This window comes from Erwinia persicina (genome assembly GCF_014838825.1).
Taxonomy (GTDB): domain Bacteria; phylum Pseudomonadota; class Gammaproteobacteria; order Enterobacterales; family Enterobacteriaceae; genus Erwinia; species Erwinia persicina_A.
Window position 1 is genome coordinate 516,481 of sequence record NZ_JACYMO010000002.1, and the last position, 112,224, is coordinate 628,704.

At 56.0% G+C, this 112,224-nt stretch carries 109 protein-coding genes, 2 tRNA genes, 4 pseudogenes and 1 other annotated feature (1 of these 116 only partly in view); of the genes and pseudogenes, 51 read left to right on the forward strand and 64 right to left on the reverse strand.

What is annotated here, in order from left to right:
- Positions 1–56: 56 nt before the first annotated feature.
- Both IFU29_RS08490 and IFU29_RS08495 read left to right on the forward strand, forming a co-directional pair.
- On the forward strand, positions 57–410 hold the full coding sequence (locus IFU29_RS08490) for a carbohydrate porin (protein ID WP_191933525.1): 354 nt from the start codon (positions 57–59) through the stop codon (positions 408–410).
- A 387-nt stretch (positions 411–797) separates the two neighbouring features.
- The gene (locus tag IFU29_RS08495; RefSeq protein ID WP_191933667.1) at positions 798–2,045 is read left to right on the forward strand and encodes a carbohydrate porin; all 1,248 of its coding nucleotides are present in this window, start codon (positions 798–800) and stop codon (positions 2,043–2,045) included.
- A gap of 55 nt (positions 2,046–2,100) precedes the next feature.
- Here the strand turns inward: IFU29_RS08495 and fetB are convergent, their stop codons facing one another.
- Genes fetB through IFU29_RS22640 form a run of 10 tightly spaced genes read right to left on the reverse strand, consistent with a single transcriptional unit; the run spans position 2,101 to position 11,065 of the window.
- Positions 2,101–2,859 (reverse strand): iron efflux ABC transporter permease subunit FetB, encoded by a 759-nt coding sequence (gene fetB, locus IFU29_RS08500; protein WP_191933526.1) that lies wholly within the window; start codon positions 2,857–2,859, stop codon positions 2,101–2,103.
- On the reverse strand, positions 2,846–3,511 hold the full coding sequence (fetA, locus tag IFU29_RS08505) for an iron efflux ABC transporter ATP-binding subunit FetA (protein ID WP_191933527.1): 666 nt from the start codon (positions 3,509–3,511) through the stop codon (positions 2,846–2,848). Before fetA ends, fetB begins: the two co-directional genes overlap by 14 nt.
- A gap of 43 nt (positions 3,512–3,554) precedes the next feature.
- Positions 3,555–3,941: a 4-amino-4-deoxy-L-arabinose-phosphoundecaprenol flippase subunit ArnF gene (arnF, locus tag IFU29_RS08510; protein ID WP_191933528.1), complete on the reverse strand. Its 387-nt coding sequence runs from the start codon at positions 3,939–3,941 to the stop codon at positions 3,555–3,557.
- Entirely contained in the window at positions 3,941–4,264 is a 324-nt protein-coding gene (arnE, locus tag IFU29_RS08515; RefSeq protein WP_191933529.1) for a 4-amino-4-deoxy-L-arabinose-phosphoundecaprenol flippase subunit ArnE, read from the reverse strand. The genes arnF and arnE overlap by 1 nt, the downstream gene beginning before the upstream one ends.
- Positions 4,261–5,922, reverse strand: coding sequence for a lipid IV(A) 4-amino-4-deoxy-L-arabinosyltransferase (gene arnT, locus IFU29_RS08520; RefSeq protein WP_191933530.1), 1,662 nt, complete (start codon positions 5,920–5,922; stop codon positions 4,261–4,263). The genes arnE and arnT overlap by 4 nt, the downstream gene beginning before the upstream one ends.
- 6 nt (positions 5,923–5,928) lie before the next feature.
- The gene (gene arnD, locus IFU29_RS08525; protein WP_191933531.1) at positions 5,929–6,822 is read right to left on the reverse strand and encodes a 4-deoxy-4-formamido-L-arabinose-phosphoundecaprenol deformylase; all 894 of its coding nucleotides are present in this window, start codon (positions 6,820–6,822) and stop codon (positions 5,929–5,931) included.
- Positions 6,819–8,801, reverse strand: a complete 1,983-nt coding sequence (arnA, locus tag IFU29_RS08530; protein WP_191933532.1) for a bifunctional UDP-4-amino-4-deoxy-L-arabinose formyltransferase/UDP-glucuronic acid oxidase ArnA — start codon at positions 8,799–8,801, stop codon at positions 6,819–6,821. The genes arnD and arnA overlap by 4 nt, the downstream gene beginning before the upstream one ends.
- Positions 8,798–9,775 carry an undecaprenyl-phosphate 4-deoxy-4-formamido-L-arabinose transferase gene (arnC, locus tag IFU29_RS08535; RefSeq protein ID WP_191933533.1) on the reverse strand — a complete coding sequence of 326 codons (978 nt, stop codon included), beginning with the start codon at positions 9,773–9,775 and terminating at the stop codon, positions 8,798–8,800. Before arnC ends, arnA begins: the two co-directional genes overlap by 4 nt.
- A gap of 1 nt (position 9,776) precedes the next feature.
- Positions 9,777–10,916 carry a UDP-4-amino-4-deoxy-L-arabinose aminotransferase gene (gene arnB / locus IFU29_RS08540; RefSeq protein ID WP_191933534.1) on the reverse strand — a complete coding sequence of 380 codons (1,140 nt, stop codon included), beginning with the start codon at positions 10,914–10,916 and terminating at the stop codon, positions 9,777–9,779.
- A gap of 26 nt (positions 10,917–10,942) precedes the next feature.
- Entirely contained in the window at positions 10,943–11,065 is a 123-nt protein-coding gene (locus tag IFU29_RS22640) for a hypothetical protein (RefSeq protein ID WP_274604284.1), read from the reverse strand.
- Between the two features lie 361 nt (positions 11,066–11,426).
- Between IFU29_RS22640 and IFU29_RS08545 the strand changes: the two genes are divergently transcribed.
- Positions 11,427–11,894: a pyridoxamine 5-phosphate oxidase gene (locus IFU29_RS08545; protein WP_191933535.1), complete on the forward strand. Its 468-nt coding sequence runs from the start codon at positions 11,427–11,429 to the stop codon at positions 11,892–11,894.
- Positions 11,895–11,941: 47 nt separating this feature from the next.
- On the opposite strand, the gene IFU29_RS08550 is transcribed toward IFU29_RS08545, so the two are convergent.
- Together IFU29_RS08550 and pqqU are read right to left on the reverse strand one after the other, a co-directional pair.
- A complete protein-coding gene (locus IFU29_RS08550) occupies positions 11,942–14,323 on the reverse strand; it encodes a glucose/quinate/shikimate family membrane-bound PQQ-dependent dehydrogenase (protein ID WP_191933536.1) in 2,382 nt (793 codons plus the stop codon).
- A 140-nt stretch (positions 14,324–14,463) separates the two neighbouring features.
- A complete protein-coding gene (gene pqqU, locus IFU29_RS08555; protein WP_191933537.1) occupies positions 14,464–16,611 on the reverse strand; it encodes a TonB-dependent receptor PqqU in 2,148 nt (715 codons plus the stop codon).
- Positions 16,612–17,076: 465 nt separating this feature from the next.
- On the opposite strand from pqqU, the gene IFU29_RS08560 reads away from it, so the two are divergent.
- Both IFU29_RS08560 and IFU29_RS08565 read left to right on the forward strand, forming a co-directional pair.
- Complete coding sequence (locus tag IFU29_RS08560; RefSeq protein ID WP_244633656.1) at positions 17,077–17,460, forward strand: hypothetical protein; 384 nt, start codon at positions 17,077–17,079, stop codon at positions 17,458–17,460.
- A 19-nt stretch (positions 17,461–17,479) separates the two neighbouring features.
- Entirely contained in the window at positions 17,480–18,622 is a 1,143-nt protein-coding gene (locus IFU29_RS08565) for an iron-containing alcohol dehydrogenase (protein ID WP_191933538.1), read from the forward strand.
- 145 nt (positions 18,623–18,767) lie between these two features.
- Here IFU29_RS08565 and IFU29_RS08570 read toward each other — a convergent pair whose 3' ends face one another.
- From IFU29_RS08570 to IFU29_RS08605, 8 genes are all read right to left on the reverse strand, one after another.
- The gene (locus tag IFU29_RS08570) at positions 18,768–20,423 is read right to left on the reverse strand and encodes a methyl-accepting chemotaxis protein (protein ID WP_191933539.1); all 1,656 of its coding nucleotides are present in this window, start codon (positions 20,421–20,423) and stop codon (positions 18,768–18,770) included.
- Positions 20,424–20,548: 125 nt separating this feature from the next.
- Positions 20,549–22,135, reverse strand: a complete 1,587-nt coding sequence (locus tag IFU29_RS08575; RefSeq protein ID WP_191933540.1) for an ABC transporter ATP-binding protein — start codon at positions 22,133–22,135, stop codon at positions 20,549–20,551.
- Positions 22,136–22,138: 3 nt separating this feature from the next.
- Positions 22,139–22,948: an ABC transporter permease gene (locus tag IFU29_RS08580; protein ID WP_191927250.1), complete on the reverse strand. Its 810-nt coding sequence runs from the start codon at positions 22,946–22,948 to the stop codon at positions 22,139–22,141.
- Between the two features lie 70 nt (positions 22,949–23,018).
- Positions 23,019–24,008: an ABC transporter permease gene (locus IFU29_RS08585; protein ID WP_062745227.1), complete on the reverse strand. Its 990-nt coding sequence runs from the start codon at positions 24,006–24,008 to the stop codon at positions 23,019–23,021.
- 6 nt (positions 24,009–24,014) lie between these two features.
- On the reverse strand, positions 24,015–25,559 hold the full coding sequence (locus IFU29_RS08590) for an ABC transporter substrate-binding protein (protein ID WP_191933541.1): 1,545 nt from the start codon (positions 25,557–25,559) through the stop codon (positions 24,015–24,017).
- Positions 25,560–25,619: 60 nt separating this feature from the next.
- Positions 25,620–26,522, reverse strand: coding sequence for a homocysteine S-methyltransferase family protein (locus tag IFU29_RS08595; protein ID WP_191933542.1), 903 nt, complete (start codon positions 26,520–26,522; stop codon positions 25,620–25,622).
- Between the two features lie 205 nt (positions 26,523–26,727).
- Positions 26,728–27,144 carry an RcnB family protein gene (locus IFU29_RS08600; RefSeq protein WP_191933543.1) on the reverse strand — a complete coding sequence of 139 codons (417 nt, stop codon included), beginning with the start codon at positions 27,142–27,144 and terminating at the stop codon, positions 26,728–26,730.
- Between the two features lie 167 nt (positions 27,145–27,311).
- Positions 27,312–27,743 carry an OsmC family protein gene (locus IFU29_RS08605; protein ID WP_062745214.1) on the reverse strand — a complete coding sequence of 144 codons (432 nt, stop codon included), beginning with the start codon at positions 27,741–27,743 and terminating at the stop codon, positions 27,312–27,314.
- A 129-nt stretch (positions 27,744–27,872) separates the two neighbouring features.
- Here IFU29_RS08605 and IFU29_RS08610 point away from each other — a divergent pair, with 129 nt between their 5' ends.
- On the forward strand, positions 27,873–28,052 hold the full coding sequence (locus tag IFU29_RS08610) for a hypothetical protein (RefSeq protein ID WP_062745212.1): 180 nt from the start codon (positions 27,873–27,875) through the stop codon (positions 28,050–28,052).
- A 136-nt stretch (positions 28,053–28,188) separates the two neighbouring features.
- Here IFU29_RS08610 and IFU29_RS08615 read toward each other — a convergent pair whose 3' ends face one another.
- The 4 genes from IFU29_RS08615 to IFU29_RS08630 form a co-directional block, all read right to left on the reverse strand.
- A complete protein-coding gene (locus IFU29_RS08615) occupies positions 28,189–29,445 on the reverse strand; it encodes a c-type cytochrome (RefSeq protein WP_423244820.1) in 1,257 nt (418 codons plus the stop codon).
- A gap of 4 nt (positions 29,446–29,449) precedes the next feature.
- Entirely contained in the window at positions 29,450–31,219 is a 1,770-nt protein-coding gene (locus IFU29_RS08620) for a GMC family oxidoreductase (protein WP_191933544.1), read from the reverse strand.
- A 104-nt stretch (positions 31,220–31,323) separates the two neighbouring features.
- The gene (locus tag IFU29_RS08625) at positions 31,324–32,049 is read right to left on the reverse strand and encodes a gluconate 2-dehydrogenase subunit 3 family protein (protein ID WP_191933545.1); all 726 of its coding nucleotides are present in this window, start codon (positions 32,047–32,049) and stop codon (positions 31,324–31,326) included.
- Between the two features lie 354 nt (positions 32,050–32,403).
- The gene (locus IFU29_RS08630; protein WP_191933546.1) at positions 32,404–33,429 is read right to left on the reverse strand and encodes a LacI family DNA-binding transcriptional regulator; all 1,026 of its coding nucleotides are present in this window, start codon (positions 33,427–33,429) and stop codon (positions 32,404–32,406) included.
- 165 nt (positions 33,430–33,594) lie between these two features.
- Here IFU29_RS08630 and IFU29_RS08635 point away from each other — a divergent pair, with 165 nt between their 5' ends.
- A complete protein-coding gene (locus IFU29_RS08635) occupies positions 33,595–33,693 on the forward strand; it encodes a YoaK family small membrane protein (RefSeq protein ID WP_137268681.1) in 99 nt (32 codons plus the stop codon).
- Positions 33,694–33,695: 2 nt separating this feature from the next.
- On the opposite strand, the gene IFU29_RS08640 is transcribed toward IFU29_RS08635, so the two are convergent.
- From IFU29_RS08640 to IFU29_RS08645, 3 genes are all read right to left on the reverse strand, one after another.
- The gene (locus IFU29_RS08640) at positions 33,696–34,334 is read right to left on the reverse strand and encodes an SMI1/KNR4 family protein (RefSeq protein ID WP_191933547.1); all 639 of its coding nucleotides are present in this window, start codon (positions 34,332–34,334) and stop codon (positions 33,696–33,698) included.
- 87 nt (positions 34,335–34,421) lie between these two features.
- Positions 34,422–34,634, reverse strand: a complete 213-nt coding sequence (gene ymcF, locus IFU29_RS22790; RefSeq protein ID WP_423244822.1) for a cold shock small protein YmcF — start codon at positions 34,632–34,634, stop codon at positions 34,422–34,424.
- 5 nt (positions 34,635–34,639) lie between these two features.
- Positions 34,640–35,581, reverse strand: coding sequence for a LysR substrate-binding domain-containing protein (locus tag IFU29_RS08645; protein ID WP_191933548.1), 942 nt, complete (start codon positions 35,579–35,581; stop codon positions 34,640–34,642).
- 144 nt (positions 35,582–35,725) lie between these two features.
- Here IFU29_RS08645 and IFU29_RS08650 point away from each other — a divergent pair, with 144 nt between their 5' ends.
- The 7 genes from IFU29_RS08650 to IFU29_RS08680 all read left to right on the forward strand — a co-directional run bounded on the left by IFU29_RS08650 (position 35,726) and on the right by IFU29_RS08680 (position 42,301).
- A complete protein-coding gene (locus IFU29_RS08650; RefSeq protein WP_191933549.1) occupies positions 35,726–36,367 on the forward strand; it encodes an ankyrin repeat domain-containing protein in 642 nt (213 codons plus the stop codon).
- Entirely contained in the window at positions 36,360–37,754 is a 1,395-nt protein-coding gene (locus IFU29_RS08655) for an amidohydrolase family protein (protein WP_191933550.1), read from the forward strand. The genes IFU29_RS08650 and IFU29_RS08655 overlap by 8 nt, the downstream gene beginning before the upstream one ends.
- Before the next feature lie 89 nt (positions 37,755–37,843).
- Positions 37,844–38,203, forward strand: coding sequence for a copper resistance protein (locus IFU29_RS08660; RefSeq protein WP_191933551.1), 360 nt, complete (start codon positions 37,844–37,846; stop codon positions 38,201–38,203).
- 47 nt (positions 38,204–38,250) lie between these two features.
- Positions 38,251–40,281, forward strand: a complete 2,031-nt coding sequence (locus IFU29_RS08665) for a protein-disulfide reductase DsbD family protein (RefSeq protein ID WP_191933552.1) — start codon at positions 38,251–38,253, stop codon at positions 40,279–40,281.
- Complete coding sequence (locus IFU29_RS08670) at positions 40,278–40,997, forward strand: DsbA family protein (RefSeq protein WP_191933553.1); 720 nt, start codon at positions 40,278–40,280, stop codon at positions 40,995–40,997. The genes IFU29_RS08665 and IFU29_RS08670 overlap by 4 nt, the downstream gene beginning before the upstream one ends.
- Complete coding sequence (locus IFU29_RS08675; protein ID WP_191933554.1) at positions 40,994–41,494, forward strand: protein disulfide oxidoreductase; 501 nt, start codon at positions 40,994–40,996, stop codon at positions 41,492–41,494. The genes IFU29_RS08670 and IFU29_RS08675 overlap by 4 nt, the downstream gene beginning before the upstream one ends.
- A 132-nt stretch (positions 41,495–41,626) precedes the next feature.
- Positions 41,627–42,301, forward strand: a complete 675-nt coding sequence (locus tag IFU29_RS08680) for an SDR family oxidoreductase (protein WP_423244827.1) — start codon at positions 41,627–41,629, stop codon at positions 42,299–42,301.
- Here the strand turns inward: IFU29_RS08680 and IFU29_RS08685 are convergent.
- Entirely contained in the window at positions 42,287–42,610 is a 324-nt protein-coding gene (locus IFU29_RS08685) for a cupin domain-containing protein (protein WP_342214462.1), read from the reverse strand. The two genes, IFU29_RS08680 and IFU29_RS08685, sit on opposite strands and share 15 nt — an antisense overlap.
- 317 nt (positions 42,611–42,927) lie before the next feature.
- On the opposite strand from IFU29_RS08685, the gene IFU29_RS08690 reads away from it, so the two are divergent.
- The 5 genes from IFU29_RS08690 to IFU29_RS08710 all read left to right on the forward strand — a co-directional run bounded on the left by IFU29_RS08690 (position 42,928) and on the right by IFU29_RS08710 (position 48,776).
- Positions 42,928–43,950 (forward strand): sensor domain-containing diguanylate cyclase, encoded by a 1,023-nt coding sequence (locus IFU29_RS08690; RefSeq protein ID WP_191933556.1) that lies wholly within the window; start codon positions 42,928–42,930, stop codon positions 43,948–43,950.
- Between the two features lie 390 nt (positions 43,951–44,340).
- Positions 44,341–45,846: a dGTP triphosphohydrolase gene (gene dgt / locus IFU29_RS08695; RefSeq protein WP_244633657.1), complete on the forward strand. Its 1,506-nt coding sequence runs from the start codon at positions 44,341–44,343 to the stop codon at positions 45,844–45,846.
- The gene (locus tag IFU29_RS08700) at positions 45,809–46,615 is read left to right on the forward strand and encodes a hypothetical protein (protein WP_191933557.1); all 807 of its coding nucleotides are present in this window, start codon (positions 45,809–45,811) and stop codon (positions 46,613–46,615) included. The genes dgt and IFU29_RS08700 overlap by 38 nt, the downstream gene beginning before the upstream one ends.
- Positions 46,616–46,684: 69 nt before the next feature.
- A tRNA-Gly gene (locus IFU29_RS08705) sits at positions 46,685–46,758 on the forward strand.
- 107 nt (positions 46,759–46,865) lie between these two features.
- Positions 46,866–48,776: a flagellin N-terminal helical domain-containing protein gene (locus tag IFU29_RS08710; protein WP_191933558.1), complete on the forward strand. Its 1,911-nt coding sequence runs from the start codon at positions 46,866–46,868 to the stop codon at positions 48,774–48,776.
- Positions 48,777–48,818: 42 nt separating this feature from the next.
- Here IFU29_RS08710 and IFU29_RS08715 read toward each other — a convergent pair whose 3' ends face one another.
- The 3 genes from IFU29_RS08715 to IFU29_RS08725 form a co-directional block, all read right to left on the reverse strand.
- Positions 48,819–49,115, reverse strand: a complete 297-nt coding sequence (locus IFU29_RS08715) for a hypothetical protein (RefSeq protein ID WP_191933559.1) — start codon at positions 49,113–49,115, stop codon at positions 48,819–48,821.
- An 83-nt stretch (positions 49,116–49,198) separates the two neighbouring features.
- On the reverse strand, positions 49,199–49,918 hold the full coding sequence (locus IFU29_RS08720; RefSeq protein ID WP_191933560.1) for a YoaK family protein: 720 nt from the start codon (positions 49,916–49,918) through the stop codon (positions 49,199–49,201).
- A 148-nt stretch (positions 49,919–50,066) separates the two neighbouring features.
- Positions 50,067–50,831 (reverse strand): OmpA family protein, encoded by a 765-nt coding sequence (locus IFU29_RS08725; protein WP_342214463.1) that lies wholly within the window; start codon positions 50,829–50,831, stop codon positions 50,067–50,069.
- A gap of 1 nt (position 50,832) precedes the next feature.
- Between IFU29_RS08725 and IFU29_RS08730 the strand changes: the two are divergent.
- Positions 50,833–52,545: pseudogene (locus IFU29_RS08730) on the forward strand (flagellar biosynthesis protein FlhA); the annotation flags it as partial.
- A gap of 108 nt (positions 52,546–52,653) precedes the next feature.
- On the opposite strand, the gene IFU29_RS08735 reads toward IFU29_RS08730, so the two are convergent.
- The 3 genes from IFU29_RS08735 to IFU29_RS22645 all read right to left on the reverse strand — a co-directional run bounded on the left by IFU29_RS08735 (position 52,654) and on the right by IFU29_RS22645 (position 54,591).
- Complete coding sequence (locus tag IFU29_RS08735; protein ID WP_191933562.1) at positions 52,654–52,839, reverse strand: hypothetical protein; 186 nt, start codon at positions 52,837–52,839, stop codon at positions 52,654–52,656.
- 502 nt (positions 52,840–53,341) lie between these two features.
- A complete protein-coding gene (locus IFU29_RS08740) occupies positions 53,342–53,572 on the reverse strand; it encodes a hypothetical protein (RefSeq protein WP_191933563.1) in 231 nt (76 codons plus the stop codon).
- Between the two features lie 890 nt (positions 53,573–54,462).
- Entirely contained in the window at positions 54,463–54,591 is a 129-nt protein-coding gene (locus IFU29_RS22645; protein WP_274604288.1) for a hypothetical protein, read from the reverse strand.
- Here IFU29_RS22645 and IFU29_RS08745 point away from each other — a divergent pair.
- The 6 genes and pseudogenes from IFU29_RS08745 to IFU29_RS22480 all read left to right on the forward strand — a co-directional run.
- A pseudogene (locus IFU29_RS08745) lies at positions 54,530–55,221 on the forward strand (site-specific integrase); the annotation flags it as partial. The gene IFU29_RS22645 and the pseudogene IFU29_RS08745 sit on opposite strands and share 62 nt — an antisense overlap.
- Positions 55,222–56,272: 1,051 nt before the next feature.
- Positions 56,273–57,157, forward strand: a complete 885-nt coding sequence (locus IFU29_RS08750; protein WP_191933564.1) for an integrase domain-containing protein — start codon at positions 56,273–56,275, stop codon at positions 57,155–57,157.
- Complete coding sequence (locus tag IFU29_RS08755; RefSeq protein WP_191933565.1) at positions 57,154–57,351, forward strand: helix-turn-helix transcriptional regulator; 198 nt, start codon at positions 57,154–57,156, stop codon at positions 57,349–57,351. The genes IFU29_RS08750 and IFU29_RS08755 overlap by 4 nt, the downstream gene beginning before the upstream one ends.
- A complete protein-coding gene (locus IFU29_RS08760) occupies positions 57,351–57,857 on the forward strand; it encodes an ash family protein (protein ID WP_191933566.1) in 507 nt (168 codons plus the stop codon). Before IFU29_RS08755 ends, IFU29_RS08760 begins: the two co-directional genes overlap by 1 nt.
- A pseudogene (locus tag IFU29_RS22475) lies at positions 57,854–58,723 on the forward strand (primase-helicase zinc-binding domain-containing protein); the annotation flags it as partial. The gene IFU29_RS08760 and the pseudogene IFU29_RS22475, both read left to right, overlap by 4 nt.
- 51 nt (positions 58,724–58,774) lie before the next feature.
- Positions 58,775–59,872 carry a helicase RepA family protein gene (locus IFU29_RS22480; RefSeq protein WP_244633669.1) on the forward strand — a complete coding sequence of 366 codons (1,098 nt, stop codon included), beginning with the start codon at positions 58,775–58,777 and terminating at the stop codon, positions 59,870–59,872.
- A gap of 228 nt (positions 59,873–60,100) precedes the next feature.
- On the opposite strand, the gene IFU29_RS08770 is transcribed toward IFU29_RS22480, so the two are convergent.
- The 7 genes from IFU29_RS08770 to IFU29_RS08800 form a co-directional block, all read right to left on the reverse strand.
- On the reverse strand, positions 60,101–63,217 hold the full coding sequence (locus IFU29_RS08770) for an HsdR family type I site-specific deoxyribonuclease (protein ID WP_191933568.1): 3,117 nt from the start codon (positions 63,215–63,217) through the stop codon (positions 60,101–60,103).
- A gap of 122 nt (positions 63,218–63,339) precedes the next feature.
- Positions 63,340–64,527 (reverse strand): restriction endonuclease subunit S, encoded by a 1,188-nt coding sequence (locus IFU29_RS08775; protein ID WP_198424986.1) that lies wholly within the window; start codon positions 64,525–64,527, stop codon positions 63,340–63,342.
- Positions 64,524–66,080: a type I restriction-modification system subunit M gene (locus IFU29_RS08780; RefSeq protein WP_191933569.1), complete on the reverse strand. Its 1,557-nt coding sequence runs from the start codon at positions 66,078–66,080 to the stop codon at positions 64,524–64,526. The genes IFU29_RS08775 and IFU29_RS08780 overlap by 4 nt, the downstream gene beginning before the upstream one ends.
- A gap of 129 nt (positions 66,081–66,209) precedes the next feature.
- Positions 66,210–66,458: a DUF2442 domain-containing protein gene (locus tag IFU29_RS08785; RefSeq protein WP_191933570.1), complete on the reverse strand. Its 249-nt coding sequence runs from the start codon at positions 66,456–66,458 to the stop codon at positions 66,210–66,212.
- 19 nt (positions 66,459–66,477) lie between these two features.
- Positions 66,478–67,659: a tyrosine-type recombinase/integrase gene (locus tag IFU29_RS08790; protein WP_191933571.1), complete on the reverse strand. Its 1,182-nt coding sequence runs from the start codon at positions 67,657–67,659 to the stop codon at positions 66,478–66,480.
- 165 nt (positions 67,660–67,824) lie between these two features.
- A tRNA-Arg gene (locus IFU29_RS08795) sits at positions 67,825–67,901 on the reverse strand.
- Positions 67,902–68,071: 170 nt separating this feature from the next.
- Positions 68,072–68,389 carry a hypothetical protein gene (locus IFU29_RS08800; protein ID WP_191933674.1) on the reverse strand — a complete coding sequence of 106 codons (318 nt, stop codon included), beginning with the start codon at positions 68,387–68,389 and terminating at the stop codon, positions 68,072–68,074.
- A 243-nt stretch (positions 68,390–68,632) separates the two neighbouring features.
- On the opposite strand from IFU29_RS08800, the gene folD reads away from it, so the two are divergent.
- Together folD and ybcJ are read left to right on the forward strand one after the other, a co-directional pair.
- Positions 68,633–69,499: a bifunctional methylenetetrahydrofolate dehydrogenase/methenyltetrahydrofolate cyclohydrolase FolD gene (gene folD / locus IFU29_RS08805; RefSeq protein WP_191933572.1), complete on the forward strand. Its 867-nt coding sequence runs from the start codon at positions 68,633–68,635 to the stop codon at positions 69,497–69,499.
- Positions 69,499–69,711: a ribosome-associated protein YbcJ gene (ybcJ, locus tag IFU29_RS08810; RefSeq protein ID WP_191933573.1), complete on the forward strand. Its 213-nt coding sequence runs from the start codon at positions 69,499–69,501 to the stop codon at positions 69,709–69,711. Before folD ends, ybcJ begins: the two co-directional genes overlap by 1 nt.
- Positions 69,712–69,807: 96 nt before the next feature.
- Here the strand turns inward: ybcJ and IFU29_RS08815 are convergent, their stop codons facing one another.
- Both IFU29_RS08815 and cysS read right to left on the reverse strand, forming a co-directional pair.
- Positions 69,808–70,902, reverse strand: coding sequence for an AAA family ATPase (locus IFU29_RS08815; protein ID WP_191933574.1), 1,095 nt, complete (start codon positions 70,900–70,902; stop codon positions 69,808–69,810).
- Between the two features lie 63 nt (positions 70,903–70,965).
- A complete protein-coding gene (gene cysS, locus IFU29_RS08820) occupies positions 70,966–72,354 on the reverse strand; it encodes a cysteine--tRNA ligase (RefSeq protein ID WP_191933575.1) in 1,389 nt (462 codons plus the stop codon).
- 237 nt (positions 72,355–72,591) lie between these two features.
- Between cysS and ppiB the strand changes: the two genes are divergently transcribed.
- From ppiB to purK, 4 genes are all read left to right on the forward strand, one after another.
- On the forward strand, positions 72,592–73,086 hold the full coding sequence (gene ppiB / locus IFU29_RS08825) for a peptidylprolyl isomerase B (protein ID WP_062745124.1): 495 nt from the start codon (positions 72,592–72,594) through the stop codon (positions 73,084–73,086).
- Complete coding sequence (lpxH, locus tag IFU29_RS08830; RefSeq protein WP_191933576.1) at positions 73,086–73,802, forward strand: UDP-2,3-diacylglucosamine diphosphatase; 717 nt, start codon at positions 73,086–73,088, stop codon at positions 73,800–73,802. Before ppiB ends, lpxH begins: the two co-directional genes overlap by 1 nt.
- A 148-nt stretch (positions 73,803–73,950) precedes the next feature.
- Positions 73,951–74,460, forward strand: a complete 510-nt coding sequence (gene purE / locus IFU29_RS08835; protein ID WP_062745120.1) for a 5-(carboxyamino)imidazole ribonucleotide mutase — start codon at positions 73,951–73,953, stop codon at positions 74,458–74,460.
- The gene (gene purK / locus IFU29_RS08840; protein WP_191933577.1) at positions 74,457–75,524 is read left to right on the forward strand and encodes a 5-(carboxyamino)imidazole ribonucleotide synthase; all 1,068 of its coding nucleotides are present in this window, start codon (positions 74,457–74,459) and stop codon (positions 75,522–75,524) included. The genes purE and purK overlap by 4 nt, the downstream gene beginning before the upstream one ends.
- Before the next feature lie 83 nt (positions 75,525–75,607).
- On the opposite strand, the gene ybbP is transcribed toward purK, so the two are convergent.
- Positions 75,608–78,025: a putative ABC transporter permease subunit YbbP gene (ybbP, locus tag IFU29_RS08845; protein ID WP_191933578.1), complete on the reverse strand. Its 2,418-nt coding sequence runs from the start codon at positions 78,023–78,025 to the stop codon at positions 75,608–75,610.
- A complete protein-coding gene (gene ybbA, locus IFU29_RS08850; RefSeq protein WP_191933579.1) occupies positions 78,022–78,708 on the reverse strand; it encodes a putative ABC transporter ATP-binding protein YbbA in 687 nt (228 codons plus the stop codon). Before ybbA ends, ybbP begins: the two co-directional genes overlap by 4 nt.
- On the opposite strand from ybbA, the gene tesA reads away from it, so the two are divergent.
- The 8 genes from tesA to IFU29_RS08890 all read left to right on the forward strand — a co-directional run bounded on the left by tesA (position 78,679) and on the right by IFU29_RS08890 (position 84,445).
- Positions 78,679–79,302: a multifunctional acyl-CoA thioesterase I/protease I/lysophospholipase L1 gene (gene tesA / locus IFU29_RS08855; RefSeq protein WP_191933580.1), complete on the forward strand. Its 624-nt coding sequence runs from the start codon at positions 78,679–78,681 to the stop codon at positions 79,300–79,302. The genes ybbA and tesA overlap by 30 nt on opposite strands.
- A 31-nt stretch (positions 79,303–79,333) precedes the next feature.
- Positions 79,334–80,104, forward strand: coding sequence for an SDR family oxidoreductase (locus IFU29_RS08860; protein ID WP_191933581.1), 771 nt, complete (start codon positions 79,334–79,336; stop codon positions 80,102–80,104).
- Positions 80,105–80,173: 69 nt separating this feature from the next.
- Positions 80,174–81,031, forward strand: a complete 858-nt coding sequence (locus IFU29_RS08865) for a co-chaperone YbbN (RefSeq protein WP_191933582.1) — start codon at positions 80,174–80,176, stop codon at positions 81,029–81,031.
- Between the two features lie 378 nt (positions 81,032–81,409).
- Positions 81,410–81,679 carry a hypothetical protein gene (locus IFU29_RS08870; protein ID WP_191933583.1) on the forward strand — a complete coding sequence of 90 codons (270 nt, stop codon included), beginning with the start codon at positions 81,410–81,412 and terminating at the stop codon, positions 81,677–81,679.
- Positions 81,676–81,921 carry a hypothetical protein gene (locus IFU29_RS08875; protein WP_191933584.1) on the forward strand — a complete coding sequence of 82 codons (246 nt, stop codon included), beginning with the start codon at positions 81,676–81,678 and terminating at the stop codon, positions 81,919–81,921. Before IFU29_RS08870 ends, IFU29_RS08875 begins: the two co-directional genes overlap by 4 nt.
- 139 nt (positions 81,922–82,060) lie before the next feature.
- On the forward strand, positions 82,061–82,924 hold the full coding sequence (locus IFU29_RS08880; protein ID WP_191933585.1) for a hypothetical protein: 864 nt from the start codon (positions 82,061–82,063) through the stop codon (positions 82,922–82,924).
- Positions 82,925–83,078: 154 nt separating this feature from the next.
- Positions 83,079–83,993, forward strand: coding sequence for an SPFH domain-containing protein (locus IFU29_RS08885; RefSeq protein WP_191933586.1), 915 nt, complete (start codon positions 83,079–83,081; stop codon positions 83,991–83,993).
- A complete protein-coding gene (locus tag IFU29_RS08890) occupies positions 83,993–84,445 on the forward strand; it encodes an NfeD family protein (protein ID WP_191933587.1) in 453 nt (150 codons plus the stop codon). Before IFU29_RS08885 ends, IFU29_RS08890 begins: the two co-directional genes overlap by 1 nt.
- Here IFU29_RS08890 and cueR read toward each other — a convergent pair.
- Positions 84,442–84,852 carry a Cu(I)-responsive transcriptional regulator gene (gene cueR, locus IFU29_RS08895; protein WP_191933588.1) on the reverse strand — a complete coding sequence of 137 codons (411 nt, stop codon included), beginning with the start codon at positions 84,850–84,852 and terminating at the stop codon, positions 84,442–84,444. The genes IFU29_RS08890 and cueR overlap by 4 nt on opposite strands.
- Before the next feature lie 95 nt (positions 84,853–84,947).
- On the opposite strand from cueR, the gene IFU29_RS22795 reads away from it, so the two are divergent.
- The 5 genes and pseudogenes from IFU29_RS22795 (at position 84,948) to ybaK (ending at position 87,910) form a co-directional block, all read left to right on the forward strand.
- The gene (locus tag IFU29_RS22795; protein ID WP_423244823.1) at positions 84,948–85,190 is read left to right on the forward strand and encodes a cation transporter; all 243 of its coding nucleotides are present in this window, start codon (positions 84,948–84,950) and stop codon (positions 85,188–85,190) included.
- A 93-nt stretch (positions 85,191–85,283) separates the two neighbouring features.
- Positions 85,284–85,571 carry a cation transporter gene (locus IFU29_RS22800; RefSeq protein WP_423244824.1) on the forward strand — a complete coding sequence of 96 codons (288 nt, stop codon included), beginning with the start codon at positions 85,284–85,286 and terminating at the stop codon, positions 85,569–85,571.
- Positions 85,504–86,361: pseudogene (locus IFU29_RS22805) on the forward strand (HAD-IC family P-type ATPase); the annotation flags it as partial. The gene IFU29_RS22800 and the pseudogene IFU29_RS22805, both read left to right, overlap by 68 nt.
- An 87-nt stretch (positions 86,362–86,448) precedes the next feature.
- Positions 86,449–87,252 carry a TraB/GumN family protein gene (locus IFU29_RS08905; protein WP_191933589.1) on the forward strand — a complete coding sequence of 268 codons (804 nt, stop codon included), beginning with the start codon at positions 86,449–86,451 and terminating at the stop codon, positions 87,250–87,252.
- Positions 87,253–87,430: 178 nt separating this feature from the next.
- Complete coding sequence (ybaK, locus tag IFU29_RS08910) at positions 87,431–87,910, forward strand: Cys-tRNA(Pro)/Cys-tRNA(Cys) deacylase YbaK (RefSeq protein ID WP_191933590.1); 480 nt, start codon at positions 87,431–87,433, stop codon at positions 87,908–87,910.
- On the opposite strand, the gene IFU29_RS08915 is transcribed toward ybaK, so the two are convergent.
- The gene (locus tag IFU29_RS08915; RefSeq protein ID WP_191933591.1) at positions 87,907–88,773 is read right to left on the reverse strand and encodes a LysR substrate-binding domain-containing protein; all 867 of its coding nucleotides are present in this window, start codon (positions 88,771–88,773) and stop codon (positions 87,907–87,909) included. The two genes, ybaK and IFU29_RS08915, sit on opposite strands and share 4 nt — an antisense overlap.
- Before the next feature lie 88 nt (positions 88,774–88,861).
- On the opposite strand from IFU29_RS08915, the gene IFU29_RS08920 reads away from it, so the two are divergent.
- A complete protein-coding gene (locus IFU29_RS08920; protein ID WP_191933592.1) occupies positions 88,862–89,296 on the forward strand; it encodes a multidrug/biocide efflux PACE transporter in 435 nt (144 codons plus the stop codon).
- Between the two features lie 47 nt (positions 89,297–89,343).
- Here the strand turns inward: IFU29_RS08920 and ushA are convergent, their stop codons facing one another.
- Positions 89,344–91,098, reverse strand: a complete 1,755-nt coding sequence (ushA, locus tag IFU29_RS08925) for a bifunctional UDP-sugar hydrolase/5'-nucleotidase UshA (protein ID WP_191933593.1) — start codon at positions 91,096–91,098, stop codon at positions 89,344–89,346.
- A gap of 174 nt (positions 91,099–91,272) precedes the next feature.
- Between ushA and IFU29_RS08930 the strand changes: the two genes are divergently transcribed.
- Positions 91,273–92,472, forward strand: coding sequence for an MFS transporter (locus IFU29_RS08930; protein WP_191933594.1), 1,200 nt, complete (start codon positions 91,273–91,275; stop codon positions 92,470–92,472).
- A gap of 336 nt (positions 92,473–92,808) precedes the next feature.
- Entirely contained in the window at positions 92,809–94,491 is a 1,683-nt protein-coding gene (gene ybaL / locus IFU29_RS08935) for a YbaL family putative K(+) efflux transporter (RefSeq protein ID WP_191933595.1), read from the forward strand.
- Between the two features lie 70 nt (positions 94,492–94,561).
- Here the strand turns inward: ybaL and IFU29_RS08940 are convergent, their stop codons facing one another.
- The 7 genes from IFU29_RS08940 to IFU29_RS08970 form a co-directional block, all read right to left on the reverse strand.
- Complete coding sequence (locus IFU29_RS08940) at positions 94,562–95,866, reverse strand: inosine/guanosine kinase (protein ID WP_191933596.1); 1,305 nt, start codon at positions 95,864–95,866, stop codon at positions 94,562–94,564.
- An 87-nt stretch (positions 95,867–95,953) separates the two neighbouring features.
- The gene (gene hemH / locus IFU29_RS08945; RefSeq protein ID WP_191933597.1) at positions 95,954–96,913 is read right to left on the reverse strand and encodes a ferrochelatase; all 960 of its coding nucleotides are present in this window, start codon (positions 96,911–96,913) and stop codon (positions 95,954–95,956) included.
- 116 nt (positions 96,914–97,029) lie between these two features.
- Entirely contained in the window at positions 97,030–97,674 is a 645-nt protein-coding gene (adk, locus tag IFU29_RS08950) for an adenylate kinase (protein WP_198424987.1), read from the reverse strand.
- A 93-nt stretch (positions 97,675–97,767) separates the two neighbouring features.
- Entirely contained in the window at positions 97,768–98,670 is a 903-nt protein-coding gene (locus tag IFU29_RS08955) for a DMT family transporter (RefSeq protein WP_191933599.1), read from the reverse strand.
- On the reverse strand, positions 98,667–99,542 hold the full coding sequence (locus IFU29_RS08960) for a DUF6024 family protein (protein ID WP_191933600.1): 876 nt from the start codon (positions 99,540–99,542) through the stop codon (positions 98,667–98,669). Before IFU29_RS08960 ends, IFU29_RS08955 begins: the two co-directional genes overlap by 4 nt.
- Positions 99,542–99,940 (reverse strand): NUDIX hydrolase, encoded by a 399-nt coding sequence (locus tag IFU29_RS08965; RefSeq protein WP_191933601.1) that lies wholly within the window; start codon positions 99,938–99,940, stop codon positions 99,542–99,544. The genes IFU29_RS08960 and IFU29_RS08965 overlap by 1 nt, the downstream gene beginning before the upstream one ends.
- 53 nt (positions 99,941–99,993) lie before the next feature.
- A complete protein-coding gene (locus IFU29_RS08970) occupies positions 99,994–100,698 on the reverse strand; it encodes a hypothetical protein (protein WP_191933602.1) in 705 nt (234 codons plus the stop codon).
- A 207-nt stretch (positions 100,699–100,905) separates the two neighbouring features.
- Between IFU29_RS08970 and IFU29_RS08975 the strand changes: the two genes are divergently transcribed.
- On the forward strand, positions 100,906–101,781 hold the full coding sequence (locus IFU29_RS08975) for a LysR substrate-binding domain-containing protein (protein ID WP_191933603.1): 876 nt from the start codon (positions 100,906–100,908) through the stop codon (positions 101,779–101,781).
- Positions 101,782–101,867: 86 nt separating this feature from the next.
- Here IFU29_RS08975 and htpG read toward each other — a convergent pair whose 3' ends face one another.
- The 4 genes from htpG to IFU29_RS08995 all read right to left on the reverse strand — a co-directional run bounded on the left by htpG (position 101,868) and on the right by IFU29_RS08995 (position 106,151).
- A complete protein-coding gene (gene htpG, locus IFU29_RS08980) occupies positions 101,868–103,742 on the reverse strand; it encodes a molecular chaperone HtpG (RefSeq protein WP_191933604.1) in 1,875 nt (624 codons plus the stop codon).
- Between the two features lie 99 nt (positions 103,743–103,841).
- Positions 103,842–104,447 carry a recombination mediator RecR gene (recR, locus tag IFU29_RS08985; protein ID WP_062745039.1) on the reverse strand — a complete coding sequence of 202 codons (606 nt, stop codon included), beginning with the start codon at positions 104,445–104,447 and terminating at the stop codon, positions 103,842–103,844.
- Between the two features lie 100 nt (positions 104,448–104,547).
- Complete coding sequence (locus IFU29_RS08990) at positions 104,548–105,225, reverse strand: isochorismatase family protein (protein ID WP_191933605.1); 678 nt, start codon at positions 105,223–105,225, stop codon at positions 104,548–104,550.
- 56 nt (positions 105,226–105,281) lie between these two features.
- Positions 105,282–106,151, reverse strand: coding sequence for a pirin family protein (locus IFU29_RS08995; protein ID WP_191933606.1), 870 nt, complete (start codon positions 106,149–106,151; stop codon positions 105,282–105,284).
- Between the two features lie 108 nt (positions 106,152–106,259).
- On the opposite strand from IFU29_RS08995, the gene IFU29_RS09000 reads away from it, so the two are divergent.
- A complete protein-coding gene (locus tag IFU29_RS09000) occupies positions 106,260–107,162 on the forward strand; it encodes a LysR family transcriptional regulator (RefSeq protein WP_191933607.1) in 903 nt (300 codons plus the stop codon).
- A gap of 44 nt (positions 107,163–107,206) precedes the next feature.
- On the opposite strand, the gene IFU29_RS09005 is transcribed toward IFU29_RS09000, so the two are convergent.
- The 5 genes from IFU29_RS09005 to IFU29_RS09025 all read right to left on the reverse strand — a co-directional run bounded on the left by IFU29_RS09005 (position 107,207) and on the right by IFU29_RS09025 (position 111,649).
- On the reverse strand, positions 107,207–107,536 hold the full coding sequence (locus IFU29_RS09005) for a YbaB/EbfC family nucleoid-associated protein (RefSeq protein WP_017799391.1): 330 nt from the start codon (positions 107,534–107,536) through the stop codon (positions 107,207–107,209).
- A 52-nt stretch (positions 107,537–107,588) separates the two neighbouring features.
- Positions 107,589–109,532: a DNA polymerase III subunit gamma/tau gene (gene dnaX / locus IFU29_RS09010; RefSeq protein ID WP_191933608.1), complete on the reverse strand. Its 1,944-nt coding sequence runs from the start codon at positions 109,530–109,532 to the stop codon at positions 107,589–107,591.
- Positions 108,189–108,250: a sequence feature (DnaX frameshifting element), on the reverse strand. Its footprint overlaps the gene before it by 62 nt.
- Positions 109,533–109,747: 215 nt before the next feature.
- Complete coding sequence (locus IFU29_RS09015) at positions 109,748–110,362, reverse strand: Ail/Lom family outer membrane beta-barrel protein (RefSeq protein WP_191933609.1); 615 nt, start codon at positions 110,360–110,362, stop codon at positions 109,748–109,750.
- A gap of 201 nt (positions 110,363–110,563) precedes the next feature.
- The gene (apt, locus tag IFU29_RS09020) at positions 110,564–111,115 is read right to left on the reverse strand and encodes an adenine phosphoribosyltransferase (protein ID WP_191933610.1); all 552 of its coding nucleotides are present in this window, start codon (positions 111,113–111,115) and stop codon (positions 110,564–110,566) included.
- A 156-nt stretch (positions 111,116–111,271) separates the two neighbouring features.
- A complete protein-coding gene (locus IFU29_RS09025; RefSeq protein WP_191933611.1) occupies positions 111,272–111,649 on the reverse strand; it encodes a DUF454 family protein in 378 nt (125 codons plus the stop codon).
- Positions 111,650–111,715: 66 nt separating this feature from the next.
- Between IFU29_RS09025 and priC the strand changes: the two genes are divergently transcribed.
- Positions 111,716–112,224, forward strand: partial view of a primosomal replication protein PriC gene (gene priC, locus IFU29_RS09030; protein WP_191933612.1) — the 5' portion only. The gene runs 28 nt beyond the window's last position; the window shows 509 of its 537 coding nt (coding positions 1–509); its start codon is at positions 111,716–111,718; its stop codon lies beyond the right edge, outside the window.

Genomic DNA, 112,224 nt, shown 5'->3' on the forward strand with positions numbered 1-112,224 from the left:
GTACTGATCGGGTAAAGAAATCATCCTGATGGTTAATCGCAGAACGAGGTGAAATCATGGAAAGAACATCACATCTGAACCAGTATCTGTATGCCGCCAGTCTGGCAGCGCTGCTGCTTGCCAGTGGTGCGTCGGCCAGAACACCGCTACGGCTTCCGCACTACCAGGCCGCGCCTGTGGAAAGTCTTACCACGGATGCGAACGCGTATAAGATCCCCGAAGAGTATCGTAATAACAAACCCCAGCCGCTGATGCGGGGCGATGGATTTAATTACAACCTCTATTACAACTATCGTTTAACGCCCCATATTATTCTGCGGCCTAATCTGCAACAGACCACAAAACCCGGCTCGGTGAGTGATGACGCCCATCTTTTCGTCGGTGGACTGAGCGCCGGGATTAACTTCTGATATCGTTAATACCCGTTTTGCCTGCCAGCAAAATGGGTATTTTCCCACCCCATTCACTCGTAGAAATATTTGCTAATCTTCGCTGTCACTTTTATACAAATAAATAACCACGCTAAATATTTTCAGCACAAAAATACACTCCCCGCTATTCGCACACATGGTGTCATAGCTTCCCGGCCATGAATTACGTGCGCCCGGGGACGAAAAAGCATTGTATCTCAAACAATCTGTACGGCTTTCTTCTCAGCAGAAAGTGCCCAGGACTTGTACAGATCAATAATAAAAAGGCGAAAAACAGTGACAAATAAACACGTATTTAAACATAAAATTTCCCCTCTTCTCTACAGCAGTGCCCTTTTCCTGGTCTCTACGGTGGCTAATGCCGATATGGCACCTCTTAGTATGGATTCCGATTATTTATTTGGTGACTGGGGTGGCTACCGTAGCGAACTGAAAAAGGAAGGCGTCGACTTTCAGGTAAACTACACCATGGAATCCGCCAGTAACCTTGCCGGGGGCTATAACACCTCTACCACTGCCCGCTATACCGATCAGTGGGCCTTTGGCACCAGCCTCGACCTGGAAAAGCTGCTCAACTGGGATGATACGCAGTTCCAGTTCACCATCACCAGCCGAAACGGGCGGGATCTGACCCAGCATATCAATGACCCGCGTACCGGCGGCCTCTCCTCGGTACAGGAAGTCTGGGGCCGTGGCCAGACCTGGCGTCTGACGCAGTTCTGGGTTAATAAAGGATTCTTTGACCATCTGGTGGAGATCAAAGCCGGTCGCGTTACCACGGGAGAGGACTTCGACTCATTCGACAGCAAGTTCGAAAACCTGGCCTTTGGTAGCGGTCAGCCGGGCAACTGGCGCGGTGACCGCTGGTATAACTGGCCAGTATCGCAGTGGGGAGGACGGATAAAACTGAACCTGCCGGATGATATGTTCTTCCAGGCAGGTTTCTATAATCAGAACCGGAATAATTACGATCGCGGCAACGGCTTCTACCTTGACGGCAGCCCGTCCCTGGGGAATATGGTGCCCTTCGAATTCGGCTGGAAACCCCTGCTTGGGGCGAACAGGCTGCCGGGCAACTACCGTATTGGTGGCTACTACTCTTCGGTAAACGGGGATAAATATTCCAGCTATCGCAATGGCGGCTACGGCAGGCAGGCGAAGGCCTACGGCGGATATGTACTGCTACAACAGCAAATGACTGCCACCGATGGCGATGTCAGCCGGGGGCTGGGCCTGACGGTACAGGCCGTTATGAACGATCATAAAACGTCGAAAACGGATAATTACCAGGCGGTAGAGTTAACGTGGAAAGGTCCCTTTGCCACCCGTGCGCAGGATGAGATCGGTTTTGGCGTGGCGCGTATTCACGTCAACAGCGACTACAGCAAAATGCAGCGCAGCACCAATCAGTTTAACGGCGAGTATGACTACAGCAGCCCGACCTATCTGCCCGTGCAGCACGGGTCAGAATGGAACTACGAAGTTTACTACAACGTTCACGCCACCCACTGGCTTGATCTGCGTCCCAGCCTCCAGTACGTCGCTTCACCCGGTGCCGTCTCTGGGGTGAAAGACGCCTTTATTGGCGGTCTGAGCGCCAATGTGAATTTCTGATGGTGACGGGCAGGCCCCGTGTTGTGGTCCGCCCAAAATGCGGTATCTGTTCAGGTTATTTCAGTTGAACGCGCGCCGTGTAGAATCGCCGGGCGGCCAGATAGCCGGCAATAATGGTCGACAGGCTGGCCGTTCCCAGTAGCATAAAGGTCACCATAATCTGGTATTTGATCGCTTTTACCGGATCAATACCGGCAAAGATCAGGCCGGACATCATGCCCGGTAAACTCACCAGACCGACGGTTTTTGCGGCGTCCACCGTGGGGATCATGGCCGCGCGGATGCTGTCGCGCAGGATAGCCGCCGAGGCCAGCTTCATGCCGGCCCCGAGACTGAGCATCTCTTCAACCCTCTGACGATTGTCGCTGAAGCGTTGGTTAAGGTTGCTGAAACACAGCCCCACCGCCACCATCGCATTACCGGCTATCATTCCCGAGATCGGGATGACCTGCATGGGGATAAAGGCGATCGCGCCGCTCAGTAGCAGAATGGTCAGCGTCAGCGTCGTTCCACAGCCCACCGCCACAAACGCAATCAGAAAGCCTCTGTCGATCGACCCGCTGCGTTTTTTCGCATTCAGCGCTGCGTTAACGCAGATAAACAACACCATCAGTACCGTCAGCCACTGGTGATCCACGTCGAAGATATACTTAAGCACAAAGCCGACGATAACCAGTTGGATGACAGCCCGCGTCACGCTCCAGAGAATATCTTTCTCCAGCCCCAGCCGCTCTTTGCTGCTCACCAGCAGCGCAATCACTACCAGCACCAGCGCCAGAGCCAGTGACGAATTGGTAATATTATGCTGGTCCATGCTCGCTCCCCTGCCCGGCGGGGCGCAGCGCAATGCGTCGCCTGCCATCGTCTGTCTCATGGCTGTCGTGGCTGATCCAGATAACCGCCGTGCCGTTACTCACCTGCTGGTTAATGATCGCCTGCACCGTCAGCTTATTCGCCTCATCCAGCGCGCTGCTGATCTCATCCAGCAGCAGGATCTGCGGAGGAAACTGCAGATGGCGTAGCAGCGCCACCCGCTGTTTCTCCCCGCCGGAGAGCTGATCAACAGGCTTATCCAGCATCTCTTCTGAGAGATTGATGCGCCGCAATTCACGGCCCAGATGCTGCCGGTCAGTCGCCTGCTGGCGGATCTGATAAGGCAGGGAAAGGTTGTCACACACCGTGCGGCCAAACAGCTGCGGCGTCTGAAACACGCAGGAGACCTGCTGACGGTAAGGCTCTGGCTTCAGCGTAACGATCGGCTGGCCGTGAAAGAGCACCTCGCCCCCGGTTGGCTCAAGCAGTGAGGCAATAATTTTTAACAACGTGGTTTTACCGGCTCCGGATGGCCCGGTCAGCCAGACGAATTCGCCGCGGTGAAGTTCAAAGGAGGCCGGCGCTAACAGGGTTTTCCCCTGGCGCACAAAAGTGACCTCCCTGGCCTGCAGGAGAGGGGGTAAAGCATCCATGTGATTAACCAGACTCTGAGTCATTAATCGGGTGATAATAACATTATCTGCGGCCGTTTTTCCCCGGAGAGAAAATCAGCAACAGCCCGCCGAGGATCAGCAGCGCGCCCGCCAGCTTGCCCCAGTGAAAGGCCTCATTCAGCCCCGGCAGCCAGAGGGCGACCAGCCAGACCAGCAGGTAGCTGAGACTTAACAGCGGATAGGCCTGGCTCAGGGGCAGACGCTGCAGGGCCAGCACCCAGCACAGCATGGACAGTCCGTAGGCCACCAGCCCGCCCACCAGCGCCAGTACCGGCCAGGAGAACGTAAAAAGCGTGTCAATAAACAGCCCTGTCTGACCCACCGGGGGCAGTTGCACCATGGCCCACTTCAGCACCAGCTGTGCGGCACTGACCAGCATTACGCTACAAAAGGCAAACAGCCACCCCATCAGGTATAGCTCCCCATTACCGCCACGCCCGCCACAATCAGTGCGATGCCCAGCGCATGACGCCACGGAATTATCTCTTTCCACAACCAGCGGGCGGCCAGAGAAACAAAAATAAAGTTAAGGCTCAACATCGGGTAAGCCACCCCCACCGGAACGGTTTGCAGTACCCGCAACCACACCAGCAGCGCCACGCCCAGCAGTACAATGCTCGCCGCCAGCCAGCCAAACAGGCCGCGACGATGAGCCTGGGCGGTGGCCTGTTTCTGACATAACTGGCCGCCACAACTCAGCAGGCTGGCCAGCACAATCAGCAGTAAATTCATGGCTGCTGACGGTAGAAGTAGAGCAGCATTCTGCCGCGCTGCACAATACGGTCAGGCGTGGGGATCCGCCCATCTATCTGCCGATCCTCACCGGACAGTTTCATTACCAGAGAGACGTTACCTTCACGGCGATGCTGATACAGCCACGACGCAAAATCGGGTGTGGTCACCAGCCGATCGGCCCCGCTGGCGTACCCTAAACCGTACTCAAGCTCTCCCGGCTGATCTAACATACGGATATCACTCCGTTTCAGCGACCAGGCCAGCGCCGAAGCCATGCCGGTGTTATTGGCCAGCACAAAGCGGCTCTGTTGCAGATCCTGACTGACGTCAGCAATAAACGGTTGTGGCTGCTTAGAGTTAATCACTTTGTCCGGGATGGCTGCCCCAATCACCAGTGCCAGACCGAGGGGACACAGTGCCGCCAGCCGCCAGTGTCTGGCGTTTCCAACCAGGCTGGCCGCCCCCACCAGCGCCCAGAACAGAAATGCGGTACTGCCCAGCAGCACTTTGATCAGCTCATGCTGGGCATAAGCAGGATGCTTTGCCAGGCCCCAGGGGGCCAGCACCAGCAGCATCACCAGCAGCAAGACCGTTCCTACCAGCAGGTTGAGCATCCCATTGAGTTTCAGCCCGTGTCGCCCCGCCGCCGCCAGCAACAGCGCATGGCGGGCCAGCAGCATCGCCAGCGGCGCAAAGCAGGGCAGAATATAGGTCGGCAGCTTGCCTTTCGCCACGCTGAAGAACAGCAGCGGCATCACCACCCAGCCCAGCAGATAAACCGCCCCCGGAGCCTCCTGCCGCTGTTGCCAGGCCCGCCGTAGTGCCCCCGGCAACAGCCCCAGCCACGGCAGCGTTCCGGCAATCAGCACCGGCAGGTAGTACCAGAACGGGGCCTTATGCTGGGCATTGCTCTCGGCAAAGCGCTGAATATGCTCGACCCAGAAGAAATAGCGCCAAAAATCTGGCTCCTGCCGGGCAATGCTGACTGACCAGGGGAGCGAGATGGCGACCGCACTCACCAGCGCCAGCGGCCCGAACAGCATCAGTTCTTTAAAGCGCCGCTGCCAGATCATCCACGGAACGACGGCCACCACCGGCACCGCCAGCGCCAGAAACCCTTTTGTCAGGAAACCCATGCCGCAGGCCAGGCCCAGCAGCAGCCAGCCTGCGACTTTCTGACGCCTGCTGCCCCCCTCCCCGACCAGCCAGAAGCTGCACATGGCAGCGGTCAGCCACAGGGTGATCATCGGGTCGAGTACGGCATAGGTCCCGATGCTGTACACCAGCATGCAGGTGAGGAAGATAACGGCGGACAGCACCGCCGTCGCCCGATCGTGCCACAGGCGCATCGCCAGCCAGCCGATCAGCAGCGCGCTGATCGAGACGGAAAATACGGAACCAAAGCGTACGGCAAAATTGGTGTGGCCGAATAGCCACTGACTGATGTTATTGATCCAGTACCCGGCAATCGGCTTTTCGAAGTAACGCAGGTCCAGAAAGTGAGGCACCACCCAGTTTCCACTGAGCAGCATTTCACGGCTGATCTCGGCATAGCGCACCTCATCCGGCTGCCACAGTGAGCGAAGCTCAAGGGGGATCAGATAATAGAGCACATACAGTACGGGCAGTAATAACGCATAACGGGTGGTTTTCATCCGCAATCACTCGACTCGTTGCTGGCATCCCAGCCAGCCTTCACGGCCGGGGAGACTACCCCGGACAATCTTACCCGTCGGCAGCTGCGACAGATCCTGCGGCAGCAGCTCGCCCAGCGGGCAGAAGCGAATACCCCGGCGACGCGCCTCGGTCAGCAGGGCGTCAAACATCTCCGCCAGCACGATCCCTTCCGCTTCCGCATGAATGGTGTAGACCGGCACGCCCTGCTGGCGGCTGATTTCATCAAGGATAAAGGCGTTATAGTCCTGACGGGCAATGCGCGTCCCCACCACTTCGTCCCAGGTGGGTAACGTCACCGGGATCTGCACAGTACCCGTCCGCCCGTCCGGCAGCAGCGGCAGGAAAGGTTCAGAGCCACGGCAGTCGCTGTTATAACGGAAGTTAAAAGGCTGTCTGGCAGCGACTACCCGGCCATCTGCCCGCCAGCCCGCCGCCGCCGAACAGGTCACCGGCTGCCCCGTCAGGGCAGTCAATGCGTCCACGCCCCGACGGATTTCTTCACTCAGCTTATCCGCAGACCATACGCCAGCCCAGGTCTGCCAGGCGAAATGATCCCAGGCGTGCAGCCCTACCTCATGCTGTATTGTCGCCTGGCGGATCACCTCTGCCAGCCCTTCCCCGATGCGACGTCCGGGCCAGGCCGTCCCTGCCAGCAGGATATCCCAGCCATAAAGCGAGGCGGCATCAGAGCGCAGCATTTTCCACAGAAAGCGCGGTTTCAGCAGACGCCAGAGATGCCGCCCCATATTGTCCGGGCCGACGCTGAAAAAAAAGCTGCCCCGGGTTTGCTGGCGCTCAAGAAGGGAGAGCAGGCGCGGCACACCGTCACGAGTGCCACGCCAGGTGTCTACATCAATGCGCAGACCGACGTTGATCATTCGGTGGTCTCACCCGGTTCCACGGTTTGCAGGAAGAAGTCCAGCGTGGCGTCAATAGTGAAGTTCATCGCCACTTCAGGCGTCCAGTTCAGCAGACGCTTCGCATTGCGGATGGACGGTTTGCGGTGCTCCACATCCTGATATCCTTTGCCATAGTAGCTGCTGCTTTCCACTTCGCGGAAACCGGCAAAAGGCGGAAAACGGTCGCGCAGCGGGTGACGCTCAAAGCTTTCCAGCAGTTGCTCAGCCAGCTCTTTAATGCTCGCCTCGTTGTCCGGATTACCGATGTTAATGATCTGGCCGTCACAGTTCTGCTGCTTGTTCTCAATGATCAGGAACAGCGCTTCAATGCCGTCACGAATATCGGTAAAGCAGCGTTTCTGACGCCCGCCGTCAATCAGCTTGATCGGCGAACCTTCCACCAGGTTCAGGATCAGCTGGGTAATGGCGCGCGAACTGCCAATACGGGCAGCATTAAGGTTATCCAGCCGTGGCCCCATCCAGTTGAACGGCCGGAACAGCGTAAAGCGCAGCCCCTCTTTTTCCCCGTAGGCCCAGATCACGCGGTCCAGCAGCTGTTTAGAGACGGAGTAGATCCACCGCTGCTTATTGATTGGCCCAACCACCAGGTTAGAGTGGTCTTCATCAAAGGTGGCATCCGTACTCATGCCATACACTTCCGAGGTCGACGGGAAGATAATGCGCTTTTTATACTTCACGCAGTCACGGATGATTTTCAGATTCTCTTCAAAATCCAGCTCAAACACGCGCAACGGGTTACGGGTATATTCAATCGGGGTGGCAATCGCCACCAGTGGCAGAACGACATCACATTTCTTGATGTGATATTCAATCCACTCGGAGTGAATGCTGATATCCCCTTCAACGAAGTGGAAACGATCGTGACCAATAAAGCGACTAATGGCGTCGGAACCAATATCCAGACCAAAGATCTCAAAATTATCATCGGCCAGCAGGCGTTCGGTCAGATGGTTACCGATAAAGCCATTGACACCGAGGATCAGTACGCGGGTCCGGCGTTTCGCTGCCGCTGCCGGCTGATTATGCAGCAGCGCACCCGCCACCAGCCCCAGCGTCTGCGCCAGCTGGCTGCCCTGCATATACACGCCACTGTCGCTCTGGCCGGTAACCACTTCCAGCGCACCCTCTGCGCAGGCCACGACAAACGGTGAAACGCAGAGCACAGTTCCCGGTTTTGCCGCTGGCCAGTCATGGCGGATCTGCGACTGCCAGAGGATAAATTTCGCGCCGCCAACATAGCTGAAAGCACCCGGCCACGGATCGGTCACCGCACGCACAAGATTATGCACCTGCTGCACCGGCTGGTGCCAGTCAATGCGCCCGTCTTCCGGTGTCCGCCGTCCGACATAGGTGGCCTGGCTTTCATCCTGTTGAATCTCAGTGAAATCACCGCTCCGCAGGGCGGGAAGACTGCGCGTCAGCAGCGTTTTGGCGCTTTCACAGAGCTTGTAATGCAGCGTCAGCGCATTGTCTTCTGCTGCGATGACCACCTTTTCCCGCGCGATAATGGCCCCGGCGTCGGCACGTTTCACCATGCGGTGCAGCGTCACACCGGTTTCCTGTTCCCCGTTTACCAGCACCCAGTTAAGGGGAGCGCGTCCACGATATTTCGGCAGCAGCGAGGCATGGAGGTTGAAAGCTCCTGCCCGGGCGGCGCTGAGGATCTCCTCGTTCAGCATCTGTCGGTAGTGGAAAGAGAAAATGACATCCGGTTTCATCTCACGCAGGCGGTTAACCCACAGCGGATGATTCACCTCTTCCGGGGCATAAACCGGCACGCCGAGCTGGGCTGCGGTGCGCGCGACGGAACCGAAAAAGTGGTTTTCATGGGGATTATCCGCGTGTGTAAAAATGGCGCAGATGTCATAACCGGCTTCAGCCAGCGCCCGGATGCCTGCGCATCCCATATCATGGTAGGCAAAAACAACGGCTTTCATGAGGTTTTATCCTGTGTGGAATTGGCGTCGTGGCTGACAACGCGCTGAATAAAATAGCGGGGACGGGCACGCACATCGTTATAGATTCGCCCGATATACTCGCCAAGCAGCCCCATACCAACAAACTGTGCGCCGACAAAAATAAACAGGACGGCAAACAGCATAAACACCCCTTCTGCCGCCCACGCCGGGCCGAAAAACAGGCGCAGAGCAACCAGCAGCAGGGAAATGGCAAAGCCCGCCAGAGCAATCACGCTGCCAAAGACGCTTAACAGGCGCAGCGGCGTGGTCGTCAGGCAGGTAATCAGGTCATACATCAGGTTGATCAGCCGCATCAGGCTGTATTTCGAATCACCAAACTCTCGTTCGGCATGGTGCACCGGGATCTCCGTCGCACGGCGGGCAAAGGTATTGGCAAGGATCGGAATAAAGGTGCTGCGCTCGTGGCAGTGCAGCATGGCATCGACGATGTGGCGGCGGTAGGCGCGCAGCATACAGCCGTAGTCCCCCATCGCTTTGCCGGTAGTGCGCTGGATCAGGTGGTTGATCATGCGTGAGGCACACTTACGGAACCAGCTGTCCTGACGGTTCTGCCGCACGGTGCCCACCACGTCGTAGCCCTGACTGGCGGTTTCCACCAGCCGGGGGATCTCCTCCGGCGGATTTTGCAGATCGGCATCGAGGGTGATCACCAGATCGCCGGTGACGTGACTGAATCCGGCCATGATGGCGGAATGCTGGCCGTAGTTACGGTTAAGCAGTACCGCCACAATATGGCTGCCGGGCGCTTCAGCCGCCGCAACCAGCATATCGGCAGAGGCATCGCTGCTGCCGTCATCGACCAGCAGGATTTCATAGTCCAGCGCCAGCTGTGCGCAGGCGGCATCCGTACGGCGGATCAGTTCGGGCAGGCTCTCCTGCTCGTTATAGACCGGGATCACCACGGAGACTTTGTTGATTGGTTGTTCGGTCATGTTATTTCCTCACCAGCGCATGCAGTGCCGCAATGACGCGGCTGACATCTTCATCGGTCATGCCCGGAAACAGCGGAATCGAGCAGATGCGTTCTGAGTTCCACTCCGTATGCGGCAGGCTCAGGTGAGGAAAACGTTCGCGGTAATATTTTTGCGTGTGTGCGGCGCGGAAGTGCAGACCGCTACCGATCCCCTGGTCCTTCAGCGCCTGCATCAGAGCGTCGCGGTTCAGGCCACACCGTTCAGAATCAACGCGCAGAATAAACAGATGCCAGGCATGCTGATGCGGCCAGCTGGGCGGCGTGAGCGGCAGGAAGGGCGTCGTGGAAAGTTCATCGAGGTAACGCAGTGCAATCTGTTCGCGGCGGGCATTGTTCGCGGCCAGCTTATCCAGCTGCACCAGCGCAATCGCCGCATTAATGTCAGCAAGATTGTATTTAAACCCCGGGGAGATCACTTCGGCCTGCGGCGCACGGCCCTGAGTCTGACGGTCGAAAGCATCCACGCCCAGACCGTGAAACTTCAGGCTGCGCACGCGGTCAGCCAGCGCCTCATCGTCTGTCACCACCAGGCCGCCTTCCGCGCAGCTCATATTTTTAATCGCATGGAAGGAGAAAATCGCCGTTCCCCGGTCTCCGACGTGCCGCCCGCGATACGTGGTTCCTGCCGCGTGGGCCGCATCCTCGATAACGGCAATACCGTAACGCTGACCCAGCGCACGGATGGCATCAGTGTCAGCCGGAGCACCGGCATAGTGCACCGGAATAATGGCCCGGGTGCGCGGCGTGATGGCCGCTTCAATCAGCGCCGGGGTCACCATCAGCGTGTCGCGATCCACATCAATCATCACCGGGGTCGCCCCCAGCAGCACGATCATATTCAGCGTGGAAACCCAGGTCAGCGAGGGGGTGATCACCTCATCACCGGGCTGAATGCCCAGCGCCATCAGCGTGACGTGCATTCCGGCCGTGGCCGAGCTGACTGCAATAGCGTGACGGTTGCCGGTCAGCTGGCAAAAAGCCGCTTCAAGCTGCTGATTTTTCGGTCCGGTAGTGATCCAGCCGGAGCGCAGCACGTCGGCCACCGCGGCCAGTTCTTCCGCACCCATTGCCGGACGCGAGAAAGGCAAAAAGTCTGACATTGATTACTTCCATTAAACAATAAACATCACGAATGATTTTCAGCGCAGGCCCACAGGCGCGCCAGCGTCCGATCCTGTTCGGCATCCCGCCTTATCGCTTCCAGCCGGTGGCTGTCATCTTCCTGCGCCCGAATCGGGTATAAAAGCATCAAGCGCCACCTTCAAGGGTGATAAAGGCGCAAAAAGAGCTTACCAACACCCATATATATGGAGCCTAAATGAAAATACTTAGGGGAAGATTAAGGAGACGCTGCCGGTGGCCGATTAAATCAGTCTGGTTTACACGAAGTTTAGCTATAAAAGGGATGGTCAGGGGAACGGCATCGGATAAAACTAAAATATAAAAATAACTTCATTATTTTGTAGCAAAACATTTTAATTTTATCGGCAGGGAGTCGCTGAACGCAGACGGAGAAAAACAGGCGGGTACGGTTTCACCGATGAACAGACAGATGCAGGTCAGGACGATTGCAGGGTAAACTGGCTGCCTGACCCTTTAAGGAAGCGGATATGATCCCTGCCACTCACCTGCCAGACGCCCTGCTGGCGCTTCTCGACGGCTCCCTGCCCGCCAGCCACCGCCATCAGGCCATTCGCCTGTCCAGCGTAGGCGATAACGGCTGGCCCTATGCGGCACAGCTCAGCCTGGGCGAGATCATCGCCCGCTCACCGGGCGAACTGCTGTTTGCCATCTGGCCTGACTCCACCACCACCCGCAATCTGCGTCGCGACGGGAAAATGACCCTGGCGCTGGTGCTGGAGGGAGCCGTCGTCGAAGTCCAGGCGCAGGCCACCCTGCGTGACGAGACCCTGACCGACCTGGCGCTGGTGGTATTCCATGCGGAAGTGAAGCAGGTGATCGCCCATCGCGCGCCGTACGCAACGGTCACCAGCGGCCTGACGTTCCACCTGAAGGATGAGGCTGCGGCACTGATGCGCTGGCAGCAACAAATAGCTGCACTCAGGGCGCTGGCATAAAAAAAGGGCGACCCTGGGGTCGCCCTTTTTGCTTCTGACGTTAAGGCTTATTTGCTGTCAGGCAGCGCATACGCTTTCACGTAATCGCCCAGCTTAGTTCCAAACGAACCGTGACCACCGGCCACAATCAGCACGTACTGTTTGCCGTTCACTTCATAAGTCATTGGCGTAGCCTGGCCCCCTGCGGGCAGACGGGCTTCCCACAGCTGTTCGCCGTTGGAGACGTTAAAGGCGCGCAGGAAGTTATCAGCGGTAGCCGCAATAAAGAACACGTTACCGGCAGTCGTCACCGGCCCGCCCAGCATTGGCATACCCATTTTAAACGGCAGCGGAACCGGTGAGCTGTCGCGCACGGTGCCGATACGTTTTTTCCACACAATATCGTTAGTCTTCAGGTCAACCGCAGAGATATAGCCCCATGAAGGCTGCTTGCACGGGAAGCCCAGCGGCGACAGGAACGGATTCAGCGTCACGCCGTACGGCAGGCCGTACTGCGGCTGAACGCCAGACTCGGTACCGGTACCGCCTTTATCATTCTCGTCCGGCTCGATCGGGTTACCCGGACCGCGTGGGATCAGACGGGAAACAAACGGCAGCGCCATCGGGTTAGTCACCGCCACCTGACGGTCAGTATCGACGGCGATCCCGCCCCACTCGAACATACCCAGGTTACCCGGGAAGACCAGGGTGCCCTGCTCGGACGGTGGCGTGAACGGGCCTTCGTAACGCAGCTGATGGAACATCACGCGACAAATCAGCTGATCGTAAATCGTCGCACCCCACATATCCTTTCCGGACAGGTGAGCTTTCGGACGGAAGCTCAGTTCAGAGTAAGGCTGCGTTGGCGAAACGTGGTCGCCCTTCGCTGCCCCGCCCGGCACCTGCATTTCCGGTGCCGGCACCACAGGCTTACCGTTGGTACGGTTCAGCACAAAGATATCGCCGGTTTTGGTCGGAATATAGATGACCGGCACCTTGTTACCGTCTTTGTCGTTAATATCAGCCAGCGTAGGCTGCGCCGGTACGTCCATATCCCACAGATCGTGGTGAACCGTCTGATAGAACCAGGCCAGTTTACCGGTAGTGGCATTCAGGGCCAGCATTCCGGTGGCGAAACGCTCCATTTCCGGAGTACGGTGTCCTCCCCAGATATCCGGCGTGGACACGCCGATCGGCAGATAGACCAGATCCAGTTTGGCATCGTAAGACGCCGGTGCCCATGAGTTCGGTGAGTTAGGCGTATAGTTCTGCTCGCCTTCCGCAATCACGTTCGGATCTTTCGCGCCCGTGTCAAAGGCCCACAGCAGCTTACCGGTGTTGACGTCAAAACCACGGATCACGCCCGACGGCTCTTTGGTCGAATAGTTATCGGTAACGGCACCGGCCATCACAATCGTTGTGGCGGTCACAATCGGCGGTGAGGTCGGTTCGTAAGAGCCCACTTTGTTATAAGGCAGGTTGCTCTGCAGGTTCAGCTTGCCGTTGTCGCCGAATTCCGGGCACAGCGCACCGGTTTCCGCGTCCAGCGCATACATGCTGCCGTCATTTACCGGGAGCAGGATGCGGCGTGAACACAGCGCAGGCTTGTCGCCCGCAGGCGTTGCCGACGCTTCCGACGTCTGCACATAAGAAACACCGCGACAGGTCACATGCTGGAAGGTTGGGTCCGTCTTCATCTTCGGATCAAACATCCATTTCTGCTTACCGGTTGCCGCGTCCAGAGCAAACAGCTTCTGGTGCGCAGTACACAGGTACAGGGCATCGCCGATCTTAATCGGGGTCACTTCATTGGTGATCTCACCCGGATCGCTGGCCGTCTTCAGGTCACCCGTCTGGAAAGTCCAGGCTTCCTGCAGTTGACCGACGTTGGTCGCGTTAATCTGCTTCAGCGGAGAGTAACGCGTCCCGCCCTGGGTACGACCATAGGCAGGCCAGTCACCCGCAGGAATACCGTCGTCAGCCGGGGCTGCAGCGGTTTGATCCTGACTCAGGGTGCCGTTAATTTCCTGCGGATCGTTAAACACCGAGTAAGCCAGGACGGCAACCACAAACACCAGCACGGCCGACAGCGCCACGCGCGGGAATGATCCGCCTGCACTCAGCGCACGCCAGATAAACGGCAGTACCAGCCACAGGCCAAGGAAGAAGGTGATATCCAGACGCGGCGTCAGCGCCCAGAAGTCCGTCCCCACTTCCCACAGCGACCAGACGGTGGTGGCCAGCAGGAACAGCGCATAGAGCAGCAGCGCTGCGCCACGGCGGCGGTACAGCAGGAAAGCGGTGATCAGCATAACCACACCAGCGATGATGTAGTAGAGCGAGCCACCCAGTTTAGCCAGCCAGATACCGCCAATTAACAGATACAGACCACTCAGGGTGGCAAATATCGCAGTTAACAGGATCAGTATTCTTGATGCTTTACTTTGCATAGTTTGAACCTTACCAAAATTTAAAGACATCGATTGAGCGTGACTGCGTCAGCCCGATCTTTTCAAATACCCGTTTTGTGTTGCCCATCCATCGGGTGTTTTTCACCTGCTGTCTACAGCAGGCGGTTACTGGATTCTGTTCAGAACTGATAAGCCAGCGTTGCCCCACCGCCCCAGTTACGTCCCGGTGCCGGTTCGTAGTAACGATTATTGCCTTCGTTAACGATCACCGAACCGACATACTGGCGGTCAAACAGGTTATCCACGCGGCCAAACAGATCGAGCGACCACTGGCTCCAGTTGAAACGGTAGCCGGTATTCAGGCTGGTCACCGCGTAGGACGGTGCCTGCGCATCGTTCGCGTCATTAGCCTGGATGTTGCTCATATAACGGATCTCCGCCCCGGCGTGCCAGCCGCTTTCCGGCGCATAGGCCAGGGAGGCATAACCCATATTGCGGGCAATCCCCGGCAGGCGGTTGCCCGCAGGCGTACAGCGGGTTCCTGACGCATTGCAGGTCTCATTGCGGTAGGTGGCATCCAGCAGCGTCCACGCCAGCTTTAGCTGCCAGTCCATGGCAAACTGCTGATCAAAGCCCAGCTCCAGGCCACGGCGACGCGTTTCTCCGGCATTTTTGTACACCGCACGGCCTCCGCGGCTGTCATCCACCACCAGCTCATTGTCGGTATCGGTCTGGAACACGGCGGCGGTCAGCAGGCCGAAACCGATGCGGGTTTTGCTGCCCAGCTCAACGGTATCACTGGTGGCCGGCTTCAGGCCCAGATTCAGGCCCGTCTGTGATCCGGAGGTAGAACGGTACGAGAGCTCGTTAATGGTCGGGGTTTCGAAGCCGCGACCGGCCGAAGCATAAAGGTTCCACGCGTCGGTCACCGCATAGTTAAGCGACCCCATCGGCAGCAGCTTGTGATAGCGCGCGCTGCCGCTGTCATCGCCGTTAACGCTGGTTATATAATAGTCGGTAGAATCAAAGTTCACCGTGCTGTAACGCAGACCGGCGTCCAGCGTCCATTTCGGTGTCAGCTGCCAGCTGGTTTGCAGATAGGGATCGAGGTTCCACATGGTATTTTTTTCGTTGCGGCGCTGCTCACCCTTCTCGCCAAACTGGTCAACGCCGTTCACGGTGTTGTAGTTCTGGAAGCCCTGACGGCGTTCGGTCATGGTTTCATAATCAAGACCGCCAATCAGCGTCACCGGCACAGAACCCAGTTGGCCGTCGTGCTTCCAGCGGGTATCCACCCCCTGATATTTACGCTCCAGTACGATCACCCCACCGGGGTAAGTGGCAAGCTGCTGCGTGGCATAAGGAATAGACTGATACTGTGTCGTGTGGCGCTCGCCGTGCCAGGTGGTCAGCGTCAGCTGGTCGTTGTCACTCATATCACGCTGATAACGCAGGCCAATCTGGGTCTGATCGAGGCTCTTACGCGTATTGTACTGATCGCCACGCGGCGACTGACGCGGATTAGCTTCATATTCGGCAGCGTCAAGGCCACCCGGATCGTTAGCATCCACGGAAACGCTGTTAAACATCAGCGTCAGGGTACTGACATCATCAAGACGCACACCGAGCTTACCGTTACCGAGGTTTTTCTGCGTACCGCTGTGGTCGCGGAAGCCGTGGGTGGTAAAGCGCGAACCGGAAATCGTGTAATTCACGTCCCCCGCCTGGGTGCCATCACCGGTGGCACCGCTGGCTTTTACGCTGTTGCGCCAGGAGCCAAAGCTGCCAAAGTAGGTACCCGCTTCCAGTGTGGCCGGCTGGCTGCCGGTGGCGGTATCAATATTCACCACGCCACCGGAGGCATTGCCATACAGTGCCGAGTAGGGCCCGCGCAGCACTTCTACCTTGCCCACCGAGTTGATATCGATGTTCGACGTCTGCCCCTGCCCGTCCGGCATAGTGGCCGGAATGCCATCCACATACAGCCGCACGCCGCGCACGCCGTACATAGATCGGCTGCCGAAGCCGCGCACGGAGAGTTGCAGATCCTGAGCATAGTTCTGACGGTTCTGAATTTGCAGGCCCGGCACGCTGCCAAGATTTTCAGACAGGTTCACCCGGGCGCTGGTGCCGCGCAGGTCATCACCGTCCACCACGCTGACGGCCGCCGGGGTGTCCAGTTCGGACAGCCCTTCGCGCTGCTTTATCACCATCAGCGACGGTGCCTCGCCCGACGCGGTCACGGCGGAGGGCTGTGCATAGCTGACAGCAACGGGCGACAGCAGAAATAGCGGTGTCAAAACAACAGCAGAAGTTTTATTAATCACGGGAATTATTCGATGTGGATAAAAGATACAAAAAGTCTCACCCGGCTCCGCCCGGTAAGCGTCCGACATTCCCTGACGTAATACTGTCTTACCCAGCCAGGCAACGCTCAAAAGTATATAACCCCTGAGGCATTTTGCTTACGGCATGAGCAAAAACTCCCTGTAACGCGCTGCCACTCTTTTTCTCTGCCCGCTGCGCGTTACGGCAGGCACTAATGTGACCCAAGTCACAAAACGCGGGCGATTGTAGCACTCATTAATTTGCTTGCGAACTATTGTTAACGGTTTAACTAAATTGATTCACTTTAACGTCACAAAGTGAGGGGTTATTGAAAACGCAGACCTGCAGGGATAGTGAATACTAACTCTCAGTTAAGGCATGACAACACCATGACGCCGGTGAGACGCCGGGCTATAATCATTCTCATAACAACCTATGTGGAACCTCAACCAACAGGATGTACTATGCCATTTTCAGGACGCTGGCCGTTACCGCATTTCCCCTCCCCGCAGACGATGATGCGTACCCTGCTGGCCCCGGCGCTACTGCTGCTACTCAATGGCTGTTCATCCGGTTATCAGGGGCGTGAATGCAGCGGCGAAATTCAGACTCTCAGCGGCCAGCCTCGTGGCAGCGTTCAGGCACTGATTATTGATCGTTTCAACTCCTTCTCGGTTGCCCTGCCGGATCGCCAGCTGGACAGCGGCCCGCTGCTGTCCAGCGATCGCCAGCGCTATATTCCTTCCGCGACCACGGCGGATGGCTGGCTGGCACAGCGTATTTCCGACCACCGTTTTGCGGTGATAAACGCCCCGACCGACCAGGCGATCACCTTTACCTGCCCTTAACCTGCGAGTGCTCCTGCTGATGTCCATCCGTCAACTGATTACCAACCGACACACCTTTTTTGGCCGTGGGAGCGTGCAACAGCTGATCCCCCTGCTGAAGGATCCGGCGCTGCCAACCGTGCTGTTTTGCGGGCAGTCGTTTCTTAACGGCAGTGCCTGGCGGCAGATGAAGGCAGAGCTGGAGCCGCTGCTGTGTGGTATTGAGCGGGTCAGCCATGAAGCTTCCCCGGACGAGATTGACGCCTGGGCGGCCCGCTGGCGGGGCAAGGCCGCGCGGGTGCTGGCCATTGGTGGCGGAAGCGTACTGGATGCAGCAAAAGCCGTTGCCGCCCTGAGCCAGCATCCGTTGCCTACCCTGCGCTATCTGGAAAAAGTGGGTGATACCGCCGTCAGCGGGGCCACGCTGCCGCTGATTGCCGTCCCGACCACCGCCGGAACCGGTAGCGAAGTCACGCAAAATGCGGTGATCACCGATAAAACCACGCTGAATGTGAAGGCTTCGCTGCGTCATGCGAACTTTGTGCCACCGGTTGCCGTGCTCGACCCGGACCTGCTGCGCGGGGCCTCTGACCGCGTGCTGGCCTGCTGCGGGATCGACGCCTTTACCCATCTGTTCGAAGCCTATCTCTCCAACAGCGGTAATGCCTTTACCCGTCAGACGGCCATCAGCGGTATGCAGGCCTTTATGCGCGGCTGGGCGGCCTTTAACCGGAATGACGCAGCGGGAGATGAGGCGCGGGAACAGATGATGATGGCGTCATGGCTTGGTGGCCAGAGCCTGAGTATGGCCGGGCTGGGGGTGATCCACGGCATTGCCGGCGAGCTGGGTGCTATCCGGGATTACCATCATGGGGAAGTGTGTGGCCGCCTGCTACTGCCGTTCCTGCAGATGCTGAGTGAAAGCGATCACCCGCAGCAGGTCGTGCTGATGCAACAGCTGGATGCCGCACTGTTTTCCCGGCCAGATGGCTCCCCGGCGTTACGGCTCGCCAGCTGGCTGACCGCCAATGCGATCATGCCCTTCTGGCAGTCGCCCCCCGCCCTGAGCGCCGGAGATACCGACTGGATCCTGGCGCGATCTAACAGCAAAAACAGCCTGGTGACCTGGAGCAGAGATCAACAGCGCTGGCTGCTGGAACAGGCCTTCTGCGTGGAAGCATAAGCGTCGGGTGATGCGGGTCTGAAACATCCCGCAGCCACGGCGTCAGTATGCGGACAGAGTGGCCGTCAGCAGGTAAGGCAAAAGGGCTGACCGCTACCGCGATCGGCCTCCTGTGTTTCCTGCTGCGCCGGTCAGCCCGTCCGGTTTAGAAGGAACTCCAGTTATCATCTACTGCAGCGGCGGCGGGTTTTGCCAGCCGGGCTGCCGGTGCAATGGCCGGAACTTTCTTCGCTGCCAGCTCCACCGGAACGCGGCGGTCGGCCTGAAGGCGGAATGCCGAGACCAGCTGGTTCAGTGTGGATGCCTGCTCCTGCAACGACTGCGAGGCCGCTGAGGCTTCTTCCACCAGCGCGGCATTCTGCTGGGTCACGGTATCCATCTGACCAATCGCCAGATGCACCTGCTCAATACCCTGGCTCTGTTCCGTGGTGGCAGCCGCCATTTCCCCGACAATATCGGCAACCTGACGAATTGACCCCTGCACTTTCGCCATATTCTCGCCCACGTCTGCCGCCTGCACCGAACCGCTTTCCACCAGCTGCGCCGAGGTGGCAATCAGATCTTTAATTTCGCGCGCCGCCGTAGAGGAACGCTGCGCCAGGTTGCGCACTTCGCTGGCGACCACCGCAAAACCGCGCCCCTGCTCCCCGGCACGGGCAGCTTCTACCGCCGCGTTCAGCGCCAGAATATTGGTCTGGAAGGCGATGCCTTCGATCAGCCCGGTGATATCAGAGATTTTGCTGGAGCTGGTTTTAATTTTTTCCATTGTTCCGACCATCGCCGCGACAGCATTGCCGCTGTGGACAGACAGGTCGTTAGCGGTGCTGGCGAGCGAACTCGCCTGGCGGGCATTTTCAGCGCTCTGTTTCACCGTATCGTTAAGGGTACTGATACTGGCTGAGGTCTGCTCCAGAGAGGCCGCCTGCTCTTCAGTACGTGCCGAAAGATCTTCATTACCCGCAGCAATCTGGGTTGAGGCAGAACTGACCGACTGGGCGGAAGAAGTCACCGACCCCAGTACGCCGGAGACGCGGGCCATCAGGCTGTTAAACGCGGCGGCCGTTTTACCAATTTCGTCGTTGCGCGTGGCATCTGCCTGCTTGCTGAGATCGAGCGACTCGCTGACCAGCACCATCAGGTTCTGCATACCGTTCAGGCTGTTACGCACGCTGAAAATGGTTTTGATCGCCAGCAGCCCCAGCACGATAATCGCCGTGCCGGAGAAAATCATTACCCCCCAGAACACGTTGCCGTAGATCTCCGTATTCTCCCGGCGCAGCTCATTACTGGCATCGATATTCAGTTGGATCTGAGCCTGCAGGCCTGCTGATAACTTACGGACGGCAGCCCCCACCCCGCTTTCACCCTGCAGCAGCGGCAGCGAACGGGCGTCGTCATGCGAACGAGACGCAGTGATAAATTCTGGCAGAGCAGCCTGAATCAGCGTAATGCTGTTCAGCGCATCCTGCGTCATAGCGCGATCCGTATCGTTGGAAATATCATTGGCCAGATAGTAATCGGTCAGGGTTTTTAACTGGCCGATAATCTGCTCAATTTTAGTCTCAACTGCAGGCTGTTTGCTGCTGTCGTTTTCACTCTGATGCTCATACAGCGCCAGACGCAGCTCACTGGCGGCACCGATAGTTTTATCCAGATCTTTGATGCTGGGAATGGCGTTAACCTGCACAAACTCAAAGCGCGACTGGAAGCCGCTTAATGCCGAGAGGGAATACGCCGACAGCGCGATTAACGACAGCGCCAGTAAGATGAAAATGACGAACAGCCTTTTGGTAATGGTCATGCTGAATCCCCTGAAGATATGCAGATTTTCTGGCCGATCTGTGTCGGCCATCAAAGCAGGGTTATCGGTCATTCAGCGACGTAACTTTATCCATTCCCGGTTTCTTTCGTGTTTATTTTCTGTCGTCAGGTGACGGGGGCGCTGGCCTCCGCTAACCATCCCGGCCGCATTTCCGGTACGGAGCGCAGCAGTCGGGCGGTGTAATCATCCAGTGGGTCAGTGAACACCTGCTCCAGCCGCCCCTGCCGTACCACCCGACCGTGACGCAGCACCATGACCTCATCCGCCACCGCCCTGACCACGTGCAGATCGTGAGTGATAAACAACAGCGACACCCCGGTCTCTGCCTGCAACTTTTTCAGCAGTACCAGCACGTCGCGTCCGACCAGCGGATCGAGGGCCGAGGTCGGTTCATCGCAGACGATAAGCGATGGTTCTACCGCCAGCGCGCGGGCGATGCAGACGCGCTGTTTTTGCCCCCCGGAAAGCGCATGCGGATAGCGCCCGGCGAACAGCGGTGACAGCCCGACTTTTTCCAGCAGCTCTGTCACCCTGGCTTCGCGCTGCGGCGCGGAGAGTCCCGTCAGGCAGACCATAGCCCGCTCGATCTGCAGCCCGATGGTCAGACGCGGATTCAGTGCCGTATCAGGGTGCTGATGGATCATCTGCACCTGCTGCATCTGCTGCCGCGAACGCTGGCGTAACTGCGGCGGCAATCGCTGGCCGTTAAAGGTGATCTCGCCCTCAGACGGAGACACCAGCCCGCAGACCGCCCGGCCAAGCGTGGACTTGCCCGCCCCGGACTCGCCGATCAGCGCCAGCGTGCGTCCGCGCCCGATCGTGAGCGTTACCGCGTGGATCACCGGGTCATCGTGATAGTGGATACTGATATCGCGCGCGCTGAGCAGCGGCAGTGTCGCACTGCGTGGCTCATGCGGCTCACCGTGGCTGTGTAACAGATCGCGGGTGTAGGCTTCGGCAGGCTCTGCCAGCAGGGTCGCCGTCTCTCCGCTTTCCACCTCACGGCCGTGCCGCAGCACCATAATGCGCTGACTGAGCTGGGCGACCACCGCCAGATCGTGGCTGATATACAGCGCGGCCACACCGGTTAACCGGATAACCTGCTGGATGGCCTTCAGCACTTCCAGCTGGGTGGTGACATCCAGCGCGGTGGTGGGTTCATCAAAAACAATCAGCTCCGGCCCGGCGCAGATGGCCATCGCGATCATCGCCCGCTGAAGCTGACCGCCGGACACCTGGTGTGGGTAACGATGGAAAAAGGCCTCCGGCTGCGGTAGCTGCAGCTGGGCAAAGATCTCTACGGCGCGGCGGATAGCGGTCTGCCGGTTAAAGACCCGGTGGCGGAGGGCACTTTCAATCACCTGTTCGCCGATTTTTTTCGCCGGGTTAAACGCGGCGCTGGCCGACTGCGCCACATAAGCAATTTTAGCCCCGCGGATCCTGCGCCACTGACGCTCAGACAGTCCGGTGAGCGTCTGCCCGGCAAAGTGGATCTGCCCGCCGCTCAGGGTCATGCCATGACGAAAGTGGCCGAGCACCGCCTGACCGATCGTCGACTTGCCGGCCCCAGACTCCCCAATCAGTCCCAGTACCTCACCTTTGCGCAGGGTAAAGGTGATATCGTCCACCAGCACGGCATGACCGGCGGTGACACGCAGTTTTTCCACGCTTAACAGCGGCTGTTCGTTCATATTCTACTCCTGCCAGCTACGGCTATGCTGGCTTAACAGCCAGTCTGCAACGCTGTTTAACGCCAGCGCCAGCACGGCAATGGCCGCGCCGGGGATCAGGGCCGCCCATACGCCAAACAGGATGCCGTCTTTATTATCACGCGCCAGCCCGCCCCAGTCGGCGGTCGGTGGCTGAATGCCCAGCCCGAGGAATGACAGCGCCGACAGAAACAGCAGGATAAAGATAAAGCGCAGGGCAAATTCGGCCACCAGCGTGGTAAAGGCATTCGGTAAAATTTCGCGCCACAGCACCCAGCCAGGGCGCTCACCGCGCAGGCGGGCAACTTCAATAAACTCCTGAGCGGCAATATCCAGCGCCAGGGATCGCGCCACGCGCAGCACGCGGGTCGACTCCAGAATTCCCAGTACGGCGACAATCACCGGGATGGTCTTCGGCAACATTGCCAGCACGACCAGCGCCAGGATCAGCGTGGGAATGGCCATCAGAATATCGTTGAGTCGGGAGATGAGCTGGTCAACCCAGCCCCGGTAATAACCGGCCAGAAAACCCAGCGACGTGCCGATGGAAAACGCCAGCAGCGTGGCCACCGCGCTGACGCTGAGTGAGGTCCGCGTGCCCCAGATCAGGCGGGACAGCAGATCGCGCCCGAGATTATCCGTCCCCAGCCAGTTTTCGGGGGTCACGCCGCTCCAGGCACTGCCTACCACCTCGCCGGGCGCATAGGGGGCCAGCCACGGTGCCAGCAGCGCGACCAGAACAAACAACACCAGCGCGGTGGCACCGGGGAGCACAGCAAGTTTCAGCCTAAACATCCACATCAGTTCCTTGTCAAACCCCGCCGGCCTGGTTCAGCACCCGCAGGGGATAAAGCATCGCTATCGGTTAGCGGCTGTGGCGCAGGCGCGGATTGGCCAGCAGAGTGACCAGGTCGGCCAGCAGATTCAGCAGAATATAAATACCGGCCAGCAGCAGTGCGCAGTCCTGGATCACCGGAATATCGCGCTTGCTGATGCTGTCCACCATGTACTGGCCGAGGCCGGGATAAACAAAGACGTTTTCGACGATCACCACGCCCACCATCAGCCAGGCGAGATTTAGCACGATGACGTTGATAATCGGCCCCCAGGCGTTGGGCAGGACATGGCGGAACAGAATGGCAGAGGGCGACAGCCCTTTCATCAGCGCAGTGTCGACATAGGCCGCATTCTGCGCGCTGACCAGCGCGGCCCGCGTCATATTGCTCATATGGCCGAGAATGGCAAAGATCAGCGTCATACACGGCAGGGCTATCGCCAGCAGCCTGTCGCCGGGCGACATACCGTCGGCAACGCTGCTGTTGCTGGGCAGCCAGAACAGGGTAATGGAGAAAACCAGGATCAGCAGATACCCCGAAAAGAATTCCGGCAGCGACACCGCCGCGCGGGTAAACAGGTTCAGCAGACGGTCAATCCAGCTTCCCTGATAGCGCGCCGAGACAAAGCCAATCGTTAGCGCCAGCGGCACCGCGACGATGGCGGTGAAAAAGGCCAGCGACAGCGTATTGGCCAGACGATCCAGCAGCACCGGCGCTATCGCTTCCCGGCTGGTAAAGCTGTGGCCGAAATCGCCGCGCAGTACCCCGCCCAGCCAGCTGAGATAGCGGCTTACCGCAGGCTGATCCAGCCCCAGCTGCTGATTCAGTGCCGCCACCGCCTGCGGCGTCGCGGACTGGCCGAGGATGGCCGTCGCCGCATTACCCGGCAGCAGCTGAATACCGGCAAAAATCAGTATCGACACCAGCCACAGCATCACCACGCCCGCCAGCAGACGCTGGCCGGTCAGTTTTAACAGAGGAAAGTGGCCCTTCCCCCGACGTTCACGGAGTTCACTCATCAGCGCTTATGCAAACCACACTTTTTCTGCCGCGCGATTACCGCTCATGGTAAAGCCCGGAATGGCCACAAAGCCCTGAATTTTACTGCTGGCGGCATCCAGTGCATCGGCATACAGCGGAATGATTTCGCTGCCCTTCTCCACCAGCATGACCTGGATATCATGGTAGATCTGGCGGCGTTTCTGTTCGTCCTGTTCGCCGCGTGCGGCCGTCACCAGCTGATCAAACGCCGGCTCCTTCCACTGTGACTCATTCCACGGAGCGTTACTGGTGAAGACCAGCGACAGGAGCGCATCTGCCGTCGGGCGCAGCGACCAGTTGGACGAGACAAACGGCTTTTTCATCCAGACATTATCCCAGAACGCATCGTCCGGCACGCGTTCGACCTTCAATGGAATGCCCGCCCGCTCAGCGGAATTCTGATAGAGCTGTCCGGCATCCACGGCCCCCGGGAAGCCCGCCTCAGCGACAGATAACACCAGAGGGCCACTGAAGCCGGCTTTCTGCCAGTGATATTTGGCTTTTTCCGGGTCATACGGACGCTGTGGAATATCTTTGGCAAAGTACGGACTGGAAGGGAAGATCGGGTTATCGTTCGCCACCGTGCCATAACCGCCGAGCACGGTTTTGATCATCTGTTCGCGATCGATGGCATATTTCAGCGCCAGACGACCATCCAGGGAGTTAAAAGGTGCGGCGGTTGCCAGGCCCGGGAAGGTGAAAATCTGGCTGTCGCGCGAGCGCAGCAGCTGGATAGACGGCATATTTTTCAGGCGGTCAACAATACGCGGATTCACACGGTTAATCAGATGCGCAGAGCCGCTGGCAAGGGCCGCGACACGCGCCGTGGAGTCACTCATCGCCAGCGTTTCAACCGAATCCACGTGCCCACGGGCCGGGTTCCAGTGGTTCGGGTTGCGCTTCACCAGCGCACGCACACCGGGCTTAAAGCTTTCCAGAATAAACGCCCCGGTGCCGATCCCTTTATCAAAACTCTCATTCTCTGCAGTGATGGCAAAGTGGACATCACTCAGTAGCGCAATGAATTCGACGTTCGGCTCTTTCAGCTTAATCGTCACCTGATGGGGTGCCGTAGCTTCAAGGGATACCACCGGTTCCAGATAGCCTTTCACTGAAGAGCTGGATTTTTCATCACGATGATGGTTAAGCGAATAGACCACATCTTTTGCCGTCAGGCTGCGGCCATCATGAAACTGTACGCCCTGGCGAATCGTCAGCACCCAGGTCTTGCTGCCGTCGCTGGTCTCCCAGCGCTCGGCCAGCGACGGGGTGATTTTGCCGTTTTCATCGACTTCAGCCAGGCAGTTGAACAACTGGGAACCGACAAAGTACATATAGGATTCAAACCAGAACGCCGGGTCAAGACGGTCGGTACTGGAGCCGTTATCCATGCCCACAATCAGGTGGCCGCCTTTTTTTGGCGTGGCGGGCACGGTTTCCGCCGCCCAGAGAGAGTGCAGCGGCAGGCTGGAACAGGCTGCGGCGACAGAGAGAGCCCCGGTAGTTTTGATAAAGTCGCGACGATTCATAATGGTGTGTTTCCTGATTTTTATTGTTGTTTTCCGCCACAGCGGTAGAAGATCGGGTGTTTACTTCAGTGCTGATGCCAGGCGTTGAATATGCTCCGGGCCAATACCGCAGCAGCCGCCGACCAGCGTCGCTCCCGCAGCCACCCACTCCTGTGCCCAGTGCAGATAACCTTCCGGGTGAGTATCTTTACGCAAACCACTCAGGCCTTCATTCGCGCCACCGCCGTTACTGCCGTGCTCGAACGCATTAGCATAGACACCAATACCCGCTGGCGACCCCAGTCGCTGCAGGGCTGCTGCCGCCTGCTCTATCGCTGACAGCATCACTTCCGGGTGGCTGCAGTTAAACAGGATGTTTTCTGCCCCCAACGCCACCGCACTGGATACGGCAGCGTCGATGCTCTCCCCGGACCGCAGAGTGCTGGCTGGACGGGGATGATCAGGGTCATCATGTAAGCTAAATGACAGCCACAGAGGCTGAGGCTGGGCCGCCACGGCCTGCTGTATGGCGTCGGCTTCTGCAATGGAGCTGATGGTTTCCCCCAGCCAGACATCCACATACGGGGTCTGGGCCTCCACCAGCACGCGATGGATTTCCAGTGCGCGCCCGGCGTCAAAAAGATCGGGACGGTAAGACCCCAGAGCCGGTGGCAGGCTGCCCGCGACCTGAACCGGATGGGCAGCGGCATCGGCCGCCTGCCGCGCCAGCTGTCCTGCCAGAGCGGCAAGACGTTGACCATCGGCGGCAAAGCGTTCGTCACCAATATGGAAGGGCACAACAGCATAACTGTTAGTGGTGAGCGTTTCTGACCCGGCAGCCACATAGCTGTCATGGACCTCACGCACGCGCTCCGGCGCCTCATACAGCGCCAGCGCCGACCATTCAGGCTGACGGAAAGGCGCTCCCACACGGGCCAGTTCGCGTCCCATTCCGCCATCGAGGATCTTAATATGCTGCGTCATCGGCCTGTTCCTGTTCAGATTTGTCTACTGCCTCCATGCTACACAAATCGATGGCTATATGTCCAGACGTCTATAAGGCGAAATACGGGATAGTTAATATTGGCAGAGGATAATCATTGCAGACGATAGGTTGGGGGGAACTGCGCTCAGAAAGAAACAGGGTAAGGCAGATTGCCGGTGGCGGGATGCCACCGGCAGGAGTGCATTAATGGAGACCTGATAAATTGCCCAACAGGATCGCGGTGATCACCCCCGTCGCGGCGGCAATCAGCACGTAGTTGCCATCAACATAGGCCCAGTGCGCGCCGTGGGGCGGTTCATACAGCCCGCGATCGCGCCAGTCATCAACGCGGTAATCGTCTCCACGGAAGCGTTCCGGGGCCGGGTGACCGCGACGGAAGTCATGACCGTTCCAGGCAAAGTGGTCACGCTCCTGCGGACCACCGCGACGGCGATCGTCACGATCGTCATGACGGTCACTGTGACCGCGGTGCTCCTGTCCGCGATCCTGCTGCCACTGGGGCTCAGGACCGCGACCCGGGCCATCGGCAAAGGAGAGGGTGGAAAAAAGAGTGCTTGCTGTGAAAAGGCTAATCAGTAAAGTCAGTGTTGTTTTTTTCATATTCGTATCCTCAGGTTGCTCACGGCCTGCTCACTGCCGCACAACAAATATCGGGGATACTGCAACACTTCCCTATCTCACGAACTCCTAAAACCCGCTGGTTAGCGCTTTTTTTTCACCGTCTTAACGCAATCCTTACCCTGCCCGCTGAGCCCGCCCGGTCAGGCTTAGTTTTCCAGCTGATAGTCGAGGGTGATCTCAGCGCTGAGCAGTTTTGACACCGGGCAACCGGCTTTCGCCTGCTGAATAATCGTGTCAAACGCAGCTTTCTCAATGCCTGGCAGTTTCACCTTACTTTGCAGCGCCACTTTGGTGATGGCAAATCCGCCATCTACCTTATCCAGTGACACATCGGCGGTGGTATCAATGCTTTCCGCCGTATGGCCGGCATCGCCCAGCATCAGTGAGAGCGCCATGGAGAAACAGGCAGCGTGCGCAGCCCCAATCAGTTCTTCCGGGTTGGTTCCTGCTTTACCTTCAAAGCGCGTGTTAAAACCATAAGGCTGCTGGCTTAATGCCCCACTCTCGGTTGAGATGGTGCCTTTACCCTGCTTGATATTGCCTTCCCAGTGCGCCTGTCCTTTCTTATGAATGGTCATTGTTTATTCTCCGGTTATTTAACATCAGCTACCAGTATAGCCACCGTGCCAGAGACTGCGGAAAAATAGCCCACTTGCAGAATATTCCGGGCTGACAGACACTGTCAGTCCCCCTGTCAGGAGAAGACCATGTTTAAACCAGATGATTTTGTACAGTCCAAAACCGGCGGCCCCAAAATGCAGGTGCTGCGCGTCGATGGCTCAACATTGTATTGCGCCAGGGTGAATGATGCGGAGAAAAAAGAGGTCGCGGTAGCCGCTGATTCGGTCAATCTTTATCATGAAGAGGGCGATTTCGGCGTCTGCTGAGATCGTTCATTAATCAAAAGGGGCGACCGTTACAAGGTCGCCCGCTGATGAATAGCCGGAACAATTACCCGCGGCGTATCGCGGGGTGATCAGCCTCTGTTTTCAAAAGAGCGTGCAATAAAATAACCGGTACGGGCTATTTCTTCAGACTCTCCCTCACCTCTTTCACCTGCCCTGCGCTCACCGCATCCGCCTTGTTACTCCAGCCCTGACGAATAAAGGTCGCCAGCTGCGCCACCTCCTCATCGCTCAGACGGCTGGCGAAGCCCGGCATCACCAATGTGGACGGCGATTTAGTCGTAGAGGGCTGCTGCGCCCCGGCGAGAATAGTGTGGATCAGGCCGGTCGGATCACCGGCATTAACGAGTGTGCCCTGGTCCAGCTCCGGGAAGATACGCGGCGCGCCCTTTCCGGTGACGAAGTGGCAGGCCCCACAGTTATCCAGATAGAGACGCTCGCCGGTGGTCAGGTTTTTTGCCGCCGTCAGCTTCGCTTCGGTGGCACTCACCGTCCGGTCTGAGGACGGCACCGCCGGCTGGCCGCCGGTAAACTTCAGGTAAGCCGCGATTGCTTTCAAATCCGCTTCCGTCATCCACGACGTGCTGTGCTCAATCACCGAGGTCATCTCCCCGCCTACCGCGGCTTTGTCATTACGCCCGGTAGCCAGATAATCCACGGTTTCCTGTTCGGTCCATTTTGGCAGGCCCCGCAGCGACGGAACTTCCCAGCCATTCAGATTGCCGCCGGAGAGGAACCTGCTGTCGCTGCTGTCGAGTGCTTTCTCGTTCATGCCAATGCCGCGCGGCGTGTGGCAGCTGCCGCAGTGGCCGAGGCTTTCCACCAGATAGGCCCCGCGATTCACCTCTGCCGTGGCCCCGCCAATTGGCCGGAACGGCTCATCGCTGGCAAATGCCCAGTTCCAGAAGCGCATGCCCCAGCGCTGGCTGAACGGGAAGCTGAGATCGGTCTCCGGCGGCTGTTCGGCGCTCGGCTTCACGCCCTGCATAAAGTAGGCGTACAGCGCGTGCATATCCGCATCGGTGATTTTAGCGTAAGCCGGATACGGCATTGCCGGATACAGGCGGGTACCATCCGGCAGCACACCTTTGCGTACCGCATCGGAGAACTGCTGCTCGGTATAGTCACCGATACCGTGCTGTTTATCCGGGGTAATATTTGTGGAGTAAATCGTGCCCAGACTGGATTCGATCGCCAGCCCGCCGGAGAACGCCGGTTTCCCCGCTACCGTATGGCAGGCGCCGCAGTCGCCCAGGCGCGAAATATATTCACCCTGCCTGACCAGGCTGTCGTCAGCCTGTACCGAGGCAGCAAAGGCCCCCGCCAGCAGCACGGCGTTGGCAAGCAGCAGGCGTTTAAAGTTCATCATCGTCATCTCCTTATGCCTGCACCATCGGGCCGGGGTTTTTCAGGTAGATCTCTTTGATCGCCTGCGCGGCCATCAGGGTGATCGCACCGATGGTATCGGTCGGGTTCGCCTGGAAGTTCTGCGGGAAGGCGTTACCGCCCGGCACAAAGACGTTATGCACATCCCAGCTTTGCAGGTATTTATTCAGCGCCGAGGTCTGCGGGTTGTCACCCATCACCGCGCCACCGACGTTGTGCGTTGACACGTATTTGGTCAGGTCAAAGTGGGCGTCCATCGGCAGGAAACTTTCACTGTAGCTGTCCGGATTCAGCTCTTTGGTGATATCGCTGACGATGCCTTTCAGGTGTTGCTGTAATTTCAGTTCGTTCTGTTTCCAGTCGAAGGTCATGCGCAGCAGCGGGTAGCCGTAGTCATCGGTGTAGTTCGGATCAAGGTCGAGATAAATATCACGATACGACATGCAGGTGGTGGTAATGCTGATCTTCATTGAATGGCCGTACCACTCTTCCATCCCCTCTTTCCAGCCGGTTCCCCAGGCGGGTGTGCCTTTTGGCAGTGCGGTGCTGATCGGCGTCCCGGTGGCCTGTGAACTGTGGATCTTGGCACCACCAATAAAGCCCAGCCCCGGGCCGTCAAAGTTACCCGGCGAGATATCGTTAAACATCTGTCCGGTCGCCCCGGCGGTGGCAAACGGGTTAAAGTTTTTATCTTTAAAGAACAGCGTGGCACCGCCGTTGCTGAGGAAAGCGTAGTTACGGCCAATCACCCCGTCTTCCGTGATCGGATTATACGGTTTGCCAATGCCGGACAGCAGCATCAGGCGCACGTTGCAGAACTGGAAGCTGCTCAGAATGACGATTTTCGCCGGCTGGAAGCACTCGTTACCGTCTTTGTCGATGTAGATCACCCCTTTCGCGGTTTTCTTATCGTCATGCAGTACCACCTTCATCACGTTGGCGTGGACTTCATAGGAGAAGTTATCCATCCGCTTCAGGGCATCCATAACCGCCGTCTGTGGTGAGGCTTTGGAGTAGTTCAGGCAGGGATACTTACTGCAGTAGCCGCAGTAATTGCACGGGGCAATCTGGTTGCCGTACGGGTTAGTCCAGGCGCGGGATACACAGGCTGACGGGTTCGGGAACGGGTGATAACCCAGTTTTTTCGCCGCCTTCACAAACATCGTATTATTCAGCGTATCGTCCAGCGGTGGCAGCGGGAACGGATTCGCGCGCGGCCCCTCAAACGGATCGCCACCTTCGAGGATCTGGCCGCGCAGGTTGCCGGTCAGGCCGGACTGCCCGCAGATCATCTCAAACTTCTCGTAATAGGGTTCGATCTCTTCCCAGCTGAACGGGAAGTCCATAATGCGCATGTCGTCCTGCAGCACACCCGGGCCGTAGGCCTGGTCAGCGTAAGTTTTCAGCTTGAGATCGGTTGGCGTTGGACGGATCAGCACCGCCGTCCAGTGCAGGCCGGAACCGCCCACGCCGTTACCCGGGCAGAATGCGCCCCATTTACGGGTCGGCAGCGCGGTCTGACTCATATTGTAACGCACGGTCACCGCCGCTTCGGCCGGGGTGGCCATCACTTTGTTTCGCACCGCATAGGCGTATTCATCGGCCGGTTTCGGGTAAGCGAACTCTTCATAACCCCGATCGGCACCGCGCTCCAGCGCGCGGACTTTCAGCCCGGCCATCGCCAGCTCAATACTCATCAGCGAGCCAGCCCATCCCAGCCCGACAACAACGACGTCGACTTCTTCTTTATTAATTTGAGACATATTTAACCCTATCAACCCTTATCGTTTCGCGTGCAGGCGTCTTAGCGCCAGCGCAAAGTCGTGGGGGTGTCATTGACAAAAAAACGAACAGACACTCAGCAAACTCAGGCGCGTTCGCCCTTAATGCTGACCGGGCCTAAGGGATACGGGATGTTGTGCTGCTTCACCCATTCCAGATAGCTGGCACGCGCGCCGGGGAAGCCAATGGCAATCCAGGCTTTCATCCCTTTATTGCCGCCGTACATCGGGTCAGAGAGATAACCATGCTTGGCATCGGAGAGCAGACCGCTGAAGAACTGGGAGGCTTTCAGGTCAGGCTCGCCAAGATCGGCGAAGTGGATATCGTTTTTTTGCAGCTGGGTCAGGACGCTGTCTTTATCCTGCTGGTTAAGCTGATGGAAAGGCTTCTGATGGTGCTGCAGGCACCACTGATGAGTCAGTTTGATGCCGATCTTGTAGATTTGCTGCGGACGGAAGGGGATCTGATACCCCATGGTGGCCGGTGCCTGGGGATTAAACGGCCCTTTCATATAGATCTCATCACCCAGATCGGTATGCATCTGCTGGTCGATAAAGATCGGCACATTGGTTTCCAGTGCCCCTGGAGCTTTGCCTTTCCCTCCGGCGGGGATCAGGCTGTCACAGGCGGCCAGAATAAACTGCCATTCATCGCTGCTGAAGAAGATCGGCTGGTAGTCTGCCAGTTCCGGGGCGGCCATTTCGGCAGCCTGGGCGGCAGTCAGTCCCTTAAAGACCATCTCACCCAACGGCAATGCCAACAGCGACCCGAGTAAGAACTTACGGCGGGTAGTTTCTTTTTGAAGGAGCATTTTTACGACTCTCACACACTGAGAAAATGGCATCCGCGCAGCGGATGTCATTAAGGTTAAAGAACTGTTTTTATCTGTTTACATTGCCGCAATCTTAACCATACAAAGATGTCAAAATGTAAAAATTGGAGTGTTAATGTTTAAAGTTAAGAGCAGGTATTTCTCCTAACATTTCATAACAATGCCATCATGAAATGCAGGGGTTAAAGGCAGGGATTTAGCAGAAATTCGCGCACGGGATGGTAAAAAATGCAGGGAAATCCCGCATAATTAGTTTTTATCAGAAATAATAACCACAAGAAATAAAGTCATATAATTCTTGATTCATCCCGCCGGGTTTGACGGTCACTGGCCCTAACCGGAGTCCCTGACCTTGAGGGTAAAGCCGAGATCGATCACCAATTCGGCCGGTACCTGGCCCTCAATTTTATCGGCCAGCAGGGTCGCCGCCTCTTCGCCCATCTTCACCCGGTCAATCGCCACGGTGGTGATCGACGGCCGGTTCGCCGCCGCGAAAGCAAGGTCACCAAAACCAATGACGGCCAGCCTCGCGGGGACGGCCAGTCCGCACGCCTCCGCTTCCATGATCACCCCCTGGGCCAGGGTATCTGAGCTGCAGATAATGGCGTCAAACCGTTCTCCCCGCGCCAGCAGCTGGCGCATGCCCTGCCTTCCGGCATCAAGTGAGGTCGGCACCGGCGCATTGACGCCGCGTATGCGGCAACCCGGCTGTCCCTGCATCACATCAGAGAGTCCCTTACGCCGCTGCAGGGCACGCCGATCGCTCGCCCAGACCAGCCCGAGATTGAGATAACCTTTTTGCAGGCAGTAGTGCCCCAACTGCGTGCCAATCTTCTCATGAGAGAAGCCCACCAGCATATCCAGCGGTGTCGGGGTCAGATCCCATATCTCCACCACTGGCAGGCCAATATTCAAAATGGTTTTTCTCAGCTCGGGGCTGTGATGAATGCCGGTCAGCACTATGCCGTCGGGGCGGCGCGAGAGGATAGTCGCGACAATGGAGGCTTCATTATCGGCAGAATAGCCGGTGATGCAGAGCAGCATATGGTAGCCACGCTGCGCCAGCCGGTCCCCCAGCGCCTGCACGGTGTCGACGAACATACTGTTATTAATCTGCGGCACCACTACGGCGATCAGGCGGCTGCGCTTTGATGCCAGCCCCCCCGCCAGCATATTCGGGATATAGCCGGTGGCCTGTATGGCCTCCATCACCCGGGCCACGGTTGCCGGGCGCACCACCTGCGGCTTATTAATTGCCCGGCTGACGGTCATCGGAGAGAGCCCGGCCACCCGCGCGACATCCTCCAGCGTTGGATTTTTACTGACGGCGGCCCCACGTCCCTCATCATGATTTTGCATCGGCTTCCCGGCGGCTAAAATGTTTGCGCTATCATTTTCGCATAAAACCCTGCGGTGAAACAGGGATCGGTGGCCGTGTCGGGCAGCACGATGAATATGTTACACTCAGCCGCGCACGGGAAGCTGACTTCCCGCTTTCCCTTACCCCACTGAGTGTGAAATGCCATGAATAAAAGAGCGATTGCCCCTACCCTGATTTTTATTGCCGCGATGGCATTTCTGGTGTGGTTTATTGCCTCTGGCGCAGCGATGCCGGGTAGCTGAGATCAGGACGCGGAAGGATCCAGGGCAACCTGTGAGCCGTCCGGCCGGTCGCGCATCTGTACGGCAAACAGCGCACGGGTGCGCATGGCATCCACACTGCGTACCGCATGAAGGTTATCCGGCACAAATTCCCCACCCAGAATAAACGGGATTTTCGGCAACAAACGGTAACCCGCAGGCAGTGCCCCGTGCTGATCCTGCCAGTCCTGCGCCAGCGGATAACCGGTTAATACTGAATAGTCTTCAAGGATCAGGGCACTCCAGTGCTCAAGGCTTTCGGCCATCCAGCTAAACTCGCCGGTTTCCGGTTCGAAGCTGAACACGCCGCCCTGCCGCAGGCAAAACTGCACGCCAAAGATATCTTCCGCAAAGAACAGCGCGTCACGCGCCAGATCCTGGAAAGCCTCTATCCACAGCTCAGGCTGGTTCCACTGCTGCAGGCCGGGCTCATTTTCCACCGCCTGCCACGGAAAGATATGCAGGGCAGAGACAAAACCATAGCAGCCGTTTTTCGCGGTCAGCAGTTGGCGAAGCTCTCCGACCAGCGCGGGATCTGCCGTCGTGATGATGGGCATATCCTGCGGGGTGGCTGCCAGGCTGTCACTACAGAGGGAGAGGAGTTTTTCAGTTGAGGTGGTCATCATACGGCCCTGGAATATTGACGGTTAACGGGGATTAGCCGCTAAGGTTAACATCAACAACAGGCCTGGGGAAAACGCTCGACGGGTTTAGTTTTGTGCTGTGCTCGCGGGACGACAAACCATCTGGGCTTTACAGAAAATGCAGTTGGCACCATGGGGATTTTTAGCGGTGATACTGAAAGGCGAAAAGCGGAACTGGCAGCCGTGACAAGACGGACACTGATATTTAATATTTTGGATAATAGACCTACATATTTTTATTTTAAGAGAAAATTTGGTAATGAGCGTTGAAGTTAACACAGTTTTTACATTCCGTCTGTTTTATCTTCGCGATGCAGCAAATCCTGATACAGCGTGCTTAAGGCTCCCCCCACCAAAAACTGCTGCCTGATCCACTGCGTGACCTGACCGCTGGCCGGTTCCCGGGTGACCAGCAGCAGCCGGGATGCCGGTCGGGGATTCCTGACCTCCCGCGTTACCAGCGCGTCGCCCGCTTCCCTGACAAGGTAGTCCGGCAAAAATCCGATCCCTTCCCCCAGAATCTGACACTGACATTTCGTCTGGAAGTCCGGCACCAGAATAACCTCCTGCCCGTGGAGCAGCCAGCCAATACGCTGATTCAGGGTAAGGGCCGTGTCCGCGACCATAATATTGGTAAAGCGCCGCAGTGCGTTTTCGCCAATCGGCTGCGGCAGCACCGCCAGTGGATGATCGGGCGCAATCGCGAACTGCCAGTGTACGCTGCCTATGTCGGCACACGTAATGCTGCCACCCTGCGGCGGGCTGTCCGGCGCGCCGATAGCGATGGTCGCCTGGTGATGGATAAAAGCATCCCAGACGCCATTGTAAACCTCATGAGTGACGGTCACCTGACAGGTGGGAAAGGCCTTTTTCAACAGCTGTAGCAGGCGCGCAGTGTGGCGGGGCGTAAACAGCAGATGATTGATGCAGATACGTACCCGCGACTCCACGCCCCGGGCAATGGCATCCACTCCCTGTTTTATTGCCCCAAAATCCGCCAGCAGCGCCAGCGCTTTTTGGTGAAAATAGTGGCCTGACTCCGTCAGCTCAACGCGGCGGGCGTGGCGTATAAAAAGCGACACCGCCAGACCGGACTCCATGCGCTTAATGGCGTAGCTGATGGCAGAGGTGGTCACGCCCAGCTCAATAGCGGCCTGGCTGAAACTGTGGCAGCGCACAACCGCCGTGAATACCTGCAAATTTTCTTCGTTAAATATCGAGTTCACGCGGCGTTTCCTCCTTCACTCTGCGTTGATTATTATTCAACAATAACCCCATCTGGTGTGAATTATTTTTAAACGGATACCTCCGGGTTTTACAGGCTGTTATTGTCTTACGATGGATTATCACTCGCCTGTCAGGGAAAATTTATGCCCTCTGCTCACGCTTATTCGCCCTCTGCCGCCCGCGCGCTGCAGGAACACTTTCTTGATGCCGCCCGTCAGGGTGACCTGGCTGCCCTGCAGGCATGCCATGCCCAGGGCGTCGACCTCAACACCATGACCGTGCAGCGCACCAGCGCGATAACACTGGCGGCACAGCTTCAGCACTATGACTGTGTGGCCTGGCTAATGCGCGCCGGAGCAGATATAAATCAGCAGGATAATACCTGCCTGAACCCGTTTCTTATCGCCTGTCTGAATAACGATCTCCGGCTGCTACGGCTGCTGCTGCCCGCCTCGCCCGACCTGAACTGCCTGACCCGCTTTGGCGGCGTCGGCCTGACGCCAGCCAGTGAGAAAGGCCACGTGGAAATCGTCCGCGAACTGCTGACCCACACCGCTATCAACGTGAATCACACCAATTTTCTCGGCTGGACGCCGCTGCTCGAAGCCATCGTGCTTAACGACGGCGGCCGCGACCAGCAGGTGATTGTTCAGCTGTTGCTGGATAACGGTGCCAGCCCGCATCTGACCGATAAATACGGTAAAACCCCGTTACAGCTGGCGCGTTCGCTCGGCTATGACGCGATTGCCACACAGCTTATTCACGCAGGAGCCCGCGATGACTAATTCCGACCCGCAACGCCGTACCTTCCTCAGCCACGGCAGCAAACTGCTCGGTGCCTGCGTCCTGCTGGGCGCTGGCAGCCCGCTGGCCGTGGCCGTGGCCGCAGGCAGTCACTCCCCTTTCAGGCAGGAAAAGACGATGTCGACCCTCAGCGCCCGCCATTACTATCTGGATAACGTGCTGCTGGAAACCGGCTTTGACTATCAGGACGGGGTCGCCGTTGCGACCCGGACGGCACTGCACTGTCTGGAGATCAACGACGGCAAAATCGTCGCCCTGCGCGCCGGCAACCAGCGGCCGGATAGCAGCCTGCCGCACGCTGATGCCGGAGGAAAACTGCTGCTGCCCGCCATGCGTGACATGCACATTCATCTGGATAAGACTTTCTACGGTGGCCCGTGGCGCGTGCAGTCCCGCCCGGCGGGCACCACCATTAAGCAGATGATCGCGCTGGAACATCAGCTACTGCCAGAGCTGGCACCGCATACCCGGGAGCGGGCCAATAAGCTAATCGATCTGGTACAGTCGAAAGGCTCCAGCGTGGCCCGCAGCCACTGCAATATTGAACCCGTTTCCGGTCTGAAGAATCTGGAAAATCTGATGGCGGTGCTGGAGCAGCGCCGCAGTGGCTTCAGCTGTGAGATCGTCGCCTTCCCGCAGCATGGCCTGCTGCTGTCAAAATCTGAACCGCTGATGCGTGAAGCCATGCAGGCGGGTGCCCACTACGTCGGCGGGCTCGATCCCACCAGCGTGGACGGCAATATGGAAAAATCCCTCGATACGATGTTCCAGATCGCCGTTGACTATAACAAGGGCGTGGATATCCATCTGCACGAAACCACCCCGGCGGGCGTCGCTGCTATCGATTATATGATTGACCGGGTGGAGCAGACCCCGCAGCTGAAGGGAAAACTCACTATCAGCCATGCGTTTGCTCTGGCCACGCTCACTCCGCAGCAGGTGGCAGAAACCGCGCAGCGCATGGCGGCACAGCAGATCAGCATCGCCTCGACGGTGCCGATTGGCACGCTGCATATGCCCCTGAAGCAGCTTCAGGATAACGGGGTTATGGTGATGACCGGCACCGACAGCGTCATTGACCACTGGTCGCCGTATGGCCTCGGCGATATGCTGGAGAAAGCCAACCTGTACGCTCAGCTGTATGCGCGTCCGGGGGAACTTCCGCTGTCGCGGGCGCTGGCTATCGCCACCGGTAACCGCCTGCCGCTTAACGAGCGCGGCGAGCGCGTCTGGCCCATGGAGCAGGATGAAGCCAGCTTTGTGCTGGTTGATGCCTCCTGCTCGGCGGAGGCCGTGGCGCGTATCTCGCCGCGCACCGCCACCTTCCATCGCGGAAACCTCGTCTGGGATGCGCTTAACAGGGCGTAATCCGCTGGCAGACAAAAGTTTACACGCGTAACCATTGTCAAACGCGGCTGTCTGGTTAAGATAGTCGCACTTAATGAATGGGGCGGGTGATGACAACTCGGCAACGCAAAGCAACGGGCTTTCTGATCCTCGCCTGTCTGGTCATACTGATCTGTATGGCACAGCGCGTGGCGAGCCTGCACGTCCTGTCCCCGCCATCCGTGACGGCCAGTCTCAGCGTTATCTCCCCGGACAGCGATGAAAGCGCCCCGCTGACCCCCTGTGAGGTAAGCGCCAAAACCCTGCTGGTGGTCCCTCCCCTGCTGTTCGACGGTGCCGTTCCTGCGCCCAGTCTCCTGCTGGCGGTATTAGCGCTGCTGTGCACGCTGCCATTCAGGTTTCCCCCGGTACGTGCCCGTCGCGCACCGCTGTTACGCATCCATCTGATCAACTGCAATTTCCGCGAATGACAGACCGCTTCCCCCGGTTCTGACTTTTTCATTTACGGAGAAATACCATGTTTACGCTTATCAGGGGCCTTGTCCTCCTGCTGCTGTTCTGGCTGCCTGCGCTTCAGGCGGCCGACAGCGGCTGGCTGCAAAACCCTCAAAACAGTCACGCGGAGGTGCGCCTGCGTACCGATGCCTCACAGCCCGACCGCACACGACTGCTGCTGGATATTCGCCTGCAGGACGGCTGGAAAACCTACTGGCGTTCGCCGGGAGAAGGGGGCATCGCTCCCGCCATTCGCTGGCAGGACGGCATCACCAGAGCACACTGGTTCTGGCCGGTTCCACAACGCTTTGACGTCGCCGGGATCAGCACTCAGGGCTATCATCAGCAGGTATCCCTGCCGATTGAACTGCCTGCCCCGGCCCCCGCTTACCTTGCCGGGACGCTGACACTATCGACCTGCAGTCACGTCTGCATCCTCACGGATTACCCGTTCAGCCTGAAGATGTCTGCATCCGCAGACCCGGCATTCAACCATGACTATGCCCGGGCAATGGGCACAGTGCCGATTGAACACGGCCTGACGGATCGTATTACCGCCGGTTACCGGCAGGGTGAACTGCAGATTGTGGCCGACCGTCAGAATGGCTGGCAGCAGCCGGCGCTGTTCCTTGACGGGCTTGCCGGCAGCAGTTTCGGCGAACCACGTTTTACCCTGAACGGATCTCAGCTGGTCGCCCGCGTGCCGGTCAGCGATGAGTGGGGCGACAACGCGCCGGACCTCAGGGGTAAAATCCTGTCGCTGGTGCTGGCGGACGGCGGTCTGGCGCAGCAAGTCAGCCTGCCGGTGGAAGCCAGTACAACGCCACCTGCGGCAACCCTGCCGCTGTGGCAGATGCTGCTGATGGCGCTGGCCGGGGGCTTTATTCTCAACCTGATGCCCTGTGTGCTGCCGGTACTGGGCATGAAGCTGGGCAGTATTATCACCGCCCCTCAGCGCGACCGCCGCAGCGTGCGGCTACAGTTCCTCGCCTCCAGCGCCGGCATTGTCGCCTCATTCATGGCGCTGGCGCTGCTGATGACGGCGCTGCGCCTGACGGATCGCGCCCTCGGCTGGGGCATCCAGTTCCAGAACCCGTGGTTTATCGGCTTTATGGTGCTGGTGACGCTGCTGTTCAGCGCCAGCCTGTTCGGCCTGTTCCACCTGCGTCTGCCCTCCGCGTTCAATACCCGACTGGCCACCCGGTCAGGGCACGGACTGAGTGGACATTTCTGGCAGGGTGCATTTGCCACTCTGCTGGCCACGCCCTGCTCTGCCCCGCTTCTTGGCACGGCGGTGGCCTTTGCGCTGGCCGCCCCGCTGCCGCTGCTGTGGGTGATGTTTGTTGCGCTTGGCACTGGCATGAGCCTGCCCTGGCTGCTGATCGCAGCCTGGCCCGCACTGGCACTGAAGTTACCGCGCCCCGGCCGCTGGATGAACGTGCTGCGCATCCTGCTGGGCTTACTGATGCTGGCCTCCTGTTTCTGGCTGGTTAGCCTGCTGGTCAGTCATATTGGTGCTACCGCCGCGCTGACTGTGGCTGCCGTTATCGCGCTGATACTGCTGGCCAGCCTGGTAAAACAGTGTGGTATCAAACTCGCAGCGATGGTCACCGCACTCCTGCTGGTGTGTGCGGGCGGCGTACTGCTGACCGGTGTCCTGAGTAACACTCCGGGTAAAAGGGCGTTGCAGGATCGCGTTAACTGGCAACCCTTGTCAGAACAGGCCATCCGCCAGGCGCTGGACGCCAATAAGCGGGTATTTATCGACGTTACTGCCGACTGGTGTGTGACCTGTAAAGCCAACAAATACAACGTACTGCTGCGGGAAGATGTGCAGCAGGCGCTGCTGGCTGACGATGTGGTGCCCCTGCGCGGTGACTGGAGCCGGCCTTCCGAAACCATCACCCATTTTCTGCAACAGCGCGGCAGCGTGGCCGTGCCGTTTAATCAAATTTATGGACCGGGTGCTCCCCGGGGCGTGGTGCTCTCGCCGCTGCTTGACCGGACTACCCTGCTGAAAACCCTGAATGATGCCAAAGGAACTGAACAATGAAAAAATCCCTGATCGCTCTGCTACTGGTTGCCACCCCGCTGTGGGCCGCCGCGCCCTTCACCCCGGAACAGGAGGCGCGTATTCAGCAGATGATCCGCGAAACGCTGGTGCAAAATCCGCAGATCCTGGCGGAAGCCGCCGATGCTTACGATAAGCAGGCGCTGAAACAGCAGGCCGACGTCACCGGCCAGGTGATCGCACAGAACCGCGCCGCACTGTATGAAGATGCCGGTTCGCCCCGCCTGGGGGCAAAAGACGCGAAGCTGACGCTGGTGGCGTTCACTGATTACAACTGCCCGTACTGTAAGCAGTTCGATGGGCTGCTGGAAAAGCTTGTGCAACAGTACCCGGACGTTGCCGTGGTGATTAAACCCCTGCCGTACCGTTCGGAAAGCTCGCTGACCGCCGCCCGTGAGGTACTGACGCTGTGGCGGCAGCAGCCGGATCGCTGGCTGGCACTCCATCAGCGGCTGATGGCGAAAAAAGGCTACCACGACGACGCCAGCATCAAAGCAGCGGAACAGAAGCTGAACATCACTCTGGCGCAGCCGGACAGGCAGAGCCTGGAGACAGTCAACACCAATCTTAAACTGGCGCAGCACCTGGGCATTGAGGGTACACCGGCCACGCTGATTGGCAACCGCCTGCTGCCCGGTGCGGTCTCCTATGAGCAGCTGGAAAGTCTGGTGAAACAGCAGCTGGCGCAGACGCCATGAGCCGTATGAAGCGCTGGACGCGCGATCTGCTGCTGCTGGCGCTGCTGATGGCCGGGCTGATGTGGGTGATGGACCAGTGGCGCGCGCCACAGGCCCCGCTGGCCTTTGCTGATCAGCCACTCCATACCCTTGACGGGCAGGAGGTTACGCTGAACACTCTGAGTCAGGATCGCCCTTTGCTGGTCTATTTCTGGGCCAGCTGGTGCGGTATCTGCCGCTTTACCACGCCGGTAGTGGCCGGGATGGCGCAGGACGGCAGCAACGTGATCGGCATTGCGCTCCGCTCCGGGGATGATGAAAACGTCCAGCGATATTTGCAGGTGAAGCAGTATCAGATGCCGCTGGTTAACGACCCGGAAGGCCGCCTGTCTGCTCACTGGCAGGTGAACGTCACGCCAACCCTGGTGATCATTGATAAAGGCCGGGTGGTGAGCACCACCACCGGCTTTACCAGCGGCTGGGGCATGAAGCTCAGGCTGTGGTGGGCAGGCCGATAACCCTCAGAGTGGAGGGAGAGATCCTCCCCCCTCTCCCCATCAGGCACCGGGCGATCGGGCGCGGTGCCCTCTTTTTGCTATGCTTTTGCGTAAGATCATCCTACTGACCCCCGCTGACATAAGGCAGACCCCATCATGACATCTCCACAGGCTTTAATTATTGGCGCTTCACGCGGCATCGGTTCAGGACTGGCAACCACTCTGGCCGATCGCGGCTGGCACGTGACCGCGACCACGCGTAACGAGATCCCCGCCAGCACCGCCGCTATCCGCTGGCTGACGCTGGACATTAACCTGCCGGAACAGCGCGATGCGCTGAAGGGCGAACTGGCAGACCAGCAGTTTGACGTAATTTTTATTAATGCGGGCGTTTATGGCCCGGATCACCAGACGCTGTCGCGCACCAGCGACGACGAAATGCTGGCACTGTTTCAAACCAACACTTTTTCGCCGGTGCGCTGCGCGGAAATGCTGTTGCCACTGGTTAAGCCACGCAGCGGCATCCTGGCGCTGATGACCTCGCAGCTGGCCAGCCTGAATGAAAACCCGGATGCCACCTACCCGCTGTATGCCGCCAGTAAAGGGGCACTGAATATGCTGGCACGCGGCCTGTCGGTGCAGCCCGAAGCCCAGGATAAAACGCTGCTCTGCGTACACCCCGGCTGGGTCCAGACCGATATGGGCGGCAAAAGCGCCCCCCTGACGGTGGCACAGAGCGCGGGCGGCATTGCCGACCAGTTGGAAGCATGGCGCGGTAAGGGCGGCCATCACTATATTGATTACAGCGGTAAGTTACTGTCCTGGTAACGGCGCTTCAGCATCAACCAGCAGCAGCGTTCCGCTGCTGCCGGGCAGCACCCGATGCGGGCTGCCCGGCGGTATCACAATATAGTCCCCGCTTTTCAGCACCACGGCCTGCCTGTCTATTTCCAGCGTCATCAGCCCCTCGATCACCACCAGCAACTCGGCAAAATGCTCATGCACTTCCTCAGGTATCCCCTCTTTCCCCATGCGGATCAGCTTCACATTCGCCTGTCCGATCCGACTGAGGATGACCGACTGCCACGCCTGCGGTAGCGCCGCTGCTCCGGTTAATAATGATGTTGCCTTCAGCACAGCCCCTCCTTTTTAGTGCCTTTATAATAAGCGCTATTGATACCTGAAAGACGGCATCAGGGGATGTAAGATAATCCGCTAAGCTTTTGCAGCAGGCTGTTATCTGCCAGGACAGATTTATCGCAAACTCTTTTCTTTTTGCCCGGTTTCTCAATGTTTTCCTCTGCCCACCGGTGATAGAATCAGCAACGCGGTACAGAGGGGAATGCGCCCCACGAATCACACCGATAAAAAATAATAACAACGCGTTAGCGCTCTCTGACATGACAGCCTTTGCACGATTTATCCTCCACTTTACGACCCGGGAACTCTGACCTATGAAGGAAAATTTGATTGAGCGCATCTCGACCGCGCTGGGATCGGAAAAAACCCTCGAAGGATTTGTGCGTCAGCTGCTGGAAATGCTGGAGCTGGTGACCGAGATGGAGTCCACCTATCTCACGCGGATCGACGAAGAGGGTAACGAACAGCATATCCTGTATGCGCGTAACAGCAGAAAAATGCAGATCCCTGAAGGACTGACGGTACCGTGGCAGGATACGCTGTGTAAACGCGCCCTGGATGAGGGACGGCGTTACACCTGTGAGGTGCCTGATATCTGGGGGGATTCTGACGCGGCCAGAGCGCTGGGGATCACCACGTACGTCAGTACCCCGGTTGTTATGGGCGACGGCACACTGTTCGGAACGCTGTGCGCGGCCAGCGCCCGCAGGCAGCCACTGTCTCAGCGCGGCGAGCAGGTTCTTCAGCTGTTTGCCGAGCTTATTTCACAGTATCTTCGCAAAGAGCAGCTGCTGGAAGAGTTGCAGGACGCCAACGCCACGCTGACCGCTGCCAGCTTCACCGACGAACTCACCGGGCTGCCTAATCGCCGCGCGGTGTTTGCCCGTCTGCCCGCGCTGTTTAGCCATGCGCGCAATGACACCCATCACCTGCTGGTCGCGTTTATCGACCTGGACGGGTTTAAGGGAATTAATGACCGCTACGGCCACCAGACCGGGGATGAATTCCTGCGGGCTATCGGCCGGCGGCTGAAAGAAGTGATCCGGCATGACGACGTGCTGGGGCGTCTGGGCGGCGACGAATTTATCCTTGCCACGGCTGTTGCCTCGCAGGATGACACCGCTGCCGCCACGCTGAAGCAGCGTATCTCGGCGATCCTGAGCGGTAGTTATCAGCTTTCTGCCGCGAAAATAGAGTATGCCGGTGCCAGTATTGGCCTAGTCAGCGTGGACCCGGCCCTGAGTACGCCGGACAGTGCGGTGCGGGATGCCGATGCCGCCATGTATCAGGACAAAGACCGACGCAAACAGAATCTGGCCTGCGGTCAGGGGCTTTAGTGACATAGGTGGTGACCTGCCTAAAGTTTCAGGCAAAAGGACCGATGTAAGTAGCATTCATCCTGAACTGTTCGGACCTACTATGTACCTGATTAAACCCGCAGAGCTGATTCTGCTGTCAATAACCCTGGCATACTGTCTGGCTACCTACCTCTGGTTCTAGCGCTCAATGGATGAGACCCCCGCTAACCTGATGGCATAATGCTTCAGCCCCGGCAAAACGTAACCGACCCCTGCGTCGGTTTTTTTATGGCTGTTTTACGAATATAAACCTCGCAGAATACGAAATAAATGCGACCCTTATTCCGATAATTATTCCTTTAAGCCAAAGAAATAGATTGCCTAACTGAAATTTGGTAGCGTTACTTTTTTGCAAATATCAAGGATACGATGATGCAATGGCAACAGCTCCTCTGTAGTGCCCGCCGTAAAGATAAAGAAAAGATCACCCCGCCTGAGACCGATTCCGCGCGTCATTCGACTCGCCAGGGACGCCAGGAGATCGAGCGTGACTATGATCGCCTGCTCTTTTCTGCCCCCACGCGCCGCCTGGCCGACAAAACCCAGGTATTTCCCCTTGACCGCAATGACAGCATACGGACTCGCTTAACCCATTCACATGAAGTAGCCAATTTTGCCCGTGGCATAGGTATGCGACTGGCATTTGATCTGAAAGAGGAAATTTTTGGTCCCCTGGATAATATCTGCGTCGAGCGCGATATTCCGGCCCTTCTGGCAGCTATCGGTTTAGCCCATGACTTAGGCAATCCGCCCTATGGTCATCAGGGTGAGGCCGCAATGCGGACCTGGTTTATCCGCCACCTTGCTCCACTGGTCAACAAGCAAGATGCCTTCTACAACGATTTCTTTCATTTTGACGGCAACTCACAAACCTTTCGTCTGGTGACAAAACTACAGATCCTCAACGATCAGTTCGGACTGAATCTGACCTACGCAACGCTGGCTGCCCTGATCAAATACCCCCGTTCCTCCTACACCACGAATCAAACCCCGTGGAAAAAACACGGCTTTTTTTATTCTGAAGCCAAGGTGGTTGAAGAGGTCTGGGAAAAAACCGGGCTAAAAGAAGGGGTGCGTCATCCACTGACCTACCTGATGGAGGCCTGTGACGATATCGCCTATTCCGTGCTGGATGCTGAAGATACCGTCAAGAAAGGACTTGCCTCCTATCACGATCTCATCAGCTTTCTTCAGTGCTGGCATAAAGGTGATGAGGTTATCGACGCGCTGATTAGCCAGACGGAATTAAAAAATCGCCAATGGGACACCCATACCAATGGGCTCTCTCCCGCTGAGCTTAACGATATGAGTATGCAAATGTTCCGGGTCTATGCCGTCAGTACCCTGATCAATGCGACCGTTGACGCTTTCCGGGATTATCACCACGTGCTGATGCAGCCTTGTTGTACCTTTGAGGACTTAATGAGGGTCAGCCGGGGCCATCAGCTATGTGAAGCGCTGAAAGAGTTCGACAGAACGCGGGGCTATCGGCATCGTTCCGTTCTGGAACTGGAGCTGAAGGGCTCGAACTATATTCAGGGACTGATGGATATGCTGTGGCTCGGCATTCACGGGCATAAAACACCGACAGAAAAAAAAGAAGATAATAAGCGTGCCCAGTGCGAAGCCGGCTTTACCCCACTGCCTACGTATCGCTCAGACACCCCTTTTGGCCGTTACGCCTATGGGCGCATCTCAGAAAATTACCGGCGTATTTTTGAAGATCCCCATAACCCCCTGCCCCGGCTGTACAAAGAAGCACAGCTGCTCACCGATGCGGTGGCAGGGATGACGGACAGCTATTTGATGGACCTTCATGATGAGTTAAAATCGCTCTATGAATACGAATGTCGTCAAGAGCCAGAAGCATCTTAAACGCCGTATCGAACGCTTTTTCCTTTGTCGCAGTGAAGGTCAGGCTGCCAGGGTGTTAATCGACGCGCTGGCAGCGCACAGCCGCGCATGGATTTTCGGCGGGATGATCCGCGATATCGGGCTTTTTGGTCGCAAAGGATTTACTTCTGATATTGATATCGTTGTCGACAGCAACCACGAGAACTTATTACAGCTTCTCTCTGCCCTGGGGGTTTCCCAGCCAGCACTGACCCGTTTTGGTGGCATCCGTTTTCGCTATCACGCGATGGACTTTGATATCTGGTGCCTGTCCGACACCTGGGCTTTTAGAGAAAATCTGATCCCGCTGGAAGATGCGAACAGCCTGTTCAAAACAACGCTGATGACGTGGGATGCGATCCTCTATGACGTTAACAAACGTCAGGTGATCAGCCCGGACAACTATCTGGACGATCTGAACGACCGGCGTCTGGAACTGGTTTTTGGCCAAACGCCTAATGAAACCGGCTCACTGATTAAGATCCTTCGGACTATCTACAATAAGCGCGTGGAAGTGCTGGGGCCTGGGCTTTGTCAGTATCTCGCACAACGACTTGGGCAGGTTGAGTTCGAGCTGCTGTGGCGCTATGAAATGACGCATTACCGCACAAACTCTTTCAGCGCCGACCAGATTACCGAGCTGATGCGCTATCTGGATCGGGCCAGCCCGACGTGCGATCTCAAGATCAACATCAATCAAAGAGAATGTCAGCTGGCGTTTCAATTTAACGATCAGCAAGGCAAAGGATGAGATGTGCGGATTATCTTTGATATGACTCAACATTTCCTGTCAGAGTTGTGCTAATATCCTTTCCGCTCTGCGGCCATCGTATAATGGTATTACCTCAGCTTCCCAAGCTGATGACACGGGTTCGATTCCCGTTGGCCGCTCCAGCCCCTCTCTCTCAGTCCCGTTTCCTTCCTTAAGCAAAATTTCCCGTAAAACTTTTTGATCCGATGCCGATAACCGTTATCAGGAAAAATGAGGGTCGGGCAGGATCATGCTAAGTCTAAAAACCAATATGTCAGCGCTTGTCGTGCAGCAGCATTCCCTGAAAACCAGCTCTGCCCTTGATGAGTCTATCCGTCGCCTCTCCTCCGGGATGCGCATCAACAGCGCCCGCGACGACTCGGCGGGACAGGCAATTGCTAACCGCCTGACCAGCCAGCAGAAAGGCCTCGCCCAGGCGCAGCGTAACGCTGCCGACGGCCTGTCACTTGCTGAAACCGCTGAAGGCGCACTGAGTGAAATTAACGATCGTTTACAGCGCATCCGCGAACTGACCGTTCAGGGGGTGAGTGAAACCTATTCTCAGACCGACAGTGATGCGATTCAGGCCGAGATTAATCTCAACCTGAAAGAGATAGACCGGCTGAACAGCAGCGCCAGCTTTAACGGCATCAGCCTGTTGAACGGTAGCGCGGGAAAAGTGGGCTTACAGGTGGGGGCGTACGATAATAATAAAATCGACCTCGACTTAACGCACGGGTTCAGCGTTGAACAACTCGGGTTAAAAGACCTGATTATTCGCGGTATCAGCGGGGCGGTCTCACCGGTCAATACCCTCACTGGCATTGCCAATAATATTGCGCTTAACAGCGGGGCTGTGTCGGTCAGCTATTCCACCAACGGAACACTGACCTCACCGCAGCTGGTCAGAAGCAACGTCAGCAATCAGCTCTACATACAGGGAACGGCTGCTGACGGCACGGCGGCTTTTTATCCGGCCTCCTACGCCGCCACCTGGACAACCGCGACGGCCAGCGGCACAGTGACTGTCGGCACCACCAGCATGACGCCCCTCTTCAGCGCCGTGAATGACGTTGCCGCCCGCCCGTTGCCGTCGGTTAACTTCCTGGACGACAGCGGCAACGCCCTGGCCACCAGCCCGCCGCCCACTCTCACGGAAAGTAACGGTCAGTATTATATTGAGCAGAACGATGTCTATTACGCTGCCGGGATCCGCTTTAGCACCAGCGGGAATGTCACGGCGCAGATAACTCAGGCCACCGGTCAGCCGGACACCGATTTTTCCCCCCTGCCGGCCCTGGTCACGCAGACACCGGCCATCGATATCAGCGCGGCGACGGTGATCTTTACCGATGCCAGCGGCAGTCCCGTCGCAGGCAGTGATGCCCGTCTGGTCCAGTCCGGGGGGCAATACCTGATGGAAGTAGCGGATGGCAGTGGTAACTATCAGTATTACAATGCCAGTGTCAGCGCCAGCAGTGACGGGACGAACAACACCGTCAGCGTGACGGCCAGCAGCAGCACCAGCCAGAACAGCTTTACGGCCGTATCGACCGTCACGGGAACCTCCATCGTGACCCTCGACCCGGCCAATGTGGAAACCCGCTACAGTGATGCCAGTGGCAACACATTCAGCGATGTGCTGCGCCTGGACGCCAGCGGTAACTATTATATGGACGTGCACGGCGCGACTGTCGATAAAACGGCCACGTTGGTTAGTCAGGATGACGGCAGCAATACGCTGCTGCTGAAAACCCTACAGGGCGTGGGTGACGTCCAGATTTACTTCGCTACCACCCTGGCCGCCGTCACGGATGCCTCCACCAACAATACCCAGATGAGCATTGCGGAGGTCGGGGCGGAGATCCGCCTGCGTAACCCGGACGATCCGCTGGCCACCCTGGACCGCGCTATCAGTCGCGTGGACAGCCAGCGATCGCTGCTCGGGGCCACCGCTAACCGCCTGATGTCGGTACAGAACGTGCAGGCCACCACCACCACCCATCTCGCCACCTCACGTTCACGCATTGAGGATGCCGATTATGCCGCCGAGGTTTCCGCGCTGACCCGCGCGCAGATCCTGCAGCAATCGAGCGCATCGCTGATGTCGAAAGTGATGACAATGACGCCGCAGATGATTATGTCGTTACTGGAGGGGTAATTCGGGCTACCGGCGCGGAGAAAGGGGTTCCCCGCGCCCTTCTCAGGTTTTACTCACCGTCCAGGTTTTGACTTTATCGTTTTGCAGGCGAACCGTCAGGGTTCTGCCTTCGGTGGTACTGCCGGTTTTCGCCTGGCTCCACGTCCACATCAGTATCGACTGCCCCTGCGGAAAGGGCGTGTCTGAAGAAGGCTCACCAAACAGCGCGATCAGATCCTGCTTTGTGGTGACATCATGATGGATACTGGCCAGCTGAGCATCATCGAAATTGTTCCCCACGGATGCGGTGCATCCGGTCAGCAGCGCCAGCATCAGGCACCCGATTATTTTTTTATTCATGGCTGGCTCCTCTGCCGTTATGATTATTCTGCTGCTTAAACTACAGCATAAATCCCGTTAAGGGTGCCGCCATTTTAACTGACTCAGGGCATCACGATGCGTTTGCTGAACATGGTATTGAGCGCCAGCGTGAGCAGCCCCGCGCCAACAACCATCAGAAACAGATATCCCAGCCAGTGATACAGCCAGATCCCCGCCACACCGCCCAGTAAAAACGCCAGGATGGTATAAAAGTGCAACCGCAGGCGTTCCAGATACTGCGGGGCATTTTGCGGCGACTCTTTACGGCGCAGCACGTCAAACAGCATGGCCAGCTCAATGCCAATATCGGTTGCCGTACCGGAGACATGGGTGGTTCTGACCCGCGCATTGGAGATCCGGGTGACTACCGCATTTTGCAGCCCCATCAGAAAGCTCAGACTGAGGATCAGCAGAGCCCCCGGCGACGCCAGCGGCAGCCAGCTTGCCACCGCGCCCAGCACCACCAGCGCCAGCCCCTCTATAAATATATTCACGGCATAAATCGTGCTGATGGCTCTTCTGCGACCCGCATTAATAATCAGGGTGGACAGCGCCGAGCCGGCAATAAACAGCAAAACAATGGCCAGAAAGAAAATGCCCGCCGTCAGATTGGCCTTAGCCAGATGGTCCGAGAGCGAAGAGATATTGCCCGTCATATTGGCCGAAAAAAAACCGACACTTTCAAAGGCTGCCGTATTCAGCGCCCCGGCAACGGCGGCCAGCGTACAGGCCAGGCGGCTATCCGTATTGAAGGTCCTTGCCGCATCGGTACTGATCAACATGTTGCTAACTCAACAAAAACGCACAATACGCCATGATCCCCCTGTTTACGCCGACTGGCAACAGACGAAGGCAGCGATCGCTTCAAAAACCTGAAAAGAAAAAAACCGGCGGCAGAACACCGCCGGGGAAGCCAAAAAAAACGCTGGCTCAAGGCACTAAGGGTGAGTCAAGGCGGTCAATAATCGGCTTGATGACCTTCACGCCGTGCCGCCCGTAAAACTGGTACAACGTGTCTGATGCCGCCTGGGTCAGGACCATAATTTCAATGCGCCGGTTACGGGCAGACAGCGGATTGGCCGGGTCGAGTAACATCCTGTCGGCCATGGCACTGACCTGGATGATGCGCTGAACGTCCAGTCCGCCGTTTTCCAGTACGGTTCTGGCTGCCAGGGCGCGATCGCCGGATAAATTCCAGTTGTTATAGCCCGCACTTTGGCGATAGTGCGCGGCATCGGTATGGCCGTTGATCACCACCTGGTTATCAATGCGGTTAAAGACCGGTGCCAGCTCGCCCAGCAGGCGTGAAAAAAACGGCGTCATCTGCGCGCTACCGCGTGGGAACATCACCCGATCGTCGTCGTCCTGCAGCAGGATGCGCAGCCCCTGGGGCACTTTTTCCAGCGAGAGATTTCCCTGCGCGTTTAAGTCTGCCGTGATGCGGGTAATCGCCTCGCTCAGCGCATCCAGCTCCCGATCGGAGCGTGACAGCACGTTTTCCAGCGTCTCCGGCGGTGAGGGCGACGTGACCTCCCCCTCCTCCGGATCGCTCTCTGCCGGCATCTCGCGAAAGACCGGTGCAGGACCGGGGATCGCCGGATCGCTCACCGGGCTGAACAGGGTTCCCTGAAAAATCGACGTTCCGTTGAGGTGAGCTACGATCTCCTCACGTTCCTCTTTCGATACCGAGCCCACGATTAATTTCGTGGTGGTGACCAAGGGCGCTGAACGTATTTCTGAGGTCTCCGCACGTTTCACCCTCGACGCCCTCCCCGGCAAGCAGATGGCGATTGACGCCGATCTGAATGCCGGACTGATTAATCAGGAACAGGCGCGCGTCCGGCGTAAAGACGTCGCCAGTGAGGCTGACTTCTACGGGGCCATGGACGGGGCCTCTAAATTTGTACGTGGGGATGCCGTTGCCGGGATTATGATCCTGCTGATCAACGTAATCGGCGGTATTCTTATTGGTATTTTTAAACACAATCTGGATGCCGGACAGGCCTTTGACCAATATGTGCTGCTGACCATTGGCGATGGGCTGGTGGCCCAGATCCCGTCCCTGCTGCTGGCAACAGCAGCAGCGATTATCGTCACCCGGGTCAGTGACGACGACAGCAGCGGGATATCTGACGACATTCAGCGTCAGCTGCTGGCCAAACCTGCCACGCTTTACACCGCCGCGCTGGTGATGTTCGTGCTGGCGGTGGTGCCGGGGATGCCGCACACGGTATTTCTGATTTTTACCGCCCTGCTATTGTTTACCGCCTGGCGTCAGAACCGGGTGGCCGACAAGCCTGCCCAGAGCGCCGGGGATCTGGCGGCGTTAAATACCGTGCTGGAGGAGAGTGACAGCGTTACTGTCTGCTGGCAGAGTATTCCTCTGATTGAACCATTGGGGCTCAACCTGGGCTATAAGCTGGTGACGCTGGTGGACAAAGCCAAAGGCAGCCCGCTGACCCAGCGCGTACGCGGCGTGCGTCAGGTCGTGTCGGAGACCAGCGGGGTGCTACTGCCGGAGATGTCAATCAGGGAAGATTTCCGTTTGAAGCCCGCGCAGTATGCCATCAAGGTTAACGGGGTGCGTACGGCAGTGGGTGAAGTGCATGCGGATCGCCTGATGGCGATCCCCACCGCCGATCAATACGGCGAAATCGACGGCGTACTGGATACCGACCCGGCATACGGACTGGCCGTCACCTGGATCACCCCGGAAATGAAATCCCAGGCGCTGAATGTGGGCTATCAGGTGGTCGACTGCGCCAGCGTTATCGCCACGCATATCAACCGGGTGACGCGGGAGCACCTGCCCGAACTGTTTAACTACGATGATATCACCCAGCTGAACCTGCGGCTGGCGGGGGTGGCCCCTAAGCTGGCGGACGACCTGAACAGCGCACTGAACTTCAGCCAGCAGCTTAAGGTATATCGTCTTTTATTGCAGGATCAGGTCTCGCTCAAGGACATCGCAACCATTGCGACCACGCTGGTAGAGAGTGCGGCAATCACTAAAGATGCCATTTTACTCGCCTCCGACGTACGCTTTGCCCTGCGCCGGGCGATGGTGGCGGCCATTGCGCCGGATAACAAGCCACTGTCGGCCTATACGCTGGATAACCAGCTGGAGGATCTGCTGCTGGGGTCACTGAACCAGGCGCAGCAGGCGGGGAAAGTCAGCCTGGACAGTTTCCCCGTCGATCCGAATATACTCACCCAGCTCCAGTCTACCCTGCCTGTCGTGCTGGAACAGCTTAAGGCACAAAACATGACGCCGGTACTGCTGGCCACACCGCAGTTAAGGCCGCTGATCGCCCGTTACAGCCGTCTGTTTGCCGCCGGGCTGCACGTGCTTTCTTACAATGAAGTACCCGATGAAGTGGATTTACGTATTGTGGGGACAGTGAACTGATGAAAAGGGCCAGGTCACGCCTGGCCCTGACTATTTACGCTGGATTACAGTTTCCAGCCATTTGCCGCCGCCGTTGCTTCAGCATTGAAGTGGTTGGCACCGCACCACTCACGGAACATTCCACTGAATGTCTACATGTTCGCCGTTGATGGAAATGGTGGAAGGATTGAGGTGCATCTCTTTGCAGTATTTCATGAAATCCAGGAATTTGTTGCCGAGTGACTCCCCAGGCGACAGTGCCATATCACCGGCACCGGATACGGCATTGCATTCTGCGGCATTTAACATTTTCATATCAATATCCTTTTAATAAGTTTTTCAGCGTCTGCATCAGTAACTCTTTCATATTACAATCAGCCAGCCAAAAAAATTAACATGAAGAGCACAAGAATCCGCGCCTCTTTTATTTATTTCACTGCAGAGAAAACGAGACCAATAATACGTCAGCAAAACATGTCCATCAATCCTGCGGTTCAACTTTAAGAGACCATGGTATTTTTAAAAAACTTTAAAAATCATCTTGATTTACATATTTTAAAATAACCAACAAGGTCTTTGAAAAATTAAATTTATTGAGTAATGATGACAAAGCTGGAATAAGAGTGCTTATCAGAAATAAAGGGTAAACAAGAGATCCTTAAGCATTATCACGGTGGCAGGGGCGAAAGAAAAAGTAACGAAGAGGGGGGTACTCCCGATACATTCTTCCTGAAACGTCCGGAACAGGTTTTAAAAAACTGACCATATTAACGATGGCCAGTTTCAAAAGGGTTTTGTTAGTTGAGTGTCCAACCGTTTAATGCTGCACTTTTTTCAGCATCGAAACCCATATTATTGCACCATTCACGATAAAGTGAACCAATACCCAGAGATACCCCCCCACTTTTGACGAGAGAGGATCGATGCCCATCTCTTTTACGTACTTAAGGTAGGATAATAAAAGTACTAAACCCCAGTTTTGCAGTGCTGCAGGCATATCTCCAGCACCGAAAACGGCGCTCACTTCGGCTAAACTTAAAACTTTCATATTACATCCTTATTAACACTGATAACTTCAGCTAATAACTTATCTGTCTGCTGTACAGCCAGTCACTTATCTGACCACTGACAGAATTAAACCGGTTGTTTTCCCTTAATTATCTCAGGGTAGAAAAATAGGGCGGATAATACGGTTAAAAAAATCGCCATCAAGTTTTTAACGCTATTTTCAGATTACACTGCATTTTATAAGACATTCCTTGTCTTTCATTATTTACAAAAACAGATTGAAAATTCCAAATAAAAAACATTAGCCACTATTGTCGATGGCCAATACTCTGTGGTCATCTAAAACAGGCAACGCTATTTAACCGGGTAAAAGGGAAGATGAACCTTACCAGTGCCATTACCCCTAATAAAATAGAGAAAAAATACTCTTGCCACTGAGGGAGATGTATTACCCGCCTTCGGGATTCAGTACCTTCATCCACCCGGCTACTATCCGAACGGCCTTTTGATCACAGCGCAGCCTCCTCGAGCGCAACGCAGGTTAGACGCTGCGGCCTCTGCCTGTTTTCCTGATCAGAAGATCGCTCAATCGACGAAACGGGCCCGGCATTCATCCTGGAATGCGGAGTACATCACAACATAAGTAAGGCCTGCCGGATGAAGCCGGATTACCATAACCACCTGTTCGCTGATGTTATCAACCCTGCCTTTCTTGAATAAAAAAATAGCCACCTCAGATCGTAATCATCGTTAATTAATCTGCCATCGTTATGTGTTGCCCGGTAAATAGGGTGAACTCTAAACGTGTAATCATTTTTAAAAAATGATGCTGACTATGAGTAACAATGAAGGTTTCATGGCGTTAGTGCTCATGACGGGGGAATTATGGCCACCCTGTGGGTGGCCATGGAAATAACGGTGGATTTCCACTTAATGGATCAGAAAATCGATACTGGAAAAACTCTTTGCAATGGCCAGTCTTAACTGACCGCCGCAAATGAAGGCGACGATGCGGGCGGCAGAACGAGACTGGAAGTGGATCGAGAAGGCTCCAGTCATCAAAGTCCCACAGGAAAGGAACAAGCGAGTTCGCTGGCTTGAGCCGCAACACCTGGTAGAAAATGCCCGGAGCCATTGCGCTCTACTGTTGAGTTTGCGCTGGCAACAGGCCTGCGCAGGTCTAACATTGTTGACCTTACATGGCAGCAAATTGACATGCAGAGAAAGGTGGCGTGGATTTATCCAGAGGACAGCAAGTCAGGCAGAGCTATTGGCGTAGCACTGAATGACACGGCGTGCGCTGTTCTCCGTCGTCAGATTGGTAATCACCACGCCAGCGTATTTGTTCACACGATTGCATCGAAGCGTAATGACGGCACGTCAACAGCATCTGTCAGGAAAATGCGAGTTGATTCTAACACTGCATGGCGTGCGGCGTTAAAGCGTGCGGGTATTGAAAACTTCCGCTTTCGTGATTTGCGGCATACGTGGGCAAGTTGGTTGTTTCAGGCTGTCGTTCCGCTTTCGCCGCTGCAGGAAATGGGAGGCTGGGAAAGCATAGAAATGGTACAGAGGTATGCGCACCAGGCACCTAACCACCTGACTGAACATGCCCGGCATATTGATGCGATTTTTAAGGTGGATGTCCCAAATCTGTCCCACTCGGGAAAATTGAAAACGGGGAGTTGACTGTAAGTGATTGAAAGATATTGGACCCTACAGGATTCAACTTAAAACATCAATCAGCTGAAAAATATCATATATTTATAGTTCAATTTAGTTTAATGCCCCCATAAGTGCCCCCAAATAGTTTTTTGGTGCTCAATCTGACGGGTGTTATGAGTAAGGCCGACTCTTTCATTGCACAGATGCCTTGAAAAATAAAACTCATTAACGTAGATTCGGGTTTGTAACTTTGCTGTCAATGACAGCCACCAATGTTTCGAGTATCAGGATGATACCGGTGATCTGAGAGAAACGCCTTCGGGTGGTCACACGAAATTTGCCGTAGCCTGAAAGGCAATGCTCTTGATTGAGCGGTAAATCTACCCACTCTTGGAAGTAGATATCGTCAACTAAAACCGCTCCTACTGCGTGACGATGAGAGTTCATTTAACTAACGAAACATCCTTATGTGATGTTTCTTGGGTCGAGAAAATTCCATATCAGGGGTAATTCGACTTTCAACCATGCTGATAGTGCTTCGCTATCAGCTCCTTGCACAACGCCACAACGATGCGCAGTAACAATCCACTTCACAGCGCAGTCATAGCTGCACCATTCATAGCTGCACCATTCATAGCTGCACCATCTCAAAAAAATCATGGCGCGTGTTAAACGCTGCGGGCTGCACTTTGCTTATGCCGTTAGGCATGAGCAAACGGCAGTCGTGCTGCGTGCAATACGTGGCGTCACTTTTTGCGTGCCAACGCCTGAAAGTGACGCCATAGCGTAAACCGCTGCCCATCCTCTACCTTCGCCCGTTTCAAACGGGTATCTGAATCTGACACCACGTTTTCATACACCAAATATCCATTTCTTAAAGGAGATCTGAATTGTTGCCGAGGCAGGCATAAGCCTGGGGATTACCTGCAATAGCAGGCAGTTGCACTGAGTGCATCACTGACACCCCGAAATACCTCAACTGCACCCGCTCTGGCGCACAGGCAACTTTCAGTACGGAACGGTAGCGCTGTTTCCGTTATTAGCCATGCGCCAGAGAAGCAGATTGGAGTATCAGATGAGTCGAACAGGTAGAGAAATGAAGCAGCTAGCGAAGCAGGCTGGCGGTAGTCACAAAACGGTACATGATCGCATTCGTATTGCTGACAGATTTTGTTATCACTTGCTGGCGTTGAATATTCAAATTCGCAGCGTCCAGTATTTGAAAGCGAGGCATATCGAAAGTTATATCGCTGCACGTCGGGGGCAAGGTATTGCCTTGCGCACATTGCAAAATGAGATGGCTGCTCTGCGCTCAGTTTTACATCAAGCCGGACGGGAAAAATTAGTAGTCTCAGAGAGATTAACTAATCGAGCGCTGGGACTCGGCGGCAGTAGCCGAGCAGGCACTAAATTCGCTATTCCAACAGAAAAATATCAGCAAGCCATTAATCAAGCTCGACAGCTTGATGAGGGACTAGCAATTGCCCTTCAGTTATCACGCTTATTGGGCTTACGTTCACAAGAGGCCGTCCAATGCAGCGCCTCCCTTAAGACCTGGCAAAAACAACTCGGCCAAGGAGCTGAAAGACTGAGTGTTGTCTTTGGTACCAAAGGCGGTAGGCCGCGCGAAACACGCATTTTGGACCGAGCAGCAGTTAGCAATCTAATAACTCAAGCCCTGGTTATTGCCAAACATCGCAACGGTAAACTTATTGACCGCGCTGATCTCAAAACAGCCATGAATTATTGGCGCACAGCTACAACACGTATTGGTTTGATTGGCTCCCACTCTCATCACAGCCTCCGCTATGCATGGGCACAAGATGCGATTCGCTTTTATCAGGAGCAAGGCTTTAGCCGCAAAGAAGCTAATGCCCTCACTTCAATGGATCTCGGTCACGGCGATGGGCGTGGTCGCTATGTCGAACGTGTCTATAGCCTTCAGGAGGGTCAAGCATGAGCAACCTCACCTTAATCCGACTTTGCGATGTGATGAGTAAAACCGGGGTCAAAAGAGCCTGGATTTACAAACTAATGAAAAAGAATGAATTTCCGCAAGCCGTTAAGCTCGGGGCTCGTTCAGTAGCATGGGTAGAGAGTGAAGTGGATGAATGGATCTCAAGTAAAATCAACCAACGTGATGGAGCACATTAATGCTGAATTCATTTTTTTCCCTGGTAGGCGATTTTAAGTATAATCCGCCCACTACGGCAAAATCCGTAGCCGGAATTAGCGTTCCGAAATTCTTCTTGATGCCCAAATCTTCGGGCAATGCTTGCGCGCGCCTGTCAATGGTGGCTCAGGCGGGGGCTTCGCAAGAAGCGCCGGTTTCCAAGAAGGCCGGTAACGCTAACTCCGTCTGGGCTACCACCCAAGGGGTTAGCGTCTCTGGTGGTAGTCAACACAACTACTTCTTGGAGGCGGCCCTATGGCTACTACCCTTCCTTGTTTGCACCCGCAATACATCCCTCTTCTTTCGGGGAGGAAATATGTTTGATCTAACAACACTTTCTGCCAAAGAAGTTCTCGACTACTGCCGTTCGTTATCGTTTACGATCGTCAAACCAGACAATACATTTGCCAAGGAGCTGCTTACCGACGTGCTATGTGAGCACCTTAATCCGCTGAATGAAAAGATGAAAGCGGGAGGCAAACCATGACTAATTGCGTAACTGAAACCATTTCCGCATCTCGTCATCGTTGGGAGGAAATCCTTTTTCAATTAGGTATCAACTTACCCGGGTTGAACAAACATGGTCCTTGTCCATGCTGTGGAGGAAAAGACCGCTTTCGCTTTGATGATAAAGATGGCCGTGGTACATGGTTCTGCAATCAATGTGGAAATGGCGATGGATTAGATCTGGTTGTTAAGGTTAAAAAATGCAATCCACTGCAGGTGACAAGACTCATTTCAGAACTCAGTCTGCCCCACCAAACTGCGCCTGCCAGGGAAAAAGGATCAAAGCCCTGTGCATCAATTGAAGCAATGAGACTGCTTAACTCATCACGCATTGCTACGAGCCCGTACCTGGAAAAAAAAAGGTTATCCGCATCTGTTCAAATGCTCGGAATTCAGAAAGCGCTGACAATCGGCGGAGCCAGTTTTGATAATGACTCAATTGTCCTACCAATTCACGATATCGATGGAACGCTGGTCAGCGCACAATTGATCAATGCGGACGGTGAGAAACGATACTTGCCAGGTACTCGTCAAAATGGTGGATTCATCAAGGTTGGCGATTCGAGTAATACAGCAAATATCATCATCACGGAAGGCTATGCCACTGCATTAACAGTAAACCTTGCAACAGGTCATTTGGCGTTAGCAGCGATGTCTGCAAATAACTTACTGAATATCGCTGTCACTGCGAGGCATAAATATCCCAACAGCAAAATAATCATAGCTGCTGAAAATGATTCCATAGCGGCTAATAACGTTGGTTTAGTACAAGCAGAAAAAGCGGCAGTAACTGTGAATGGCTGGGTTTCGTTCCCCCCTGATCAAAACGTTAGCGATTGGGATGATTATCGCCAAATCCATAACGAGGCGGCGGTTAACCAAGCATTTCATTTGCAAATGTACCAGCCAGACTCACAGCTTTTATCAACCTCACGTATTCAAGAACGTAAGCCAGATCTCAGCACATCCCTTCCCTTGCGCAAGGGCTCTGATGGATTTGATACACGACAGGATTACCTTATCAAAGGCTATCTCCCCAGCGCGTCAGTAACCAGCGCATATGGTGCAAGTGGTTCTTATAAGTCCTTTCTGGCGGTCTCTTGGGGATGCCATATTGCCACTGGTAAGCCTTGGGCAGGCAGACCAGTTACGCAAGGTGCAGTAATCTATGTCGTTGGTGAAGGCGGAATTGGGGTTCCACGCCGAATTCGTGCCTGGGAAGAAACGCTCAATAACGGCTCACCAATCGACACACTTTACCGCATCGACTGTCCCATTTTCCCTGCCAGCTCCGAAAGCGTGCAGCAAGTTATCAGGGCCGCCAATGATGTTAAAGCAGCTTCAGGCATGCCTGTCAGATTGATTATTTTAGATACTCTCGCCCGCTGCTTTGGTGGCTCAGATGAGAATGCTGCCAAAGATATGGGTGCATTTATTCAGGGTTGCGACGTTATCAAGGCAGCTACTGAAGCTACCGTCTTAGTCATCCATCACTCTGGTAAAGATCAGGACAAAGGTGCGCGCGGTTCCAGTGCATTTCGTGCTGCTCTCGATGTTGAATTCAACGTCCGCCGCGAAGGTGAAGGCGGAGCGCTGATTCTTAGCTGTACAAAAATGAAGGATGCCGAGGAGCCACCACGGCAGGCTTATGACTTGGTGCCGGTAGATCTCTACATCGATAATGATGGTGACCAGATTTCCTCGCTAGTTTTAAATGATGAGGGACGACCTGTCATGGATGACACCGATCCCGAGCTAACCGGCATTTCACGTCTGACTGACAATCATGTTGCCCTTTGGCAAGCCATTCGCTCCCGAACCGCCAACGGTGATGCCTGTACTCGTGCGCTAGTTAGAGATGACATGCGAGCGATGGGATTCGATGTCTCTAAGAAATTCACTCGTTGGCTGGATAAGCTGGAAAAGGAAGGCCGTGTCATTTGTGACGGTGATCATATCAGGCCGGTTTCTCAGGAGTTTAAAGCGGGGGAATAAATGGGGATTATGTGGGGGAAGAAATAATGCAATGTGCATTTGATAATGATTCCCCCACTTCAATGCCTTATATGCGCCACAAGTGGGGGAATCGAACCAATACCCAAATTATCAATACCTTACAATCATTTCGCAGAAAGCAATCAGCTAATATCGTTAACCCTCTAAGCGGGGGAATAAATGGGGGAGACATACCATTCTTAATCCCCCCATCCCTTTTAACAATATTTAGATCTGACCACCTACACCTTTAAACTTCTCGATGAATGATACAATTTTCTGGAATACAGTCTGTTTCTTTGTTTTGTACTGCGGATTAAGGGGGCTGAGTTTTGGCAGGGCCTCATTAAGCTCCGTACCATTTTCCGTCGCGTATTCACGTTTTAGGGAGGTACGGATGTAGCGTCTTGCAGCTTCTTCATTAAGGTTTTCTGACTTAATCAACTCTTCCGCCTCGCGCTGCTGCTCACGCTGTGCGAACGTGAAGAATGCATCAATAATTCCAGCCTTGTCCGGCAGCTCATCAAGATTCGTCTGCTGAATAAAGTCAACGACCAGCCCTTCTTTGGCACGGTTACCCAGGCTGGAGCGTATCAGGCGTCTAACTTCTTCGGTCAGGCCTGCTTTGTTTTTATTCTGCTTGTTGCGTTCAAATATCAGGCCGAGAATGTAGTCCAGATTGATTTCCTGCGACTTCAGCAGGTCGATCTCAAACACCACATCTTCCCAGTTGATGGTTGATTTATCTTTGTCATCGGCTGCTTTTTCTTTGCGCTGCCAGTCACGGATATCGTTGTACACCGAGCGATAATCCTGCACTTTCCGCTCCGCTGGCAGGCGTATAGTCTGGAGTTCTGCGAACTTATCATCATCCAGATAATGCGCGGCTTTGAACGTCTCGACGGCTTCCGGATTACTTATATCGACTGTTTGCAGCGCTTTCAGCGTGGCAAATTCATCATAGTTTTGCAGGATATTCTCCGCCCGCAGATATTCACCAAACAGCTTCACAAAGGCTTTTTTCTCTTTCTCGCTTTCAATGTCAGCCGGATCAGGAAAACGGTGTTCCAGTGTAGTGACGATGTCCATAAAGCCACGCTTCGCCTCACCGGTGACGATATCGGTAAAGCCCTCCATATACTCTTTGTAGCTTTTTTCCAGCACCACATTTTTCGTATTTTTATCGCCAAACAGCGTGATGGCATCAATCGTTGCACACTCCAGATTACGGAAGGTCACAATATTGCCGAACGTTTTGGTCGCATCGTAGATACGGTTGGTGCGTGAAAACGCCTGCATCAGCCCGTGATAGCGCAGGTTTTTATCAACAAACAGCGTATTCAGCGTCGGGGCGTCGAAGCCGGTCAGGAACATCCCGACAACAATCAGCAGGTCAATATCCTGATTTTTCACCCGCTGCGCTAAATCCCGGTAGTAGTTCTGAAAGCCGTTGCTGTCGGTGCTGAAGTTGGTTTTGAAGTGGCCGTTGTAGTCATCAATCGCCGCATCCAGATACTCTTTGGCGCTGCTGTTCATCGCACTGACATCAAAGCTCTCATCTGTAATGTCACCGACGGCATTCTGATCCTCATTGGCCGCAAAGGAGTAGATAGTGGCCACTCTCAGCGGCCTATAAGCAGCAGACGCCTCTGAGGCTGACTGCTGCTGTGATTTAAAGGCTTCATAATAGGCTTTAGCCGCATCGACGCTGCTCACTGCGAACATGGCATTAAAGCCTTTCGCGCCCGGGAAGGCACGATGGGTCTTCTGACGAAAATGCGTCAGGATATAGCGGGTGATTTCCTCAATACGACGCGGGTGCAGAAAGGCCTGTTGATTTTCTGCTGCGCTGAGTTTTTTGTCATCGGTTTCCGTTTCCAGTGCCTTGAACTGTGGGCGGACATCGTTGTAGTCCACCTTGAACTTCAGCACCTTTTCATCCCGGATGGCATCAGTAATCACATAAGAGTGCAGCTCGCGACCGAACACGCTGGCGGTGGTTTCTGCTCCCAGAGCGTTTTGAGGGAAAATCGGTGTTCCGGTAAAGCCAAACTGATAATAACGGGTGAATTTTTTGTTTAGGTTCTTCTGGGCTTCACCAAACTGGCTGCGGTGGCACTCATCAAAAATAAACACCACCTGCTGACGGTATACCGGTAAGTCAGCCTCTCCCTTCATCAGGTTGTTAAGCTTCTGAATGGTGGTGACGATGATTTTGTTATCGTCCTTTTCCAGGTTGCGCTTCAGGCCGGCGGTGTTGTCTGAGCCATTGACGCTGTCCGGTGAAAAGCGCTGGTACTCCTTCATGGTCTGGTAATCGAGGTCCTTGCGGTCAACAACAAAGAAGACCTTATCGATGAACTCCAGTTCAGTGGCAAGCCTTGCCGCCTTAAAGCTGGTAAGGGTTTTACCTGAGCCGGTGGTATGCCATATAAAGCCTCCGCCCTCAGGTTTTGACCAGTCTTTAGATTTAAAAGAACTATTAATTTTCCACAGAATGCGTTCAGTGGCGGCAATCTGGTAGGGACGCATCACCAGCAGCGTCTGGCTGCTGTCAAATACGCTGTAGTTAAACAAAATATGCAATAAAGTATGCTTCTGAAAGAAAGTAGCAGTAAAGTCCTTCAGGTCTTTAATTAGCGTGTTATCGGACTTCGCCCAATTCATGGTGAAGTCAAAGCTGTTTTTATCCCGTTTAGTGGTGTTGGCAAAGTAGCGAGTATCGGTGCCGTTAGAAATAACAAACAGCTGGAGATACCTGAAAAGGGAGTTGTCGCTGTTAAAGCTTTCTTTGCTGTAACGATGTATCTGGTTAAAGGCCTCACGAATCGCCACGCCACGTTTTTTCAGCTCGACCTGAACCAGCGGCAGGCCATTGACCAGGATGGTGACGTCATAGCGGTTAGCGTGCGAGCCGGTCTGCTCAAATTGCTGGATAACCTGTACCTTGTTACGGATCAGATTCTTTTTATCAATCAGGTAAATGTTTTCAAGTTGCCCGTTATCAAAAGTAAAGTCACAGATGTAATCTATATGAACTTTACGGGTTTTATCCAGGCTGCTGTCACCCGGGCTGTCCAGATAACTCTCACAGAACCGTCGCCATTCACTGTCATTGAATAGCACGCCATTAAGCGCCTGAAGCTGCGTACGGATATTCGCCAGCATCAGCGGCTGGGAGGTGAAGGAAATAAATTCATATCCCTGATTGCACAGGTCCTGAATCAGTTCACGCTCTAAGTCTGATTCACTCTGATAGTTATCACCTGCCTCCCAAGTTTTAGAGTATTTATCGAGGACAATGAACTTATTAGATTCAGCAATGGTGTGGGTCTGTTGAGTCATCACGCATCCTGTGTGCTAAGTGGCAAAGACCGGCAGCAGATGAAGTAAAAGCTACCAGCCGATGAATTTGCTTATGTATGGCACGGTCAGCAAACGCTGGCCGGTTAGTTATAGCATGACTGTTACTGAATGACGGCATCAGGCTTCGGGAAGCTAAACAGCAAATTTCGGTAGTATTCGTACTGTTTTTGGCGCAGCTCGATTTCTCGAGGAAGCCCCTCGTTGATTGAGTTGGTCAGAGCATCGAATTTGTCGAGGATAGCAACCACACGGTTTTGCTCTGCGAGTGATTTATTAGAATCGCTCGGGTACGGTACGATAATCTTCGTTTTCCTGATATTATCGTTATAGAGTCTGTCTATTGTTCCACCTTCCGAAACAGCCCACTTGGCGATTTTATAGAAGTGCCAGAGGTACTTATTAGTAACTATACTTTCGTTGTTTTCTAGCCAGACAATATTGCTATCTTGAAAATAAGCAGGCTTTCCGTCATATATAACTGTGCGTCCTATAGTCCCTGATGCAGAAATTAGAACATCACCTTTCCTTGGAAAGGAATACTTACTTTTGTAAGCCTCAAATACATCCCTAGATATAAACGCATCCGCTTTCTTTCCAAACGTGCCAATTTTATAGAATGGCACTTCCCCTTCAGGCTGAGTCTCGCTCTTAAGAATGCGCTTGCACATTCTTACATCACCAATATCACCCAGCGTCTTCCACTCAGCTTCGCCCTCTTCAAAGCTCAGCAACTGAGCGCGATAGAAATTGTACTGTTTTTTACGTGCGGTAAGCTCAGCGGTAAGCTCAGCGGTAAGCTCAGCGGTAAGTGCGGTAAATTCATCCAGAATCCGGACGATTTCAGACTGAATGGCAAGCGATTTTTCCGAGTTACTGGGGCAAGGGATGGGGATTAAGAGCTTGTTTAAAACTGATTGCGTCTGACTTGGCACACCACCCGCTTGGTTCATTTCACCAAGACCTACCGTCGTCAAGAAGTAGTAAAGATATTTTGGGCGAATTTGTGCTTCATCAATTTTCGTATAAAATATGGTGTCAACGGTCCAGAATGGAACATTGACGAAGAAGAGATTACCAAGCGATCCCTTTCTCGGAATTAAGACTGAAGGCTTATTATAGGCGTAGCTGTCTGCATATCGCATAATTCCTCCAGAACCATAAACCGGAAATTCGCCTTCGCCTAGCGACTTATGATCTTTGCCGTTTTTGATGCGAGCCACATCACCCAAACGCTTCCACTCAACTTCAGCCCCATCCAGCAGTTTTTCCAGATAACTCATTTCGCTCATGCCAGCGCCTCACTGCCTTCAATTTCGGCCACAATCGCATCGATGTCTTTGCGTAACTGCTCGATTTTGCTGACAGTGGTTTTCAGTTCAAAATTCAGTTCAGTTATATCCACGATTTCACGGGTATCTCTGGCCTCGACATAGCTGCTGACGGACAGGTTATAGTCATTTCCGGCAACCGTCTCAAACGGCACAGATTTCGCCAGATGGTCAGTATCAGCCTTGCTGTCAAACACCTGCATAATCTGTTTGATATGCGCATCGGTCAGAATGTTGTTATTAGTTTCTTTTTTAAACAGGCCACTGGCATCAATAAACTGCACGCTGGTATCGGTCTTATGCTTTGACAGTACAAGAATGTTAACGGCAATGGTTGTGCCGAAGAACAGATTTGGCGCGAGTGAAATCACCGTCTCAACATAGTTGTTATCGACCAGATACTGACGAATTTTTTGCTCAGCACCGCCGCGGTAGAAAATCCCTGGGAAGCAGACAATTGCTGCGCGGCCTTTGGAAGAAAGATAGTTCAGCGCATGCAGCACAAAAGCAAAATCGGCTTTTGATTTCGGAGCCAACACACCTGCCGGAGCAAAGCGCTCATCATTAATCAGCGTCGGGTCATCACTGCCAATCCATTTCACCGAGTAAGGCGGGTTGGAGACAATCGCATCAAAGGGTTTCTCATCTCCGAAATGCGGCTCAGTCAGCGTATTTCCCAGCTTGATATCAAATTTGTCGTAGTTGATGTTGTGCAGGAACATATTCATACGCGCAAGGTTAAACGTCGTATGGTTAATCTCCTGACCGAAAAAGCCTTCTTCGATAATATGGTTATCAAAATGCTTTTTCGCCTGGAGTAGCAAAGAGCCTGAACCTGCCGCCGGATCGTAGATTTTATTGACATGGGTCTGACCATGCATTGCCAGTTGCGCAATCAGTTTAGATACGTGCTGTGGCGTAAAGAACTCACCGCCTGACTTCCCGGCATTTGCCGCGTAGTTGGATATCAGGAACTCGTAAGCATCCCCGAACAGGTCAATCTGGTGCGCATCAAAGTCACCCAGCTTTAAGCCTTCAACGCCTTTCAGCACTGCAGCGAGGCGGCTATTTTTATCTTTAACGGTATTACCCAGGCGGTTACTGGTGGTGTCAAAGTCAGCGAACAGGCCCTTGATGTCGGCCTCAGAAGGATAGCCATAGGCTGAGCTTTCAATGGCGACGAATATGCTGTTCAAATCAGCGTTCAATCTGTCGTTGGTGTTCGCTTTTGCGGCCATATTGCAGAACAGCTGGCTCGGATAAATAAAATAGCCTTTAGTTTTGATGGCATCGTCTTTGATTTCGTCGGTAATAATGCTGTCATCCAGCGAAGCATAGTTGACGCTGTCATCACCGGCTTCGATATAACTGGAAAAGTTTTCGCTGATAAAACGATAGAAGAGTGCGCCAAGAACGTATTGTTTGAAATCCCATCCATCGACCGATCCGCGGACATTGTTGGCAATTGCCCAGATTTGACGGTGTAATTCTGCTCGTTGTTGAAGGCTTGTCATTTTTATCCTGTTATATTTCTTTAAGATTATGTTATTTAACGTTTTTTATAAGAAAGTGCTCTTGAATATGGAACCAGATTTACTTTATAGCGTAAGAAGCAAAGGGAATCCGATAATCGATCTTAGGTGCTACTTGCTTCCATTTTTTTGATCCCTATCCCTTCCCTCATACAGAGATGGAACATAAATATCTTCGTCCAGCTCATCCCAATGAATTCCCGGTCCCGATCCAGACAGCTCCCACTGATTCCGCTGCTCAGGTGTGCCGCGCAGTAATCTTGGGAAATTTTGCAGTGGGACGTCCAGGCGCTCTTCCCCATCTAGCTGCACATACATAAATTCTTCTGAGAAGTAGATAGTTACTTTAGGTGCTGTCATCCTCTATTCCTCATTGCTATCAAGCATTGTCACGTAGCGTACCGAGATAATCGGCATACCATTGGAGCATCTCGCGCCGTCCATCGAGGTACTGAGCATGGTTGTAAGTCCCGCGAATGGTGTTTTTATCCGCATGCGCCAGTTGGGTCTCAATCCAGGCCGTGTTGTAGCCCTGCTCATGCAATATAGTGCTCATTGTGTGTCGGAAGCCATGCCCTGTTGCTTTCCCATCGAACCCAATGCGTTTGATCACTTGATTAATACTCGCTTCGCTCATGGGCTTACCGGCATGATTTCGGCCAGGGAAGACAAATTTCCCCCTTCCGCTGAGCTCGTACATTTCTTCAAGCAGTGAAAGCGCCTGGCTAGATAGCGGCACAACGTGCGGTCGCCGCATTTTCATCCGTTCAGCAGGGATCTGCCAGGTTCCCTTCTTTAAATCGAACTCACACCACTCAGCGGCACGTAATTCGATGGTCCGAGTACCAGTTAGCATAAGCAAGTGTGTTGCGTGGTGTGTGATACGGCTGCCGCTGTAGCCACTTAACGCACGCAAGAAGCTACCGATTTCATGACTTAACAGATGCGGAAAGTGTTTTTGCTTGGGTGCTTTCAATGCCCCCGCGAGATCGGTTACTGGATTATGCTCTGCCCTGCCGGTGATGATGGCATAGGTAAATATCTGCCGACATGCCTGGCGCGTTTTCTTTAGCTTATCCAGCACGCCGCGCTGCTCCATCTTACGCAGCACGGCTAACATTTCAGCCACTTTAATCTCTGCAATAGGTCGTTTGCCCAGCGCGGGGAAAATATCTTTGCGTAAATATTCAAGGATGTCGTCAGCATAGCCCTGGGACCAATTGGGCCGCTTATGTTCGTGCCACTCCTGCGCCAATGATTCAAAACTGTTATTGATGGCGAGGATTTTGGCCTGCTTGGCTTCTTGTTTGGCAAGTCCGGGATCTCCTCCCGCTGCCAGTATCTTTTTGGCCTCTTCGCGCTTACCCCTCGCCTCGGCAAGAGATATGGCGGGATAAAGCCCGAACACCACGCGCTTTTCTTTCCCTGCAAAGCGGTACTTTAATCGCCAGCTTTTGCTACCGCTGGGGAAAATTTCGAGATACAAGCCAGCTCCATCAGCCAGTTTATAGGCTTTCTCTTTCGGCTTAGCAGAGTCGATTTGACGGGCATTTAGCTTCATGTGGGGGCATCGTGATCTATTGAACGGGACAATGCCCCCTATGATGCCCCCAATCGAGTGTAGCTTTCAATAGACAAACAGATACAACGCTGGATGTGGCAACCGGTATTGGCAAGGGGTTGGGAGGTTTTTTTAGACTTTAGGAGACACTAGCAGAAGAAGAGATGGTACGCCCTACAGGATTCGAACCTGTGACCTACGGCTTAGAAGGCCGGTGCTCTATCCAACTGAGCTAAGGGCGCATGGTGATTGCGTCGGATTATACGACGCGATCCTGCTGAGTCAACGTTTTTAGGGTCTGCGGCCGCCCACTGCTGAAGTAATGAGCAGTCGATGCGGTTTGGGCTTACGGCCCGTCATAAAAAAACCCACCTTGCGGTGGGTTTTTCACGAATACTATCAACAGAGCGCCTTAATTGGTCGCTTTGTTTTTCAAATCTTCTGCACCCTGCTTGGTTTTATCCCAGCCTTTCTCAGTGCCTTCTTTGGTTTTGTTCCAGGTTTTCTGGGTACCTTCAGAGATCTTACTGCTGGTCGAGTGACTCTCGCCTTCTGCAGCATGTTTAGCTTTCAGCTGCATCTCTTCCCCTTCGTGCTGGGATTTATGCAGCTTCTCTTTGGCGGTATCAGCGCCTTTGTGCGCTTCCGCGACGGTATTATCCGTGGTGGTAGCAGCAAAAACAGGTGAAGCCATCAGCAAAGCAGACAGTGCAATAATAGTTGTTTTCATCATTCCCTCTTTATCTTTTCGATAAGTTGCCGTGTCACAGTTCAATCTTGGCACAGCCGCGGCGGTAATGATTTAGGAATAAACCGGGAATGGCGGGCAAACGCCTTGTGGAACGCTTTAAGAGCAGTCCGAAGTGACTCCCCTGCACGCCTCCTGTTGAAACTCTGCCTGACAGCGGGCCGCGCTTCTGACAAAATAGGCGTAATCCCCGAATTAACTCAACACAGATGGATCCCCTTTCTGATGGCAGCAAAAATTATTGACGGTAAAACGATTGCGCAGCAGGTGCGACAAGAGGTTGCAGAGCGGGTAAAGCAGCGAACTGCAGCCGGTAAACGCGCCCCGGGTCTGGCCGTGGTGCTGGTGGGTGAAAACCCGGCTTCGCAGATTTATGTTGGCAGCAAGCGCCGCGCCTGCGAAGAGGTCGGCTTCCTTTCCCGCTCGTACGATCTGCCCGCGACCACCAGCGAAGCGGATCTGCTCGAGCTGATTACCAGGCTGAATAACGATGCGGAAATTGACGGTATTCTGGTGCAGCTACCGCTGCCTGCGGGCATCGATAACGTCAAGGTGCTGGAACATATTGCGCCGGAAAAAGACGTAGATGGCTTCCACCCTTATAACGTCGGCCGCCTGTGCCAGCGCTCACCGAAGCTGCGCCCCTGTACGCCGCGCGGCATCGTGACGCTGCTGGAACGCTACAATATTGATACTTACGGCCTGAATGCCGTGGTGGTCGGTGCATCCAATATCGTTGGCCGCCCGATGAGTATGGAGCTGCTGCTGGCCGGGTGCACCACCACCGTCACCCACCGCTTTACCAAAAATCTGCGTCACCATATCGAACACGCCGATCTGCTGGTGGTGGCGGTGGGTAAGCCCGGTTTTATTCCCGGCGAGTGGATCAAACCCGGCGCCATCGTCATTGACGTGGGGATTAACCGGCTGGAAAGCGGCAAAGTGGTCGGCGATGTGGAGTTTGACGTGGCGGCTGAACGAGCCGCCTATATTACCCCGGTGCCGGGCGGCGTGGGGCCAATGACGGTCGCCACCCTGATCCAGAACACCCTGCAGGCCTGTGAAAATAACGACGATGGAGCAACAGCATAATGGCAACTTTCTCTCTGGGCGATCATCCCCACGTGGATCTGTGCGATCTGATGAAACTGGAAGGCTGGGTAGAAAGCGGCGCAATGGCAAAAATCATGATCTCTGGCGGACATGTGACGGTCAATGGCGTAAAAGAAACCCGTAAGCGCTGCAAAATTGTGGCGGGACAGAAGGTTGATTTTGACGGCGAAAGCGTCACCGTAACGGCCTGATATTCAGGTAGATGCGCGAAAGGCTGCCTGCGGGCGGCCTTTTTTGATCGCAGCAGCCCCCGGGCGCGGTGCCGTTAACATTTTCTGTTGCGGTGGTCACTCCTCATCTGCAATTTGTGTTGCTCCGTCGACCTGCTGCAGCCGGTAGTGACGTATCGCCGTATGTCCGGCGATCAGCTGTGCCAGCAGCGGCGAGTGGCTGGTCACCCAGATCTGGCTGTAGCGACTCGCTTCGGCGATCAGCTGCGCCAGCGCCGGCAACAGGTCGGGATGCAAACTGTTCTCTGGCTCGTTAAGCGCCATAAAGGCGGGCGGGCGCGGACTGAGCAGCGCAACCACCAGGCACAGGAAGCGCAGCGTGCCGTCAGACAGTTCAGCGGCATCGAGCGGCCGCAGGATCCCCTGGCGGTGCATCAGCATCTGAAAGCGACCGTTCTGCGCTTCCACCTCAAAATGACTGTCGGGAAACGCCTGCTGCAAAATAGAGAACAGCAGCTCGGTGTGGCCGCGTTCGCGGAGGGTCTCAAAGGCGGCGGCGAGATTACTGCCATCGTGTGCCAGGATCGGCGAGCGGATGCCGACCTGCGGTACGCGCAGCGCACTGCCCGGCCAGACGGCAAACTCGTGGTAAAAGCGCCAGCCGCGCAGGTTCTCACGCACCTGCGAGACTTCCGGATAGAGATGCGGATCAGCCAGCTGACCAAAAACCGATTCCTCCTGGTGCAGCGAAGCCGGATAGGCCACGCGCTCCCCGTCGATATTGTGCAGAAAAGCGGTCTGATTGCTACGCTCCAGCAGCTGCGCCGAACGCCGCCGCTGTTGCCCACTCAGCCAGAGTTGCTCTTTCTTCACCACCGGGTCGAGGTTAAACAGGCTGATCAGCGGTTCGGGAAAGCCGATCTCCAGCTGATAGTCGAAGTCGTCCATCGCCGCCGACAGGATCATCCGTTTGACTTCGCTGTGACGTTCACCGCGCCGTGCGCCTCCGGCCCACATGGCTTTCTGAATGCCGCCATCCTGTGCCAGCGCCGGTGACAGACGGTCGCAGGCCGCTTCATGCAGCAGGCGTACCGCTTTATACAGATTGGATTTGCCACAGCCGTTGGGGCCGGTGATAACGTTAAGCTGACCGAGTTCAAGTTCGAGGTAGCGAATGGAGCGGTAGTTGGTGAGGGTGAGTTGTCTGATCATGGTAACGGAGCCCTGACCTTCAGCAGAAAGGACAGGGGCGCAGCATACCGCGCCCCGGAGAGATTACTTACGACGCCAGCGGGTGCCGCCTGCACCGTCTTCCAGCACAATGCCCATTGCATTAAGCTTGTCACGCGCGACATCGGCCTGCGCCCAGTCTTTTGCCAGACGCGCATCAATACGCATCTGGATCAGCGCTTCAATCTGCGCTACTTCTTCATCATTGATGTTCACGCCGTTTTGCAGGAACTGCTCCGGATCCTGCTCAAGCAGGCCAAGTACGCCCGCCAGCACGCGCAGGCGTGCTGCCAGCCCTTCAGCAGCGGTTTTGTCGGTATCCTTCAGGCGGTTGACTTCGCGCGCCAGGTCAAACAGAACCGAGTAGGCTTCCGGGGTGTTGAAGTCATCATTCATGGCGGCACGGAAACGGTCTTCAAACTCTTCCCCACCGGCAACTTCGGCACTGGCGTCGGTGTTACGGATAGCGATGTAGAGGCGCTCCAGCGCCGAGCGTGCCTGATTCAGGTTATCTTCGCCGTAGTTCAGCTGGCTGCGATAGTGACCGGACATCAGGAAGTAACGTACGGTTTCTGCATCGTAGTGCGCCAGCACATCGCGCACGGTAAAGAAGTTGTTCAGTGATTTTGACATCTTCTCACGGTCAACCATCACCATGCCGGAGTGCATCCAGACGTTCACATACGGACCATCATGGGCGCAGGTGGACTGGGCGATCTCGTTTTCATGGTGGGGGAACATCAGGTCAGAGCCGCCGCCGTGGATGTCAAAGTGTTCACCCAGCTGCTTGCAGTTCATGGCTGAACATTCGATGTGCCAGCCCGGACGGCCCATTCCCCACGGGGACTCCCAGCCGGGTTCGTCGGCTTTTGACATCTTCCACAGCACGAAGTCCATCGGATTACGCTTCACATCTGCCGCGACTTCCACGCGGGCACCGGCCTGAAGCTGATCGAGATCCTGTCGCGACAGTGAGCCGTAGTGAGGGTCGCTGTCAACGGAGAACATCACATCCCCATTGCTGGCAACATAGGCATGTTCGCGGGCAATCAGCTTGCTGACTAACTCAACTATCTCAGGAATGTGGCGTGTTGCGCGCGGTTCCAGGTCCGGCGGCAGGATATTCAGCGCGGCGAAATCCTTGTGCATCTCAGCAATCATGCGATTGGTCAGTTGCTCAATGGTCTCACCGTTTTCATTCGCACGTTTGATGATTTTGTCATCAATATCGGTGATGTTACGCACATAGTTCAGCTCATAGCCGCTGTAACGCAGGTAACGAGCGACCACATCAAATGCCGCGAAGGTTCTGCCGTGTCCGATATGACAGAGGTCGTAAACGGTAATGCCACACACGTACATCCCGATTTTACCGGCATGAATAGGTTTAAATTCCTCTTTTTGACGACTCAGGGTGTTGTAAATCTTTAGCATTGAGACATTCCGTTTTAAACGTGTGCGGGATTAGCGAAAAAATGGCGAAGTAAATATTCTGACGTATTCTTACCTTCAGCGCGGCGCAAAGCAAGGTTATCTGCGTTTCCTTTATGAAGGGGAGGCTGACGAGCTATCACATTTTGTGATATAAGAGCCGTCTGTCGCACGGGACAGACTCCAGTCTCAGTTCCCGGCGCTCAATGTTAAATACTCCAACCCTGACAGGATGAGAATATGGTCACTTTCCAGACTAATCATGGCGATATCGTCATCAAGACTTTCGATGATAAAGCGCCGGCTACCGTTAAAAACTTCCTTGAGTACTGCCGCGAAGGTTTTTACGACAACACCATCTTCCACCGTGTGATCAACGGCTTTATGATCCAGGGCGGCGGTTTTGAACCGGGCATGAAGCAGAAAGACACCAAAGAAGAGATCCGCAACGAAGCGGGTAACGGCCTGAAGAACACCAAAGGCACCCTGGCGATGGCCCGTACTCAGGCGCCACACTCTGCGACCGCCCAGTTCTTCATCAACGTGGCTGACAACGACTTCCTGAACTTCCGTGACGAAAGCCTGCAGGGCTTCGGTTACTGCGTGTTTGCCGAAGTGGTTGAAGGCATGGACGTGGTTGAGAAAATCAAAGCCGTGGCTACCGGCCGCAGCGGGATGCACCAGGACGTGCCAAAAGACGACGTGATCATTCAGAAAGTCACCGTCAGCGAATAATGTCGCATACGCTGTTTATCGCAGATATCCATCTGTGTACTGAAGAACCGGCTATTACAGCCGGTTTTCTGCATTTTTTACGCCGTGAAGCACAGCACGCCGACGCGCTGTATATTCTCGGTGACCTGTTTGAAGCCTGGATCGGTGACGATGACCCGAACCCGCTTCATGCCGAGGTCGCACACGCCCTGCGCCAGCTGCCCGTTCCCTGCTATTTTATTCACGGTAATCGCGACTTTCTGCTGGGCAAACGTTTTGCCAAAGCCAGCGGTATGACGCTGCTGCCGGAAGAGCAGGTGCTGGACCTGTACGGCAGGCGCGTGCTGATTATGCATGGCGATACCCTGTGTACCGACGATCAAGGCTATCTGCGTTTTCGCGCAAAGGTCCAGCAGCGCTGGCTGCAGACGCTGTTCCTCGCCCTGCCCCTCTTTGTCCGTCAGCGTATCGCCCTGAAAATGCGCGCCGGCAGCCGTCAGGCTAACAGCAGCAAATCTCAGGAAATCATGGACGTCAATCAGCAGGCGGTAGTGGCGGCGATGTCAGGCCATCAGGTGCAGTGGCTGATCCACGGTCACACCCATCGCCCGGCCGTTCATCCCCTGCTGATCCAGGGTCAGGCGGCTGAACGCCTGGTGCTCGGTGCCTGGCATGAAGAAGGGTCAATGATCAAAGTCAGCCCTGACGAGATAAGCCTGATCTCCTTCCCGTTCTGATGCAAAAATCTGAGTGAAAACGGCGGTACTTGACGCTACGCAACCGTTTTCCTCACCGCGCAGTCGTGATATTCTCTTTGCCCTTCCCATCGGGTCGCCCTGTTGAGCGGCCCTGGTGACGTTTTACAATCACAGGAGTCAGACCCGCATGACATCGAACGCCGCACCGGCCCGCATTGCTATTGTTATGGGTTCCAAAAGTGACTGGGCAACCATGCAATTTACGGCGGAAATCCTTACCAGCCTGGACGTTCCCTTTCACTGCGAAGTGGTGTCTGCACACCGCACGCCGGACAAACTCTTCAGCTTTGCCGAACAGGCCGCCGGTAACGGCTATCAGGTGATTATCGCCGGCGCAGGCGGGGCAGCCCACCTGCCGGGCATGCTGGCGGCGAAAACGCTGGTGCCGGTACTGGGTGTTCCGGTGCAGAGCGCGGCCCTGAGCGGCGTCGACAGCCTCTACTCTATTGTACAAATGCCGCGTGGCATTCCGGTGGGCACGCTGGCAATCGGTAAAGCCGGCGCTGCCAATGCGGCCCTGCTGGCGGCACAGATCCTCGCGCTGCATGATGCCGGGCTGGCCGATCGCCTGAATCACTGGCGTCAGAGCCAGACCGACGAAGTGCTGAATAACCCGGACCCGCGGGAGGAAGCATGAAGCCGGTCTGCGTATTAGGTAACGGCCAGCTGGGGCGTATGCTGCGCCAGGCAGGTGAACCTCTGGGTATTGCCGTCTATCCGGTGGGCCTGGATGCGGAACCCGAATCCCTGCCCATTGCGCAGAGCGTGATCACTGCTGAAATCGAGCGCTGGCCTGAAACGGCATTAACCCGTGAACTGGCGGGCCATAATGCCTTTGTTAACCGCGATATCTTCCCACTGCTGGCCGATCGTCTGACCCAGAAACAGCTGCTGGACCGGCTGGGCCTGGCAACCGCGCCGTGGCAGTTGCTCTCCAGTGCAGATGAGTGGGCGCAGGTATTCACCACGCTGGGCCCGCTGGCCATCGTTAAACGCCGCACAGGTGGCTATGACGGTCGCGGCCAGTGGCGACTGCACGCCGGTGAAACCGAATCACTGCCCGCTGACTGCTACGGCGAGTGCATCGTTGAACAGGGGATCAATTTCTCCGGCGAAATGTCGCTGGTTGGCGCGCGCGGCCACGACGGGCATACCGTGTTTTACCCGCTGACACATAACCTGCATCAGGACGGCATTCTGCGTACCAGCGTCGTGCTGCCGGACGTAAACGAGCAGCATCAGCAGCAGGCCGAGCGTATGCTGTCTGCCATCATGAATGAACTGAACTACGTCGGCGTGATGGCGATGGAGTGTTTCGTGGTACCGGAAGGTTTGCTGATCAACGAGCTGGCACCGCGCGTACACAACAGCGGTCACTGGACGCAGAACGGCGCATCCATCAGCCAGTTTGAGCTGCATCTGCGGGCTATTCTCGACCTTCCACTGCCAACGCCTGTCGTCAGCACACCCTCGGTGATGGTCAACCTGATTGGCACCGACGTCAATCTGGCATGGCTGGGGCAGCCGCTGGTACACCTGCACTGGTATGAGAAGGAAGTACGAGCCGGGCGTAAAGTGGGCCACCTGAATCTGTCCGACGTCAGCCCACAGGCCCTCAGCCATGCGCTGAACGCGCTGGTGCCGCTGCTGCCGGAAGAATACGCCAGCGGGATTGCCTGGGCGGTTGAAAAGCTTGGGTAATGTTACGGGCTGACTACCACAGAAGGTCAGCCCCGACATAGTCTGGCGCAGGGTCGAGCTTTTTTCCGGCCGACCCGTCTTCCTTATCCCGCGTAATACCCTCTGAACAGCGCTTTCCCTTTCAGTAAGCGCACACCCAACCAGCCGCCGCACAGCGACAACAGGACGGCACCGGTTAACGGCAGTACCAGCCACAGCGTAAAATCAGGCTGCCACGGGAAGTCAAACACCTTACGCTGCAGCCCCCACAGCGCAGCCTCTGCCCCGATAGCCGCCGCCACGCCGGACACTACGCCCAGCAGCGCAAACTCGCACCACAGCGTGCCGCGCAAAAGTCGGATGCTGGCCCCGAGCGTGCGAAAGACCACCAGCTCCTGGCGGCGCTGACGCATACCCACCTGAATTTGTGCCAGTAACAGCAGCACGCCGCAGGCGGTCACCAGGATAACCATGATCTCCAGTGCCTGGCTGACCTGCGCCAGCACCTGCCCTATCTGCTTCAGAATACTGCCAATATCCAGCAGGCTGAGCGTCGGGAACTGGCGGTTTAACTGCGCCAGCGTGGCGTTGTCATTGTCCATTCTGAAGCTGGTCAGCCAGGTCTGCGGCTGTCCGTCCAGCGCACCCGGCGGGAAGATAAAGAAAAAGTTTGGCTTCAGGCTCTCCCAGTCCACCTTGCGCATGCTGCTGATTTTGGCACTGAACTCCTGGGTATCCCCGCTAAAGGTGACGGTATCCCCCAGCTTCACACCGAGCCGCCCGGCCAGCTCCTGTTCAATCGACACTTCTCCCTTTTTCGGCGGCCAGGTGCCTGAAGTCATCGGATTGTGATCCGGCAGATCTTTCTGCCAGGTGAGGTTCAGCTCCCGGTTGAGGGACTCATCCAGCGCCGGGTCGGCCAGCTTTTCATTAATGCTGGTCAGCCGCACGCGCGCCACCGGATAGAAGGTTTCTGCCCTGACCTGATGCTGCTGCAGGAAGGCCTGCACCTGCGGCACCTGCTGTTCGGTCATGTTCAGCAGAAAATAGTTCGGACTGCCCGGCGGCAGCTGCTGCTGCCAGCGTTCCAGCAGATCGCCCCGCATCACCAGCAGCAGCGCCAGCAGCATAAACGACAGCGAGAAGGCCGCCAGCTGGCTGAGTGTGGTCCACGGCTGGCGCAGCAGCCGGTTGACTGCCAGGCGAAATGCCAGATTACGCAGGGTCAGACGGCGCAGCAGCAGCAGCCCACCCCAGCCAATCGCGCCCAGCAGTAAGGAGAGCAGCACAATCCCCGCCACCAGCGCCCACAGCAGCTTGCTGCCCCCCACCAGCAGCGCCAGCAGGCCAACCACCACCAGCGCCATGACGGGCAGATAGAACTTCAGCGGCCAGAGGTTGGCCACCGCATCGCGGCGCAGGACGCGCAGCGGCTGGGTCGCCAGCAGCAGACGGTAAGGACGCAACCCGACCAGCAGAGAGATGACAAACAGCGATCCAACAGCCCACAGCCATGGCCAGGCACTGGCGGCCGGCAGCTCACCGGGCAGCACCGGGCGCAGCATACTTAACAGTACGGCTTCAAAGCCCAGGCCGATTGCGCTGCCCACCACGGCCGCCAGCAGCAGCACCGACAGCCACTGGCCGATAATCAATTTACGCAGTGCCGCCCGGTTGGCACCGAGCGTTTTCAGCACTGCCACCAGATCGTAGCGGCTGCGGCAGTAGTGATTCATTGCCACCGCCACGGCGGCAATGGCCAGCATCAGGGTCAACAGGGCTGACAATAGCAGGAACTGCTGGGCGCGCTGCATCGACTTGCCCAGTGCATCCTCACTGTTCTCCACGCTGATCCAGCGCTGATCCGCCGTGATCCGCGAGGCGATATAACGGTCATAGCGCGCCAGCTGCGCGGGCGTACCGGAAAATTTATAGCGCCAGGTGATGCGGCTGCCGGGCTGGATCGCACCGGTCTTTTCTACATCCGCCAGATTCATCAGCAGACGCGGTGCAGTCTGGAACGGGTTAAAGCCCGCATCCGGCTCCTGCACCACCTCCCCCCCGATACGCAGGGTGGCATCCCCCACGTCCAGTTGGTCCCCGGCTTTACGCTCCAGCAATGCCAGCAGACGCGGTGCGGCCAGCACGGTGCCCGCCACCGGTTTCAGCCCGGCAGGCACCGTGGTCAGTTGCCCGAACATCGGGTAAAGATCGTCGACGGCTTTGACCGAAGCCAGCTGCGGCGTATCGCCTGCAAAGGTCATGGTCATAAAGGTCAGCTGACGTCCGACCTGCAGTCCGTCCGCACGCGCCTGTTCAAGCCATTCAGCGGGCACCTCTTTGCCGCTGCGCAATGTGCGGTCACCCGCCATAAAGTCACGGCTCTGCTGGCTTAAGCCTTTTTCCATGCGGTCGCTGAGTGAACCGAGAGCCAGCACGCAGGCCACTGCCAGAGTCAACGCCAGCCAGACAATCAGCAGCGAGGGGGATTTCCACTCGCGCCAGAACCAGCGCCAGATCATGCTTCCTCCCACAGCTTGCCGTCGCGCAGCCGCAGGCGGCGGTCACAGCGCGCAGCCAGCTGTTCATCATGCGTAACGAGGATCAGCGTGGTGGCATAGTCCCGGTTCATTGAAAACAGCAGGTCGGCAATACGGTCACCGGTTTTCCGGTCAAGATTGCCGGTGGGTTCATCGGCAAAGAGCAACGCCGGCCGGCCGTTAAAGGCACGGGCCAGCGCCACACGCTGCTGTTCCCCCCCGGAGAGCTGCGCAGGGAGGTGGCTCAGACGTTCACCGAGGCCAAGCTGGGCAAGGAGCGCGGCTGCCTGCTCCCGGCTTTTACGGTCACTGTCGCCGCGCAGCAGCGCCGGAAGCTGCACGTTTTCCTGAGCGTTGAGCGTGGGGACCAGCATGAAAGACTGGAAAACAAAGCCGACATTTTTCGCGCGCAGTTCGGCCCGCTGCTCTTCATTCATCTGGTGCAACGGCTGACCAAGCATCATCACTTCGCCTTCCGTACCGTCGTCCAGGCCGGCAAGAATACCCAGCAGCGTTGACTTGCCCGATCCCGACTCACCGATCAGGGCGAGTGTCTCAGCCGGTTTGACAACCAGCTCAACTCCGGTAAGGATGGAAAGCTGATGCTCACCCTGACCGACGGACTTACTAAGACGATGAACTTCAAGAATGTTTTCCGCTGGCATTTGCCTTTCCTGTTCTTATTGGCGTTTATGACGCTGCGCGCGACGGCGGCAGACACACTGCTGGTGCTGGGCGACAGTCTGAGCGCCGGTTACCGCATGTCCGCCAGTGCCGCATGGCCTGCGTTACTCAATGATAAATGGCAAAAATCCCCTACCATTATTAACGGTAGCATAAGCGGCGACACCGCGACGCAGGGGCGGGCGCGTTTGCCCGCGCTGCTGAAGCAACATCAGCCTCGCTGGGTACTGATTGAACTGGGTGGCAATGATGCCTTACGCGGTTTTGCCCCACAGCAGATCGAGCAGGATCTGGATCAGGCGATTAAACTGGCGCTGGCCGCCAAAGCGCAGCCGATTCTGATGCAGATACGTATACCGCCAAACTACGGAAAGCGTTATAGCGAATCCTTCGCTGCCATTTACCCCAGACTGGCGGAGAAGCATGCCATTCCCCTGTTGCCATTCTTTATGGAGCAGGTCTATCTGAAACCGGAATGGATGCAGGACGACGGTATTCATCCGAACCCTGCGGCACAGCCATTTATCGCCGATCTGATGGCCAAAAATCTGGCTCCCCTAGTTAAGCATGAGTGACCCGGCTCTGAGTGCCGTAACAGGTAAAGTTATGCAAAAAAGAATTGTTATTACCGGCAGTTCCAGCGGAATTGGCCTGGTGGCGGCCAACGATCTGCTGCGCCGGGGGTATCAGGTGATTGCGGCCTGCCGGAAACCGCAGGACGTCGCCCGGATGGATGCGCTGGGTTTTCAGGGTGTGTTGCTGGATCTGGATGACGCTGCCAGCGTCGAACGGGCTGCGGGAGAGATCCTCACCCTGTGCGGCGGGGTACTGCACGGTTTATTTAACAACGGCGGCTTTGGGGTCTATGGCCCGCTGCAGTCGGTGTCGCGCCAGCAGCTGGAGCAGCAGTTCTCCACTAATCTGTTTGGTACCCACCAGCTGACCGTGCTGCTGCTGCCGGCGCTGATCGCAGGCGTTGGCCGTATTATCAATACCAGCTCGGTGATGGGCCTGATTTCCACGCCGGGTCGCGGGGCCTATGCCGCCAGTAAGTACGCGCTGGAGGCCTGGTCGGATGCGCTGCGCATGGAGCTGCACAGCAGCGGCGTGCGCGTCAGTCTGATTGAGCCGGGCCCGATCCATACGCCGTTTACCGACAATGTCCGTCAGGCGCAGCAGGATAAGCCGGTACACAATCCCGGCATCGCCGCCCGCTTTACGCTACCGCCTGAGGCGATCCTGCCGAAACTTCGCCACGCGCTGGAAAGCCGCCGTCCGCGTCTGCGCTATCCGGTAACGCTAATCACGCATGCCATCGTAGTGCTACGCCGTTTACTGCCAGGCTGGCTGATGGACCGGTTTTTACGTCAGAATTAGTCGCCGCCCCTTGAAGCCGCGGCTCGCGCCCCAATACAGTAATAAACTTACGTGAAAAGAGACGAATTCATGTCACCACAAGCAACGATTGTAGAAATTAACGAAACCAACCTGCAGCAGACGCTGGAACAGTCGATGCAGATCCCGGTGCTGTTCTACTTCTGGTCTGAGCGCAGCCAGCACTGTCAGCAGCTGACGCCGTTGCTGGATCGTCTGGCGCAGGAGTATGCTGGCCAGTTTATTCTGGCCAGGCTGGACTGTGATGCCGAGCCCGCCGTGGCGCAGCAGTTTGGACTGCGTTCCCTTCCGACGGTCTATCTTTTCCAGAACGGTCAGCCCGTTGACGGTTTCCAGGGGCCGCAGCCGGAAGAAGCCGTCCGCGCCCTGCTGGAAAAAGTGCTGCCAAAAGAAGAAGAGCTGAAGGCGCAGCAGGCTATGCAGCTGATGGAAGAAGGCAAACTGATCGACGCCCTGCCCCTGCTGAAAGAGGCCTGGGCGCTGAGCAATCAGGGCAGCGATATCGGTTTTCTGCTGGCCGAAGTACTGATTGGCCTTAACCGCAGTGAAGAAGCCGAAGCGGTGCTGAAAGTGGTGCCACTGCAGGATCAGGATACCCGCTATCAGGGGCTGATCGCGCAGATTGACCTGCTGAAACAGGCAGCTGACACCCCGGAAATCCAGCAGCTGCAACAGCAGCTGGAAGCGGACCCCGATAATGCCGGGCTGGCCACGCAGCTGGCGCTGCAGTTTCACCAGGTCGGACGCAATGAAGAAGCCCTTGAACTGCTGTTCTCGCATCTGAAGAAAGACCTGGGTGCGGCCGACGGTCAGGCGCGTAAAATTTTGCAGGAGATCCTCGCAGCGCTCGGCACGGGTGATGCCCTGGCAGCAAAATACCGCCGCCAGCTCTACTCACTGCTCTACTGATATCACCGGGCCGGTGGCCATGCCGCCGGCTTACGCCCTGACTGTCAGGGGCATCCCTGCCAGGACAGTCTCTGCTCTCCCGCCTGCGCCTTAACACCGTCCCCCTTCCGATCCCCAGCCAGATAAAGGCTTCATTTACGCCACCCTGTCATTATTCACTATCAAGATGACTTATAAGACTGAATGAAATATCGTGAAAAAGTTGACTAAAGTCAGGTAGAGAAGACATTCAAATGACTAACATAAGTCATCGAAATACTTTACCCGCAATGACCACTCAATGATCCAGGCGTTAATTACAACCTCTGCAGAAAGATCGCGTTCGGGCGGCAGGTCAGCCAGCCCTGATCTGTTTTGTCCTGTTACCGGGAGGGCGAGATGACACCGGAACACCTGGCGCTGATCGCGGCATCACGTTCAGCCCTGCTGACGGCCCTCTGCGACAGCGAAAAATTTCACCGTGAGCACCGGGCGGCCTGCTTACAGCTTTCCCGGGCTGCACATCATGCCCTGTCGCTGACAGTGACGCTTGAGCGGGGCTCACTGGCACAGCAGGCTGACTATGCCCGGCTGCTGGAATGCCAGATGGTTTCCGTCCGTGCCTGTCAGGCGGCATTAAACACATTAACCCGGATGATAAGGCAATGACCCGATTTTCACAGTCTGTCAGCGACAGGATCGGCACAGAAGAACATCGCAACATGATGAGAGATATCTCTTCAGAGTTCGGTGATGAGATGTTAAAAACCCTGCTGCTGCTGAATGCGCGGCTGATGGGACTGAGTATGAGTGACCTGAAGTCCGTGGTGATCAGCGTGGTTGCACGGGACGAGACAACCCTGATCCTGAAGCGCGATAGCGAAAATGTTCACTTTGAGGTCAGCCATTAAGCCCCATCTAGCTAAACGCGGCACCGTTATAAGTCTGGCGGTAGAGATGGCAATGACCGGTAAGGCGGTCAGCCTCCTGACTTCCGCACGTTAAGATGTGATATCATGACTTATCCAGGTAAAGCGGAAAGTTTATAATATGTCACATATTTTCTTTGAGTTTGATCTTGAGCCTGGCGTTAAGTCAGTGGCAGATCTGAACTACGTACTGCGCGATCACGACAAAAAAACCGCCTTTGTGATGAGCGCCGAGGTGGCAAGATTTGTGAAAGATGCCCTTATTATTAATGACACCATTATCAGCTTTAAAAACTGCTGTTTCGCCTTTGAAAAAGGGGCGGAGTTCGTTGAATTTGACCACCAGGGTCACTCCGTTCGTTTTTCAGAACCGGTGCCGCCATGGTTTATCACGCCCGCGGTTTTTGCCCGCTCTGACTGGCTTGATAACCACGCCCTGGCCGACCTGGCCGCTCCCGAGTTTATCAAAGCCTTTAATGAAAAATTCCCGGATCTGCAGGATCGCAGAAAACACGCAGACTATCTTTTTGACCTTCAGCTGCAGAAGGAAACGCTATCGCCCACTGCCAGCAGCCGCTCTCCGGGTAATATACGCGGCAAATCCACCAAACCTAAAGTCACAGACCTGGGCTCCTTCCAGCTCTTCCAGCAATTTTTTGACCGGCTGAAGTCGGCCGTGATGGCGGATGAATTCCCGACGCTGAATGTCCTGACCGCCGCAGATGACGTGAGCAACGTGCCCGGCAGCTATCGTCAGGCGATCCGCACGGCCATGAAAGCAGTCACCCATGAGCTGCCGGTCAACAATAAGCGCCAGGCGGCAGGCAATCCGGCGCTGTTCTGCGCACCGGTTCGCGAAAAGATCGCTGAGATTGAAGCCATCGGGCTGGAGCCGTATTACCTGGCCCTGTCGCAGGCCATTGCGGAAGCAGAGGGGAGCTACATCGCCGATTTTTCCTTCCAGTACGGCGATCGCCGCCCCTGACCCTGTTCAGCAGGGTGGCGCTCTCTCTGGCGTTACCCTATCATCAGGGCTGTGATGGCGCTGGCTCGCCGTAAGGCAGCGCATCAGACAGGGCGTGCGGGAAAAAGGTCGCCCAAAAGACTTATTCATAATAACAATCTGGAGGTTATTTTTTATGTTGGCTGTGATCCCCGTCATTATCATTCTGGCCCTGATCCTCGTCTGGTCAGGGATTAAAATTGTCCCGCAGGGTTACCAGTGGACCGTTGAACGTTTTGGCCGCTACACCAATACGCTGCAGCCCGGCCTGAATCTGGTGATCCCCTTTATGGACCGCGTCGGGCGCAAAATTAATATGATGGAGCAGGTACTGGATATCCCGTCGCAGGAGATTATCTCAAAAGATAACGCCAGCGTGACGATTGATGCCGTCTGCTTTATTCAGGTTGTCGATCCGGCGCGTGCCGCCTATGAGGTCAGCAATCTTGAACTGGCGATCATCAACCTGACCATGACCAATATGCGTACCGTGTTGGGCTCAATGGAACTGGATGAAATGCTGTCACAGCGCGACAATATTAATACCCGCCTGCTGCATATTGTCGATGAAGCCACTAACCCGTGGGGCATTAAAATCACCCGTATTGAGATCCGCGATGTGCGCCCACCGGCAGAACTGATCGCCTCAATGAACGCACAGATGAAAGCTGAACGTACCAAGCGTGCCGACATTCTGGAAGCCGAAGGGGTGCGCCAGGCGGCGATCCTGCGTGCTGAAGGCGAGAAGCAGTCGCAGATCCTGAAAGCCGAAGGTGAACGTCAGTCGGCGTTTCTCGCCGCAGAAGCGCGTGAGCGTGGTGCTGAAGCCGAAGCGCAGGCCACTAAGATGGTGTCCGAGGCGATTGCCGCCGGTGACATCCAGGCGATCAACTACTTCGTGGCGCAGAAATATACCGATGCCCTGCAAAATATTGGCTCATCCGGCAACAGTAAAGTGGTGATGATGCCGCTGGATGCCAGCAGCCTGATGGGCTCTATTGCCGGGATCAGTGAGTTACTGGGTGAAAGCCGTGCGGAGCGTAAACGCTGATGATTGATGAGCTGCTTGCTAACCCCTGGTGGATATGGCTGAGCCTCGGCGGCCTGTTGCTGGCAGCAGAAATGCTGGGCACCAGCGGCTATCTGCTTTGGAGCGGCGTGGCAGCCGTTCTCGTCGGCCTGCTGGTGTGGCTGGTCCCCATGCCGTGGGAGTGGCAGGGGCTGAGCTTCGCCGCACTGACTATTCTCGCTGCGCTGTGGTGGTATCGCTGGCTTAAGCACCGCGACCGGCGACACCCTCCTTCCACGCTCAACCAGCGCGGCCAGCAGATGGTGGGCCGCCAGCTGACGCTGGATACCGCGCTGGTGAATGGATTTGGCCATGTGCGGATCGGGGATGGCAACTGGCGCGTACAGGCCGATGAGGATCTCCCTGCCGGCACGCCGATCACCGTGGTCGCGGTAGAGGGGATCACCCTGCGCATCGTGCCACGTTCCGTTTAGTCCGCTTTATCCCGCTGGCGGCAGCCGGCCAGGTGGTTAATGATCGGACACTCCGCGCCGTCATCCCCCGGGCAGCTGGCCGCCAGATCAAGCAGTTTCTGGCGCATCAGTTTAAGCTCAGAGATATGGGCTTCAATCTCCCTCACTTTATCAAGCGTCCGCGCCTTCACATCGGCGCTGTGGCGCGCGGGATCGTTAAACAGACTCACCATCTCCCGGCACTCATCAAGATTAAATCCCACCTGGCGGGCCTGACGCAGCAGCGTCAGCTCCTCAAGGTGCTTAGCACTGTAGCTGCGATAGCCGTTATCCGTCCGCAGCGGCGGCGTCACCAGGCCCTTCTCTTCGTAGAAACGAATCGCTTTGCTGGTTAAACCGGTCTTTTTTGCCACGTCGCTAATATTCATTTTTGCTCCTTGACCTTCCCCTTGATGGAAGGTTTAACCTCCATAATGAATCTATAAACCGCTCCGGGTCAAACCGGATCAACAGGAGTCATGATATGTCGCAAATCACTACTCTGGCGCTGGACGGTTTGTCCTGCGGCCACTGCGTTAAACGGGTTAAAGAGACGCTGGAACAGCGTGATGATGTGGAACAGGCGGAGGTGAGCATCACGGAAGCCCGTGTAACCGGGGAGGCCAGCGCCGGGGCGCTGATCGCCGCCGTTGAGCAGGCAGGCTATCATGCCAGCCTGGCCGCAGGCGTTTCCCACCCAAAGCCTGACACGCTGACAGAATCATAATCTCAGCCGGAAGCGCTGACAGCGTTAACGCCTGAGCTTCCGGCGCAGAACGCTTCCTCTTCCCATGACAGCTTCCAGCTACTGATCGGCGGCATGACCTGTGCCAGCTGCGTCAGCCGCGTACAAAATGCCCTGCAACAGGTTGCCGGCGTCAGTCAGGCTCGGGTCAACCTTGCCGAACACAGCGCGCTGGTGCTGGGGTCGGCATCGCCAGATGACCTGGTCAACGCCGTCAACTGTGCCGGGTATTGCGCTGAAATCATCGAAGATGATGTAAAAAGTCGGGAACATAGCAGCAAAACTCGCAGGCTGCCGTCAGGCCGCTGCCCTGGAGCAGGGTTCCAGCCATCCACTGGCGCGGGCGATTCTGGCCTGTGCTGAAGGGGTCAGTCTGCCCGATGTTGAGCAATTTCGTACAATACCCGGAATGGGCGTCAGCGGCATACTTGACGGCACGCCCCTGCTGCTGGGAAATCCGGCGCTGATGGCACAGCAGCAGGTCGTGACCGATGCCGCGACCACGCTGATTGCGCAGCAGGCGGCCAGCGGTGCGACGCCGGTGCTGCTGGCGGCAGGAGGAGAAATTGTTGCCCTGTTCGCCATCCGCGATCCGTTGCGTAAAGAGAGCATCAGCGCGCTGCAGCGGCTGCATAAACGCGGCTACCAGCTGGTGATGCTGACCGGTGATAACGCGGTCACGGCCGGGGCCATCGCTCGCAAAGCCGGTATCGATCGGGTGATCGCCGGGGTTCTGCCGGACGGAAAAGCCGAGGCGATCCGTGCCCTGCAACAGCAGGGGGAGCAGGTGGCGATGACTGGCGATGGCACTAACGATGCCCCCGCATTGGCGCAGGCCGATGTCGGTATTGCGATGGGCGGCGGCAGTGACGTCGCCATCGAAACCGCAGCCATCACGCTGATGCGTCAGGATCTGAACGCAGTGGCGGATGCCTTAGCCATCGCGCAGGCCACGCTGCGTAATATGAAACAGAATTTGCTCGGGGCATTTATCTACAACGCCTGCGGTATTCCGATTGCAGCGGGCGTGCTCTACCCCCTGACGGGGACGCTGCTGAGTCCGGTTGTGGCGGGGGCAGCAATGGCTCTGTCATCGATTACGGTGGTTAGTAATGCCAATCGCCTGATCCGCTACCGTCCGCCACAGGCGTAATTCTGTTCACGCGTGCGGCTTATTGCCCTGTCCGTCAGCGAGTTATCACGCTAGCATGGTGTGATTAACCGGATGAGGCAGAAAAACATGGGCAATGTTGGGCACAGGCTTCAGACATTATGGCGCCGGCTGTGGCCGGTCAGTTACCGCTATCCGGCGATGGATTTGCGTCTGGGAGGCAGCCATCTGCACCTGGTGGGCAGTATTCATATGGGCACGCACAATATGATGCCGCTGCCCGCCGTGCTGAATGAAAAACTCCGGCAGGCCGATGCGCTGATTGTCGAGGCCGATATTACCGCCGGGGCGTCCCCCTTCAGTGAGAGTGAGCGTTGCCCTTCACTGACCGAACGGCTCTCTGCTGCGCAACTGCCGCTGCTTCAGCGCTACTGTGAAGAAGCTGGCGTCGATATGGAGCGCATTGATACCCTTCCCGCCTGGCAGGTGGCACTGATGCTTCAGGCACAGCAGGCACAGCGGCTGGGGCTGCGTGCCGACTGTGGTATTGACTATCAGCTGTTAAAAGCCGCACGGGAACAGCAAAAAAGGGTGATTGAACTGGAAGGGCCGGAGACGCAGTTGGCACTGCTGAAATCCCTGCCGGAGAACGGGCTGCCGCTGTTAGAAGATACGCTTGTTCACTGGCAGACCAATGCCCGCCTGCTGCAAACAATGGTGAGCTGGTGGCTGGAAGCACCGCCGGGCAGTGCCGGAATGCTGGCGCTGCCCAGCACCTTCAGCAACAGTCTGAACGACCTGCTTATGCACCAGCGCAATCGCCAGTGGTGCCAGTTTTTACGCCAGCTGCCGCCAGGTCGCTATGTGGTTGCTGTCGGCGCACTGCACCTGTACGGCGAGGGAAATTTACCGGGACTGTTAGCGCAGAAATAAAAAAAAGGCCGATATCGCTATCGGCCCGTCAATAAGGACATATTTATGAATTTTAGTTATCGTCTCAGCGGTTAGGCTGACGCGGGCAAGATTGTCGCTCAAAGAGTGAACTTTCGCCAGTACTTTTCTTCATCAATGATGGCTGTTCCCTGTTATCCCCGACACAAGGTGAGTCGATATGACACCCGCCGTAAAACTGCTTGAAAAACAAAATATCGCCTTTACATTACACCCGTATGAGCATGACAGCAGCGAAACCCACTTCGGCGACGAGGCGGTGCGCAAGTTGAATCTGAACGCCGACCAGGTCTATAAAACCCTGCTGGTGGCGCTCAACGGCGATAACAAAACGCTGGCCGTGGCGGTCACGCCGGTAGCCGGGCAGCTCGACCTGAAGAAGGTGGCAAAAGCACTGGGTGCAAAAAAAGTCGAGATGGCCGACCCGCAGTTTGCACAGCGCAGCACCGGCTACCTGCTGGGTGGCATCAGCCCGCTGGGGCAAAAGAAACGGCTGCCAACGGTGATTGACCATCTGGCACCGCAGTTTGCTACCGTCTATATTTCCGGCGGCAAGCGCGGGCTGGATATTGAACTGTCACCGCAGGATCTGGCCCGGCTGCTGAACGCCAGTTTTGCTGATATCGCTAAACGTGATTAACCGGGTCGCTGGGCAAGCAGTTGATCGATCATCCAGCGCCCGGCCGGTCCCGGCGGCGTTCGCCGTGACCACACCACATCGACCTGAATGTTTTGCGGCCAGCCGGGCACCGGCAGCTCGCGCAGTTTCTGATGACCAAACTGCTGCGTCAGCCAGCGCGGCAGGATGCTCCAGCCAAATCCCTGCTCCGCCATCTCCAGCAGCAGCAGGTAGGACTGCGCCAGCCAGATTTTGCCCGCCGGGACGGGAGAACGTTCAATCCAGGTATTCAGCCGCAGCTGTCGCAGCGATTTCAGATCCGCTTCTGTCACCTTTTGTTGCTGCGCCAGCGGATGGTCCTGATGCAGATAAATCGCCATCTGCGCCTCAATTTGCAGGCGCTGCACGCTGATATCGGAAGGGTAATACTCCTGCACGCGCACCACGCCGATATGCGCACGGTTGCTCTGCAACAGGTCGATAACGTCAGCGTCTTCGGCGATCATGCACTCAAATTCAATATCGGGGTAGCGGGTGGAAAAGCGCTGCAACAGCGATTCATGGTAATCCGCCTGCCAGAAATCGGAGATCGCCAGCCGCAAGCACGGTTCCACCTCACCGGCAAGGCGGATCGCCAGCTCATCCAGCTGGGCTGAAGCAGCCAGGATCTCTTTAACCTGTGCCAGCGCCCGCTGCCCGTTTTCAGTCAATACCGGGTTACGCGACTCGCGGCTGAACAGGGTAAAACCCAGATCCTGTTCCAGATTTGCCACAGCGGTGCTGATGGTCGACTGGCTTTTACGCAGCGCCCGGGCCGCCGCCGAGAACGATCCGCTTTCGACGGTCTGTACAAAGGCTTCCAGTGACTCCGGTGAGTAACGCACAGGTGTATCGCTTTTTTCGATGGATAATCATTTTATCTTAGCAAATAAAACGTGGAAAATAGTGGTCAGAGTGAATTAAGGAGGACGTATGTCTGCTCGTAAGCTGAAAGAGCGTGTTTTTCATGCAGTAGGATTTGAGGTGCTGGCCATTGCCATCGTATCGCCGGTGGCCGCCTGGGTGATGAATAAACCGTTACTTCAGATGGGCGCACTGGCCATTATGCTGTCGACGGTGGCTATGATATGGAACATCATTTATAACGCCGGGTTTGACCGTCTGTATCCGCGTGACAAAGTGAAGCGCGGCCTCGCCCTGCGCATCATGCACGCGCTGGGTTTTGAAGGGGGATTTATCCTGATTGGTCTGCCGCTGGCGGCCTGGATGCTCGGCGTGTCGCTGTGGCAGGCATTTATGATTGAAGTCGCCTTCTTCCTGTTCTTCCTGCCGTATACCGTGGTGTATAACTGGCTGTACGACAAATTGCGCGAGCGCTTTATTGCCGCCCGTCGTCACCCGGCGTAAGGCGGGTCAGGGTCGACCGGAACAGGTCGACCCCATGGGTAACACGATTAATGCATTGCGGTATCTATCTTCGCCTGGCGCCACTTCTTAGGCGCCGGGGACGTCTCCTCCACGGAGGCCTTCTCAGCCTCAGCAGGTTTTTCCTCCGCCTTCTGGTAAACGATCTCCCCGGACGGCTGATACTTCGCCACGTCCAGCGGTGAATGGCTCTGGATATACTGCTTCAACACTTCAGCATCGACAAACCCGGTATTGACGTAACCCGGCAGCTTATCCACCAGCGGGTAGCCATCGCCCCCCGTCGCGTTAAAGCTCAGGGTCGCCATACGGTAGGTTTTATCAGCTTCCAGCGGTTTTCCGTTGATACGGATATCGCTGACGCCGCTGCCGTTGGCCGTCAGACTGACGCGGGCAAACTGCGCATAGGCGCCGGAATCCACCTGTTTATTGGCCACCACGGCGAGATACTGTTCCACTTCGCTGCCTTTCATATCCACATAGACCAGCTGATTGCCGAACGGCTGCACTTTGAGAACGTCTTTATAGGTGATCGGCCCCGCCTCAATGGAGTCGCGTACGCCACCGCCGCTCATAACCGCGAAGTCGGCCTGAGTGCGGTCGATCTGCCCTTCGAGGATCAGGCGCGCCATTGACGTCTGCACAAAGCGCACTTTGCTGCGATCGCCTTCCAGCCGCCCGTTAACGCTGCCGATGTTAATACCAAGCTGCGCTTCGCCCTTTTTCTGGAACGGGGTCAGTAATTTTTGCATCGCCGGATTTTTCGCTATCTCAGGCGTGTAGTTTACCCAGGTGGTGGTGCCGTCAGCATTTTTCACCTTGTGCTTCAGGTTAATCGGCACCAGCTCATAATGTTCCAGCGTCAGCTTACCGTTCAGGAAGGTGAAGTCCGCACGGCCGATATATTTGCCCCACTCGTGCGCCTGCACAATCCAGGTGCCGTTCTGACGATCCGGCGTACAAGGCGTGCCGGGCACGTAATCGGCCTGTTTCACATTCTCTTTCGCCATACAGACCGGATCCTGCGAGTGGCCTCCAACGATCATATCCAGGTAGCCAGCCGGCAGCTCACGCGCCATCTCAACGTCGCCCGGGGCATTGGAACCGTGCTGCCCATTGTCGTAGTGGCCCATATGCGTGGCGGCGATAATCACATCCGGCTTCTCTTTCGCCCGCAGCGCCTCGACTACCGCTTTCGCTTCCGTGGCCGGTTTGTGGAACACGATATCAGTGAAGTTTTCCGGATTGCCGATTTTCGCCGTGTCATCCGTGGTCAGACCGATGACGGCAATTTTCAGCCCCATGCGGTTAAACAGCGCATAGGGCTCAAACAGGCGTTTCCCGGTGCTTTTTTGATAAATATTGGCCGAGAGCAGCGGGAATTTGGCCCACTTCTGCTGCTGGCGCAGAACGGAGAGAGGATTATCAAATTCATGGTTGCCGATCGCCATTGCATCATAGCCAATCAGGTTCATACCGCGAAAGTCAGGTTCCGCATCCTGCAGGTCCGACTCCGGCACGCCGGTATTGATATCGCCGCCGGAGAGGATCAGCGTCGCCCCGCCGTGCGCCTGCACTTCATAACGGATCTGGTCCATCATGGTTTTTTGCGCCGCGAGGCCATATTCGCCCTGCTCGTTATTCCAGAAACGGCCGTGGTGATCGTTGGTATGCAACACGGTAAATTTATAGGTGCGATCTTTGACCCACGCCTGAGCCATCAGCGGCACGCTTAATAACGCCACCGTCATGACGCTGGCAAAACTTTTTTTGAATACTGGCACTCTGACCCTCCTTGTTGAACAACCCGGACTTAACGAAAATAATAATTTTTGTGACACTGGCCTGATTATGCCGCAGGATTAGCTCTAAAAGATAATTACTCCAGCTTATGTTGTGGGCAAGCTAACGGCTTTTCTCCGCACAATAAAAACATAAGACGATGACAGGTTAAATTAATGGCAAGCGATCGTACTCTTTCTTCCCCACAACCCCCCGTCAGGCGCACCGCTTTTGAGGTGCTTGGTGCCATCAGCGTGGCGCATTTACTCAACGATATGATCCAGTCACTGATTCTGGCGATTTACCCGCTGCTGCGTGAGGACTTTTCGCTGAGTTTTGTGCAGATAGGCCTGATCACGCTGACGTATCAGATGACCGCCTCGCTGTTACAGCCGCTGATTGGTTACTATACCGATAAGCATCCTCAGCCCTGGTCACTGCCTGTCGGCATGGGGTTCACCTTGTGTGGTCTGGTTCTGCTGGCTATGGCCAGTAATTTCCCGACAATCCTGGTGGCGGCGGCGCTGGTGGGCACCGGATCCTCCGTTTTCCATCCTGAGTCATCGCGCGTGGCCCGCATGGCCTCCGGCGGGCGGCACGGCCTGGCGCAGTCACTGTTCCAGGTCGGTGGCAATCTGGGCAGCTCACTCGGTCCCCTGCTGGCAGCGCTGATTATCGCGCCGTACGGTCGCGGTAACGTTGCCTGGTTCTCGCTGGCAGCCCTGCTGGCCATTATTGTGCTGTTGCAGATCAGTCGCTGGTATCAGCATCAGAATCGCGTGACTAAAGGCCATGCTGCCCCGGTGGTCAGCACGCTGCCGCGTCGCCAGGTGGCGTTTGCCATAACCATTCTGCTGGTACTGGTATTCTCGAAGTATTTCTATCTCACCAGCCTCAGCAGTTATTACACCTTCTACCTGATGCATAAATTCGGGCTTTCCGTGCAAAATGCCCAGCTCCATCTGTTTATGTTCCTGTTTGCCGTGGCGGCCGGTACTGTGGTGGGAGGACCGATTGGCGACAGAATTGGCCGTAAGCGGGTGATTTGGGTGTCGATTCTGGGCGTTGCCCCCTTTACCCTGATGCTGCCCTGGGTCAACTTGTGGTGGACCGGTGCGCTGTCGGTGGTGATAGGCTTTATTCTGGCCTCAGCATTTTCAGCCATTCTGGTGTATGCCCAGGAGCTGATGCCCGGACGTATCGGTATGGTTTCCGGCCTGTTTTTCGGTTTCTCCTTCGGAATGGGTGGGCTGGGTGCCGCCGTGCTGGGGGTGGTGGCCGACCGTCATGGCATCGAGCTGGTCTATCAAATCTGCGCTTACCTTCCCCTTCTGGGCATTCTTACGGCTTTCCTGCCTGATAACCGCCATAAATAGTCCCTTCCCGGTGCTAATCACTGTTTTTAGCACCGGTTCATCCTCCTGCAATGTCTGCCTTACACTCTGATAAGTGTATAAAATCGAACTCTCTGACAACTTTATCTCAGTAAATCATTTTTTTTGCCGTTATTACTCATAATGACAAGCGTCATCCCGGAATATGCCATACACTAAAAACTTACAACTGGACACAATTACACTCTGAATGATTTGAGTTGCTCGATAACGGCAAACCTGCGGGTCTCCTGGAGCTACAGTCAGCGAAATGACCCGGTTGTCGCCAACGCCTCCGCAACTTGATGTATCAAGGGTATGCACATAAAGGAGACAGGCATGCATCACACCACACCGCTTATCACCACTATCGTAGGAGGCTTAGTTCTCGCCTTCCTCTTCGGTATGCTGGCCAATCGTCTGCGCATTTCTCCTCTTGTCGGTTATCTTTTGGCTGGCGTCCTTGCCGGACCCTTTACACCGGGTTTTGTAGCAGACACGAATCTGGCCCCGGAACTGGCTGAACTGGGGGTGATCCTGCTGATGTTTGGCGTGGGTCTGCACTTCTCGCTGAAAGACCTGATGGCGGTAAAGTCGATTGCCATCCCCGGTGCCGTTGCACAAATCGCCGCCGCCACGCTGTTAGGCATGGGGCTGTCGTGGGCGCTGGGATGGCCAATAATGACAGGTCTGGTGTTCGGGCTGTGCCTGTCCACCGCCAGCACCGTCGTGCTGCTGCGGGCACTTGAAGAGCGGCAGCTGATTGACAGCCAGCGTGGACAGATTGCTATTGGCTGGCTGATTGTGGAAGACCTGATGATGGTGCTGGCGCTGGTGCTGCTGCCTGCTCTCGCCGGACTGTTCGAAGAAGGAAATGCCAGCGTCACCACCATCATGATTGACCTGCTGATCACCATCGGCAAGGTGGTCGCCTTTATGGTACTGATGATGGTCGTCGGACGCCGCGTGGTGCCGTGGATACTCGCCCGCAGTGCTGCCACCGGTTCACGCGAGCTGTTTACCCTCTCGGTGCTGGCACTGGCGCTGGGCATTGCCTTTGGTGCAGTCGAGTTCTTTGATGTTTCCTTTGCACTGGGTGCCTTCTTCGCCGGTATGGTGCTGAACGAATCTGAACTGAGCCACCGGGCGGCGCACGATACGCTGCCCCTGCGCGACGCCTTTGCCGTCCTGTTCTTCGTTTCCGTCGGCATGCTGTTTGACCCGATGATCCTGGTCCAGCAGCCGCTGGCCGTCCTGGGCGCGCTGGCGATTATCGTCTTCGGCAAATCCCTGGTCGCGCTGGCGCTGGTGATGCTGTTTGGCCACTCCAAACGCACCGCGCTGACCATCTCCGTCAGCCTGGCCCAAATCGGGGAGTTCGCCTTTATTCTCGCCGGACTGGGCATCTCACTGAATATCTTACCGGAGAGCGGGCGTAACCTGGTGCTGGCAGGCGCTATCCTTTCGATCATGCTGAACCCGATCCTGTTTGCCGTACTGGAGCGCTATCTGCAAAAAACAGAAACCATCGAAGAGCAGACCATGGAAGAAGCTATTGAAGAAGAGAAACAGATCCCGGTTGACCTGTGCAATCACGCAGTGATTGTTGGTTTTGGCCGCGTCGGCAGCCTGCTGGGCAGCCGCCTGATGGAAGCCGGTATTCCCATTGTGGTGGTGGAAAACAGCCGACCGCGCGTTGAGGCGCTGCGCGCACAGGGGATCAAAGCCGTGCTGGGCAATGCCGCGCGCAGTGACACGATGGCGCTCGCCCGTCTGGACTGTGCGCGCTGGCTGCTGCTGACGATCCCGAACGGTTATGAAGCCGGGGAAATTGTCACTGCCGCGCGGGAAACTCGCCCGAATATCGAGATTATCGCCCGCGCACATTATGACGATGAAGTGGATTACATCATGGAGCGCGGTGCAGATCGTGTGGTGATGGGCGAGCGGGAGATCGCGAACAGCATGCTGAATCTGCTGCTGTTGAGTCCGGTGGAAACCCCGGCGGAATGCCCGATTTAACGCTCTTCAGGGGCGGCCCTCTTTTCCGGTCGCCCCGCTCCGATGACGGGCATAATCCTTCTTATGCCTCTTATCGTTCCCAGTAAGACTCTTCCAGGCTGTCTTCCCGTTCCGGCAGCCCGCGCGTCAGGCGCGGCGAATGTTGATTCAGTACCTGATAGCTCACGCGATTGGCATATTTACACACCTGCGCCAGCGAGGAGTAAGTGAGGTAGTTGCGCCCGTGCTTGCTCGAGTTTGGCACGTTGGAACGGTGAAAGTTATTGGCCGTAATATCGTGCAACAGCGCCGCCAGCGCGCCGTCCCCTGCCCCGTTCGTATTCATGATCTTCTCCGGCCCACCCATGTAGGGCGCAATATGGGAAAATATACGCAAAGGCTGGGTACAGTCCTGATGGCGCATGGCGCGGCTGAACTCGTACTGGTTGAACTCAGGAATGGCCCCCGGCAGTAACGGATGCTGCGTAGTGCGCTTGCCGGACTCCTCGGTAAAGGCAGCCATATACAGGCCATTAGGCCCCGCCGTGCAAAGCACCAGATCCACCCAGTCGAGGGCAATGTTTGCCGCCTGCAGCGGGTCCTGTTCGCCGGTCAGTTCGAACGCCTCATCCTCGTTCATCGCCACCACAGAGACGTGCTCGCGCAGGAAATCACGCCAGAACTGCGGATTATCCGCAATGACGTATTTGGTGCCCAGCGTCAGTACCACCGGGACGTTGTGCTTCTTCGCCCAGTGGATCGCCTGCATGGTCGCCGCCGGCATCGGCTCGCCCGGCTTGCAGCGCACCAGATACGAGGTCAGCACCAGCGCCGAAGCCCCGGCAATGACCTCCTCAGGAATACTCTGCGGATGCAGCTGGTTCATCATCCCCGGACTGATGGCAAAGGTGCGCTCACCATTATCGCCAATCAGGGTAAAACAGCGGCCAATCGCCCCGTCCACGCCCTGCAGATAGTTCAGGTCGGTCCGGCTGGAGGTATTACACAGATAACGGTACGCGTAACCGCCAATCTGGACGTTGTTGCACATCACGCCCAGCAGCACCGAACGGTCATCGGCCAGGACCGAATAGTTGTGCAGCGTATTACCGATGGTGCCACCAGCAAACTGGTGAGTGATCAGATTATGGGCAACCAGCTCGGCATAGAGCGCCTCGGCAACGTCATCTTCAATCACCAGCGAGTGGCCGAGGCTCAGGCCATAGCGCGTCACAAAGTCATCGTCGACCTTCGCTTCAATGTCGACCAGAATCTGATCGATACCGACAATCCAGCTGTTCGCTGCATCATTTTCCGGCTGAACCGGCTGCAGCAGGGGATCGCGGGCGCTGACGGGGAAATAGTGTTTAGATTTACGCTTACCGGGGAATTTCATAATTGCAGGCTACAAGAGAGGATCAGAGCGCAATCATAGCACAATTGCGCTCTGTGACGATCCGGGGACAAGGGCTGCCCCACGGTTTTAGCGGTGCTGGTTGACCAGTTCCAGCATCATGGTGACATGTTCTTCGTCATCATTCAGCGCCGGAATGTACTCAAACCGCGTACCGCCTGCATGCAGGAAGATTTCACGGTTTTCTCCGTTGATCTCTTCCAGCGTTTCCAGGCAGTCAGAGGAGAAACCCGGGCTCATTATCTGCACGTGCTTCACGCCCTTGGCGGGCAGTGATTTCATGGTTTCATCGGTGTAAGGCATCAGCCATGGCTCACGACCAAAGCGCGACTGGAAGGTCAGCATGGCTTCGCTGCTGCCCAGTCCGAGTGACGCGGTCAGCGCGTTAAAGGTGTCGTAACAGCGCTGCGGATAGTCATCGCCTTCATTGGCAAAACGCTGCGGGATACCGTGGAATGAGGTGACCAGCAGGTCGGGCTTGCCGTGCTGCGCAAAAGAACGCTCCACCGACGCTTTCAGCGCGGCAATATAGGCCGGGTGCTCAGCGTAGTCGCGGATGAAGTGTACGGAAGGCAAGCTACGATAACCGGCAAAGACCTCGGTAATACCGTCCCACACGGCGGCCACCGTCGAGCAGGAAAACTGCGGATAGAGCGGCAGCACGATTAAACGCGTAACACCCTGCTGCATCAGGCTGTCGATGGCGCTTTTCAGGCTCGGATTACCGTAGCTCATCCCCAGTTCTACCGGCATATCCAGTCTGGCAGCCAGCGCATCGCGCTGACGCTTGCTGAAGACCAGCAGCGGAGAGCCATCGTCCATCCACACGGAAGCATACAGCTTCGCCACGCGAGGGGAACGGATCGGAAGGATCCCAAGATTCAGGATTGGCCACCATAGCCAGCGCGGAGAGTCGACCACGCGCTTATCGCTAAGGAACTGTTTAAGGTAACGTTTTACGGCAGGTGTCGTTGGGGCATCTGGGGTGCCTAAATTAACCAGTAATACGCCAGGCTTATCTTGCCTCATTGTTATTCCTTTTTACGGCATCGTCGGGGGATGAAACGAGACTTATTCTAGCGGAAAAAAGCGGGGGATAAACCAATTGCTGCAATTGAGCCAGGGGGAACCCTGGCTCAGCGGCATTAACCGAGGATTTTAGACAGCTCAGCGCTGACTTCAGTCACTTTACGGGTGCCGTCAATTTTGTGGTACGCGGTGTTACCGGCATCCGCTTCTTTGCTGTAGTAAGCAATCAGCGGTGCGGTCATCTCGTGGTATTCCACCAGACGTTTACGTACGGTCGCTTCCTGATCGTCTTTGCGGATGGTCAGTTCTTCACCAGTCACGTCATCTTTACCTTCCACTTTCGGTGGATTGTAGGTGACGTGGTACACACGACCGGACGGCGCATGGACCCGGCGGCCGACGATACGATCAACGATCAGTTCGTCAGGTACGGCAAACTCCAGCACGTAGTCCACTTTAATGCCCGCTTCCTTCATGGCATCAGCCTGAGGAATGGTGCGTGGGAAACCGTCCAGCAGGAAACCGTTGCGACAGTCTTCCTGAGCAATACGCTCTTTAACCAGCGCAATGACCAGCTCGTCGGTCACCAGTTTACCGTCATCCATAATCTGTTTGGCTTTCTGACCCAGTTCCGAACCGGCTTTAACAGCGGCGCGTAACATGTCACCCGTGGAGATTTGCGGAATACCGTATTTCTCCATAATGAACTGAGCCTGAGTCCCTTTACCTGCACCCGGAGCTCCGAGCAGAATAATACGCATTGCGTAAATCCCCTTGCGAATCGCTTGATTGATCACTTTATCTGAGCGCAAGAACATACCATTTTGGCCCGCTATCCACAAGGAAGGGCACGGTTAACCTGCATCCGCATAGCGTTGCAGCGCCCCCTGGCGACGGGCGTAAAGAGACTGAGAAAGCACCGCAATGATGATAATCGCCCCACCAATAACTGCATGAATTGTAGGCACTTCGTCCATAAACAGATACATCCACAGCGGCGCAAGCGCCGTTTCAAGCAGCAAAAACAGCCCGGCGTTGGCCGGCGAGACAAAACGCGTGGATAACGTGATTAACCCCATGGCCAGCGGCATAATCAGCGCCCCTTCAGCGATCACCCAGCCATATTGCGCGGCGGATAACACTTTCAGACTATCGGCCATGTTGGCGTCGGGCCAGAGCAGGATTAACACCGATGCCAGCACCGCCCCCAGGGAGGGCAATCCGGCCGTGCCGCCGCTGACGCGGGAGGTAAAGCTAAACGCCAGTGCCATCGATACCGCCGTGCCCAACGCATAAACATTGGCGATACCGCTGTGACCGAGACCGCGCCCCGACATCACAATCACCACGCCCGCGATCCCCGCCAGCGAGGCCAGCATCACGCTGCGATCGATCGCCACTTTGAAGAACAAACGGCCGATCAGCGCAGAAATAAACGGCGTTGACGAGATGATCACCAATACCGTAGCAACGTTGCCCCGGTTCAGTGCGTTAACGAAGCAGGCCGACGCGATACAAAAAAACAGCGCCGACAGAACATTGTCTTTGGTCAGCCAGGGCGTGCCGAGGGTGCTGCGGCTCTGCCGCCAGAACGCCCACATCAGCATACAGACGCCCCACATGCAGAGACCGCGCAGTACGACGATCAGCCAGGAGTTTTCAATGCCCATCATGCGGATGAAAACGGAATCCGTACTGAGGATCACGCCGCCCAGCAGGCCAATTACGTTGCCATTTATGCTCAAGGTGCTTTTCATTTCGCCTCCCACAGTGCGCAAAGCGCCCGTTCAACCTGCTGCGTCATATCCACCGGTTTACTGCCGTCTCCCCGCGCCCAGCAGGAGATCCGCAGGGTTTTAGCCTGCGGAAAATAGCTGGCCCCTGCCGCTTTTACCTGCTGCTGTACTTCCTCGCTAAGGGCCGGCACGGGAAAACAGCTAAAGGGTAAGCCTGGGGCGCTGATGGAAGTAAAGTCCAGGCCGCCCACGTCCTTCAGCGCGACCGTCCCGACCTTTGCCACGTTATAGGGCTGCCAGCCGGTGCTACGCACGTTATCCAGAGCTTCCAGCAGCGGTTTGGCCGATGACGTTGACTCTTCAAACAGTCGCAGCTCGCTGCGCATCAGGGTGCTGAAATCCTCCGGACGCAGAGCAATGACCGCCAGTCCGATGGTCAGTGAGGCATGCTTGTGCAGGGGCGCGACGAAGATCGAGCTATCGGCTGTCAGTTCGCTATGGCGGTTGGTCGCAAAGCTGTGGGAGGCATCCACCACCCCTTTGCCTTTGCTGTCTTTCAGGCTGTTCACTTCCCCGGTATAGGGATTCACGTGAGTAATGATCGGCACGCTGCCTGGCCCGGTAAAATGGGAGGACGGCGGACTGAAAAGCTCAGTAATAGGCTGATAGTGCGCGTGTTTTGCCAGGCAGAGCGTGGTCTCCTGCTTATGGAACAGGTGTGACAGGATCACCAGACCGACGCGGACTGACTGGACGAAAAACAGATCGTACTCTTCCAGTCGGTAAATACGGGTCAGCTCTTCCCGGAGTTCATCTTTCAGCATAGCGACTCGCTTATAAAACCGATCGCCATGAATCTGTTGTAGCTGGGGGGAAAGTGAGGATGCGTCCATTAGTTGATCAACTCTTGCTGGAAAAGCAGTGGCATAACGTTATCGCGGAAGATCGACCCGACCGCGATTTCACAAGGGGGTTTGCGGTAGTTCACCCACGCAATTTCTTCTATTTCGCTGCCCGCGCGGGGCTGACCGGCAATGTCTACGTGGTAGACGTGATTTTCAATGGCCATGGCTTCGAATTCAGCCTTGCCGTGAAACAGGCCAAACGGCCGGAAACTTTTAATCTGCACGCCCAGCTCTTCCTGCAGTTCACGCTTCAGGCAGCTCAGGTGATCTTCTCCGGCCAGCGGCTTACCACCGGGGGAAATAAAAATGCCGGTGCCCCGCTTGCGGGTCAGCAGCAGGGAACGCTGGTAAATAATAATGGCGGCACATTTAACGATTATTTTCATCGCAGGCTCCGGGTGGCGTAATCCACGGGTTACGCCACCTCTGACAGTCAGATTCAGGCCGCAGCGCTGGCGTTCAGCACGGGCGTCATCAGGGTTTCACCTGACAGGAAACGCACGATGTTGTGCGCCAGCGGGGCTTTATCCTGCAGATAGGCGAGGATCACCTCGTCATTTGGCGTGGAGAAGCTGTCGGCAAAGATGCTGATACCCTCCAGAGACTTGGTGGAGATCCCCAACTGCAGCAGGCGGTACTTCACGTCGTCCGCCGACTGGGCGAACTCATAAATCGGTGACTGATAATTGATGTCGTAACGGGCCATCATCTCCATCAGGAACGTCTTGGCCACCTGGCGCTGTTCCGGGAACTCCATCTGATAATGGGTGATCCCGTCGTTGATGGTATTGATGTCGTTGCGGTGGCAGAAATCCACCAGATGGGCGTGGATCGCCAGCTTCTCCCCCAGCAGTACCAGATTTTTGCGATATTTAAGAATGTCATCTTCCAGATGTTCAATCGCAATCGAGCGGAAAGCGCCGCTGATGTCGGCAATAGTGTGGGCAACCACAAGGTCACCAAACCGGCTTTTCAGCTCATCGACACGGTGCGATAAAATACCGCGATGCAGTGAACAACCACTGTTACCCGACCACAGGTGCACAGGGATTCCCTGTAACATCAGATAACAGGCTGCCAGGGTACTGTCACGGCCACCGGTAAACATAACGAGCTGGGTTTTTGCAGAATGCTGATGGGTCATTTTCCTTTCCTTCGCATAGATGTTGAATGTAATCGTCGGCTGACAAGGGGAAAATACGGCTGTATCACGGAACAAACCAGAAGGGGGTGTTTGCTGGTGGCTCACAGGACAGCACCCCGACCTGGCAGCCAGATTAGGGAAATTGTGCTGGACTTGAAAATGATAAAAACAGACACTCCTTGTTAGATTTTCTAACAAGGTATGATTATGTCTGGCCTTCCTTCCCTGCGGGCACTGCGTTATTTTCATCAGGCAGCGCTGCATCAGAGTTTCAGCCTGGCAGCACAGTCGCTGAACGTAACGCACAGCGCTGTCAGTCATCAAATCAAGCAGTTAGAAGAGTGGCTGGGTAAACCGCTGTTTTTGCGCGTTAATGGCCGCGTACAGCTCACCCCGGACGGTGAACGCCTGAAAGAGTGCTGTATGCAGACCTTTCGCGAGATTGAAGTGACCTGTGAAAAAATCCGTGCGCGCAACCTGCACAGCCTGAGCGTCTCCTGTGCCCCCAGCTTTCTGGCACAGTGGCTGATCCCACGTATCAGCCGCTTCACTGAACGCCACGGCCATATTGCCCTCACCTTTCAGACCCATGTCGATATAGAGCGCGTGCGCAGTGAGCAGACGGACGTGCTGATTGTCAGCCATGAGCAGTCAGTGCAGGAGGATATTGCCGCTACACTGATTACCGTTGACTATATCGGCCCGGTCTGTGCGCCGGCGTTCAGCAACCGCTTTACCTATGAAACGGATTTTTCCACCCTGCCGCTGTTACATGCCGACACCAAGCTGCATGCCTGGGCAGAATGGGCGAAAAAAACTGGGGCAAAGGGAGACTTTTGGGCGGGCCGGCATTTTGACAATCTGACACTGGCCATTCAGGCGGCGCGTAACGGGATGGGAATTATAATGACGCCGCAGATTCTGGTGAAAAAAGAGATCCGCGAGGGATCGCTGATTGCCCCACTGGGGTTTGCTGAAGTGGATCGCGCAACGTGGATGATGGTCAAAGCGGCGCGTCAGGAGGAAACGGAGATTGAGCTTTTCAGACGTTGGCTGTTAGAAGAGGCAGCGATGGTGGGGTAATACCAGGCGGGCGACCTGTATTGCGGACGCCCCTGCCCGGTGACGGCAAGCTGGGCGGACCTGAACAGAGGGTCCGCCCGGCGTGGTTAACCCAGCAGCAGCTGGTTCATACGGCGGATAAACTGATTCGGATCGTCCAGCGACCCTTTCTCCGCCAGCAGCGCCTGCTCCAGCAGCAACTCGATCCACTCGGCAAAGCGACCTTCGTCCTCAGTGTCAGCGGCGCGTTTCACCAGCGGGTGATCCGGGTTAAGTTCAAACAGGTATTTGACTTCCGGCACGTCCTGACCGGCAGCGGCGAAAAGCTTCGCCATCTGGGTAGTCATCTCGTTCGCTTCGGTGGTGACGATCGCCGGCGTATCGGTCAGACGGTGCGTCAGACGCACTTCCTTGACGCGCTCACCCAGCAGCGTTTTCACCCGTCCGACGAACGGCTCCAGCGCTTTTTCTGCTTCTTTCTGCTCTTCGGTTTCCTCATCAGCCAGTTTGCTTAATGCCTCATCGGCTTTACTGACGGACTGGAAACTCTTGCCATCGAATTCGGTCAGGTAGCTCATCATCCATTCGTCGATGCGGTCGGAGAGCAGCAGAACCTCGATACCTTTCTTACGGAACAGCTCCAGGTGCGGACTGCTTTTCGCGGCGGCATAGCTGTCGGCCGTGATGTAGTAAATCTTCTCCTGGCCTTCTACCATGCGGCTGACATAGTCTTCCAGCGACACGGTTTGCGCCGGGCCTTCGCTACTGGTGCTGGCGAAACGCAGCAGTTTTGCAATGGTTTCCGCGTTGCTGCTGTCTTCTGCCGGACCTTCTTTCAGGACCAGGCCAAACTGCTGCCAGAATGACTGATATTTTGCTTCGTCATCCTTCGCCACTTTTTCCAGCATCTGCAGGGAACGCTTAGTCAGCGCTCCGCGCAGGCTCTGGGTAATGCGGCTGTCCTGCAGGATCTCACGCGAAACGTTCAGCGGCAGGTCGTTGGAGTCGATCAGGCCTTTTACGAAACGCAGATAGTTCGGCATGAACTGCTCCGCGTCGTCCATGATGAACACGCGCTGTACGTACAGCTTCAGGCCGTGCTTATGGTCACGGTTCCACATATCCCACGGAGCCTGCGCCGGGATGTACAGCAGACTGGTGTACTCCTGCTTGCCTTCCACCCGGTTGTGGCTCCACGTCAGCGGATCGGTGAAGTCATGGGCAACGTGCTTGTAGAACTCTTTGTATTCGTCTTCACTGATGTCAGACTTGTTACGCGTCCACAGCGCCTGGGCTTTGTTGATCTTTTCCCATGTGGTGGTGTTGTCTTCTTCGTTATGGGTTTCGATCTCTACCGGCAGTGCAATATGGTCGGAGTACTTACTGATGATGCTGCGCACGCGCCAGGCATCGAGGAATTCATCTTCACCTTCGCGCAGATACAGGGTAATTTCGGTGCCACGGTCTGCTTTTTCAATATCGGCAATGGTGTATTCACCTTCACCGGCAGACTCCCAGAACACCCCTTCGGATGCCGCAGCGCCTGCAGCACGGGTGCGGACTGACACTTTATCCGCCACGATAAACGCCGAGTAGAAGCCCACGCCGAACTGGCCAATCAGCTGGCTGTCTTTTGCCTGGTCGGAACCGAGAGATTCCAGGAAAGATTTTGTCCCGGATTTGGCAATGGTCCCCAGGTTCTCAATGACTTCTTCACGACGCATCCCGATGCCGTTATCACTCAGGGTCAGGGTACGCTTTTCCTTATCGACGGACACCCGGACGCGCAGATCGCCGTCGCCTTCATAAAGATCCGGCGTGGATAACGCACGGAAGCGCAGCTTATCAGCAGCATCTGAGGCGTTGGAGATCAGCTCACGCAGGAAGATTTCTTTATTTGAATAGAGTGAGTGGATCATCAGGTGCAGAAGCTGTTTTACCTCTGACTGGAAGCCACGGGTCTCTTGTCCTTTCATGGTCATTGCTACCTCAACTAAAAACAGATGATGAACGTTGAGGTATTAAATGGGGGTGGTAAAAAGGATTTCAAGACGGCACGAAGGGCTCGTGCCGCTGATTGTTCAGAATTTAAACTTTTGACGTCCGGCCAGCGAGTGCGACAGTGTGGTACCGTCCACCATTTCAAGTTCGCCCCCTACCGGCACACCGTGGGCAATGCGGCTGGCTTCAATGCCATACTGTTCACACAGGCTGGCAATATAGTTGGCGGTGGCCTCGCCTTCTACCGTGGGATTAGTGGCGAGGATCACTTCGACAATCTTCTCTTTCTCAAGTCGCTGTTCCAGACGATCAAGGCCGATATCGTTTGGCCCGATGCCATCCAGCGGTGACAGATGCCCCATCAGCACGAAGTAACGACCAGAAAATTGCCCGGTCTGTTCAACCGCATGGATATCTGCCGGACTTTCTACAACACAGATCAGCCCGTTCTCTTGACGTCGCGGATTGGCACAGATAGTGCAAATGTCCTGTTCGGTAAAGGTACGGCAATCAGAACAGTGCCCAATTTCCGACATCGCCCGCGTCAGCGCCTGCGCCAGGCGCATACCGCCGCTACGGTCACGCTGTAACAGCTGGAAGGCCATACGCTGCGCTGATTTTGGTCCAACGCCTGGCAGGCAGCGCAGAGATTCCATAAGGGCGGTAAGTAAAGGGCTGGTTTGCATTGCTCAGACTTCTGAAATAAGAGGGGGCTATAGCCTAACATCTGCCCTGCGGGCGAGCATAGAAAAAGATATTCCCCGGACTTATCCGGGGAAGCATTAATCAGCGACGTTCAGAATCGAGCGTTTCATGGTGGCTGACCACGTCCTGGGCTTTTTGATAGCTTTCCGCCAGCAGCCCATATTCCGTAAAGACCGCAGGCCACAATGCCGCCCAGTCCATCGCATCAGCGCGGTTCCAGCTACCCTGAATTTCGCCCGCGACGGCGGCCGTATCCAGTGGAACCACACCTGCCTGCATGACCCGTGCGAGGGTAATTTCTTGCGCCATCTTCGAGTAGGTCCCTGATGCGTCGATCACCGCGAAGACTTTAAAACCTTCTGCTACCGCGCTAATGGCCGGGAAAGCCATACAGACGCTGGTAACCGTACCAGCAATGATCAGGGTTTTTCGTCCCGTAGCTTTAACCGCAGCGACAAACTCAGCGTTATCCCATGCGTTGATCTCGCCCTTACGGGCAACGTACTGCGCATGAGGTGCATACTGATGGATCTCCGGGATCAGCGGACCATTTGGTCCCTGTGGCACGGAAGCCGTAGTAATTACCGGGATGTTAGCCATCGTTGCCATTTTGGCAAGCATTGTCACATGTCCACGCAATGTCGGCATCGGCATATCATGCACCAACTGAAACAAACCGCTTTGGTGGTCGATTAGTAACATCACGGCGTCATCAACGTCGATCATCGGTTTTTGCCCATTAAAGTTTGCTGGCATCATCTTCGTGCTCCTGTTAATTAAAGCGTTCCGGCTATCCGCATGATAGCCGTTCTGTCTTACTGAATAGACTCGCCAAAACGACCCTGATTAAAATCATCAATCGCCTGGCGAATACCTTCATCCGTGTTCATCACAAACGGGCCATAACCGACCACAGGTTCATCAATGGGCTCACCACTCAGCAACAGTACTACCGCATCGTTGTTTGCTTCTATTTGCACACTGTCACCTTTGGCATCCATCACCACAAGCTGGGCCTCACGGACCACTTCTTCACCGTTAACCTGTACCGTCCCTTTCAGTACCATCAGGGCGGTATTCCAACCTTCCGGTAAGTCCAGGTGCGTTTGAGCATGCGCATTGAGGCGCACGTCCCAGATATGCATCGGTGTAAAGGTCTGGGCGGGGCCATTTTTTCCCGCCATTGACCCTGCTATTACGCGTACCTTTCCGGCATGGTCAGGTAAGGCCACCACAGGGATATCACTGTCTGTAATGGGCTGATAACGCGGCGCTGTCATCTTATCTTTTGCCGGTAAATTGACCCACAACTGCACCATTTCCAGCGTACCACCCGCTGCGCTAAAGGCAGGCGAGTGGAACTCTTCATGCAAAATACCACTGCCCGCAGTCATCCACTGCACATCGCCTGGGCCGATAACGCCACCCTTGTCCGTATTATCGCGGTGAGCCACTTCCCCCGCGTAAACGATGGTGACGGTTTCAAAACCGCGATGTGGGTGTTGACCGACGCCACGCGGTGTTTTATGCCCGGCACTGAACACTGCAGGTCCGGCATAATCCATCAGTAAAAATGGGCTCAGCTGACGGGCCATTGTTGAGTAGGAAAACATTGACCGCACCGGAAAACCGTCACCGACCCAATGAGAGGCAGGAGCAGAATGAACAGCGATAATAGATTTCATGATTTTTCTCCAGACGACCTGTTTCGATGTGAGTGATCTTATGCGCAAGACAAACAATCCGGTAGAGTGTAAAACTGGACTCAGCGTTCTATTAACAGGACAATACGTATGCAGGATTTAAATGACCTGTGGTATTTCGTACAGGTGGTGGATCATGGCGGTTTTTCCCCGGCAAGCCGTGCGATTGGCATACCGAAGTCGCGACTAAGCCGTCGCATTGCGCTGCTGGAAGAGGGGCTGGAGACACGCCTGTTACAGCGCTCAACGCGAAGTTTCACCGTGACGGAGGCCGGTCAGATTTATTACCGACACTGTAAGGCAATGATCATTGAAGCAGAAGCCGCCCAGGAAGCGATTGATACGCTCCGGGTCGAGCCGCGAGGGCTTATCCGGCTGACCTGCCCTGTCGCACTGCTGCACGCCCATATCGGGCCGATGCTGGCGCGTTTTATGATGATGTACCCGCTGACCAGCGTTCAGCTTGAAGAGACGAACCGTCGTGTGGATGTGCTGAACGAAAACGTCGATTTGGCGATCCGTGTACGCCCTCTGCCGCTGGAAGATAGTGAGCTGGTGATGCGTAAACTAGGCACGCGCCCTATGTGCCTGGTCGCGAGCCCGGCATTGGTCAGACTGCACGGTATGCCCACTCTGCCCATGGACTTGCAGCAGTGGCCGAGCCTTGCCGTTGGCCGGCCCCAGCAAACGTATCGCTGGTTTTTATACGGGCCCAATCAGCAAGAGGTGACGCTGTTCCACCAGCCGCGGTTTGTCACCACCGATATGGCCTCATTGCGCACAGCCGCGCTGGCGGGAGTAGGTGTGGTGCAGTTACCGAGGTTAGTGCTAGAAGAACAGCTGGAAAACGGCAGTCTGATTTCCCTGCTACCTGAATGGCATACCAGGCCCGAGAGTATTCATGTGGTGTTCCCCTCCCGGCGCGGTCAGTTACCGGCGGTAAGAGCACTGATTGATTTTCTGGCGGAAAATTATGCGGCAATGGTGGAATAGAAAAATAATCAGAGGCGACACAGCGCATCGCCTCTGGTCTGCTATCAGAATGGCATCTTGAAGCCAGGTGGGAGCTGCATACCACTTGATACCGCAGCCATTTTCTCTTTCTGCGTTTCAGCCACACGGCGCGCTGCATCGTTGAAAGCCGCAGCCACCAGGTCTTCCAGCATGTCTTTGTCATCTTCCAGCAGGCTGGGGTCCACTTCCACGCGACGGCAGTTATGTGCTCCGTTGATGGTCACTTTCACCAGGCCTGCGCCGGATTCACCGGTCACTTCCATGGCAGCAATCTCTTCCTGCACCTGGGCCATTTTATCTTGCATTTGCTGGGCCTGTTTCATCAGGTTGCCCAATCCGGCTTTACCAAACATATGTTCTCTCTCTTCAGCTCAGGCCACATCAGCGTAACGACGATGCGGCGGGTTAAACAGGTCGGATACTTTCTTCGTCCACGTCGGCATCGAAAAACCGACGCAGCGTCTGAATATGAGTATCTGTGATAATAGACTGACGCGCCTGCGCCAGTTTCTCTTCATAGATTTTTTGCCGCCATTCCAGCGGCGTCAGCACCGCAGGATTATCATCTTCCACCACGGTTAATTCAATGGGGTGCCCGGCAGCCGCATTCAAGGCCTCACTCAGCGCTTTTTGCGCCGAAGGCGAGTTCAGATGGCGCTGGCTGGTGCGCAGGTGCAGACAAATACCGTTCGCGGTCTGCTCCTTCCAGGCATTCAGCGCCAGTTGCTGCACCAGTTTCGGCATCGTCAACGCAGCGATTTCAGCCGCCCAGGGATCGCGCGCCTGCGACTCGGCCACCAGCTTGACCATCAGCTCCGGGTTTTTTTCATGCTCCAGCGCCGTGCGTAACGCTTTCGGCGTAGCCACCGGCGCGATCTTCACTTCCGCAGGGTTTTGCGCTTTCCAGCGATACGCCTCTTCCTTTACCGGAACGGCTTCGGCTGCGGCCTGTTGCAGGCGTTGCTGCCCGCGTTCGGTAACCGCTGCAAGCCGCTCCAGGGCCGAACTCGCCGGCCGCGCACCCTGCGCTGCCGGCTCAGTCTTTTTTGGCTTATTCGCCCCCTGATGGCGTAGCAGCTGTGTGCGCGCCTGGAGGAGCTGGCTGGTGGTATCAGGTAATCCCTGAGGTGGAGGTGACGGCTGTACCGGCGGCGGTGAAGACGCGGTATGCGCCTCCACTGTGCTTTGCTGTGCAGGCGCGGCAGCCTCTGCCGGTGCCTGTAAGGTCATGGTCGGGCGCGCAACCGGATCGGCAATAACGGCTTTCGGATGAAATGCCAGCGCACGCAGCAGCGTCATTTCCACGCCCATGCGGCGGTCCGGTGCCAGCGGCAGCTCTTTCCGCCCCACCAGCAGCGTCTGATAATAGAGCTGAACGTCAGCAGGCGGTAACACCCGCGCCAGTTCGCGCAGCCGCTGCTCGATAGCGGCCATATCGTCGCCCAGTGCCGAAGGCAGCAGCTGGATCATCGCCACACGGTGCAGCAGCGTCAGCATTTCCACCAGCAGCGCTTCCCACTCCACGCCGCGTGAAGCGGCCTGACTGAGCAGGGCCATCACCTGCGCGCCCTCGGCGTGAACCAGCGCTTCAATCAGCGCCAGCGGCTGTTCATCATCCAGCGTACCCAGCATGTCATTGACGGTAGCGGTGGTGACCTGCCCCTGCCCCATGGCGATTGCCTGGTCAGCCAGGCTCAGGGCATCACGCATACTGCCGTCGGCAGCACGAGCCAGCAGCTGCAGAGCACGGTTCTCCGCACTGATCTGTTCCGCCTGTAAGACATGTTCAAGCTGGCCGCGGATCTGTTCCTGATCCAGCGCTTTCAGATGGAACTGCAGGCAGCGCGATAAAATCGTCACCGGCAGCTTTTGCGGGTCGGTGGTGGCAAGCAGGAATTTGACGTGCTCCGGGGGTTCTTCCAGCGTTTTTAACAGCGCGTTAAAGCTGTGACGCGAGAGCATATGCACTTCATCGATCAGGTAAACCTTGAAGCGTCCGCGTGCCGGGGCATACTGCACGTTATCCAGCAGATCGCGGGTATCTTCCACTTTGGTTCGCGAAGCCGCATCGATTTCAATCAGATCAACAAAGCGACCCTGCTCGATTTCCCGGCAGTTATCGCACTGCCCGCAGGGGGTGGCGGTAATACCGGTTTCACAGTTCAGCCCCTTTGCCAGCAGTCGGGCAATGGTGGTTTTCCCGACGCCGCGGGTGCCGGAAAACAGATAGGCGTGATGGATACGGCCAAGGGACAAACCGTTAGCCAGCGCGGTCAGAACATGTTGCTGACCAACAACATCAGTAAATGCTTGTGGACGCCACTTGCGGGCCAGTACCTGATAGCTCATTAAGACTTCATCATCGATTGGAATAATTGCATTAAGGTTGTGATAAACCAGACCGGGCAACTATAACAGTTTATCGGCTTCCCCGTCTTATTCCTGTGACTTTATCACACGGCTGGCGGGCAGCAACGGACAAAAAAAAGCCATATGGGCAGGGTAGCGTCGGATGAGAGGGGGCGGGCCAGCCGCCCCGATAAAAGATGCACAGGGGGGAAGGATTAGAACCGGTAGCCAATACCCAGGCTGAAACCGTTGCTGGACGTTTTCTGTACGTGTCCGGCCTGGTAACCCACATCCAGCGCCAGATTATCAATCAGGTTAAACTGGACGCCCGTTCCCCAGGCAAAACGCGCATCAAAAATTTTGTAACGGCCGGTCTGCCCGCCCGGTGGCGTATCGTAGGTAGTCACATTGCTACTGCTCTCCCAGCCTGCGCCGCCCAGCAGATACAGGCTGGCCCAGGAGGTTACGCGGTAGGCCGGGCCCACCATCAGCGAGTAATAACGTACCCGATGATTTTTGATCCCGCCCCCCTCGCCTTCAGGCTGACTTCCTCTGGCATTCATCGCGCTAAACGACACCATGGCGCTGAGAGGGAGTTCGGGGATTTCAAAGCGGTAACGGGCGTTGATCCCCTTCATATTTTTGAAGTGTTTGATATGGCTCTGCGCGTAGCCGAGCGTCACAGTATGCAGGCCGGACATCGCCTTCGGCTGCCAGCTGATGGTGTCGGCATGATAGTAGTGCTGGGAGGCCGGTTCCACCACCGGGCCAGATTCCGCCGCCCCGACCAGGGGGGACACAAACAGCAAAGTGGTAACGATTTTTCTCATCTCGCGCTTCCCTGACAGCGTGGGTCTTCCAGGCGTAATGTTGATTGCCGTCGTATTGTAAAGCAGAGAGGCTGCAGGTCGCGGCGAATTGTGCCTCTGCGCAGAAACGCGCATGTTTTGCCGGCAGGCTGAAAGGGAGGGAGGGAAGAAAAGAAACGTAATCATAGCGGGGCCGGCCGTAGAGGCCGGCCCCGCTAAACACTAGTGACCGGGGAAATTCACCAGGCTGTAGCTTTCAATACCCAGCGCTTTCAGACGGGATTCCCCCGTCAGGTCGAACAGGTTGATAATGAAAGCGGCATGTTGAACACTGCCACCCGCACGGCGGATCAGTTTCACGGTCGCTTCGATGGTCCCGCCCGTGGCCAGCAGGTCGTCGATCACCAGCACCACATCGCCGGGCTGAATCGCATCACAGTGCAGTTCCAGCGTATCGGTGCCGTACTCGAGCTCGTAGGTTTCCGCAAAGGTTTTACGCGGCAGCTTGCCCGGTTTGCGTACCGGCACAAACCCCACACCCAGCCCAAGCGCCACGGGTGCGCCGAACAGGAACCCCCGCGCTTCGGTGCCCACCACTTTGGTGATGCCAGCGTCACGATAGCGTTCAACCAACAGTTCAATGCTCAGTGCAAACGCCGTCGGGTCTTCCAGCAGGCTGGTGACATCACGAAAGAGAATGCCCGGCTTAGGGTAATCCGGGATGCTTTTGATACTGTTTTTAATCAATTCAAGCTGCTGCGCAGTCGCGGTCATAATGTTACGCCTGGTAAATACAAATCTGACTCGCGCAGCTTCATTTCACGCAACGGCCATATTGCCGGGTGAAATTCTGACGTTGAGGGGAAGCCGCGCACGAAAACGACCAAATCTATGCAAAGCGCCGGACAATTGCAACCGCGTTTAGCAAAATCACGGCTTTTCTTGCCCCTCATCAACCACCGGCAGACGGATCATAAAGACCAGCAGGCAGGCGAGGATGACCAGCAGCAGCAGGCGAACCCAGAGGATCTTGACCATCCACAGCGAAAAGGCAAACGTCACAAGGATAAACAGGATCGCCCTGCCCTTCGCCCCCGGTGGCATTGCCCGGTGCTGCTGCCAGTGACGCAGATAGCGTCCGAAGACGGAGCGGTACAGCAGCCAGTGGTGAAAGCGCGGCGACGAACGGGCAAAACACCAGGCTGCCAGCAGCAGAAAGGGCGTCGTGGGCAGCAGCGGCAGCACCACGCCCAGCGTGGCCAGCACCACAGCAACCCAGCCTAAAACAATAAGTATGTAACGTTGCATGGCTCGCCCGGTAAAATGCCTCAGAATCAGGGTATCATAGCGCGCATTTCTGCCCGGGAGAACAAGATGAAAAGCGCAGGTTTACTGCAACAACTCGATATCCAGCTGGAACAACTTGCGCAGGCTGTGGAGCCCCATGCCAACAAGCGAACCGCACAGGCACGCTTCGACAGGCAGCTGTTCCATTGCCATACCACCCGGCTCGGTGATTACCTGCTGGAAGTGCGTCAGACATTTGAGCAGCTTAAGCAAAGCGTGAAGGATAATCGAACCGAGAGCGTGGCGTGGATGGCCGAACGCGTGGTGTTGCAGATGAGTGCGCTGCAGCGCGAGCTGGCGACGCAAAAGCTGCGCAATAACGAACCCCGTACCGTACCGGTGAAAGAAAATTTGTACGAAAAACTGGCTGAACATCAGGATTTCGAAAGGCGCTTACGCGCGATGATTGGCGACCGTGAGAGCCTGCTGTCAGCGCAGGAGACCCTGGCTCAGCAGCAGCAGTTGCAGAGAGAAATCGCAGCGCTTGAAGGCCGGTTACAGCGCTGTCTGCAGGCGCTTAAACGTATTGAGCGCGG

Bases quoted from the DNA above. Each gene is read 5' to 3' on its own strand.
- IFU29_RS08575 (WP_191933540.1), bottom strand. From the start codon at position 22,135: ATGAACGAACAGCCGCTGTTAAGCGTGGAAAAACTGCGTGTCACCGCC.
- IFU29_RS08605 (WP_062745214.1), bottom strand. From the start codon at position 27,743: ATGACCATTCATAAGAAAGGACAGGCGCACTGGGAAGGCAATATCAAG.
- IFU29_RS08610 (WP_062745212.1), top strand. From the start codon at position 27,873: ATGTTTAAACCAGATGATTTTGTACAGTCCAAAACCGGCGGCCCCAAA.
- ybbA (WP_191933579.1), bottom strand. From the start codon at position 78,708: ATGCCAGCGGAAAACATTCTTGAAGTTCATCGTCTTAGTAAGTCCGTC.
- arnD (WP_191933531.1), bottom strand. From the start codon at position 6,822: ATGATCAACGTCGGTCTGCGCATTGATGTAGACACCTGGCGTGGCACT.
- IFU29_RS08885 (WP_191933586.1), top strand. From the start codon at position 83,079: ATGTTGGCTGTGATCCCCGTCATTATCATTCTGGCCCTGATCCTCGTC.
- IFU29_RS08715 (WP_191933559.1), bottom strand. From the start codon at position 49,115: ATGAATAAAAAAATAATCGGGTGCCTGATGCTGGCGCTGCTGACCGGA.
- recR (WP_062745039.1), bottom strand. From the start codon at position 104,447: ATGCAAACCAGCCCTTTACTTACCGCCCTTATGGAATCTCTGCGCTGC.
- arnA (WP_191933532.1), bottom strand. From the start codon at position 8,801: ATGAAAGCCGTTGTTTTTGCCTACCATGATATGGGATGCGCAGGCATC.
- IFU29_RS08970 (WP_191933602.1), bottom strand. From the start codon at position 100,698: ATGACCCATCAGCATTCTGCAAAAACCCAGCTCGTTATGTTTACCGGT.
- IFU29_RS08670 (WP_191933553.1), top strand. From the start codon at position 40,278: ATGAAAAAATCCCTGATCGCTCTGCTACTGGTTGCCACCCCGCTGTGG.
- IFU29_RS08755 (WP_191933565.1), top strand. From the start codon at position 57,154: ATGAGCAACCTCACCTTAATCCGACTTTGCGATGTGATGAGTAAAACC.
- arnT (WP_191933530.1), bottom strand. From the start codon at position 5,922: ATGAAAACCACCCGTTATGCGTTATTACTGCCCGTACTGTATGTGCTC.
- IFU29_RS22795 (WP_423244823.1), top strand. From the start codon at position 84,948: ATGTCGCAAATCACTACTCTGGCGCTGGACGGTTTGTCCTGCGGCCAC.
- IFU29_RS08710 (WP_191933558.1), top strand. From the start codon at position 46,866: ATGCTAAGTCTAAAAACCAATATGTCAGCGCTTGTCGTGCAGCAGCAT.
- lpxH (WP_191933576.1), top strand. From the start codon at position 73,086: ATGTCGCATACGCTGTTTATCGCAGATATCCATCTGTGTACTGAAGAA.
- IFU29_RS08735 (WP_191933562.1), bottom strand. From the start codon at position 52,839: ATGAAAATGTTAAATGCCGCAGAATGCAATGCCGTATCCGGTGCCGGT.
- IFU29_RS08565 (WP_191933538.1), top strand. From the start codon at position 17,480: ATGTCCATCCGTCAACTGATTACCAACCGACACACCTTTTTTGGCCGT.
- IFU29_RS08860 (WP_191933581.1), top strand. From the start codon at position 79,334: ATGCAAAAAAGAATTGTTATTACCGGCAGTTCCAGCGGAATTGGCCTG.
- IFU29_RS08550 (WP_191933536.1), bottom strand. From the start codon at position 14,323: ATGCAAAGTAAAGCATCAAGAATACTGATCCTGTTAACTGCGATATTT.
- IFU29_RS08775 (WP_198424986.1), bottom strand. From the start codon at position 64,527: ATGAGCGAAATGAGTTATCTGGAAAAACTGCTGGATGGGGCTGAAGTT.
- ybbP (WP_191933578.1), bottom strand. From the start codon at position 78,025: ATGATCTGGCGCTGGTTCTGGCGCGAGTGGAAATCCCCCTCGCTGCTG.
- dnaX (WP_191933608.1), bottom strand. From the start codon at position 109,532: ATGAGCTATCAGGTACTGGCCCGCAAGTGGCGTCCACAAGCATTTACT.
- IFU29_RS08590 (WP_191933541.1), bottom strand. From the start codon at position 25,559: ATGAATCGTCGCGACTTTATCAAAACTACCGGGGCTCTCTCTGTCGCC.
- hemH (WP_191933597.1), bottom strand. From the start codon at position 96,913: ATGAGGCAAGATAAGCCTGGCGTATTACTGGTTAATTTAGGCACCCCA.
- IFU29_RS09000 (WP_191933607.1), top strand. From the start codon at position 106,260: ATGCAGGATTTAAATGACCTGTGGTATTTCGTACAGGTGGTGGATCAT.
- purK (WP_191933577.1), top strand. From the start codon at position 74,457: ATGAAGCCGGTCTGCGTATTAGGTAACGGCCAGCTGGGGCGTATGCTG.
- IFU29_RS08975 (WP_191933603.1), top strand. From the start codon at position 100,906: ATGTCTGGCCTTCCTTCCCTGCGGGCACTGCGTTATTTTCATCAGGCA.
- IFU29_RS08635 (WP_137268681.1), top strand. From the start codon at position 33,595: ATGAATAAAAGAGCGATTGCCCCTACCCTGATTTTTATTGCCGCGATG.
- IFU29_RS09015 (WP_191933609.1), bottom strand. From the start codon at position 110,362: ATGAGAAAAATCGTTACCACTTTGCTGTTTGTGTCCCCCCTGGTCGGG.
- ybcJ (WP_191933573.1), top strand. From the start codon at position 69,499: ATGGCAACTTTCTCTCTGGGCGATCATCCCCACGTGGATCTGTGCGAT.
- IFU29_RS08760 (WP_191933566.1), top strand. From the start codon at position 57,351: ATGCTGAATTCATTTTTTTCCCTGGTAGGCGATTTTAAGTATAATCCG.
- ppiB (WP_062745124.1), top strand. From the start codon at position 72,592: ATGGTCACTTTCCAGACTAATCATGGCGATATCGTCATCAAGACTTTC.
- IFU29_RS08655 (WP_191933550.1), top strand. From the start codon at position 36,360: ATGACTAATTCCGACCCGCAACGCCGTACCTTCCTCAGCCACGGCAGC.
- IFU29_RS08570 (WP_191933539.1), bottom strand. From the start codon at position 20,423: ATGACCATTACCAAAAGGCTGTTCGTCATTTTCATCTTACTGGCGCTG.
- IFU29_RS09025 (WP_191933611.1), bottom strand. From the start codon at position 111,649: ATGCAACGTTACATACTTATTGTTTTAGGCTGGGTTGCTGTGGTGCTG.
- IFU29_RS08600 (WP_191933543.1), bottom strand. From the start codon at position 27,144: ATGAAAAAAACAACACTGACTTTACTGATTAGCCTTTTCACAGCAAGC.
- IFU29_RS22480 (WP_244633669.1), top strand. From the start codon at position 58,775: ATGTACCAGCCAGACTCACAGCTTTTATCAACCTCACGTATTCAAGAA.
- dgt (WP_244633657.1), top strand. From the start codon at position 44,341: ATGATGCAATGGCAACAGCTCCTCTGTAGTGCCCGCCGTAAAGATAAA.
- IFU29_RS08955 (WP_191933599.1), bottom strand. From the start codon at position 98,670: ATGAAAAGCACCTTGAGCATAAATGGCAACGTAATTGGCCTGCTGGGC.
- IFU29_RS08700 (WP_191933557.1), top strand. From the start codon at position 45,809: ATGAATACGAATGTCGTCAAGAGCCAGAAGCATCTTAAACGCCGTATC.
- apt (WP_191933610.1), bottom strand. From the start codon at position 111,115: ATGACCGCGACTGCGCAGCAGCTTGAATTGATTAAAAACAGTATCAAA.
- IFU29_RS08660 (WP_191933551.1), top strand. From the start codon at position 37,844: ATGACAACTCGGCAACGCAAAGCAACGGGCTTTCTGATCCTCGCCTGT.
- arnF (WP_191933528.1), bottom strand. From the start codon at position 3,941: ATGGGGTGGCTGTTTGCCTTTTGTAGCGTAATGCTGGTCAGTGCCGCA.
- folD (WP_191933572.1), top strand. From the start codon at position 68,633: ATGGCAGCAAAAATTATTGACGGTAAAACGATTGCGCAGCAGGTGCGA.
- IFU29_RS09005 (WP_017799391.1), bottom strand. From the start codon at position 107,536: ATGTTTGGTAAAGCCGGATTGGGCAACCTGATGAAACAGGCCCAGCAA.
- IFU29_RS08995 (WP_191933606.1), bottom strand. From the start codon at position 106,151: ATGAAATCTATTATCGCTGTTCATTCTGCTCCTGCCTCTCATTGGGTC.
- IFU29_RS08580 (WP_191927250.1), bottom strand. From the start codon at position 22,948: ATGTTTAGGCTGAAACTTGCTGTGCTCCCCGGTGCCACCGCGCTGGTG.
- IFU29_RS08790 (WP_191933571.1), bottom strand. From the start codon at position 67,659: ATGAAGCTAAATGCCCGTCAAATCGACTCTGCTAAGCCGAAAGAGAAA.
- cueR (WP_191933588.1), bottom strand. From the start codon at position 84,852: ATGAATATTAGCGACGTGGCAAAAAAGACCGGTTTAACCAGCAAAGCG.
- fetB (WP_191933526.1), bottom strand. From the start codon at position 2,859: ATGGACCAGCATAATATTACCAATTCGTCACTGGCTCTGGCGCTGGTG.
- IFU29_RS08650 (WP_191933549.1), top strand. From the start codon at position 35,726: ATGCCCTCTGCTCACGCTTATTCGCCCTCTGCCGCCCGCGCGCTGCAG.
- IFU29_RS08490 (WP_191933525.1), top strand. From the start codon at position 57: ATGGAAAGAACATCACATCTGAACCAGTATCTGTATGCCGCCAGTCTG.
- fetA (WP_191933527.1), bottom strand. From the start codon at position 3,511: ATGGATGCTTTACCCCCTCTCCTGCAGGCCAGGGAGGTCACTTTTGTG.
- IFU29_RS08560 (WP_244633656.1), top strand. From the start codon at position 17,077: ATGCCATTTTCAGGACGCTGGCCGTTACCGCATTTCCCCTCCCCGCAG.
- IFU29_RS08740 (WP_191933563.1), bottom strand. From the start codon at position 53,572: ATGAAAGTTTTAAGTTTAGCCGAAGTGAGCGCCGTTTTCGGTGCTGGA.
- IFU29_RS22645 (WP_274604288.1), bottom strand. From the start codon at position 54,591: ATGACTGGAGCCTTCTCGATCCACTTCCAGTCTCGTTCTGCCGCCCGC.
- IFU29_RS08630 (WP_191933546.1), bottom strand. From the start codon at position 33,429: ATGCAAAATCATGATGAGGGACGTGGGGCCGCCGTCAGTAAAAATCCA.
- IFU29_RS08750 (WP_191933564.1), top strand. From the start codon at position 56,273: ATGAGTCGAACAGGTAGAGAAATGAAGCAGCTAGCGAAGCAGGCTGGC.
- IFU29_RS08930 (WP_191933594.1), top strand. From the start codon at position 91,273: ATGGCAAGCGATCGTACTCTTTCTTCCCCACAACCCCCCGTCAGGCGC.
- IFU29_RS08815 (WP_191933574.1), bottom strand. From the start codon at position 70,902: ATGATCAGACAACTCACCCTCACCAACTACCGCTCCATTCGCTACCTC.
- IFU29_RS08665 (WP_191933552.1), top strand. From the start codon at position 38,251: ATGTTTACGCTTATCAGGGGCCTTGTCCTCCTGCTGCTGTTCTGGCTG.
- IFU29_RS08595 (WP_191933542.1), bottom strand. From the start codon at position 26,522: ATGACGCAGCATATTAAGATCCTCGATGGCGGAATGGGACGCGAACTG.
- IFU29_RS08720 (WP_191933560.1), bottom strand. From the start codon at position 49,918: ATGTTGATCAGTACCGATGCGGCAAGGACCTTCAATACGGATAGCCGC.
- IFU29_RS22800 (WP_423244824.1), top strand. From the start codon at position 85,284: ATGACCTGTGCCAGCTGCGTCAGCCGCGTACAAAATGCCCTGCAACAG.
- IFU29_RS08990 (WP_191933605.1), bottom strand. From the start codon at position 105,225: ATGATGCCAGCAAACTTTAATGGGCAAAAACCGATGATCGACGTTGAT.
- htpG (WP_191933604.1), bottom strand. From the start codon at position 103,742: ATGACCATGAAAGGACAAGAGACCCGTGGCTTCCAGTCAGAGGTAAAA.
- arnB (WP_191933534.1), bottom strand. From the start codon at position 10,916: ATGTCAGACTTTTTGCCTTTCTCGCGTCCGGCAATGGGTGCGGAAGAA.
- IFU29_RS08780 (WP_191933569.1), bottom strand. From the start codon at position 66,080: ATGACAAGCCTTCAACAACGAGCAGAATTACACCGTCAAATCTGGGCA.
- IFU29_RS08770 (WP_191933568.1), bottom strand. From the start codon at position 63,217: ATGACTCAACAGACCCACACCATTGCTGAATCTAATAAGTTCATTGTC.
- tesA (WP_191933580.1), top strand. From the start codon at position 78,679: ATGAACTTCAAGAATGTTTTCCGCTGGCATTTGCCTTTCCTGTTCTTA.
- IFU29_RS08690 (WP_191933556.1), top strand. From the start codon at position 42,928: ATGAAGGAAAATTTGATTGAGCGCATCTCGACCGCGCTGGGATCGGAA.
- IFU29_RS08905 (WP_191933589.1), top strand. From the start codon at position 86,449: ATGGGCAATGTTGGGCACAGGCTTCAGACATTATGGCGCCGGCTGTGG.
- ybaK (WP_191933590.1), top strand. From the start codon at position 87,431: ATGACACCCGCCGTAAAACTGCTTGAAAAACAAAATATCGCCTTTACA.
- arnC (WP_191933533.1), bottom strand. From the start codon at position 9,775: ATGACCGAACAACCAATCAACAAAGTCTCCGTGGTGATCCCGGTCTAT.
- IFU29_RS08785 (WP_191933570.1), bottom strand. From the start codon at position 66,458: ATGACAGCACCTAAAGTAACTATCTACTTCTCAGAAGAATTTATGTAT.
- IFU29_RS08625 (WP_191933545.1), bottom strand. From the start codon at position 32,049: ATGCTCCTTCAAAAAGAAACTACCCGCCGTAAGTTCTTACTCGGGTCG.
- IFU29_RS08640 (WP_191933547.1), bottom strand. From the start codon at position 34,334: ATGACCACCTCAACTGAAAAACTCCTCTCCCTCTGTAGTGACAGCCTG.
- IFU29_RS08870 (WP_191933583.1), top strand. From the start codon at position 81,410: ATGACACCGGAACACCTGGCGCTGATCGCGGCATCACGTTCAGCCCTG.
- purE (WP_062745120.1), top strand. From the start codon at position 73,951: ATGACATCGAACGCCGCACCGGCCCGCATTGCTATTGTTATGGGTTCC.
- IFU29_RS22640 (WP_274604284.1), bottom strand. From the start codon at position 11,065: ATGCTTTTATACCCGATTCGGGCGCAGGAAGATGACAGCCACCGGCTG.
- arnE (WP_191933529.1), bottom strand. From the start codon at position 4,264: ATGAATTTACTGCTGATTGTGCTGGCCAGCCTGCTGAGTTGTGGCGGC.
- IFU29_RS08615 (WP_423244820.1), bottom strand. From the start codon at position 29,445: ATGACGATGATGAACTTTAAACGCCTGCTGCTTGCCAACGCCGTGCTG.
- IFU29_RS08800 (WP_191933674.1), bottom strand. From the start codon at position 68,389: ATGAAAACAACTATTATTGCACTGTCTGCTTTGCTGATGGCTTCACCT.
- IFU29_RS08940 (WP_191933596.1), bottom strand. From the start codon at position 95,866: ATGAAATTCCCCGGTAAGCGTAAATCTAAACACTATTTCCCCGTCAGC.
- IFU29_RS08620 (WP_191933544.1), bottom strand. From the start codon at position 31,219: ATGTCTCAAATTAATAAAGAAGAAGTCGACGTCGTTGTTGTCGGGCTG.
- IFU29_RS08585 (WP_062745227.1), bottom strand. From the start codon at position 24,008: ATGAGTGAACTCCGTGAACGTCGGGGGAAGGGCCACTTTCCTCTGTTA.
- IFU29_RS08890 (WP_191933587.1), top strand. From the start codon at position 83,993: ATGATTGATGAGCTGCTTGCTAACCCCTGGTGGATATGGCTGAGCCTC.
- IFU29_RS08865 (WP_191933582.1), top strand. From the start codon at position 80,174: ATGTCACCACAAGCAACGATTGTAGAAATTAACGAAACCAACCTGCAG.
- adk (WP_198424987.1), bottom strand. From the start codon at position 97,674: ATGCGTATTATTCTGCTCGGAGCTCCGGGTGCAGGTAAAGGGACTCAG.
- IFU29_RS08495 (WP_191933667.1), top strand. From the start codon at position 798: ATGGCACCTCTTAGTATGGATTCCGATTATTTATTTGGTGACTGGGGT.
- IFU29_RS08675 (WP_191933554.1), top strand. From the start codon at position 40,994: ATGAGCCGTATGAAGCGCTGGACGCGCGATCTGCTGCTGCTGGCGCTG.
- IFU29_RS08875 (WP_191933584.1), top strand. From the start codon at position 81,676: ATGACCCGATTTTCACAGTCTGTCAGCGACAGGATCGGCACAGAAGAA.
- cysS (WP_191933575.1), bottom strand. From the start codon at position 72,354: ATGCTAAAGATTTACAACACCCTGAGTCGTCAAAAAGAGGAATTTAAA.
- ybaL (WP_191933595.1), top strand. From the start codon at position 92,809: ATGCATCACACCACACCGCTTATCACCACTATCGTAGGAGGCTTAGTT.
- IFU29_RS08920 (WP_191933592.1), top strand. From the start codon at position 88,862: ATGTCTGCTCGTAAGCTGAAAGAGCGTGTTTTTCATGCAGTAGGATTT.
- IFU29_RS08960 (WP_191933600.1), bottom strand. From the start codon at position 99,542: ATGGACGCATCCTCACTTTCCCCCCAGCTACAACAGATTCATGGCGAT.
- IFU29_RS08545 (WP_191933535.1), top strand. From the start codon at position 11,427: ATGATCCCTGCCACTCACCTGCCAGACGCCCTGCTGGCGCTTCTCGAC.
- IFU29_RS08880 (WP_191933585.1), top strand. From the start codon at position 82,061: ATGTCACATATTTTCTTTGAGTTTGATCTTGAGCCTGGCGTTAAGTCA.
- IFU29_RS08965 (WP_191933601.1), bottom strand. From the start codon at position 99,940: ATGAAAATAATCGTTAAATGTGCCGCCATTATTATTTACCAGCGTTCC.